General features: G+C 32.4%; 109 protein-coding genes, 2 tRNA genes and 2 pseudogenes (1 of these 113 running past the window's edge). 27 read left to right on the forward strand and 86 right to left on the reverse strand.

Features of this window, described 5'->3' with window-relative positions; genetic code table 11:
• Positions 1-256: 256 nt before the first annotated feature.
• Genes ACLL8X_RS00005 through ACLL8X_RS00025 form a run of 5 tightly spaced genes read right to left on the reverse strand, consistent with a single transcriptional unit; the run spans position 257 to position 4,481 of the window.
• A complete protein-coding gene (locus tag ACLL8X_RS00005; RefSeq protein ID WP_489671743.1) occupies positions 257-1,081 on the reverse strand; it encodes an ATP-grasp domain-containing protein in 825 nt (274 codons plus the stop codon).
• Positions 1,062-1,499: a pseudoazurin gene (locus ACLL8X_RS00010; RefSeq protein ID WP_411988911.1), complete on the reverse strand. Its 438-nt coding sequence runs from the start codon at positions 1,497-1,499 to the stop codon at positions 1,062-1,064. Before ACLL8X_RS00010 ends, ACLL8X_RS00005 begins: the two co-directional genes overlap by 20 nt.
• 10 nt (positions 1,500-1,509) lie before the next feature.
• Positions 1,510-2,280, reverse strand: a complete 771-nt coding sequence (locus tag ACLL8X_RS00015; RefSeq protein ID WP_411988912.1) for an ABC transporter ATP-binding protein — start codon at positions 2,278-2,280, stop codon at positions 1,510-1,512.
• Positions 2,267-3,325: a FecCD family ABC transporter permease gene (locus ACLL8X_RS00020; RefSeq protein WP_411988913.1), complete on the reverse strand. Its 1,059-nt coding sequence runs from the start codon at positions 3,323-3,325 to the stop codon at positions 2,267-2,269. The genes ACLL8X_RS00015 and ACLL8X_RS00020 overlap by 14 nt, the downstream gene beginning before the upstream one ends.
• Positions 3,326-3,371: 46 nt before the next feature.
• Entirely contained in the window at positions 3,372-4,481 is a 1,110-nt protein-coding gene (locus ACLL8X_RS00025; protein ID WP_411988914.1) for an ABC transporter substrate-binding protein, read from the reverse strand.
• Positions 4,482-5,216: 735 nt separating this feature from the next.
• On the opposite strand from ACLL8X_RS00025, the gene ACLL8X_RS00030 reads away from it, so the two are divergent.
• The 3 genes from ACLL8X_RS00030 (at position 5,217) to ACLL8X_RS00040 (ending at position 8,249) form a co-directional block, all read left to right on the forward strand.
• Positions 5,217-6,611 carry a major outer membrane protein gene (locus ACLL8X_RS00030; RefSeq protein ID WP_411988915.1) on the forward strand — a complete coding sequence of 465 codons (1,395 nt, stop codon included), beginning with the start codon at positions 5,217-5,219 and terminating at the stop codon, positions 6,609-6,611.
• A 99-nt stretch (positions 6,612-6,710) separates the two neighbouring features.
• Positions 6,711-7,601, forward strand: a complete 891-nt coding sequence (gene cmoB, locus ACLL8X_RS00035) for a tRNA 5-methoxyuridine(34)/uridine 5-oxyacetic acid(34) synthase CmoB (RefSeq protein WP_411989216.1) — start codon at positions 6,711-6,713, stop codon at positions 7,599-7,601.
• A gap of 69 nt (positions 7,602-7,670) precedes the next feature.
• On the forward strand, positions 7,671-8,249 hold the full coding sequence (locus ACLL8X_RS00040) for a hypothetical protein (RefSeq protein WP_411988916.1): 579 nt from the start codon (positions 7,671-7,673) through the stop codon (positions 8,247-8,249).
• Between the two features lies 1 nt (position 8,250).
• Here the strand turns inward: ACLL8X_RS00040 and ACLL8X_RS00045 are convergent, their stop codons facing one another.
• On the reverse strand, positions 8,251-8,424 hold the full coding sequence (locus ACLL8X_RS00045; protein WP_002855981.1) for a hypothetical protein: 174 nt from the start codon (positions 8,422-8,424) through the stop codon (positions 8,251-8,253).
• An 8-nt stretch (positions 8,425-8,432) separates the two neighbouring features.
• The gene (locus ACLL8X_RS00050; protein WP_411988917.1) at positions 8,433-8,960 is read right to left on the reverse strand and encodes a thermonuclease family protein; all 528 of its coding nucleotides are present in this window, start codon (positions 8,958-8,960) and stop codon (positions 8,433-8,435) included.
• A 67-nt stretch (positions 8,961-9,027) separates the two neighbouring features.
• Here ACLL8X_RS00050 and ACLL8X_RS00055 point away from each other — a divergent pair, with 67 nt between their 5' ends.
• Positions 9,028-10,296 carry a M20/M25/M40 family metallo-hydrolase gene (locus tag ACLL8X_RS00055; RefSeq protein WP_411988918.1) on the forward strand — a complete coding sequence of 423 codons (1,269 nt, stop codon included), beginning with the start codon at positions 9,028-9,030 and terminating at the stop codon, positions 10,294-10,296.
• Here ACLL8X_RS00055 and ACLL8X_RS00060 read toward each other — a convergent pair.
• Positions 10,279-11,526, reverse strand: coding sequence for an MFS transporter (locus ACLL8X_RS00060; protein WP_411988919.1), 1,248 nt, complete (start codon positions 11,524-11,526; stop codon positions 10,279-10,281). The two genes, ACLL8X_RS00055 and ACLL8X_RS00060, sit on opposite strands and share 18 nt — an antisense overlap.
• 34 nt (positions 11,527-11,560) lie before the next feature.
• Positions 11,561-12,400 carry a cysteine ABC transporter substrate-binding protein gene (locus ACLL8X_RS00065; RefSeq protein ID WP_411988920.1) on the reverse strand — a complete coding sequence of 280 codons (840 nt, stop codon included), beginning with the start codon at positions 12,398-12,400 and terminating at the stop codon, positions 11,561-11,563.
• Positions 12,401-12,609: 209 nt separating this feature from the next.
• Here ACLL8X_RS00065 and ACLL8X_RS00070 point away from each other — a divergent pair, with 209 nt between their 5' ends.
• Positions 12,610-13,725: a JlpA family lipoprotein adhesin gene (locus ACLL8X_RS00070; RefSeq protein ID WP_411988921.1), complete on the forward strand. Its 1,116-nt coding sequence runs from the start codon at positions 12,610-12,612 to the stop codon at positions 13,723-13,725.
• A gap of 96 nt (positions 13,726-13,821) precedes the next feature.
• Complete coding sequence (locus ACLL8X_RS00075; RefSeq protein WP_411988922.1) at positions 13,822-14,562, forward strand: YaaA family protein; 741 nt, start codon at positions 13,822-13,824, stop codon at positions 14,560-14,562.
• Positions 14,563-14,602: 40 nt separating this feature from the next.
• Here ACLL8X_RS00075 and ACLL8X_RS00080 read toward each other — a convergent pair whose 3' ends face one another.
• A complete protein-coding gene (locus ACLL8X_RS00080; RefSeq protein WP_411988923.1) occupies positions 14,603-15,754 on the reverse strand; it encodes a M20 aminoacylase family protein in 1,152 nt (383 codons plus the stop codon).
• A complete protein-coding gene (locus ACLL8X_RS00085; RefSeq protein ID WP_411988924.1) occupies positions 15,754-16,977 on the reverse strand; it encodes an MFS transporter in 1,224 nt (407 codons plus the stop codon). Before ACLL8X_RS00085 ends, ACLL8X_RS00080 begins: the two co-directional genes overlap by 1 nt.
• Before the next feature lie 215 nt (positions 16,978-17,192).
• Between ACLL8X_RS00085 and ACLL8X_RS00090 the strand changes: the two genes are divergently transcribed.
• Positions 17,193-17,399, forward strand: coding sequence for a hypothetical protein (locus ACLL8X_RS00090; protein ID WP_411989217.1), 207 nt, complete (start codon positions 17,193-17,195; stop codon positions 17,397-17,399).
• 2 nt (positions 17,400-17,401) lie between these two features.
• On the opposite strand, the gene ACLL8X_RS00095 is transcribed toward ACLL8X_RS00090, so the two are convergent.
• From ACLL8X_RS00095 to hemB, 6 genes are read right to left on the reverse strand one after another with little or no spacing between them, the layout of a single operon-like run.
• Positions 17,402-18,154 carry a DUF5416 family protein gene (locus tag ACLL8X_RS00095; RefSeq protein ID WP_411988925.1) on the reverse strand — a complete coding sequence of 251 codons (753 nt, stop codon included), beginning with the start codon at positions 18,152-18,154 and terminating at the stop codon, positions 17,402-17,404.
• A complete protein-coding gene (locus ACLL8X_RS00100) occupies positions 18,154-19,455 on the reverse strand; it encodes a (Fe-S)-binding protein (protein WP_411988926.1) in 1,302 nt (433 codons plus the stop codon). The genes ACLL8X_RS00095 and ACLL8X_RS00100 overlap by 1 nt, the downstream gene beginning before the upstream one ends.
• 1 nt (position 19,456) lies before the next feature.
• Positions 19,457-20,812: an oxygen-independent coproporphyrinogen III oxidase gene (gene hemN / locus ACLL8X_RS00105; protein WP_411988927.1), complete on the reverse strand. Its 1,356-nt coding sequence runs from the start codon at positions 20,810-20,812 to the stop codon at positions 19,457-19,459.
• Complete coding sequence (locus ACLL8X_RS00110; protein ID WP_411988928.1) at positions 20,799-21,290, reverse strand: DUF2603 domain-containing protein; 492 nt, start codon at positions 21,288-21,290, stop codon at positions 20,799-20,801. The genes hemN and ACLL8X_RS00110 overlap by 14 nt, the downstream gene beginning before the upstream one ends.
• Entirely contained in the window at positions 21,287-22,201 is a 915-nt protein-coding gene (gene argF, locus ACLL8X_RS00115; RefSeq protein ID WP_411988929.1) for an ornithine carbamoyltransferase, read from the reverse strand. Before argF ends, ACLL8X_RS00110 begins: the two co-directional genes overlap by 4 nt.
• Positions 22,198-23,181, reverse strand: coding sequence for a porphobilinogen synthase (gene hemB, locus ACLL8X_RS00120; RefSeq protein ID WP_411988930.1), 984 nt, complete (start codon positions 23,179-23,181; stop codon positions 22,198-22,200). The genes argF and hemB overlap by 4 nt, the downstream gene beginning before the upstream one ends.
• A 57-nt stretch (positions 23,182-23,238) precedes the next feature.
• Here hemB and ribA point away from each other — a divergent pair, with 57 nt between their 5' ends.
• Positions 23,239-23,799, forward strand: a complete 561-nt coding sequence (gene ribA / locus ACLL8X_RS00125) for a GTP cyclohydrolase II (RefSeq protein WP_411988931.1) — start codon at positions 23,239-23,241, stop codon at positions 23,797-23,799.
• Complete coding sequence (rsmG, locus tag ACLL8X_RS00130; protein WP_411988932.1) at positions 23,800-24,366, forward strand: 16S rRNA (guanine(527)-N(7))-methyltransferase RsmG; 567 nt, start codon at positions 23,800-23,802, stop codon at positions 24,364-24,366. It begins immediately after the preceding gene.
• A 19-nt stretch (positions 24,367-24,385) separates the two neighbouring features.
• On the opposite strand, the gene ACLL8X_RS00135 is transcribed toward rsmG, so the two are convergent.
• Together ACLL8X_RS00135 and ACLL8X_RS00140 are read right to left on the reverse strand one after the other, a co-directional pair.
• Entirely contained in the window at positions 24,386-24,958 is a 573-nt protein-coding gene (locus ACLL8X_RS00135; RefSeq protein WP_411988933.1) for a hypothetical protein, read from the reverse strand.
• Positions 24,959-25,049: 91 nt separating this feature from the next.
• Positions 25,050-26,147 (reverse strand): YeiH family protein, encoded by a 1,098-nt coding sequence (locus ACLL8X_RS00140; RefSeq protein WP_411988934.1) that lies wholly within the window; start codon positions 26,145-26,147, stop codon positions 25,050-25,052.
• 114 nt (positions 26,148-26,261) lie between these two features.
• On the opposite strand from ACLL8X_RS00140, the gene ACLL8X_RS00145 reads away from it, so the two are divergent.
• Complete coding sequence (locus ACLL8X_RS00145; RefSeq protein WP_411988935.1) at positions 26,262-27,143, forward strand: LysR substrate-binding domain-containing protein; 882 nt, start codon at positions 26,262-26,264, stop codon at positions 27,141-27,143.
• Positions 27,144-27,223: 80 nt separating this feature from the next.
• A complete protein-coding gene (gene rpoD, locus ACLL8X_RS00150) occupies positions 27,224-29,092 on the forward strand; it encodes an RNA polymerase sigma factor RpoD (RefSeq protein ID WP_411988936.1) in 1,869 nt (622 codons plus the stop codon).
• 10 nt (positions 29,093-29,102) lie between these two features.
• Here rpoD and ACLL8X_RS00155 read toward each other — a convergent pair whose 3' ends face one another.
• Together ACLL8X_RS00155 and ACLL8X_RS00160 are read right to left on the reverse strand one after the other, a co-directional pair.
• Positions 29,103-29,615, reverse strand: coding sequence for a SixA phosphatase family protein (locus ACLL8X_RS00155; protein ID WP_411988937.1), 513 nt, complete (start codon positions 29,613-29,615; stop codon positions 29,103-29,105).
• A 9-nt stretch (positions 29,616-29,624) separates the two neighbouring features.
• A complete protein-coding gene (locus ACLL8X_RS00160) occupies positions 29,625-30,146 on the reverse strand; it encodes a rhomboid family intramembrane serine protease (RefSeq protein WP_411988938.1) in 522 nt (173 codons plus the stop codon).
• A 95-nt stretch (positions 30,147-30,241) separates the two neighbouring features.
• Between ACLL8X_RS00160 and ACLL8X_RS00165 the strand changes: the two genes are divergently transcribed.
• Positions 30,242-30,655 (forward strand): PepSY-like domain-containing protein, encoded by a 414-nt coding sequence (locus tag ACLL8X_RS00165; RefSeq protein WP_411988939.1) that lies wholly within the window; start codon positions 30,242-30,244, stop codon positions 30,653-30,655.
• A gap of 3 nt (positions 30,656-30,658) precedes the next feature.
• On the opposite strand, the gene ACLL8X_RS00170 is transcribed toward ACLL8X_RS00165, so the two are convergent.
• Genes ACLL8X_RS00170 through ACLL8X_RS00190 form a run of 5 tightly spaced genes read right to left on the reverse strand, consistent with a single transcriptional unit; the run spans position 30,659 to position 37,555 of the window.
• Complete coding sequence (locus ACLL8X_RS00170) at positions 30,659-32,266, reverse strand: AAA family ATPase (RefSeq protein ID WP_411988940.1); 1,608 nt, start codon at positions 32,264-32,266, stop codon at positions 30,659-30,661.
• 3 nt (positions 32,267-32,269) lie between these two features.
• Complete coding sequence (gene mtaB, locus ACLL8X_RS00175) at positions 32,270-33,520, reverse strand: tRNA (N(6)-L-threonylcarbamoyladenosine(37)-C(2))-methylthiotransferase MtaB (RefSeq protein WP_411988941.1); 1,251 nt, start codon at positions 33,518-33,520, stop codon at positions 32,270-32,272.
• Entirely contained in the window at positions 33,517-35,058 is a 1,542-nt protein-coding gene (locus ACLL8X_RS00180) for a mechanosensitive ion channel domain-containing protein (protein ID WP_411988942.1), read from the reverse strand. The genes mtaB and ACLL8X_RS00180 overlap by 4 nt, the downstream gene beginning before the upstream one ends.
• Entirely contained in the window at positions 35,055-36,110 is a 1,056-nt protein-coding gene (gene aroB, locus ACLL8X_RS00185; protein ID WP_411988943.1) for a 3-dehydroquinate synthase, read from the reverse strand. The genes ACLL8X_RS00180 and aroB overlap by 4 nt, the downstream gene beginning before the upstream one ends.
• Positions 36,111-36,154: 44 nt before the next feature.
• Positions 36,155-37,555 carry a COG3400 family protein gene (locus ACLL8X_RS00190; RefSeq protein WP_411988944.1) on the reverse strand — a complete coding sequence of 467 codons (1,401 nt, stop codon included), beginning with the start codon at positions 37,553-37,555 and terminating at the stop codon, positions 36,155-36,157.
• Positions 37,556-37,585: 30 nt separating this feature from the next.
• Here ACLL8X_RS00190 and tgt point away from each other — a divergent pair, with 30 nt between their 5' ends.
• From tgt to ACLL8X_RS00205, 3 genes are all read left to right on the forward strand, one after another.
• On the forward strand, positions 37,586-38,707 hold the full coding sequence (gene tgt / locus ACLL8X_RS00195; protein ID WP_411988945.1) for a tRNA guanosine(34) transglycosylase Tgt: 1,122 nt from the start codon (positions 37,586-37,588) through the stop codon (positions 38,705-38,707).
• 1 nt (position 38,708) lies between these two features.
• Positions 38,709-39,470 (forward strand): CorA family divalent cation transporter, encoded by a 762-nt coding sequence (locus ACLL8X_RS00200; protein ID WP_411988946.1) that lies wholly within the window; start codon positions 38,709-38,711, stop codon positions 39,468-39,470.
• 44 nt (positions 39,471-39,514) lie between these two features.
• Positions 39,515-39,591: transfer RNA gene (locus tag ACLL8X_RS00205), tRNA-Arg, on the forward strand.
• Positions 39,592-40,473: 882 nt separating this feature from the next.
• Here the strand turns inward: ACLL8X_RS00205 and ACLL8X_RS00210 are convergent.
• The 10 genes from ACLL8X_RS00210 to ACLL8X_RS00255 form a co-directional block, all read right to left on the reverse strand.
• On the reverse strand, positions 40,474-40,836 hold the full coding sequence (locus ACLL8X_RS00210; RefSeq protein WP_411988947.1) for a hypothetical protein: 363 nt from the start codon (positions 40,834-40,836) through the stop codon (positions 40,474-40,476).
• Complete coding sequence (locus ACLL8X_RS00215) at positions 40,836-41,465, reverse strand: DUF4376 domain-containing protein (protein ID WP_411988948.1); 630 nt, start codon at positions 41,463-41,465, stop codon at positions 40,836-40,838. The genes ACLL8X_RS00210 and ACLL8X_RS00215 overlap by 1 nt, the downstream gene beginning before the upstream one ends.
• 9 nt (positions 41,466-41,474) lie before the next feature.
• A complete protein-coding gene (locus ACLL8X_RS00220; RefSeq protein ID WP_411988949.1) occupies positions 41,475-43,388 on the reverse strand; it encodes a hypothetical protein in 1,914 nt (637 codons plus the stop codon).
• Position 43,389: 1 nt separating this feature from the next.
• Entirely contained in the window at positions 43,390-44,346 is a 957-nt protein-coding gene (locus ACLL8X_RS00225; protein ID WP_411988950.1) for a hypothetical protein, read from the reverse strand.
• Positions 44,347-44,365: 19 nt separating this feature from the next.
• Entirely contained in the window at positions 44,366-44,683 is a 318-nt protein-coding gene (locus tag ACLL8X_RS00230) for a hypothetical protein (RefSeq protein WP_411988951.1), read from the reverse strand.
• An 88-nt stretch (positions 44,684-44,771) separates the two neighbouring features.
• Positions 44,772-45,683 carry a hypothetical protein gene (locus ACLL8X_RS00235; protein WP_411988952.1) on the reverse strand — a complete coding sequence of 304 codons (912 nt, stop codon included), beginning with the start codon at positions 45,681-45,683 and terminating at the stop codon, positions 44,772-44,774.
• Positions 45,684-45,699: 16 nt separating this feature from the next.
• Positions 45,700-45,894, reverse strand: coding sequence for a hypothetical protein (locus tag ACLL8X_RS00240; RefSeq protein ID WP_411988953.1), 195 nt, complete (start codon positions 45,892-45,894; stop codon positions 45,700-45,702).
• Between the two features lie 159 nt (positions 45,895-46,053).
• Complete coding sequence (locus ACLL8X_RS00245; RefSeq protein WP_411988954.1) at positions 46,054-47,229, reverse strand: phage capsid family protein; 1,176 nt, start codon at positions 47,227-47,229, stop codon at positions 46,054-46,056.
• A 21-nt stretch (positions 47,230-47,250) separates the two neighbouring features.
• Positions 47,251-47,616, reverse strand: coding sequence for a hypothetical protein (locus ACLL8X_RS00250; protein ID WP_411988955.1), 366 nt, complete (start codon positions 47,614-47,616; stop codon positions 47,251-47,253).
• An 11-nt stretch (positions 47,617-47,627) separates the two neighbouring features.
• Positions 47,628-48,203 carry a Coiled-coil domain-containing protein gene (locus ACLL8X_RS00255; protein ID WP_411988956.1) on the reverse strand — a complete coding sequence of 192 codons (576 nt, stop codon included), beginning with the start codon at positions 48,201-48,203 and terminating at the stop codon, positions 47,628-47,630.
• A 178-nt stretch (positions 48,204-48,381) separates the two neighbouring features.
• On the opposite strand from ACLL8X_RS00255, the gene ACLL8X_RS00260 reads away from it, so the two are divergent.
• Positions 48,382-48,672 (forward strand): hypothetical protein, encoded by a 291-nt coding sequence (locus ACLL8X_RS00260; RefSeq protein ID WP_411988957.1) that lies wholly within the window; start codon positions 48,382-48,384, stop codon positions 48,670-48,672.
• Positions 48,673-48,678: 6 nt separating this feature from the next.
• On the opposite strand, the gene ACLL8X_RS00265 is transcribed toward ACLL8X_RS00260, so the two are convergent.
• From ACLL8X_RS00265 to ACLL8X_RS00285, 5 genes are all read right to left on the reverse strand, one after another.
• A complete protein-coding gene (locus tag ACLL8X_RS00265; RefSeq protein ID WP_411988958.1) occupies positions 48,679-50,295 on the reverse strand; it encodes a hypothetical protein in 1,617 nt (538 codons plus the stop codon).
• Between the two features lie 406 nt (positions 50,296-50,701).
• Positions 50,702-51,688 (reverse strand): hypothetical protein, encoded by a 987-nt coding sequence (locus tag ACLL8X_RS00270; RefSeq protein ID WP_411988959.1) that lies wholly within the window; start codon positions 51,686-51,688, stop codon positions 50,702-50,704.
• Positions 51,689-52,861: 1,173 nt separating this feature from the next.
• Complete coding sequence (locus ACLL8X_RS00275) at positions 52,862-53,002, reverse strand: hypothetical protein (RefSeq protein ID WP_411988960.1); 141 nt, start codon at positions 53,000-53,002, stop codon at positions 52,862-52,864.
• Positions 53,003-53,387: 385 nt separating this feature from the next.
• Complete coding sequence (locus ACLL8X_RS00280) at positions 53,388-53,828, reverse strand: hypothetical protein (protein ID WP_411988961.1); 441 nt, start codon at positions 53,826-53,828, stop codon at positions 53,388-53,390.
• A 10-nt stretch (positions 53,829-53,838) separates the two neighbouring features.
• Positions 53,839-57,831 carry a putative barnase/colicin E5 family endoribonuclease gene (locus ACLL8X_RS00285; RefSeq protein WP_411988962.1) on the reverse strand — a complete coding sequence of 1,331 codons (3,993 nt, stop codon included), beginning with the start codon at positions 57,829-57,831 and terminating at the stop codon, positions 53,839-53,841.
• Between ACLL8X_RS00285 and ACLL8X_RS00290 the strand changes: the two genes are divergently transcribed.
• A tRNA-OTHER gene (locus ACLL8X_RS00290) sits at positions 57,800-57,875 on the forward strand. The genes ACLL8X_RS00285 and ACLL8X_RS00290 overlap by 32 nt on opposite strands.
• A 1,360-nt stretch (positions 57,876-59,235) precedes the next feature.
• Here ACLL8X_RS00290 and ACLL8X_RS00295 read toward each other — a convergent pair.
• A pseudogene (locus ACLL8X_RS00295) lies at positions 59,236-62,715 on the reverse strand (putative barnase/colicin E5 family endoribonuclease); the annotation flags it as partial.
• Between ACLL8X_RS00295 and ACLL8X_RS00300 the strand changes: the two are divergent.
• Positions 62,672-62,848 carry a hypothetical protein gene (locus tag ACLL8X_RS00300; RefSeq protein ID WP_411988963.1) on the forward strand — a complete coding sequence of 59 codons (177 nt, stop codon included), beginning with the start codon at positions 62,672-62,674 and terminating at the stop codon, positions 62,846-62,848. The pseudogene ACLL8X_RS00295 and the gene ACLL8X_RS00300 overlap by 44 nt on opposite strands.
• Positions 62,849-64,033: 1,185 nt before the next feature.
• Here ACLL8X_RS00300 and ACLL8X_RS00305 read toward each other — a convergent pair.
• The 19 genes from ACLL8X_RS00305 to ACLL8X_RS00395 form a co-directional block, all read right to left on the reverse strand.
• Positions 64,034-65,602 (reverse strand): hypothetical protein, encoded by a 1,569-nt coding sequence (locus ACLL8X_RS00305; RefSeq protein ID WP_411988964.1) that lies wholly within the window; start codon positions 65,600-65,602, stop codon positions 64,034-64,036.
• Positions 65,603-65,937: 335 nt separating this feature from the next.
• Complete coding sequence (locus tag ACLL8X_RS00310) at positions 65,938-66,561, reverse strand: helix-turn-helix domain-containing protein (RefSeq protein WP_411988965.1); 624 nt, start codon at positions 66,559-66,561, stop codon at positions 65,938-65,940.
• On the reverse strand, positions 66,558-68,228 hold the full coding sequence (locus ACLL8X_RS00315) for a portal protein (RefSeq protein ID WP_411988966.1): 1,671 nt from the start codon (positions 68,226-68,228) through the stop codon (positions 66,558-66,560). The genes ACLL8X_RS00310 and ACLL8X_RS00315 overlap by 4 nt, the downstream gene beginning before the upstream one ends.
• A gap of 252 nt (positions 68,229-68,480) precedes the next feature.
• Complete coding sequence (locus tag ACLL8X_RS00320; protein WP_411988967.1) at positions 68,481-68,966, reverse strand: hypothetical protein; 486 nt, start codon at positions 68,964-68,966, stop codon at positions 68,481-68,483.
• A 118-nt stretch (positions 68,967-69,084) separates the two neighbouring features.
• The gene (locus tag ACLL8X_RS00325) at positions 69,085-69,867 is read right to left on the reverse strand and encodes a hypothetical protein (protein ID WP_411988968.1); all 783 of its coding nucleotides are present in this window, start codon (positions 69,865-69,867) and stop codon (positions 69,085-69,087) included.
• Positions 69,864-70,067 carry a hypothetical protein gene (locus tag ACLL8X_RS00330; protein WP_411988969.1) on the reverse strand — a complete coding sequence of 68 codons (204 nt, stop codon included), beginning with the start codon at positions 70,065-70,067 and terminating at the stop codon, positions 69,864-69,866. The genes ACLL8X_RS00325 and ACLL8X_RS00330 overlap by 4 nt, the downstream gene beginning before the upstream one ends.
• A complete protein-coding gene (locus ACLL8X_RS00335; RefSeq protein ID WP_411988970.1) occupies positions 70,042-70,410 on the reverse strand; it encodes a hypothetical protein in 369 nt (122 codons plus the stop codon). Before ACLL8X_RS00335 ends, ACLL8X_RS00330 begins: the two co-directional genes overlap by 26 nt.
• 289 nt (positions 70,411-70,699) lie before the next feature.
• Positions 70,700-71,089 carry a YcbK family protein gene (locus ACLL8X_RS00340; RefSeq protein WP_411988971.1) on the reverse strand — a complete coding sequence of 130 codons (390 nt, stop codon included), beginning with the start codon at positions 71,087-71,089 and terminating at the stop codon, positions 70,700-70,702.
• A gap of 132 nt (positions 71,090-71,221) precedes the next feature.
• Positions 71,222-71,827 carry a hypothetical protein gene (locus ACLL8X_RS00345; protein WP_411988972.1) on the reverse strand — a complete coding sequence of 202 codons (606 nt, stop codon included), beginning with the start codon at positions 71,825-71,827 and terminating at the stop codon, positions 71,222-71,224.
• A 109-nt stretch (positions 71,828-71,936) separates the two neighbouring features.
• Positions 71,937-73,526, reverse strand: a complete 1,590-nt coding sequence (gene dnaG, locus ACLL8X_RS00350; RefSeq protein ID WP_411988973.1) for a DNA primase — start codon at positions 73,524-73,526, stop codon at positions 71,937-71,939.
• Entirely contained in the window at positions 73,523-74,722 is a 1,200-nt protein-coding gene (locus tag ACLL8X_RS00355) for a DnaB-like helicase C-terminal domain-containing protein (RefSeq protein WP_411988974.1), read from the reverse strand. The genes dnaG and ACLL8X_RS00355 overlap by 4 nt, the downstream gene beginning before the upstream one ends.
• Positions 74,723-75,031: a hypothetical protein gene (locus ACLL8X_RS00360; RefSeq protein ID WP_411988975.1), complete on the reverse strand. Its 309-nt coding sequence runs from the start codon at positions 75,029-75,031 to the stop codon at positions 74,723-74,725.
• Positions 75,032-75,042: 11 nt separating this feature from the next.
• Positions 75,043-75,393 carry a hypothetical protein gene (locus tag ACLL8X_RS00365; RefSeq protein WP_411988976.1) on the reverse strand — a complete coding sequence of 117 codons (351 nt, stop codon included), beginning with the start codon at positions 75,391-75,393 and terminating at the stop codon, positions 75,043-75,045.
• A 74-nt stretch (positions 75,394-75,467) separates the two neighbouring features.
• Positions 75,468-75,764 carry a hypothetical protein gene (locus tag ACLL8X_RS00370; RefSeq protein ID WP_411988977.1) on the reverse strand — a complete coding sequence of 99 codons (297 nt, stop codon included), beginning with the start codon at positions 75,762-75,764 and terminating at the stop codon, positions 75,468-75,470.
• A gap of 4 nt (positions 75,765-75,768) precedes the next feature.
• Positions 75,769-76,809: a hypothetical protein gene (locus ACLL8X_RS00375; protein ID WP_411988978.1), complete on the reverse strand. Its 1,041-nt coding sequence runs from the start codon at positions 76,807-76,809 to the stop codon at positions 75,769-75,771.
• Positions 76,810-76,858: 49 nt separating this feature from the next.
• Entirely contained in the window at positions 76,859-77,281 is a 423-nt protein-coding gene (locus ACLL8X_RS00380) for a hypothetical protein (RefSeq protein WP_411988979.1), read from the reverse strand.
• Positions 77,278-77,574 carry a hypothetical protein gene (locus tag ACLL8X_RS00385; protein WP_411988980.1) on the reverse strand — a complete coding sequence of 99 codons (297 nt, stop codon included), beginning with the start codon at positions 77,572-77,574 and terminating at the stop codon, positions 77,278-77,280. Before ACLL8X_RS00385 ends, ACLL8X_RS00380 begins: the two co-directional genes overlap by 4 nt.
• Positions 77,571-77,993 carry a DUF1353 domain-containing protein gene (locus ACLL8X_RS00390; RefSeq protein ID WP_411989218.1) on the reverse strand — a complete coding sequence of 141 codons (423 nt, stop codon included), beginning with the start codon at positions 77,991-77,993 and terminating at the stop codon, positions 77,571-77,573. The genes ACLL8X_RS00385 and ACLL8X_RS00390 overlap by 4 nt, the downstream gene beginning before the upstream one ends.
• A 134-nt stretch (positions 77,994-78,127) precedes the next feature.
• Positions 78,128-79,276, reverse strand: a complete 1,149-nt coding sequence (locus ACLL8X_RS00395) for a tyrosine-type recombinase/integrase (protein ID WP_411988981.1) — start codon at positions 79,274-79,276, stop codon at positions 78,128-78,130.
• Positions 79,277-79,712: 436 nt separating this feature from the next.
• Here ACLL8X_RS00395 and ACLL8X_RS00400 point away from each other — a divergent pair, with 436 nt between their 5' ends.
• Positions 79,713-81,068, forward strand: coding sequence for a Cj0814 family flagellar-dependent secreted protein (locus ACLL8X_RS00400; RefSeq protein ID WP_411988982.1), 1,356 nt, complete (start codon positions 79,713-79,715; stop codon positions 81,066-81,068).
• A gap of 283 nt (positions 81,069-81,351) precedes the next feature.
• Here ACLL8X_RS00400 and ACLL8X_RS00405 read toward each other — a convergent pair whose 3' ends face one another.
• From ACLL8X_RS00405 to ACLL8X_RS00465, 13 genes are all read right to left on the reverse strand, one after another.
• Positions 81,352-81,765, reverse strand: a complete 414-nt coding sequence (locus ACLL8X_RS00405; RefSeq protein WP_411988983.1) for a hypothetical protein — start codon at positions 81,763-81,765, stop codon at positions 81,352-81,354.
• Entirely contained in the window at positions 81,766-85,011 is a 3,246-nt protein-coding gene (locus ACLL8X_RS00410; RefSeq protein ID WP_411988984.1) for a cytochrome c biogenesis protein, read from the reverse strand.
• A gap of 16 nt (positions 85,012-85,027) precedes the next feature.
• The gene (locus tag ACLL8X_RS00415) at positions 85,028-85,723 is read right to left on the reverse strand and encodes an ABC transporter ATP-binding protein (protein ID WP_411988985.1); all 696 of its coding nucleotides are present in this window, start codon (positions 85,721-85,723) and stop codon (positions 85,028-85,030) included.
• Entirely contained in the window at positions 85,710-86,480 is a 771-nt protein-coding gene (locus ACLL8X_RS00420; RefSeq protein WP_411988986.1) for an ABC transporter ATP-binding protein, read from the reverse strand. The genes ACLL8X_RS00415 and ACLL8X_RS00420 overlap by 14 nt, the downstream gene beginning before the upstream one ends.
• The gene (locus ACLL8X_RS00425; protein WP_411988987.1) at positions 86,477-87,526 is read right to left on the reverse strand and encodes a branched-chain amino acid ABC transporter permease; all 1,050 of its coding nucleotides are present in this window, start codon (positions 87,524-87,526) and stop codon (positions 86,477-86,479) included. The genes ACLL8X_RS00420 and ACLL8X_RS00425 overlap by 4 nt, the downstream gene beginning before the upstream one ends.
• 1 nt (position 87,527) lies before the next feature.
• Positions 87,528-88,424 carry a branched-chain amino acid ABC transporter permease gene (locus ACLL8X_RS00430; RefSeq protein WP_411988988.1) on the reverse strand — a complete coding sequence of 299 codons (897 nt, stop codon included), beginning with the start codon at positions 88,422-88,424 and terminating at the stop codon, positions 87,528-87,530.
• Between the two features lie 18 nt (positions 88,425-88,442).
• Positions 88,443-89,552, reverse strand: coding sequence for an ABC transporter substrate-binding protein (locus tag ACLL8X_RS00435; RefSeq protein WP_411988989.1), 1,110 nt, complete (start codon positions 89,550-89,552; stop codon positions 88,443-88,445).
• 16 nt (positions 89,553-89,568) lie between these two features.
• The gene (locus tag ACLL8X_RS00440; RefSeq protein ID WP_411988990.1) at positions 89,569-90,684 is read right to left on the reverse strand and encodes an ABC transporter substrate-binding protein; all 1,116 of its coding nucleotides are present in this window, start codon (positions 90,682-90,684) and stop codon (positions 89,569-89,571) included.
• A gap of 31 nt (positions 90,685-90,715) precedes the next feature.
• Positions 90,716-91,150: a c-type cytochrome gene (locus ACLL8X_RS00445; protein ID WP_411988991.1), complete on the reverse strand. Its 435-nt coding sequence runs from the start codon at positions 91,148-91,150 to the stop codon at positions 90,716-90,718.
• Between the two features lie 8 nt (positions 91,151-91,158).
• A complete protein-coding gene (locus ACLL8X_RS00450) occupies positions 91,159-91,350 on the reverse strand; it encodes a mini-MOMP protein (protein ID WP_411988992.1) in 192 nt (63 codons plus the stop codon).
• A 65-nt stretch (positions 91,351-91,415) separates the two neighbouring features.
• Entirely contained in the window at positions 91,416-91,922 is a 507-nt protein-coding gene (locus ACLL8X_RS00455; RefSeq protein ID WP_411988993.1) for a YqhA family protein, read from the reverse strand.
• Positions 91,923-91,934: 12 nt separating this feature from the next.
• Positions 91,935-92,969 carry an aspartate-semialdehyde dehydrogenase gene (locus ACLL8X_RS00460; RefSeq protein ID WP_411988994.1) on the reverse strand — a complete coding sequence of 345 codons (1,035 nt, stop codon included), beginning with the start codon at positions 92,967-92,969 and terminating at the stop codon, positions 91,935-91,937.
• The gene (locus ACLL8X_RS00465) at positions 92,970-94,262 is read right to left on the reverse strand and encodes a sigma-54-dependent transcriptional regulator (protein WP_411988995.1); all 1,293 of its coding nucleotides are present in this window, start codon (positions 94,260-94,262) and stop codon (positions 92,970-92,972) included.
• 145 nt (positions 94,263-94,407) lie between these two features.
• Between ACLL8X_RS00465 and ACLL8X_RS00470 the strand changes: the two genes are divergently transcribed.
• From ACLL8X_RS00470 to ACLL8X_RS09335, 3 genes and pseudogenes are all read left to right on the forward strand, one after another.
• Positions 94,408-94,587: a hypothetical protein gene (locus ACLL8X_RS00470; protein WP_411988996.1), complete on the forward strand. Its 180-nt coding sequence runs from the start codon at positions 94,408-94,410 to the stop codon at positions 94,585-94,587.
• 92 nt (positions 94,588-94,679) lie between these two features.
• Positions 94,680-95,390 (forward strand): annotated as a pseudogene (locus ACLL8X_RS09330) (glycosyltransferase family 8 protein); the annotation flags it as partial.
• Positions 95,391-95,402: 12 nt separating this feature from the next.
• Positions 95,403-95,969 carry a hypothetical protein gene (locus ACLL8X_RS09335; protein ID WP_489671744.1) on the forward strand — a complete coding sequence of 189 codons (567 nt, stop codon included), beginning with the start codon at positions 95,403-95,405 and terminating at the stop codon, positions 95,967-95,969.
• Here the strand turns inward: ACLL8X_RS09335 and flgQ are convergent.
• From flgQ to lepA, 6 genes are all read right to left on the reverse strand, one after another.
• Entirely contained in the window at positions 95,941-96,393 is a 453-nt protein-coding gene (gene flgQ, locus ACLL8X_RS00480) for a flagellar assembly protein FlgQ (protein ID WP_411988997.1), read from the reverse strand. The two genes, ACLL8X_RS09335 and flgQ, sit on opposite strands and share 29 nt — an antisense overlap.
• Positions 96,369-96,878 (reverse strand): flagellar assembly lipoprotein FlgP, encoded by a 510-nt coding sequence (gene flgP / locus ACLL8X_RS00485; protein WP_411988998.1) that lies wholly within the window; start codon positions 96,876-96,878, stop codon positions 96,369-96,371. The genes flgQ and flgP overlap by 25 nt, the downstream gene beginning before the upstream one ends.
• A gap of 63 nt (positions 96,879-96,941) precedes the next feature.
• Positions 96,942-99,533, reverse strand: a complete 2,592-nt coding sequence (gene gyrA / locus ACLL8X_RS00490; RefSeq protein WP_411988999.1) for a DNA gyrase subunit A — start codon at positions 99,531-99,533, stop codon at positions 96,942-96,944.
• Positions 99,534-99,573: 40 nt separating this feature from the next.
• Complete coding sequence (locus ACLL8X_RS00495; RefSeq protein WP_411989000.1) at positions 99,574-100,149, reverse strand: ComF family protein; 576 nt, start codon at positions 100,147-100,149, stop codon at positions 99,574-99,576.
• The gene (gene mapA / locus ACLL8X_RS00500) at positions 100,146-100,790 is read right to left on the reverse strand and encodes an outer membrane lipoprotein MapA (RefSeq protein ID WP_411989001.1); all 645 of its coding nucleotides are present in this window, start codon (positions 100,788-100,790) and stop codon (positions 100,146-100,148) included. Before mapA ends, ACLL8X_RS00495 begins: the two co-directional genes overlap by 4 nt.
• Positions 100,791-100,866: 76 nt before the next feature.
• Positions 100,867-102,663, reverse strand: a complete 1,797-nt coding sequence (gene lepA, locus ACLL8X_RS00505) for a translation elongation factor 4 (protein ID WP_411989002.1) — start codon at positions 102,661-102,663, stop codon at positions 100,867-100,869.
• A 136-nt stretch (positions 102,664-102,799) separates the two neighbouring features.
• Between lepA and ACLL8X_RS00510 the strand changes: the two genes are divergently transcribed.
• The 3 genes from ACLL8X_RS00510 to ACLL8X_RS00520 are packed head-to-tail and all read left to right on the forward strand — an operon-like array spanning position 102,800 to position 107,843.
• Positions 102,800-104,086 (forward strand): TolC family protein, encoded by a 1,287-nt coding sequence (locus tag ACLL8X_RS00510; protein ID WP_411989219.1) that lies wholly within the window; start codon positions 102,800-102,802, stop codon positions 104,084-104,086.
• Positions 104,083-104,823, forward strand: a complete 741-nt coding sequence (locus tag ACLL8X_RS00515; protein ID WP_411989003.1) for an efflux RND transporter periplasmic adaptor subunit — start codon at positions 104,083-104,085, stop codon at positions 104,821-104,823. The genes ACLL8X_RS00510 and ACLL8X_RS00515 overlap by 4 nt, the downstream gene beginning before the upstream one ends.
• 2 nt (positions 104,824-104,825) lie before the next feature.
• Positions 104,826-107,843, forward strand: a complete 3,018-nt coding sequence (locus ACLL8X_RS00520; protein WP_411989004.1) for an efflux RND transporter permease subunit — start codon at positions 104,826-104,828, stop codon at positions 107,841-107,843.
• On the opposite strand, the gene ACLL8X_RS00525 is transcribed toward ACLL8X_RS00520, so the two are convergent.
• From ACLL8X_RS00525 to ACLL8X_RS00540, 4 genes are read right to left on the reverse strand one after another with little or no spacing between them, the layout of a single operon-like run.
• Entirely contained in the window at positions 107,840-108,646 is an 807-nt protein-coding gene (locus ACLL8X_RS00525; protein ID WP_411989005.1) for an adenylosuccinate lyase, read from the reverse strand. The two genes, ACLL8X_RS00520 and ACLL8X_RS00525, sit on opposite strands and share 4 nt — an antisense overlap.
• Entirely contained in the window at positions 108,647-109,366 is a 720-nt protein-coding gene (locus ACLL8X_RS00530; RefSeq protein WP_411989006.1) for an arginyltransferase, read from the reverse strand.
• Positions 109,366-109,617 carry a hypothetical protein gene (locus ACLL8X_RS00535; protein WP_411989007.1) on the reverse strand — a complete coding sequence of 84 codons (252 nt, stop codon included), beginning with the start codon at positions 109,615-109,617 and terminating at the stop codon, positions 109,366-109,368. Before ACLL8X_RS00535 ends, ACLL8X_RS00530 begins: the two co-directional genes overlap by 1 nt.
• Complete coding sequence (locus ACLL8X_RS00540; protein ID WP_411989008.1) at positions 109,617-111,062, reverse strand: acetyl-CoA carboxylase subunit A; 1,446 nt, start codon at positions 111,060-111,062, stop codon at positions 109,617-109,619. Before ACLL8X_RS00540 ends, ACLL8X_RS00535 begins: the two co-directional genes overlap by 1 nt.
• Before the next feature lie 144 nt (positions 111,063-111,206).
• On the opposite strand from ACLL8X_RS00540, the gene ftsW reads away from it, so the two are divergent.
• Positions 111,207-112,370, forward strand: coding sequence for a putative lipid II flippase FtsW (ftsW, locus tag ACLL8X_RS00545; protein WP_411989009.1), 1,164 nt, complete (start codon positions 111,207-111,209; stop codon positions 112,368-112,370).
• A complete protein-coding gene (murG, locus tag ACLL8X_RS00550; RefSeq protein ID WP_411989010.1) occupies positions 112,367-113,380 on the forward strand; it encodes an undecaprenyldiphospho-muramoylpentapeptide beta-N-acetylglucosaminyltransferase in 1,014 nt (337 codons plus the stop codon). Before ftsW ends, murG begins: the two co-directional genes overlap by 4 nt.
• Here the strand turns inward: murG and ACLL8X_RS00555 are convergent.
• Positions 113,373-114,530, reverse strand: a complete 1,158-nt coding sequence (locus ACLL8X_RS00555) for an MFS transporter (protein ID WP_411989011.1) — start codon at positions 114,528-114,530, stop codon at positions 113,373-113,375. The two genes, murG and ACLL8X_RS00555, sit on opposite strands and share 8 nt — an antisense overlap.
• A 7-nt stretch (positions 114,531-114,537) precedes the next feature.
• Positions 114,538-115,343 carry the 3' portion of an ATP-binding protein gene (locus ACLL8X_RS00560; protein WP_411989012.1) on the reverse strand. Its footprint extends 40 nt past the window's final position, so the window shows 806 of its 846 coding nt (coding positions 41-846); its start codon lies beyond the right edge, outside the window; the stop codon is at positions 114,538-114,540.

The following is a 115,343-nucleotide window of genomic DNA, read 5'->3' on the forward strand; positions in this document are numbered from 1 at the left end:
ATCCAAAATAGGCTTTTTGCGGTAATAAGGATTTAAAAATTCTTTTTCATTTAGAGTTTGAAATTTCATACTTAACCTTTAATTAATATAGAGTAATTTTAGCAAAATATAAATCAAAAGGGTATAAAACTCCAAAGAGCGTTACACTAAGCACACTTTACTTATGATGACGGATATAAAATCATTTTCACTAACATTGCTAAAATATCTTAAAGGTGTTTAAAAACATATTCCAACAAATCTTCTTAAATCCATTCTAAAAATAGCTCTCAATCAGCCTTTTTGCGAAATTCTCACTGGCATTTAAGCAAAGATTCAAATACAAACTAGGTTCTATAAGTTCGACTTCATTGATAAAAATGCTCCCATCTTTTTGGGGCAGTATATCCACCCTAGCATAGAGCAAAGGCTGGGGACTAAACACTTCTAAAGCCCTTAAGGCTAGTTCTATCCACTGCTCTTTTACATCCTTAAAAAGAGCTGTTTGCACCCCATAATTTGAATTAGCCCTCCAATCTTTTTGCACCCTTCTATGCACCGCGTATTGGAAGTGCTTTTCAAAAAATACAAGACAAAGTTCGCCTAATTCATAAATACTAGCTATAAAAGGCTGGATTATGGCACCTTGTGGAAATTCATCCGCCCCAATAGCCCTATCATCTAAAAATCTCACTCCCCTGCCACTTTGCCCCACCAAAGGCTTGATGATGGGCTTTTTAAAAGAATGTGCGTTTGCCTTAAAATTCTCAAGCAAAACACTAGGAATAATAGGCAAATTAAAGCGTTCAAGCTCAAAAAGATAATCTTTTTTGCTATTTTTCAAAAGCACACTAGCAGGAGTGGTAAAGCTAAATTCCCCTAAAAATTGCTTAAATTTTTCATAATGCAAGGCATAATCCCACACGGCTAAGGGCAAAATCAAGGCTTTATCCATATCCTTAGCAAAAAGCTCCTGCCATATTACAAATTCGCACTCTAAGCCCCTTTTTAGCAAAAGCTCTTTTAAATGTTCTAAAGCTTTATTGGCATTAGGATAGTCCTTGCAAGTTGCGATAAAAAGCTTAGTGAATTTGCTTGGCATATTCACTCAAACGCCCTTGATTGCTTAAGGCTCTGCGTTCTAGCTTTGGCACAGCTTCATCGATTTTAGCCTTATTGACCGCCTTGCCCACCTGTATGATACCCACCATACTCATAATGCGATGCGGGGGACACTCATAAATATAAACCCCTTCCGTGTCAAATTTAAAAGTCGCTTTTTCATCAAGTTTGCTTTCAAATTTTGCCGCACCCTCAGGCACTAACACACTCTTAGCCCAATGACTTTTGTGTGTAGGCACAAAAGTAACACTATCGCCCACTTCTATATGTAAAACAGCCGGTTCAAAAACCATAGTTTGACCCTTTGCGTCCATATCAAGCATTTTAACCTCATAATCCTTAGCCCACGCACTGCTTACAAGCAAGGCTAAAAGCACTAATTTTAATATTTTTTTCATCTTTTCTCCTTTAAAGTAAATCTTTGTAAGCGGATTTGGCTAAGACACAAGGAAGCCCCCGCTCACAATAAAAAATATCCGCATTTATCCTATACACCTCCTTAATCAAATCCTTATTCAATACCCTTTTAGGACCCCCTTTAGCCCTAATCTTAGCTTCGTGCAAAATCACAAGCTCATCGCAAAATTGTGCCGCTAGGGATAAATCGTGTAAAATCATAATCGTTAGTAAATTTTGCTTTTGAGTATATTGCCTGACCTTTTCAAGCAAAATACATTGATGGTGTAAATCAAGAGCCGAAACAGGCTCATCTAAAAGCAAAATTTGGGGTTTTTTAATCAGCACAGAAGCAAAATTTACCATCTGCCTTTGTCCGCCTGAAAGTGTGCTAATATCCCTGCTGCTTAGGTGTAAAATGCCAAGCTCTTGCATAATGCTAGCCGCATTTTTAATTTGCTCATCGCTTAAATATATCCCAAGCCTATCCATAAGCCCTAGCAAAACCACTTCCAAAGCACTTAAACTCGCCTCGATAAAATTATCCTGAGGCATATAGCCTATGCTCTTTTTCCAAAGGCTGAAATTTTTAATCACTTGCCCATCTAACTCAAGCACTCCTTTAAAGCCAAGCTCACTAAATATAGCACCAAGCAAAGAAGACTTACCCGCTCCATTAGCTCCTAAAATAGCATAGACCCTACCCCGCTCAAATTCCAAATCAATGCCATCTACGACACAAAAATCCTTACGATAGACGCTAAATTGCTTAAGTCTTAGCATAATTTTTCCTAGAAAAAATAATCCAAAAGAAAAAAGGCACGCCCACTAAAGAAGTGATAATCCCCACAGGAAATAAGGCTCCGGGTATAATGATTTTAGAAAGCACGGATGCTATGGATAAAAAAGCAGCACCTACAAACATCGCACTAGGCAAAAAAAATCTCTGATCTTCTCCTACCAACATTCTGGCTATATGAGGAGCCACAAGCCCTATAAAGCCTATCACGCCCACAAAGCTAATCGCAGTAGCTGTCATTATAGAGACTAAAACTAGAGTTTTAAAACGCAAAAAGCTTAAATTTATCCCCATACTCCTAGCCCTTGATTCGCCAAGCTTTAAAGCGGTCAAAGCCCAGCTGTCTTTAAGCAAAAAAAGCACACAAATTAGCGTTACTAAGCTGACTATGGGTAGATTAGTCCAGCTTGATTTTAGCAAGGAACCAAAAAGCCAAAATAAAATTTGCTGAGAAATTTCAGGAGCGGAAAGGTATTGGACTAAGGATAAGAAAGATTGAAATAAAAAAAGCAAGGCTATACCCACTAATACAAGCATAGCCGAACCAAAATTCTTTAAACTCGCAAAGCCAAAAAGCACACAAGCTGCTAACATAGTCATCAAAAAGGCTCCAATAGGCACAGCCACCATCAAGGGCAATCCAAAGCTACCAAAGGCTATAACTAAGGACGCTCCAAAGCCACTAGCCGCTGCTAATCCTAGAGTATAAGGACTTGCCATAGGATTATTAAGCAGGGTTTGAATTTCAGCCCCACCTATACCCAAAGCAGCCCCTACAACCAAAGCCATTAAAGCCATAGGCAATCTTAAATCATAAATGATAGCTAAGTGGGTTTTATCCACTTCTAAGTCAAAAAGTGGCGATAAAAGGGCATTTACCACTTCTTTGGGCGAAAGCAAAGAAGGACCTGTGGCTATGTCAAAAACTAAGGATACAAAGGCTATAACTAAAAAAGCTAGAATGATATAAAGCCTTTTAAGCTCTCTTTTTCTATGCTCTTTTAAGCTTTGTTCAATCTTATCTTGCATCACCAGCCTTTCAATCCACTTAGCAAAATAAAAAGCTTAAAAATTCTCATTCTGCCCTAATTCCAAAGGTGCCATCAGGAACAATAGGCAAATATTTTTTATGAAAATCTATATAGGTTTGAATAGGCTTAATATCCTCAAAAAGAGTAGGATATAAAGCTTTTGCAATATATTGTATCATAGCCGCATCAGCTAGAGTGCGTGAAGCTCCCATATAAAGTCCATAAAGTCTATCTTCTTTAATAGCAGGCAAATCACTCCAGCCCGGGCGTTTTTTATAGGCTTCAAGCCTTCTTAAAGCTTCGCTTTGTTCTATGTGTATGCCCATTACCATAGCTTCTTTGTTTTTCTTTAACTCCGTTTCGCGTCCGGCTATCATTATAACATCAGGCTTTGAGGCTATGACTTGCTCAGGGTTTATAGGTGCCCACTGCTTGACAAAGGGTGCGGCTATATTCTCGCCTCCTGCTAAATCAATCAAAGACCCCCACATATCTTTACCATAAGTAAAGCCCGTTTCATTAGGACCCTTATTGCCAAATTCTATGTAAATTTTAGGCTTAGGTAGTTTTGCTTTGGCTATTCTAGCACTCACTTCATCAGCTATACCCTTATAAAAGCTCACTAGCTCATCGGCTCTTTTTTCCTGCCCTGTGATTTGCCCTAGAATTTGTGTGCTTTTGATATGAAGGGGAACACTTTCTCTATTGTAATCCAAAACAACAATAGGAATACCCGCTTCCACTAAAGGCTCAAGGTCAAATTCCAAAACCTGATACTGCCAAGCTGCCAAAATAAGCAAGTCAGGCTTTAAAGAAAGCACCTTTTCCACAGAAAATGTCCCTACTTCCACCTCGCCTACATCGGCTAACTCATTTAGCTTCGGCACCGCTTTGCTATAAACTTCCCAGCTACTAGGAGTCCAATCGGTCCAAACCGCCTTAGAAAAGCCCACGACATTATCTAGTGCTTTAACCCCGCCCACAGCTAAATAATCTGTGTAATAAAAGCCTAACACTATGCGTTTAGCGGGTAAATTTAGCTTCACTTCCCTATCTAGCACATCCTTAATAAGAACTTCTTTAGCCAAAACAAGGCTAGGCAGAAGCAAGAATGCTAACAAGAGCTTTGAAAAATACCTTTTGAAAATGTCCATCTTGTATCCTTTAATGTGATTTGTCTTTGCTAAAATTTAGAGCATCTTTATGGCTTAGTGGGCTTTAGCTTTTTCTGTTTTAAAGCTAAATCCAACAAAATCAGTAAAATAACGCGTTAAATTCAAGCAACATTTTGATAATAAAAATCATATTCTAACTAAAAAAACTTAAAGCAAAATTACAACTTATTCTCTTAAATTTCCAGCTTTATAGTATTTTAGATAAAATTCTCAGTTTATCTTAAAAATAAATAAGAAGTTAAAAAAATCGGATAATAATGAAAATAAAATCCAAAAATATAAGAAAAGACAGCAAAGCATATCTTAAGTAGAGCTAATAAATTTTCTTTAAAAAAGATGGGAACTAAGCAAATTCTTTTTTAAAAATAAACTAAAAATTTCAAAAAAATAATCATAAATACAAGCAAAACATTCAGCAAATATAAACAAATTTTAGAGAATTTTTACAAAAAATGTTACTTTAATACTCATTTTTTAAATTTTTTACCAAATTTTACACTAAAAAATATTTTTTTACTCAAAATACTATTTTATGGAACTTTAAACAAGTTTTTAAAAAAATATCAAAAAAAAAAAAAAAAAAAAAAACGATTGTAGAGACTATTTAGAAGGATTTTGAACGTAATTTTGTTAAAAAAGTGGATTTAAAACAAGCTTAAAGCTCACTAATCTACAATTTTTAATATTTTTAAGAAGTAAAAAAGGAGAACACTTATGAAAAAATTTAGATTAAGCTTATGTGCGTTGGTAATTTTACCTTGTGTTACAAATCTAAACGCTGCTTCTCTTGATGAAGCAATCAAAGATATAGAAGTGGGTGGTATTATGAGATATCGCTATTATTTTGGCGATGGAGATAATAAAGGTGGTAACGAAAATAGAAAAATCCAGTATTGGGGTGGCATAGCTTCACCTGAAGTAAATCAGTATCATCACTGGAGAACGGGTATAGGTGCTAGGGGTAATATAGCCGATAATTTCAAGGCTACGGTGCATTTTGAATACTCAGATGGAACCTATGGTTACGGAAACAATTCTCAAACCAATACAGGCAAAAGCTTTGCTTTAAAGCAAATTTACCTTACCTACGATGCGGATGCGACTCAGGTAAAAATGGGTAGGCAGTATGTCGATACGATTTGGGTAAGTCCTAGTTGGTATAAATCAGGTCTTGCTAAGGACTTTTATGGCGGACTTATAGGCACAGGCGTGATAGCTTCTAATACTAGCATAGAAGGACTTACTCTCAATAGCTATATCTTTGATAGTGTAGCTTGGGGTGCAACGGGGCTTAGTCAGGGAACTTTTAACAATCAAGTCGTTTATGGCGATTATGGCTCTGACGTGCAAAGCGATGTGGGTAGCTGGATAGCAAGAAAAAATTTTTACGCCGCATCGGCACTAGGCTCTTATGAAGTGGCAGGTGGAGGTAAGCTTAATCCCCAGTTTTGGCTAGGATATTTACCCGATAGAGCGACTTTGTATGCAGGAATTTTATCTTATGAACTTGATTTAAGTGAAAATGTAAGCTATGTTTTGACAGGAACTTATCTAGGAAATAGCGTAGATAGCTTTGCAAAACAAAGACAAGGCTTTAAAAATGGCAATTTTTTCCAACTTGATGGAAGCTTAACTTATGAAGCTTGGGACGCAGGAGCCGGAGTGGTGCGATATGGAGATAGCAAGGAAAAAACTTTTACCATCATAGAAGACCAAGGAAATCTTAATATACCAGCAGGCTATAATATACTCTATACCAATGGTTCTAGACTAAATGGAGATATAGGAAGAAACACCTTCGGCTATCTTACAGGGGGTTATAGCTTTTATCTACCTAAAAAATTGCGTTTAGGAGCTGAATTTATTTATGGTGGCACTCTCTATGAAAGAAAGGAAGCCTTTAAAACCTACAAGGTAGAAAATGGTGTAGCACAAGAAGTTGCTCTCATCGGTCAAGGAGGTAAAAAATATGAGTATAGATTAACAGCTACTTATAATTACTCGCCTAAACTTACCTTCTCGGCCTTCTATGCTAATCTTAATGTAGATAGAAAAACCGAGAATGCTAATGTCTCAGTGGCTCGTTTTCAAGCCTTCTATAAATTTTAAAATTGTGTAAGTCCGCAGTGGGCTTACATCCAAAAAAACAGATAACAAGTCTTTGGCTTTGCTAAGGTTTTAATGTTATAATTTTGCCACAAAAAGCAAATTTCAAGGATAAAAATGCAAGTCAATTTACTCGAAAAACAATTTTTAAATCATCATTTATATGCTAAAATTCAAGAACTAAAAAAACTCAATATCCCTTGCAATTTTTCTTTAAGCCAGAGTGTCGATTTAATTACAAATTCTCAAGCCAAAGATGAAATTTTAAGCCTAGCAAAAGAATTAAAACCTTGGAGAAAAGGTCCTTTTCAAATAGATGAGCTTTTTATCGATGCTGAATGGCAGAGTTTTATTAAATTTGATATTTTAAGACCCTTCATCAGTGAAATTTCTCAAAAATGTGTCGCAGATGTAGGCTGCAATAATGGCTATTATATGTTTAAAATGCTTGAATTTCACCCCGCAACGCTCATAGGGTTTGACCCTTCTATCAAATACCGCTTACAATTTGAACTTATCAATGCCTTAGCTAAAACTCCTATAAAATATGAACTCTTAGGCGTAGAAAGCCTACCTGATTACGCTTTGAAATTTGATGTGATTTTTTGTCTTGGTGTGATTTACCACAGAAGCGACCCTATAAAAATGTTAAAAGCTTTAAAAGCAGGACTTAATGAAAAAGGAGTTGTTTTTTTAGACTCTATGTATATAGAAGATAAAAGAGAAATCGCTTTAGTGCCAAATAAAACTTATTCTAAAATTCCAAATATTTATTTTATTCCTAGCGTTAGTGCTTTAAAAAATTGGTGTGAAAGGGCTGGATTTAAAGAATTTCAAATTTTAGCCACAAGAAAAACAGATACAAATGAACAAAGAAAAACCCAGTGGATAGACTCTTTTTCTTTGGAAAATTTTTTAAATCCTGCTAACGAAAACCTTACTATCGAGGGTTATGAAGCACCCAAAAGAATTTATGTGCGTCTTGGTATATAAATTCTTTTTCTTTTTTGCCGATTTTGCATTTTAGATATTTTGAAAGTAGATGAATTTAAAAGGTTAGATATGGCAAAAAAAGATAATTTTGAAGAATATGTGCAACTTGAAGAATATGCGTCTGCAGAAGATATATCTCGTGTTAGAGCAGAATTGCTCACTTGTCCTGAATTAAACACCTCCCTTGCAGGGACTATTATAGAAATTGATAAAAATTATGCCAAATCCGTTTTAATTACCACAAGTGAAATGGTAGTTGATGAGCAAGGATTGATTTTTGATGCTTTTATTTTTGCTGCGGCAAATCACGTAGCACAAGCGGCAATCAATAAAGAATTTTCAGTCACAATAGGAACAAAATGTTTTTTTTACGCTCCGCTTAAATTAGGCGATGTTTTAGAGCTTGAAGCCCACGCACTCTTTGATGAAACTTCCAAAAAAAGAGATGTTAAAGTAGTCGGACACGTAAAAGAAATCAAAATGTTTGAAGGAACCATACAAGTTGTTAGCACGGACGAACACATATTTAAACTCAAACGTCCGCCACTTAACACAGCTAAACCTGCAGAAAATCAAGAACAAGGCCTTAGAGTAAATAATCCCGAAGCTGTAGCAGCCGCTTTAATGACTTCTGCGGGTGGAAAATAGCCTAAGGAGTCATTTTAATATCCACCCAATTTTTTGGGCAATCCTTATGATAAGTTCCACTCCCATCATAATACTCTTTGCAATCGTCATAAAAACGATTTGAAATCCCTCTTTCATTTACAAAACATCCAGAAATTCCTAAAGCTAGTAATATCATTAAGGTATATTTTTTCATATTTTTCCTTAGAATTTATTATGTTTTCGCCATTTATAAGGCTCTATGGGATTATTCTCTTTCCAAAAACCTAGTCTATTTTTTTTAGCATTTTCTTGCTCTTTGATATAAGCATCGCTATAATAAGTGTTAGCCCAAGCATAGCCTTTACTTACCAAAAACCAATTTATATCAATATCATCAAGCTTAACAATCGCCACAATTCTACCATAAGTATCTTTATTTTTATAGATAATTTGAACCTGCTTGTCGTTTAAAATTCGGCTTAAGGCTTCTTTGGATTGTTTTCCAAAACTTTGCTTAAGCTCGGGTGCGTCTATACCAAAAAATCTTATTCTAGTGAGTTTGTTTTTATGATTGACCTCTATAGTATCTCCATCAATAACCCTAATTACTTTTCCTTCAAAACTAGAATTTTGAGCAATATAGTTTTGAATAAAAACAAGCACAAGGGCAAAAATCAACACAGCAAAAAGCTTTTTAGGGTCGCTTAATAATTTTCTTAAATTAAACAATTTCTTATAATTTATTCTCATTTTTTAATCATTTTGCCTTTAAATTTTAAAAAATATGCCATAATTTTATCAAAACAAAGGAGATAAAATGCAAAATGTTATAGAAAATTTTAAACAATTATGCAAAATTCCTCATTGTAGCTATGAAACAGAGCAAATGAAGGATTTTTTAAGCTCTTATGCTAAAGATAAGGGCTTTAAGGTAAGCATAGACAAGGCAGGAAATATCCACGCTATTAAAGGCAAACCAAAAATTTGCTTACAAAGTCATTATGATATGGTTTGTATGGGCGATGCACCCAAGCTAGAAGTTTATGAAGAAAAGGGCTTTTTAAGAGCTAAAAATTCAAGTCTTGGAGCGGATAATGGCATAGGAGTAGCCCTTATGATGAGTGCTATGGCTGAATTTGAAAATTTAGAATGCCTCTTTACAAATGATGAAGAGGTGGGACTTATGGGGGTAAATTCGCTAGAACACACCCTAGAAGCCAAAATGCTCTTAAATTTAGACCACGAAAGCGATAATGAAATTATGATAGGCTGTGCAGGGGGAGTGGATATAGAAGCTAGTTTAAGCTTTAACACCTTCAAAACTAAGGGCAAAATTTACAAGCTTGACGCACAAAATTTTAAGGGCGGACACTCAGGCATAAATATCATACGCAACGAAAAAAGCTCCATTAAAGAAATGGCTAAGTTTATACAAGAAAACGAAGGAGAAATCATTTCTTTTGAAGGTGGAGAAAGAATAAATTCCATACCCAAACACGCTACGGCTTTAGTGCATTTTAAAAACGAAGTTAAAAGTAATGAGTGGATAAAATGCGAATTTCAAGGCGAGAAAGAAGTTGAAATTTGCAAACAAAGTCAAAAACTTTTAAGCCTTATAAATTCTTTCGCTCACGGAGTAAGAGCTTACGATGAAAAGCTAGGCATAGTGCAAACTAGCATCAACTTAGCTACTCTAAGAATGCAAGATAAACAAATCAAATTCGCACTTTTTGCAAGGTCAAACTTACTTGAAGGTTTAAAACAAATAGAATTTGAGACCTTAGAATTTTTCAAGGCTTTTGATTTTCAAGCAAGAAGTTTTAATTTTTATCCGCCTTGGGAAGGCAAACCCAACGCACTAAGCGATATGATTTTTGCGTCCCTTAAAAAAGTATCGCCTAATGCTAAAGTTTCGGCTATTCACGCAGGGCTTGAATGCGGTATCATAGAGAAAAAACAAGAACTTTTATGTGCTTCCATAGGACCTAATATCCACAATCCCCACTCAACTGATGAGCATTGTGAAATCGCCTCAGTGGAAAAAATATCAAGAGTTGTCTTTGAAGTTTTAAAAGACAACGCTTAATTCTTTTACCTTGCTTCTTGCAAAAACGCGTTTTAACAAAAGAACGCAAAGCAAGGAGCAAAGCCCCACTACTCCAAGATAAACACCTAAATACTCTTTATAAAAAGCATTCACTATAAAAGGAGTTAAAAAGCCTAAAATCGCATAAGAAATATTGTAAGCAAAACTAAGTCCGCTAAATTTAAGCTCACTCTTAAAAATTTGCGTCATAAAAACAGGAGCAAAAGTGATGATACCTTGAGAAAAACAAGCGAGTAAAAAATAAAATAAAAAATTCTCATCATAAAAGCTAAAAAGCATTCCAAAGAGCATAAAAGCTATGCTAAAAATAGAACAAATTCTATAACTCCCCCATTTGCTTGCCAAAAAGCCCTGAAATAAAGCCCCAAAAATTACCGCTAAAATAGCAAAATTTTGCACCCATAAAGCAGAAGTTTTACTCATAGCTAAAAGCTCCCCAAAATACTTTGGCAAAATCATCAAAGTCGCTACGCCACTTGTTAAAACCGTAGTCATTAAAAAACAAACAAGCATACTCATTTTGTGCGTTTTTAAAGCTTCAATTAAAGGAAAGTTTAAAATTTTCTTTTCATTTTGCACTTTTATAAATTCTGGAGTTTCGCTGAGTTTATTTCTTAAAAATAAAGCCAAAATTCCAAAAAATCCACCTATGATAAAAGGAATTCTCCAAGCATACTCTAAAACTTCTTCTTGTGAAAAATAAGTTCTTACGCCTAAAGTAGCAAGATTTCCTAGTAATAAACCTATGGTTAGGGTCGCTGAAATAAAACCAAGTGCTAAAGGAATTTGACGCCCTTTAACAAATTCACTTACATAAATCCAAGCCCCGCTTACCTCAGTGCCAATAGCCAAGCCCTGCAAAATTCGAATAAAAAATAAAATCAAAGTAGCCCCTATCCCTATGCTTTCATAGCTTGGCAAAAAAGCCAAAGCAAAACTAGGCACAACCATCAAAAGCATAGAGATATAAAAAATATTTTTTCGTCCGTATCTGTCTGCAAAATGTGCCATAAACATAGAACCAAAAGGACGCGCCAAATAAGCAGCACCAAAGGCTATATAAGCATTAATTTGCATCCAAAAAGCGTCATTTGGCGGAAAAAAGACCTTAGCGAAAATATCCAAGAAAAAGGCAAAAAGCACGAAGTCATAAAATTCTAAAATTCCACCTAAAGAAGCATAAATAATATTTTTGTATTTTTTTTGCATATTTCATCCTAAATAAAAGGGCAAAAAGCCCTTTTTAAATTTTTCCGCCTTCGATTACGACATCATCTGCCCTAATATCATCGCCAAAATGCGCCTTTAAAGTTTCATCATAAGCCTTGTGAAAAAACTGCTCTTTGCCTAGCTCAACAATTAAATTATCGATAAATTCCTTAAGCTCTTTATCCCCTTTTTTAACAGCAGGAGCGATAACATCTTGATTGCCTAATTCCTTAATAGACACTTTAAAATCAGGATGGTCTTTCACCCAAGCAAAAAGCAAGGTATTATCATGACTTAAGGCATCGCCTCTTTTATCTATCAAAGCGGCAAAGGTCTCGGTGTTTTGGTCATATTTTAAACTTTTAATCTCAGGATAATTTTGCGTAAAATACGCATCGGCTGTGGTGCCTTTGTTTAAAAGCAAGGTTTTATCTTTCAAATCCTCTACACTAGCAATGCTACTATCTTTTGGAACAGCCACACCTAAAGCAACCTTCATATAAGGTAAGCAAAAATCAACCTGCTCAGCTCTTTGAGGAGTTTGGGTAAAATTAGCCAAAATAATATCGACCTTATTGGATTTTAAAAACTCAACCCTATTTGCCGCTTCGACAAGGACAAATTGCACCTTGTTTTCATCGCCTAAGAGTTCTTTAGCTATGCGTTTGGCTAAAACGATGTCATAGCCTTGATTTACACCCTTTTCATCCACATAACCAAAAGGCGGTTTATCACCAAAAACCCCTATTCTAACAACTCCATTTTGCTTGATTTGCTCAAGAGAATTTAAAGCTTTAGAGTCTGTATTTCCCCCGCAAGCAGCCAAAACTACTGCAACAAAAGCTGTCAAAACACTTAAAAGTATTTTTTTCATTTCTTTCCTTTCTTTGAAAAATAGGCTATCGCAACAAAAATCATTGCAAGGCTAATTATACTTAAAATTATGAATATTACACTCAAATTTAAAATAAAAAATTTCTTTTTTGTGTAAAAATGTAAATCATTTTAATATTTTACTACACCTTTTATTTTTAAGTAAAAAAAGATATAATTCCCACTTATAAATTTTTAAGGAGAAAAAATATGAAAAAAAGCATTTTTCTTTCTATAGGAATGGCTATTTTGTTTTCAGCTTGCACAAAGTCCATAGATGAAAAAACTATACAAAAATACGAAAGCCAACTCAACCAAACCATCAAACAAGAGCTTTCAAATCTTGGCGAAAATTCTGGGATAAAGGTTGAATTTTCTGATTTTAAATGTAGCGGGGATAAGGAATTTATCGTGTGCTTAAGTCCTAATTTTAAGACCCTTGCCAAAGACAACGAAGGCGAATATCAAGAGCTATTTAAAGCAAAAAACATCAAAATCCGCTCCAATGAAGTCTATCAAGGCGAAGACAAAGGGACAATCGGGGTTAAAGAATACTACAATAGTCTTTTCAAAAATCAAAAAAACATACAAACAAGCTTAGTTTTTGAAAATTTACAGCTTGGAGAAAAAGTTGCTAGCGACATCAACGCAAGCTTAGCTGAACAAGATTCAAAAATACGTTCTTTTATCAACGAACTGGGTTTAGATTTTTACACCCTATCCATTGAAAATTCCGTCAATAAAAAAGAAAATAACTACGTAGATAATCTTAACATAAAGCTTTATAGTGAAAAATTAAATTTTGATACAATTTTAAATCTAAATTTAAAAGAAGACTTGCTCAATTTTTTAGACGCTCAAGGAGTGAAATTTAACACCCAAACTTTAGCTATGGATGAACAAGCTATCAGTGAATTTTTTGCTATGGCAGATACACAAGCTTCGAATTTCAGCAATACAATTCAAAAAAACATTGTTTTAGATGATTTTAAGCTTAATGCAACACTTAAAACGCAAGGGGTGTTTAATGACTATATAGCACTTGCTAAAGCAAATTTAGAGAGCCTAAAAGCTCAAGGGCAAAATGAAGAACAAGCTTTAATACTAGGTAAAGCTTTAAGCATTTTAAATAGTATCACTCAAAGCGATGATTATAAACTCAATCTTGACTTAAAATTTAAAAATATCCCTGTTAGCGACTACAGCACACAAGGAATTGACAGCATAGAAAAACTAAACATCAACAATCAAGATGCCACAGAAGCTTTAAAAATTATACTTCCATTTATTATGATTTCTATGCTAATGGGTGGAGCATCATTTTAAATTTTAAAATGATAAAAATCTCAAAAAACATTAAGAGCAGAATTAAATTCTTTGCCCTTAATGTCTTCATAATATCAACAAAAAGGTTGGGTTAAAATGAAAATTTTATTCTCTCCTAGCGAAAGCAAAAACGACAATTGCAAAGCAAAGCCTATGAATGAAAATTCCTTTATTTTCAAGGAATTATTTTCTTATAGATTAGAAGCTTTAAAGCACTATGAAGAATTTATCAAAAATGCGAATTTAGAGGATTTGCAAGAACTTTTTGGTATAAAAAAGCAAGGTGAAATAGCTAAATTTAAACACGACTTAAAACAAACTCCCACCCAAGAAGCCATAAGGCTTTATAGTGGAGTAAGTTATGAATATCTTAATTTTAAAGCTTTGGATAAAGAAAGTCAAAATTATATCCTAGAAAACACTTTAATATTTTCTAATCTTTTTGGCGTAGTAAGGGCAAGTGATACCCTACCCTTTTACAAATTCAAACAAGGGGCTAAAATAGGAAATTTTGCCATAGAAAAATTTTACAAAGAGCATTTTAGCAAGACTTTAGATGAGTATTTAAATGATGAAGAAGTGCTTGACTTAAGGGCGGGATTTTACGATAAATTCTATACCCCAAAAAAGAAATTTTATACTTATAAATTTGTAAAAAATGGCAAGGTAGTAAGTCATTTTGCTAAGGCTTACAGGGGAATTTTACTCTCCATAAGTGCCAAAATAAAAGCTCAAAACAATAAAGAACTTCTAGCAAATCTTCCTTTAAATCTAAAACTCAAAGAAATTCAAATCAAAGATTTAAAGGAAGAAATTGTGCTTGAAATTCTTAATTAAACCAAGCTAAAAGTGTTATAGACCTTACGCACTTTAAATTTTACTTAAGATATTTCAAAGCCAACCTTGCATAATAACTAGCCGCCCTTGATAAAAGCTCATCATTAAAAACATAATTAGAGCTGTGCAGATAAATATCGTTTTCATTCTCTAAAAAAGCATAAGCGCACTTTTTCATTTCGCAAAAAAAGCCAAAATCCTCACTTGCCATCAAAGGACGATGATGAAATTCGCAATTTTCTTCGCCAAAAAGCTCTTTTGCCACTTCGCTTGCAAATTCCACTGCTTCATCGTTATTCATCGTTATAGGTGCTACAACATTTTTGTGGATTTGAATTTTTATATCATTAGCCTGTGCTATGCCTTCGCAAATTTTATAAATCCTTTCTTCGATTAATTTCCTAGTTTCGTTATCTAAGGCTCTAACACTCATTTTAAGCGTCGCATTATCAGGAATGATATTAAAAGCATCGCCAGCATTTAATGAACCTATGCTTACAACAGCAGAATTTTGCGAGCTTACATCGCAAGAAACTATACTCTGCAAGGCTATAACAAGCAAAGAAGCTGTATATATAGGGTTCTTTGTCTTTTCAGGCGCACTTCCGTGTCCTCCCCTACCCATAAGCTCTATAATATAGCAATCCGATGAAGCCATCATCGCACCCTTTTTAAGATAGAATTTCTTAGCACTCCCAAAAGGCATATTGTGCCATCCAAAAACATAATCGCTATTAAATTTTTCAAACAATCCCTCTTCTATCATCGCCTTAGCACCTCCCAAGCCTTCTTCAGCGGGTTGAAAATAAAGATTTAAAGTGCCATTAAATTCTTGTTTAGCTAGGTATTTTGCCGCAAGTAAAAGAGAAGTGGTATGCCCATCGTGTCCGCAAGCGTGCATAATATTAGCTTTTTTGCTTTTATAAGCTAAATCAGTCATTTCTTGCAAAGGCAGAGCATCCATATCGGCACGAAGTCCTATTTTTTTATTACCACTTCCCTTTTTTAAAACCCCGACAACTCCTGTTTTTCCTACTCCTTCATACACTTCATAGCCAAATTTGCGTAAATTTTGTGCAACTAGTTTTGCTGTTTGTAGCTCATCAAAACCAAGTTCAGGGTTTTGATGGATTTGATGTCTTATTTTTTTAAATTCATCTTGTAAATCCAAGATTTCTGGTATTAAATTCATTATTTTTCTCCTTGTATAAAATTTTCCTTTTTAGGTAAAACAAATTGTGCTAAGATTGTTGAGATAAGAATCAAAGCAAAAATATAAACAAAACCCAAAGTAAAGCTTTGAGTTTTATCAACACTCCAAGATACAATCCACAAATTAAACGATAGTATAGCAAAAGTAATACTCCAAAAAACACTCATAATATAAGCAGTTTGATTTGGATTTGAATTTTTTAATTCTGAAGGAAGATTAAAGAAAAATGGAAACCACATAGAGAAAAAAATACCTGATAATACAGCAAAAATTTGTATCAACGCTAAATTTTTCAAAAATAACATACAAAATCCACATATAAAAATACACGCCCCTCCAGATAATAGCATTATTTTAAAAGAAACATTTTTTCGTTTAAAAAATAATCCAAGATAAGGACCAAAAATAATAGCAAAATTCGCTAAAGCTGGAATTTCTTTTTTGGTAAAATCGGCTAACTCTTTACTAAACCCTGCGTATTGTGCGTAAAAAGTCGGTAAAAAGGTAAAAAGCGAATTTAAAAATAAAATAGGTCCTATATAAAAGATAATCATACCCCAAGTTACACGAGATTTTAGAGCGTAAATCAGTTTTTCTTTGTTGTCGCTCCTTTTTTCTTCTTTTTTATTTTCGTTTTTGCCTATAAAAAGCCAAAAAATCAACAAAATTAAATTGACCCAAGCATAAAAAGATAAAGAATCTCTCCAATTTCCAAAATAATTTGAAATACTCTCAGCTAAAACAAGTCCCAAGGTAATTCCTACTAAATTCGAAGTTGTATTGAAGCTGATTATAAAATGCAAAGCCTTTTTTTCAAACCATTGTTGTGCGATGGGTACCAAGCAAACCAAAGCACAAGCTGAACCAAACCCAGTTAAAAATCTTATAATCAAAATACCAATATAACTATCCACAAAACTTAAAAATATACCAGAACTCATTAGAATACAGCCTAAGAAATATCCCTTTTTTAATCCGAATTTATAAACCAAAAAAGCAGTAAATGAAGCTCCAAAAATTTTCGCAAACACTATCATACTAGTGATTAAAGTAGCTTGTTGAGTATTTAAAGCAAGGTCATTTGAAATCAAAGGCATTAAAGAACCTGTTGCTGCCCACGAGATACTAAAAACCGCATAGACGCTAAAGATGATAAATTCAACACCGATGCGTCTAAAATGAAACATAAGCGATTTTTCCATATACTAAAATCCTTATTTTAGGTATTGATTAAAATATAACATAAAAATACAATTCAATCGTTATCTTTGATTAATTTTTAATTTAATTATTTTTTTGCATATTGTTTTGTTACTTTTTGAAAATTTATATCTAAGTCTCAAGGATAAAAACTAAAATATTTTAAAGCATTTAAATGATAATATTTTTAAATTTAGTTTTGCAAAAAAGGGAAAATATGGAATTTTTATCGTTTATTTTTTTGATTATTGTGTTTTTATTTACAATGCTTATTATCGTTATGCGTTATCAAAAAAAGTTAAAATTGCTTAACCAAAACATTCAAAAAATGAAAGAAGACATAGCTGAACTTAAAGAAATCACCCAAAAAAATCGTTCTTTGATTGAAAAAAATCGCTCCAATATAGAAGATATGATAAAATAAAACTAAGAAAAATTGACAACAAGCTTAAAATATTTCTTATGATTTAGAGTTAAAATAAAAATCTTTTCACAAGGATTTTCACTTTTGTTTTTATAAATCATACTTTTTAAAAAGGGAAAAAGCATAGAATGCGAAGTTTTTCCTTGTAAAATAATATGCATAGCACCCTTTAAAATTCCATACTTATAGCTCATACCACTTGGAAAAATATCAAGATTAAAGCTTAGACTGTCATTGTTTGAATCGTAATTTAAAATTTCAATTTTAACAAAACTAAATTCCTGCATTTCTTCATCGAGTTTTTGAAAAATTTCAAGTTTTTCCTTCTTAGACATTTCAAGCTTTTCTTCTTTATACTCCCTAAAATCCGCAAGAAAATTCGCATTTTTAAAAATTCTTGAAAAAAATTTCAAATTTTTAAATTGCATACTTGTTTGCTTTATGTTTTCTTGTATTATTTCTTCGGACTTTATGATATTATGTTCTTTATTGTCTTCTTGGTTTTGCTTATCTTTGTTTGATTTCTTGTCAAATTCTTCGATAACTATCATATCTTCATTGTCATCGTTAAAATGTTTTGCAATTTCTTCAAAAGTAAAACTATCATCGCTAAATTCTAAAATTTTCACATTTGAAGTGATAAAATCGACCCCATCACGCTCTTTGATTTTATCTTTAATCACAGAAGCATTAGCACAAAAATGTGATTTTTGAATTTCATATTCAGAACTTTTGCCCTTAAATACAATTTTCATCACAAAGCCTTCGCTATAAGCTCCAAAGGACTTGCAAAAACAGCCTTGCTTGAATTTTGCTCTAAAGCATTTGAAATTTGCATTCTACAAGCTGAGCACTCAGCACTTACAACACAAGCTTTGCTTTCATCTATCATTTGTGCCTTTTTAAGCCCCACACTCAAGGCTCTATCATAATAATCCATCTGCATACTAACCCCGCCAAAACCGCAACAAGTATTAGAATCGCTTAACTCAACAAAATGATAATTCGTTTTTAAAAGCTCTCTTGGTTCTTTAAAAATTCCTTGCATTTTTCTTGCGTGGCAAGGGTCGTGATAACTAATGCTGTAATTAAATTGTTTCTTCGTTTTTAAAATTTCTTTCAAGGGAGTAAAATGATAAAAATACTCACTTGCCATATAAATTTTAGCCGATACACATTTTGCACGCTTTGCCCATTCTAACTCATCTTGCATAGCAAAAAAATGTTCATAATCAATCTTTAGCATAGCCGAGCAAGTAGCTTCAGGGACTATGATGGCATCTAGGGTTTTTAACTTTTTCTCAAAATATTCTATGTTTTTTTTAGCCAAAATTCCAACGCTTTTAAAATCCCCTGTAAAAAACTGAGGAGCCCCACAACACACTTGCTTGTCCATCAAATCTATATTGATTTTTAATTCCTTAGCGATTTTAAGCACTGCATTGGCTGTATCGGTGTAGAAATAATTAGCCAAACAACCCACAAAAAAACCTATGGTTTTTTCTCCATCATTGTGGATAAAATCAGGATTTGAATTTAAAAAACTTTTTTTATTAAAACTTGTAAGCAATCTTCCTTTTTTTACAAAAGGCATGGAAAATCTAGCTTTCATTCCGACATTTTTGCCGACATTCTTGCCAACATTTTTGCCCGAGTTTTCATTTTCGCTTTGAATTTTAAAGGCACAGCTTTGAAAAACATAGCCCAATTTTGCCACCCAATCTAAAATTTTTCGTCTTCTTAAAAAGAAAAAAATCAGCTTTTTATACCAAGCTATGCCAAATTTCTTAGCTATATCGTAACGCACCTCTTCTATGGCATTATCCACTCTTAACTTGCTTGGACAAACTTCAACGCAATTTGTGCATAAAAAACAAGACTCAAAAACCTTCTTAGCTTCCTTATCAAGCTCCAAATTTCCTTCTTTATAAGCACTTAAAAGGTCTAAAAACCCTCTAGGACTTGTGCTTTCATCGGGATTTATATCGTGTATGGTGCAAACGGGAATACACTTGCCACATTTCACACAAGCATCACTGATTTGAGTAAATTTCATCTTACACCGTTTTTGAAAAAACTTTTTTATCTTCGCTGATATTTTTCATATAAGCATCAAAACACATAGCAATATTTCTTATAAGCAAGACGCCCGTTTCATTAAGCTTGATAAAATTTTCATCAAAATTGACAAAGTCTTTATATTCTTCTAAGGCTTTTAAATCTTCTTTAAAATACTCTTTAAAATGGATAGAAAAATCTTTTTCTATTTGCTTAATATCAAGCTTAAAATTCGCCATCAATTCCATAATCACAGCTTTTCTAAGCTCATCATCTTCGCTTAGTTTTACCCCTTTTTCAAAAGGTAAAATTCCTTTATCCAGTGCCGCTTCATAGCTTGGCATATCTTTGAAATTTTGCGCATAATGTCTTTGCCCTTCTCCTATGCTCGTAAGTCCAACACCCACTAAATCAGCACCCCCTTTAGTCGTATAGCCTTGGAAATTTCTATGCAAAGTGCCATTTTCTAAAGCCTTAAAAAGCTCATCATTTTCTTTTGCAAAATGGTCCATTCCTATCATTTTATAGCCCTTTTGGCTTAGAAATTTCTCACAAAATTCTAAAATTTCAAGCTTTAGCTCAGGACTTGGCAGGGTATTTTCATCAAATTTTCTCATATTTTTTTTAAGCCAAGGCACATGAGCATAGTTAAAAATCGCCAATCTATCGGGGTTTAAAAGTATGATTTTTTCTAAAGTCTGCGTAAAACTTTGTAAATTTTGATAAGGCAAACCATAGATTAAGTCCATATTTACAGACTTTATTCCTTTGCTTCTTATGAGCTTTAAGGCATTTTCTGTCAGTTCAAAAGGCTGGATACGATGAATTTCTTTTTGAACCCTTTCATCAAAATCTTGCACCCCAAAGCTGATACGATTAAAACCATTTTGGGTTAAAACCTCAGCTTGTTCTTCGTTTAAAAAACGCGGGTCAATTTCACAACTAAGCTCAGCGTCCTTAGAGAAATTTTTAAATACAGACTTGATTTTTAAAATCAAACGCTCAAGCTGTTTAGCATTAAAAAAAGTAGGCGTTCCACCCCCAAAATGTATTTGCACCACTTCTCGTTTGGTATCTAAAATAGAACTTAAAATATCAAGCTCTTTGAAGATATAAGTTAAATACCTCTCCTTGCTTTCTTCTTTTGCAGTATAAATGACATTACAACCGCAAAAATAACAAGCACTCCTGCAAAAAGGCAAATGAAAATAAAGCGATAAAGGCTTATTTTGTTTTTTTAAAATTTCTATATATTCTTCGTATTTAAAATTTGTATTAAATTCCACCGCAGTAGGATAAGAAGTATAGCGAGGTCCTGCTTTAGAGTATTTTACGAAAGCTTTATAATCTCTCATTATTTCTTACCCTTTCAACCATCGCTTGCATATCAACGAATAAATTAGGATGTTTTCTTTTAATCTCAGCGACTAATTTTTCAAGGTCAATGTTGATTTCCATATCGCCATTTTGAGCCTTGCGTTTAATCTCATCCATAGCCACTATCCACGCATCATTAAAATCAATGGGAATTTGTTGATATATCGCTTTTTCAAGCCTTAATTCAAAATTTTCCTTTTGACTTTGTTTTAAACTTTCTAACATATTCTTAAGGCTATTTAAAGACACAAGAGTGTGAATTTCATCATTTTCATCTACGATAAACCAAGGCTCAGGGGAATTATAACTGCCATTTTTAAGCACTAAGCATTTTTCATTCTCGTTTTGGCTTTGTTTCATTTCAAAAATGGCTCTATCTTCTTTTTTCATACCTAAATTCTGGCTAAATTCATCAATGCGTTTTAAACAATTACTATATTTTTTAAGTTCTTTCATTCTCTTCCCTTATCCAAAAAACAAAGCAAGGCTTTGACTACATAAAGTCGGTTTCTAGCTTCTTCAAAAATCACATCGGCATATTTTTCAAAAGTCTCTTCGCTCACTTCATAAGCCCTGTAAGCTGGCAAGCAGTGGAGTAAAATCGCAGCTTCATTTGCCACACTCATAGCCTTTTCATCAATCATAAATCCTTCAAAGTCTTTTATCTTACGCTCTTTTTCACTCTCTTCGCCCATAGAAACCCAAGTATCAGTGATGATTACATCTTTACCTTTCAAGGCTTCAAATTTATCGTGGCTTAAAGAAATTTTAGCTCCTGAAATCAAGGCTTGTTTCATAGCAAATTCCCAAATTTCAGCGTTGATTTTATAATCTTTTGGTATAGCTATACTCAGCTCATAGCCTAAAATCGCAGCTGCGATAAGCCAAGAATTACACATATTATTGCTATCGCCAACAAAAGCAATTTTTGCTATACCCTTTTGCATTTTGTCCCACTCTTTAATAGTAAGCAAATCCCCTAAAATTTGCGTAGGATGATAAAGCTCACTTAAGGCATTGATAACAGGAGCTTTTGAGTATTTTGCAAATTCCAATAAAGTTTCGTGTTTATTTACTCTCATCATTACAAAATCAACCATAGAGCCAATCACGCGTGCTGTATCCTTTACAGGCTCACCACGACTAAGCTGCAAATCATTTGCATTCAAAAACAAAGCTTTCCCGCCAAGCTCAGTTATAGCTAACTCAAAAGCCATTCTTGTTCTTGTGGAATTTTTTTCAAAAATCATCGCTAAGGTTTTATCCTGCAAAAGCTTTTTAGGCTCTTTTTTGAGTTTGGCAGCATCACTTACGAGATTTAAAATTTCTTCTTTGGAAAAATCCCTTAAGCTTAAAAAATGTCTCATTTTTCTCCTTTTAACATTTTAGCCAGTTCTTTTGCGTGATAAGTGATGATAAGTTTTGCCCCTGCTCTTTTAAAAGCTATCATGGTTTCATACAAAACTTTTTCATAGTCAATCACTCCAGCACTCTGTGCCGCTTTTAACATAGCATACTCCCCGCTTACATTATAAACACACAAAGGCAAATTCGAATGCAAGGCAATTTCCTTAACCACATCAAGATAGGCTAAAGCAGGTTTTACCATCAAAATATCCGCTCCTTGTGCTTCATCTTCCAAGCTTTCTTCTAAGGCTTCCTTGCCATTAGCAAAGTCCATTTGATAGCTTTTTCTATCCCCATAACTTGGAGCTGAATCCGCTACATCTCTAAAAGGTCCGTAATAACTTGAAGCAAATTTAGTCGAATAACTCATAATAGGCAAATTTTCAAAACCTTCTTTATCCAAAGCCTCGCGTAAGGTGCTTATAATACCATCCATCATTCCGCTAGGTGCTATCATATCCACCCCTGCTCTTGCATGCACTAGGGCTTGTTTGGCTGAAATTTCCAAAGTTGCACCGTTATGCACACTTTTTGTTTTCACATCGATAATCCCACAATGTCCGTGGTCTGTGTATTCGCAAAAACACAAATCACTTATCACAAAAAGTTTAGGAAATTTTGCTTTAAGCTCCCTTATACTTCTTGCAATAAGCCCTTCATCATCTAAGGCATCGCTCCCACAGCTATCTTTTTTCTCCTTTTCAAGCACGCCAAAAAGCAAGATAGCCTTAATGCCTAAATTCATTATGCTTTCGCATTCTTTTAGAAGTTCATCTAAGCTCATTTGAAACACACCGGGCATAGAAGAAATTTCTTTTTTTATCCCTTTGCCATTCACTACAAAAAGCGGATAAATCAAATCATTTATGCTTAAAGAATTCTCTCTTGTCATAATTCTTAAATTATCATTAAGCCTTAATCTTCTAAATCTTTTAAACATTTTCTTGTCCTTTTTTTGCTAAAATCTTAACATAAATTTGATTATAGAGAGTAGTAAATGAAAATAAAAATTTCACAAATTGCGAATTTACCTAGCAAATGGGGAAATTTCCAAGTGCAAAGTTTTAAAGAAAACGATAAAGAGCATTTGTGTATATTTAAAAACCCTCCAAAAGATACGCTAAATTTAAGAATACACTCAGAATGCCTTACAGGAGATGCTTTGGGGAGTTTAAAATGCGATTGTGGGGAACAGCTTGAATTTTCCTTAAAATACATAGAAAAAAATGAAGGAATGGTCATTTATCTTAGGCAAGAAGGTCGTGGCATAGGGCTTTTTAACAAAATCAACGCTTATGCCCTGCAAGATAAGGGTTTTGACACGATAAAAGCCAATCACCAACTAGGCTTTAAAGCCGATGAAAGAACTTATGAGATTGTTGAGTTTATGCTTAAACATTATGGAATTTCTAAGGTCAATTTACTTACAAATAACCCTGAAAAATTAGAGTCCATCAAAGAAAAAATCATCACACGCGTGCCGATTTTAATCCAGCCTAATCGCTTTAATATGGAGTATTTAAACATAAAACAAAGCCAAATGGGACATCTTAAATAAATGATTTTTCAAGCTTGTAATTTTTTGCAAAAATATGATTTTAAAGATTTTGAAGCAAGGGTTCAAATTTATAAAGAATTATTGCATAAATTTAACCGCATTCACAACCTTACCCATATAAAAAACATAGATGAGAATATCCTCGATAGCATTAAAATTTTGGATTTTTATGATTTATCCAAGGCAAAAAATATTGCCGATATAGGAAGTGGAGCGGGATTTCCTGCTGTGTTTTTGGCTTTTTTGCTTCAAAGTGATTTTCATCTTTTTGAACCCAACCCTAAAAAAGCAGCCTTTTTAAGAACTATAAAAATAGAATGCTCCCTTTCAAATTTGCATATCCACAAAGAAAAAGTTCAAAATTGCAAAAATAGCTTTAAAGCCGATATTATCACTTCAAGAGCCTTGATGGATGTCAAGCCCTTACTTGAAATTTGTAAAAAGCTAAAAAATGAAGAAACTATTTTTATCTTATGGAAAGGGAGTGAAATTCGCAAGGAACTTGAAGGCTTAAAAGGCTATGAAATTTTTGAAGAAGGTTTAAGGAAATATTGCGTTTTAAAGTAGTCCTAGGACTACTTTAAATTTATTGAATAACATCTGCACTGATGAAAATATCCACCAAAGGCCAAGAAATTCCGCCATGTCCTGGCGCGGCATCGCTTAGAGCTTTTAAAGCTTTAGAGCCATTTTTAAAAGTATGTAAATCAAGCTGACCCTTAGCTTCAAATTTATTCTCTTTTATCTCATAAGTTAAAGGCACGATAGCACTTTTTTTATCCATAGTGATTTTTGCTGAAATAACTCCTTTATTATCCCCAGCTACCACATCCTTAAAAAGGACTTTAATATCTGTATCCCCTAGTAAAGCTGGGAAAAATACCTTTGTAACATTGTGAGTTATCACATCATTACCCTCACCCATAAAAGCATTACTTGGCTTAATAACTGCTCTAGCACCTTTAAGATAGCTTTCTAAATCTTTAGTATTTTTAGAAAATTTATATTGCACATTTTTGAATTCGCCTTTTGTTCCTATCATATCTTTGGTTTTATATCCTTCAAAAGACACCTTTATACTATCTTCCTTAAAAGATACAGCACTTAAAACCGAAGCCAATAAACAAGAACTTAACATACTTACAAGAATTTTTCTCATTTTAATCCTTTTTTGATAGAAATTTAATAATAGGACAATTATATTCTCAACTTGATTAATAAGAACAAATTTTTCCAAAAAATACTTTTTATTACCAAAGTATGCCCTTAAATACCAAAGTTAGAAAATACCCTCCAAAAATTAAAACAAGTCCTAAAACAAAAGCCAAGCCAAATACCCTAGAACCACTTTTTAAAAATTTTTTAAAATCAACTTGTAAGCCTAAAGCTGCCATAGCAAAAACAATACATAAGGTACAAAGCATTTTGCCTAAAGAAATAATATCACTTGTAGCTATACCCAAAATGCTTTCCTTGCTAGTCAAATAGGTATTTAAAACTATTATTCCCAAAAAGGCAAAAGCAAAATAAGGTATAGTGATACTTTTTGCGGTTTTTCCACTGCTTGAATGCTGATTTTTAGCGAAAAAATAAGTTACTATAAGCAAAAATGGAACCAATAAAATCACTCTCATCATTTTTATAATCACTGCAATATTAGAAGCACCTTGTTCAAATCCTACCATATCTTTTGCCATTTCGGTAGCACCTGCGACATTTGCCACCTCATGTAAAGTAGCACCCATAAAAACCCCCATAGCATTTTGGTCAAAAAAAGGAAAAGCATTGAAAGAAAAAGCTATAGGATATAAAAACATAAATACAAGCCCAAAAATTACCACACTCCCCACAGCTAAAATTCCTTTAAAAGGATTGCTTTTTAAACTCGACTCTAATGCCAAAACTGCTGCAGCGCCACAAATAGCACTTCCAGCTCCAACAAGCATAGAAGTTTCTTTATCAAGTTTAAAAATTTTCATTCCCACGAACAAAGCAATAACAAAAACGAAAAATATCACTATGGTAGAAAGTAAAAATCCTTTCAATCCTACGCTTAAAAGTTCAGTTAAAGTGATATTAAAACCATACAAAACAATGCCGAGTCTTAAAAGCTTTTTCGCACTAAAATGCACTCCAGCTTGAAAATGATGTTGGTATTTAAAAAACCAAGGAGAAAGCAAAACCCCTAAAATGATGGCAAAGGCAGTTGCTGCTAAATGAGTAGTGTCCTTGATGCTTTGAACGCTAGAAAGATGCATAGCAAAAATCACTATACAAGCAGTAAAAAACAAACCTTTTAAATTAGAACGCACTATGATAATGCTACGCGTTAAAAAAGGTGTTTTCATAAATTTTTCCTTACTGAAATTTTGCGTTATTATATTTTTTTTATTAAAATTATAAAAATATATTATTTTAATTTTTATAATAAATTTATTTTATTAAAATGAGAGGATTATTTTATGAAAATTAAAGACATAGAAATTTTTTTAGACCTTTTAAATACTCAAAGTCCAACCCATACAGCCAATAATTTTTTTATAACTCAGCCCAATGTTTCAATAGTTATTAAAAATTTAGAAAATAAATTTAATGGCATTTTATTTGAAAGGCTTGGAAAAAAACTCCTACCCACACCCAAAGCCTTAGAACTAGGGAAAAACTGGTCAAAAATCATACAAGATTATCATAAAAGTTTAGAAAAACTAAATGATGAAAGTATGCTCTTAGGCAGAATAAAAATCGCTTCCACTCAAAGTATTGCTGAGCATTTTTTAGCTCCTATTTTGTTTGATTTTAAGGCAGAATTTAAAAATATAGAAATTCACTCTCAAACACAAAATTCCAAAGAATGCTTAAATTTGCTAAAAAATGGCAATGTAGAATTTGCAATCATCGAAGCAGAACTTGACTTAAGCTCAATAGAATACGAGAATTTAGAAATAAATTTTTGGCAAGATGATGAACTTATAGTAGCAACAAGTGATAAAAAACTCAATAAAAAAGAATTTTATATCGATGAGCTTTTGGAACAAAAATGGATTTTAAGGGAAGTAGGCTCGGGCTTAAGGGATAAATTTTTACACGAAATTGGTATAAGTTCAAAAAAACTTAATATTTTTCTTGAACTTGATAGAATGGCTGCGATTAAAGAACTTGTTCTGCAGAAAAAAGCAATTTCTATTTTTTCTAAAAAAAGCATTGAAAAAGAATTAAAAAATTCAACACTTTATGAAATTAAATTAAAAAATATCAACCTAAAGCGTAAATTTTACACCCTAAAAAGAAAAAATTACAATTTCAATAGGGCATTAGAAAAATTTGAAAAAATATTCAAATCATAAGTATAAAAACCGATTTATCATAGAAAGTTAAGCAATTTTTAGCTAGAATCCAAAGCTTATATAAATTTCAAGGATAATCAATGAATGCCAAAACCCAAGAAGCCCAGTTAGAAGAATTATTTCAAGAAAATGCAAAAGATTATATTACCTATGAAAAACTAGTAAAATATCTTAAAAAACAACCTAACGCATCAACTGCTAAAAAAGTACAAGCCTTGATAAAAAAACACAAAGTGCAACTTTTTTCAGCAGCTGAAATCGCACAAATGAAAAACATTGAAGATGCAAAAAGACTTGAGGAAGAAAAACAAAAACTCCAAGATACAAGCCTTGAGAATGAATTTGACTTAGCCAACGAAAACGATTTGCTAGAATGGAGCCGTTCGGATTCGCCTGTGCGTATGTATTTGAGAGAAATGGGGCAAATTACTTTATTAAACAAAGATGAAGAAATTGAAATTTCTAAAAAAATAGAATTGGGTGAAGATATTATCATTGACGCTTTTTGCTCTGTGCCTTATTTAATCGATTTTATCTTAGATTATAAAGAACCTTTAATCAACCGAGAAAGAAGAGTTAAGGAGTTATTTAAAAGCTTTGATGATGAAGAAAAAAGTGATGACAAACTTGATGAACTTGATATAGATGAAGATGAAGAAAATGAAACAGAACTAGAAGTAGATGAAGAAAATGCTAAGAAAAATAACAAAAAAGAAGATGAAAGGACTTTAAAAGTTGTAGAAAAATTTAAAGCCCTAGAAAAGGCTAAAAAAGATTGGCTAAAAGCATCTAAAGACAAAGAAAGTGGAGATGAGCTTTTAGATAGATTAAGCATAGCCTTTAAAAAAAATATTTTAAAAGAAAAATTAATGGATCTAGGTCCTACTTCAAAACTTATCAGTGAGATTGTAAAATCAATGGAAACTGCACTCAAAAGTGATGAAGAATTTGACAAAGAACTTAAACGCTTAGAATACCGCTTGCCTATGTTTTCAGATGAACTTAAAAAACGCCATGCAGATATTTTAAAAGATATCACAAAATTAAGCAAAGAAGAAATCACAGAGCGAGCCTTAGAAACAACTATGGTAAGCACTTATATGGAGATTAAAAAGCTTTTCCAAACTAAAGAAGCCAGTGAGAAAAGCTTTGATTTGGAAAAATCGCGTTTAAAAGAAATTTTAGAACAAATCAAAAGGGGTAAGAAAATTTCTGATGAAGCTAAGGGCAGAATGGCAAAATCAAACTTACGCCTTGTTGTTAGCATAGCCAAACGCTACACCAATCGCGGTTTGCCTTTTTTGGACCTTATCCAAGAAGGCAATATAGGCTTGATGAAAGCTGTGGATAAATTCGAATACAAAAGGGGTTATAAATTCTCTACTTATGCAACTTGGTGGATTAGACAAGCTATTTCAAGGGCAATAGCTGATCAAGCAAGAACCATAAGAATCCCCATCCATATGATAGAAACCATCAATCAAATCAACAAAATTATACGCGAACATCTACAAAAAGATGGCAAAGAACCTGATGTTGGTGTTATAGCCAAAGAAGTGGGTTTGAGTGTGGATAAGGTTAAGCAAGTGATTAAAATCACAAAAGAACCCATATCCCTTGAAGCTCCAATAGGAAATGAAGATGATGGTAAATTTGGAGATTTTGTGGAGGATAGAACTTCGCTTTCTCCTATGGATCATATTTTAAAAGATGACTTAAAAGAACAGATCGATGAAGTTTTAGACCAGTTAAACGATAGAGAAAGAGCGGTGATTCGTATGCGTTTTGGTTTGATGGATGATGAAAGCGATAGAACCTTAGAAGAAATAGGCAAGGAGCTTAATGTAACGCGTGAGAGGGTTAGACAAATAGAAAGCTCGGCTATAAAAAAGCTCAAACATCCTAAGGTAGGAAGAAAACTCAAAAATTATATAGAAGGCTGGAAATAAGACATTGGACTTAAGTGTCCAAGTCTTTTTCCTCTTTTAGTTTTCTCACATGTTCAAAAAAGACTAATTTTCCGCTGTGTTCTTTTAAATTCTTAAATTCTTTAATATCAAATTCCAAACACAGCACAGAAGAAGTAGGAAAAGATGCCAAACACAAAGAGCTTAATAACTCTGAAAGCTCCATTAAAGAAGGATTATGACCGATTAAAAATACTTCATCAAATTGCTTATCAATGCCTTGTAAAACTTTTAACAAAATCTTAACATCGCAAAGATATAAGTTCTCATCAAAACAAATTTGAGTTTTATCAAAATTATAAAATTTAGCCAGTTTTTTTGCTGTTTTAGCTGTTCTAGCCGCAGGACTTGATAGTATAAAATCAGGTTGTATTTCATAGGAAATAAGATTTTTACAAAGTTTTTTTAAATCTTGCTTGCCGCTTTTGGTAAGTTTTCTGTCAAAATCATTAATATTTTCATCCTTGCGTGCTTTTGCGTGCCTTATGATATAAATTTTCTTCATCTTTTTTTCTCAACCCTTTTTTTCTTGCAACCTTCCTAAAATAAAGCCACTTATAAAACCAAAAATATGACTATACCAAGCCACATTAACCCCCATAAGAAGAGGCGCAAAACTCATAAGCAAAATCGCTACTATAAGTCCCTTGGTGCTACTTCTATCAAGCAGTGCATAATAACCCATCAAAACACAAATCGCCCCACTTGCACCCACAAGATTAATAGCCTGATGAAAATAATGCCAAGAAAAATACACATAAAAAGCACTTAAAACCCCGCAAAGCAAACCGCCTATAAGGTATAATAAAACAAAGCGTAAAGAGCCTAAATATCCTTCTAAAATACGACCAAACTGAAACAAAACTATCATATTTAAAATAAGATGGGTTAAATTGCCATGCAAAAACATCGAAGTTAAAACTTGCCAATACAAGCCCCTAAAAACCCAAATATTAAGTCCAAAAATATCATAATAATTATAAGAAATTAAAAAATAACATAAAACATTCAAAAAAATTAAAAAAATTGTAAGCAAATATAACCTTTTATTTTTTATAACATTGTCTTTAAATTCACATAAAATTCACATAAATTCTTTACAATTTTGCGAAAAATAATAAGGAAAAAACATTGAAAATCAAAATTTTCAGCCTGATTGCCCTTTTAAGCACAGCTTTAAATGCTGATATTATAATATCTGCTGAAAATCTACCTAGCATTTCTAAGGAATTTTTGCGAACTCATTTTAAAGCCCAAGTAGGCATAGTCCAAAAAGACAAAAATTCCTATGAAGTGTATCTTAGTGATGGAACGGAGCTTGAGTTTGACATAGATGGGGCTTGGAAAGAAATCGAAAATAAAAGCCATCCTTTTAACTTGGATTTTTTGCCTCAAATAGCCAGTATAGTCAAAAACGAATTTCCCAATACAAAAATCAGAGAAATCGAAAGAAAAATCAATCATTACAAAATCAAACTCGATAATGGCATAAAAATTCTCATAGATTTCAACGGAACGCTCTTGCATAAAGAAATAGATGATTAAAAATTAAATTTGCATTATATTTTTAATATCATCGTATTCTATTTTTTCTTTTTCAAGTAAAAGCTCGGCTAATTTGAGAATTTTATCTTTCATAGAGCTTAAAAAAACATCCATTTCTTTTTTTTGTTCGCTTAAATTTGGCTCCTCTAGCATATCAAAACTTATCATATATTCAAGCAATTCTTTGATTTTTAAAAAATCATTTTGCGCATTGGTATAGCTTTCATTATAAATCAAACTCATAGCTCTAGAGCCTGCTAGATAGACTTTTATACGATTTATAAGCTCGGATTTAGACCTAATATTATGCTCATATTCTTTAAATCGCTCTTCCATAAGAGTGATTTTTTCAAAACCCACATCAAAATAATACGCACTCAAAGCCTTTGCCGCTTGATAAGTAGCTTGAATTTTTTTCTCTTCATCATTAAAGCTTAAAATCTTTTTCTTGCCTAAAAGAACTTTGCTTAGAACCGCATAAAAATCACTTTCTTCCACCAAAGAACTATTTCTTCTTAAAGCATTAATGGCTGCTTCATTAACCAAGGTCTCAAGCCCTGCCCCGCTAAAGCCCACACTTGCTTTAGCAATTTTACTTAAATTGACATTGTTATTTTTATCCTTCATATAAATTTCTAAAATTTTAAGTCTATCTTTAAAATCAGGCAAGGATAAAAAAATTCTCCTATCAAAACGCCCTGAACGAAGTAAGGCAGAATCCATAAGCTCGATTTTATTTGTCGCAGCTATGACTATGACACCGCTATTATCCTCAAAGCCGTCCATTTGGGTTAAAAGCTGATTTAAGGTGCTATCCCTTTCCACATTTGACATTTCGCCCCTTGCCTTACCCACAGCATCAATCTCATCGATAAAAACTATGCTAGGTGCCATCATTTTAGCCTTAGAGAAAAGCTCTCTTACTCTTTTTGCACCCATACCCACATAAATTTCAACAAAACTAGAACCACTTTGATAAAAAAAAGGAACCCCCGCTTCTCCCGCAACTGCCTTTGCAATCAATGTTTTTCCCACACCCGGAGGACCTACCATTAAAACACCCTTTGGCATTTTTACGCCAAATTCTTTATATTTTTTAGGATTTTGTAAAAAATCCACAAGCTCACTAAGCTCCATTTTTACTTCATCTACGCCCGCTACATCATTAAAAGTAATGTTTGAAATCACGGGCTTAATCTGGGTATGCTCCAAATTTATAGCAGGAGCTTGACTTGGGTTTTTCTTAGTGGATATGGGATATTTGGCTAATTCTTTCTTCCTTGCAAAAAAACTAAGGCTTAATAAAAGCATTATTACAAAAACAAGCAAGATAAAAAACACCCAAAGCGTGTTGTCTTTTTTCATTTCCACAGGCACCTTAGCTAAAAGTGTTTTTATATCCACCCCGTCTTTTATAATCACATAGCTATCACTCTCGGTTTTTAGCCAAATTTCATCCTTATCCACCACAGCTTTTTGGATTAAATTTTGATTTAGCAAACTTTGATACAGATTTTCATCTATGTATTTTGGCTCATTTTTAAAATACAAAATTCCAAAAAGCACACATAAAATCATAAAAGAGACTAAAATTATCTTTTTATTTTTCATTCTCTAGCCTTTTAAATTTACAAAATTATATTTTTCTTGCACTTCATAATGCCTTAGAATAAGCCATTCTTTAGCTATATCTTTATCGCTTTTGATTTTAATCTTATTAAAAAATTGGTCATACCCTTCAAAAAATCCATCTTTTTGATTTTCTACTAGAATTTCAAGTGGAATTTTATGCTTTTTTCTAAAATCATAATTATTCTTTTGCACTAAGCTCTTTAAAATATTAAGTCTTTCTTTGGCTAAGGCTCCATTTACAAGCTCTTTCATACTAGCAGAATGGGTGTTGTTTCTAGGACTAAAAATAAAAGCATGAATATGCGTAAGTGGAAATTCTCTAAAATGTCTCAAAGCTTCTTCCCACAGCTCTTCACTCTCGCCGGGGTGTCCCACGATAAAATCAGTGCCTAAGGCATAACCCTTAGCAGCTATGCTATGAAAAAGCTTCAAATCATCATTCGTGTGCGACCTTCTTCTCATAATGCGAAGCATTTTCTCGCTTGTATGCTGTAAGGCTATATGCAAATGCCTTTCTAGCCAAGGCTCACTTAAAATTTCTAAAAAACTCTCATCAATTTGCGCAGGCTCTAAACTGCCTAATCTTATGCGTTTTATCCCTGAAATTTGCCCCATTTTTTGCAAAAGTTTGCCTAAACTTGTGCCGTTTTTAAGCCCATATGAGCCTATATTGGTTCCTGTTAAAACAAGCTCACTATAACCATTAGCCCCCAAAATTGCAGCCTGTTTTAAAAGAGCCTTTTCATCCACACTTCTTGACTTGCCTCGCACACTAGGAATAATACAATAAGAACAAGCAAAATCACAGCCTTCTTGAATTTTCACAAAAGCCTTAGTGTGATTTTCATACTCACAAACTATGTCCTTGTCAATAAAATTTAAATCCCCAAGCTCATAAAAGCTTGTCTTAGCACCTAAAAATTCATTGATTTTATGCTTATGCGAAGCTCCAAGCACTCCAAAAACCTGCTTTTTATCCAAAAGCTCCCTGCCCTTACTCACAGCCCCACAACCTGTAAGTATGACCCTAATGCCCTTTTTTTGCATAGTATTGACATAAGATTTTATTCCGCTATCAGCTCCGTTCGTAACGGTGCAAGAATTTACAACAATGATCCCAGCTTTTTCTTCATCATTGATAATTTCATAGTCTTTAACATAGCTTTTTAAAAGCTCAGTATCATAGATATTTGTGCGACATCCAAAGGTTTTAAAAAAAACTTTTTCTTTCAATCTTTATCCCCTTTAGTTTCAAAATGAGTTTGATTTAATTTTCCTAAATATAAATTTTGAGACGGATAGGCGATTTTTATATCTTTATGTTTGTTAAATTCTTTTATAAGCTCTTTGCTAATGGTGCTTCTAAGAACCAAAGCCGCATAGGCATTGGTCATATACCAAGCAGAAATTCGCATACCCCAATGCTCAAAAAACACAAAAAATCTCGGCTCCACCTTAGGATTTTTAATGCTATATTCACGCTGCAAGCGAGTCATATTTTTTCTGGCAAGTTCTGTGTAGCCTTTAGCGTGGCGTGTAACGATATTTTCTACAATTTCTTGAGCCTTATCTAAATTACTATCAAAGCTAAGGCTTATATCAATGCCATCAAGCACGGTTTTCATCCCGTGATGAGTGTAATTTGCAAGTAAATTAGTAAAAACATAATTATTAGGTATAAATATAATGCGTCCGCTGCGGCGATTTTTGCTATAAGTTTCAAGAGTAAGTTCTTCATAAAGCGTAATGCGTAAAAAAGAAATATCAATAATATCGCCTATATAAGCAGTATCGTTTTGAAAAACCTTAACGCGGTCTCCCACCCTAAAGCTTCCTCCAAAGACTATCACACACCATCCTAGCATAGACATAAACATATCCTTCATCGCAATAGCCAAACCCGCAGAAGCAAAACCCAGTATGGTTACAAGATAAGTGATATTTTCTATATAAGCAAAAAGCAGGATAAGAAAAATGATATTTAAATTGATAAAATTAATAATCTTTGTAGCCGTGTAGTAGCGTTCGCTATCTTTAATATATTTTTTAGCTAATAATTTTAGCATAAAAGCTAGGGCTAAAACTATGATAATAGCCACAAGAATATTCACAGCCCTTAGGCTTTGCACCTTAATCTCAGCACTGACCCTTGAAAGCTCTTCATCTATCTTTTTTTCATAAACCGCATAAGAAACACTAGCAAAATTTAAAGCTTGGCTGAATTCTTCTAATTTTTTGTCTAAGGCTTTTAATTCTTCTAAATTTTTAACGCTAGGATTAAGTCTGGTGCGTTCTTTAAATTCTAAGTTTTTCTCTTTGATTTTATCCACTAAATTTTTAAAATCATTAAATTTAAAAGCGTATTCTTCTTTTTGTTCTTTGAGTTTTTTAATATGAGAAAAAGCTCCTATAATCGCCAAAGGATTAGTAAGCTTAGGGAGAATTTCTATCTCATCAGGAGCGCTTAGGCTTTGGGCGAAATTTAGGTCCTTATACTCTTTAAGTAAGCTTAATTGCTCTTCTAAAAGGGCGATTTTATGCTTAAGCTCTTCTTGCTCGTGGGCATTTTGGCTATTTTTTAACTTAAAAGTTAAAAGCATTAATTCATCGTGAATGTTTTGATAGTGCATAAAATTTTCATAATGCGTATTCCAAATACTTGAATTAATGCTTTCATTTAGGCTATCATTTGAATTATTTTTAATCCCGCTTTGATTAAACTCAGCCCAAGCAAAAAGAGCAAAAAAAAGCAAAATGAAAATTTTTTTCATTGAAATTCTCTTAAAGTGGCGATTATATCTTCTTTAGCAATATCATCTTTTATCACGCCCTTGCCTAAAGTGTTAGCAAGAACGAAGTTAAGTTTTTGATTTGAGCTTTTTTTATCCCTGAAAAAAGCCTCATAAAATTCAGCTACATTTTTGATTTTATAAGACACGGGCAGCTTAAATTTAAGCAAAATATCTTCTATCCTTTGACTCTCCATCTTGCTTAAAAGCCCTAAATTTAAAGCCAAATGATTTGCCATATTCATACCCACAGCCACAGCTTCGCCGTGTAAATAAAGCTTATAATTTGTCAAATTTTCTATCACATGAGCAAAGGTATGTCCGTAGTTTAAAAGCATTCTAAGCCCTGCTTCTTTTTCATCTTGCTCAACAACCCTAGCCTTAAGTTCTACACTTTTTGCAATGATTTGAGTAAAAATTTCATTCTCACAACTTGCATTTAAAAAGCTTTTTGCATCCATACTCTCTATAAATTCAAGTATTTTTTCATCAAACATTACTGCCATTTTGATAAATTCAGCCATACCAGCACTGAGCTCTTTTGGACTTAAGGTCCTTAAAAATTTATTCTCACAATACACAGCTTTAGGTTGATAAAAAGTGCCAATAAGATTTTTACCATAAGCATTATTGACCCCCGTTTTACCCCCCACTGCTGCATCTACACAAGCTAAAAGAGTGGTGGGGATATTAATAAACTCAATCCCCCTTTGATAAATACTAGCCGCAAATCCACCCATATCGCTAATCACCCCACCCCCAAAGCTGATTAAAACACTCTTTCTATCAAGTTTAGAATTAAACATTTGATTTAAAATTTCTTCTAGGGTGGCTAAATTTTTATATTCTTCCCCGTCCTTAATCGTAGCGATAAAAATTTCCCTAGCCTTGATTTTTGAAAGCAAACTTTGAAGATGAAGCCCTGAAATTTTAGGATTTGAAAGTATAAAAACCTTAGTATCCAAGCTTAAATTTTCAAGCTCGTCTATATAAACCTTATAAGCATTTTCTTTTAAATTAATTTCTACTTGCATTTTTCACTCTTTTTTGTTTTATTCTATCACACTTGATTAATCATTTATTCTACGGGTATGAAAAGTTGGTAATTTTGTCTCATTTTATAATAATGCCTGTTTAAATTCATACTCAAATTTTTAGCAAAATCCCCGCTTAATAATTCCTTCTCAAAGCTTACAAATTGCAATAAATCATTGCGGTATTGTAAATTTAAAAGAGGATTTTCAGCGTTTTTAGTGATGATTTGTATATTTTTATCATAAAGCTTCGATAGGCTTCTAAAATACTCTTCCATATCTGTGGTATTTTGAGAATTTGGATTGTAATAATACAAAAGCACTCCAAAATCAAGCTGTTTGCTCAAATCCGTAATCACATTAGCATTATTTTCAAGCTCACTCTCATCTGCACTTAAAATAACCGCTTCTTTTAGCTCATCAAAGGGCACCTCTCCTACTTTCATAATGGGAATTTTCAAATCAAAAAAAACCTTTTTTTCTTTTTCAAAATTTTTCATATCGCTTAGGATTAAGCCTATGTCATTATTTTGTAGCCACTTAGGCATTTGCTTTAAATCTGTGTTAAAATAATCAAAAAACACACCTTCTTGCTCTTCGCAAAGTTTTTTCAATCTCTCATACACTGGGCTTAATTTGGGATTAATAATATGAATAAAAAATTTCTTTGCATTGATTTTTTGCTTAAGTTTTAAAGTCGTATCAAGCACCCTTTCTTGCATTTTTTCACTCATATTTTTCATATCAATCAAAGCAAAAACATTGCTTCCAAAAGGCATAGGAAACTGCCCCGCCTTACCTCTTATATTATGAAAAATGCTTTGTAAAACAACAGGATCACCCACAATCAAAATGCTATCATTTGGCTCCAAAACAAAAGAAGGCTTTACAAAATAAATTTTAGAATTCCTATAAATTAGCACGATACGCCATCTTTTTTGCTGTATAGAACTGATGTGCCTGTAAGCAAAAATAGACCCTGCTGGAATTTTCACCTCCATAATCTCTCCAACACCCAATCCTATATACTGAGCCGTTAAAGCAATATCAGGCAAAAAGTCCATAAAACGGCGGCTTAAAGTCATTCTAGCATCGGCTAAATTTGTATGAGTATCATTGATAGTTAAACCCCAAAAATCCATTATTTCTATCTCTAAATCCGCATTTAAAGAACGCAAAGCCTCATAGCTTTTTTTAGTCTCAAATTCATCCTGCATATAAATAAAAGCTTGTTTAAAATCTTTATTCATAATGCCTTCAAGGCGTGCCACACTCGTAGAATCAAAACAATGTAAATCAATGTATTCGCTAGAAATATTTAAGTTGTTTTTTTCACTATTTTGACATACCACCGTGAAAAAATAACCCAAGCCTTTCTCCAAACAAAGCCTTTCTAAGAAATGCTTTGCTAAAATACCATCTATTATGATTAAAATATGATTCATTCTTAACTCCAAAAAAGGAAATTATAACAAATGGAATTTAAATTAAAGCATAAAGACGGCAATGCTAGAGTATGTGAAATAAAAACCACGCATTCTAGCTTTTACACTCCTATTTTTATGCCTGTTGGCACAGCCGCAGCGGTAAAAAGTCTTGACGCAAATGACATGAAAAATGAACTTGATGCAAAGATTATTTTAGCCAATACTTATCATTTATACCTGCGTCCTAGCTCAAAAGTGATAAAAAATTTAGGAGGTTTGCATAATTTTACGCGATTTGATAGAAGCTTTTTAACAGATAGTGGGGGATTTCAAGCCTTTTCTTTGAGTAAAAATTCCAAACATTTTAACGAAGGTATAGAATTTAAAAGCCATATTGATGGAAGTCGCCATCTTTTCACGCCTAAAAGTGTTTTAGATACGCAATATGATTTTAACTCTGATATTATGATGATTTTAGATGATTTAGTAGCCCTACCTGCAAGCAAAGAAAGGATAAAAACTTCGGTAAATCGCACCCTACTTTGGGCAAAAGAAGCCATCACTTATCATCAAAGTATGCAAAATAAAGGCATAGGTTTAGGACAAAATATCTTTGGAATTATCCAAGGCGGAACAGACTATGAAGAAAGAAAGCGTTGTGCTTTGGCTTTAAATGAACTATCTTTTGATGGCTTGGCTATTGGGGGGCTTAGTGTGGGCGAAGAAAATGCTCTAATGTATGAAACGGTGCAGAATTTAACCCCCTTTATGGATGAAAATCGTCCTAGGTATTTAATGGGCGTTGGAACCCCTGAAAATTTGGTTGAAAATGTTGAGCGAGGGGTGGATATGTTTGATTGTGTGATGCCAACAAGAAACGCAAGAAATGGGACTTTTTTTACAAGTTTTGGAAAATTTAATATCAAAAAAGCTGAGTTTATCAATGATAATGAACCCATAGACAAGGCTTGCTCGTGCTATACTTGTCTTAATTTCTCGCGTGCTTATTTAAACCATCTTTTTAGAGCTAGGGAGTTGAGCTTTTTTCGCTTAGCTAGTTTGCACAATTTGCATTATTATCTTGATTTGACAAAAAGGATGCGTGAGGCGATTTTAAACAATGCTTTTACACAATTTAAAAGAAATTTTTATCATTTAAGAGGCAAATAAAATGCCAAAACTGCATGAAAATTTAAGAAAAATCCTACAAGCAAAGAATTTAGAAACTTTTTATAGTGAAATTTATGGACAAAAAATTTTTGTTTATGCGGGATTAAATTTAAAAACTTGGCTTTTTAGTGATGAAAAAATTTACAAGCTTCAAGATGAAGAATTCGAGCTTTCCAGTGTAGAAGAATTTTCAAATTTTATTAAATCCATTTTAGAAGATTTTAAAATACAAAATACTCATTTTCAAAATTTATTAGAACATAAAGAAAATATCATTTTAAAAGGTGGCTTTGTTAAAAATTTTTACAAAAAATCCTTTGTCTTAAGACAAAAAATCAATAAAAATTTAAAGCAAATCAATCTTTTAAGTGAAGCTTTTAATCTTTTGCTTAGCGAACAGGCGCAATACAAAAAACATTTAAAAATTCTAAATTTATCCATCTCTATCTTAAGCAAAAATACTAAAGAACAACTAGTAAGAGTTGATACTCTTTATACATTAACAAGTGCAATTAAAAACGAAAAAATGAATAAAAGCATTTATCTTTTAAGCATACTTTCTTCTATTTTTCTACCTTTGAATTTAATTGTGGGATTTTTTGGAATGAATACAAACAATCTCTTCTTAAAAGATAATCCCTATGGAACGCTTTATATCTTTTTTTTGATTTGCTGTATTTTGATTATAGGTGTTGTATTTTATCATTCAAAAAAGACCAAAGAATTTGATTTAGATGAAAACAAAAAGCCAAAAACAAAATAAAATTTTTGCTTATTTTAAGAAAATTTATATATAATTCTAATTTTGCGCTCGTAGCTCAGCTGGATAGAGCATTTGATTGCGGTTCAAAAGGTCAGGGATTCGAATTCCTTCGAGCGCACCATCACTTCTTGTGTTGCTTCATTTTAATTGATAAATAAAAACTTATAAATCAGAGCTTTAAAAAGACATCATTTAGTATCATTTAACAAATTTAAAGTATGTGTAAAAAATATTTTAAAAAAGAGCTTTCTAGGACAAATACCAACCATTTTTTCCTTCTTCATTCCACTCCAAAATGGAATAGATTTTGCTTATTAATTTATTGTCAGGGATAATGTTTGCTCTCATTATTGCGAGACTTGACCTTCCGTCATTGCGAGTGAAACGAAGCAATCTAATATTAAAGGAAAAATATGAGTATCTTTAATCCATATAAATTTTACATAGCCTTTAAAAAAGGCTTTTTTAGAAGCAGTTTATCATCATTTTAACTAAAAAATAAAACTTTAGCTTTAATTCTTTGTGCCAAGTTCTTAATTTTGCTTAGAATTATTGCTTATTTTAAGTTAAAATTAGCTTAAATATTTATTTTTTTCACATCTTGCAAAAGTCTATAAAATAGCCATTTGAAGTATTTTTAGTTTTTTCATTTTTTCATCAAAAAATTTTTATTTTTAAACCCCCTTGAAAGCAAAAATTTTTAAACATTTAAATTTTTCATCATTTTTTAAAAGCTTTCTTTTTCTTTATCCTATCAAAAAAGCTTAAAATTTACCTGCTCTTTATGAGGCGCGCGGCTTTATCGCATTTATTTTTATGAGGCGACTCTTCCCACGCCTTGTCGCTTAGCTATATCTTAGTCGCATTCAATCTCTAGCCGTATAAATCTCTTAGTTTCACATCTTAAATCATTCTTCCCATTTCACAGCATTTCACACACTTTTACCGCTTTATTTGTATTAACTCTAGCCACTATCAAAAGGCTTTACGACTGCTCTTTTTATCATTCTTTATTCCTTAGACTATAGCCCTTTTCGCCAACAACTACATTAAGCTTATTGTCAATATCCTTTAGGGCATCTTCTATGTCATCGAGCTTTTCATTAGTCTTGGCACAATGAGTCTCTATAAATTTACTCATTCCTTCATTAGCCGCTTTATAAACTAGGGTTTGTTCTTTGATGAGTGTGTTAGATTTTTTTTGCTCTTCTAGCAAATCGCCTAGCTGTTTTTTGTTCTCAGCGTGCAAGATTTTATACAAATGCCAAGCCACACCCGCTAAAGCCACCACCAAAATCCCCAGCAAAGACGATGAAGTTAAGCTCCCTAAAATCGCCCCTTCTTTAACCATTCCTGCTAAATCCATCATTCACTCCACTTGATATTTTCTACTTCTTCTACGCTTAGGGCTTGTTCTATTTTATCTTTTAAGTTTCTTGCTTTTATCGTGTTGATATTGACCGAATTTGCCATAAGTCCCCCAAGTTGCGTTAGCTCTTCTAGAGTAAAAGGCACGGCTTCATTATCTTTTGAAATCCAAACAAAACCTTCAGGCAATTGCTTTGTAATAGCAAAAAGACTCACCGTGCTTGTAAGCAAATTCCTATCCCTTTCTGCGCTTTGAAAGATTTTATTTTTAAAGCTTACTCCACCTTCTATAGCTTCATTTTTTGCTTTATCTATCTCATATTTTTTAAACTCTTTTGCGTATTGAAGTTTTGCTTCTTCGCTTGAAACTTCACAAAACATAGCAAAATATTCTTTTAAAAGCTCTATTTCATCAGCACTTAAAAGCACTTCTTTTACCGCTTCAAGTCCTTTGTTAAGCTCTTCTTGAGTAATATCATCGATAAAAAAATGATTTTCATCAAAACCTAGTTTTCTATCATCTCTAACAAGTGCTATTAAGCCACTTGCCGCACTCATATGATTTTTTAAAATTGAAGTGTTTAAATCATTATAAATAACACCATTATTTTTTATGATTATTTTCATTATCTATCCTTAAATATTATGTGAAATAAACCCATTTGAGGTTAAAACTTGTGGAGCTTGAGAGTATTTAGAAGTAAAATTCCCCGTCATTGCTATATTTGCATTATAAACAAAAGCATTATTTACTTGTATGCCAACCTTATAATTGCCTTTTATTTGCGTTTGAGATGCCCACCAAATACCACTTATATTTCCACCCACACACGCTCTAATTGCTGTTGCGTAGGCTTGATTGTTTGTATTAAAAACAACATTACCCCCTAAAACAACATTAGATGAAGACGCACTTAAATCATAACAAAGTTCAGGGTCGGAAAAAATATTATTAAAGTTCGTATAGTCTATACTAACATCAGCTTTATTTGTTGAGACAATGCCCGGAGCATTGCCAGTTAAATTCACATTATATAAACTTGCTGTTGTATTTTCTATATAGATTAAAAGGCAATTAACAGAAACACTTTCAATGCTTATATCTTGTATATTGACCTTGCTTTCGATATAAAGACCAAAACTAGGCCAAGCTTTATTATTTAAATCCACTCTAAGTGTATCGCTTATACCATTTTCACCTCTTATTACAAGTGGAAGATTTAATCTTATGATAACAGGGCTTGTAAGGGTATAACCATCTTTAATGTTAAGTGTGATATGGGTATTGTTTAGATTTATATATTGACTAGCTGCATTAATCGCACTTTGCAAATCTTCATAATCGCCCCCGCTTCCAACACTCCAAGTAAGGTTTTGTGTTAAAAACTTGACTTTTTTATTAAGCTCTGTGCTAAGCTCTTCTTTAGCCTGTTCCAAAGACGCTATTTTTTCATCTTGAAGGGTATTATTTTCTTCAAGTTCTGTTATTTTCTGCTCTTGTTCTATTTTAATTTCTTCTATTTGAGCTAATGCTTCTTCTTTTTTGCTTGATATTTCACTTATAGAATTATCTTTTAACTCTGTGATTTCACTTATAGCTGTATTTTTAGTTTCGTTAATAGTGCTTAAAGAATTATCTTTTAACTCTGTGATTTCAGTTATAGCTGTATTTTTAGTTTCGTTAATAGTGCTTAAAGAATTATCTTTTAACTCTGTGATTTCACTTATAGAATTATCTTTTAACTCTGTGATTTCAGTTATAGCTGTATTTTTAGTTTCGTTAATAGTGCTTAAAGAATTATCTTTTAACTCTGTGATTTCAGTTATAGCTGTATCTTTAACCTGACTTGCTTCCACTCTTAAATCATTAGCTGCTTGTTTAAGCTCTTCTAAAATCCTATTGGCCTCTGTTATAATCGCTTGCGCATCGTATCTTTTAAGCTCTTCATACATAGCACTGATTAAAGCGTGGATATTTTTACCTTCTTGTAATTTCTCATTCATACTATTAAGCGTATTTTCTACTAGCTCGTGTATATTTTCAAAATTTTTCAAAAGCTCTTTACACTCTTCAACCTTTAAAGCGTTCTCAGCGTTTAAAGTTCTCATTGTTTCAATCATTTTTAAAAATTCTTTTTTATCCGTATCCAAAAAGATTTTAAACTCATCAACGCTTCTTATCAGCTCTTCTTTTATCCTTACGCACTCACTTAAAACAAACTCATATTTTTCTTTTATATCCTTATGGCTTTTATGCAAGTGATAAATCGCAAACAAACTCATTTTTACCTGTTCCAACCACGATGCATTTTTGCTTAAAAGCTCTTGCATTTTTATAAGCATTTGTTCTTCGTTAAGCTCTGTTGTGGTATTGGCTTCATTAAGCACATTTTCGCTAACTTGGTTATCTTGTGTATCTTGACTAACTTCGCTTTCTTGGCTTTCTTGGTTATCTTGGTTAATTTCACTTGCATTCTCTATTGGCTGAGTATTTGGCTCTTCATTTTGTGTTGTTTCTTGGCTTTGTCTTGTTTCTTCGTTTTCTTGCATTTTATCTCCTTTGATTAAAATAATTTTCGTATTTAAAATTCTCTTTAAACTCTTCGCTATCAAAGTCTTCTAAATTGTTTTTTAAATACTCATAAGCTTTTATATTGTTTTCAAAATTACGCCCACCCTCTAATCCTAAGGCTTGCTTAATCATCGCTTCATTATAACCCTTAGCTTTTAAAGTTTCTATGGCGGCTTTTTGTCTTTGCATTAAGTGATTATAAAGATTAAAAGCTTTTTTAGTGGTTTCTTTTGCATTCAATCCCCCAAAATTTATCGCTTCACTTAGTGCTGCTCTTTCTTCTTGCGTTCCTCCACTTCTTAAAGGAATAGCGGCTAAATAATTACTCTTTAACATTGCTTCATCGCTTAATCTTTTTTGATTAGCTTCATCAGCACTAAAAAGCGTGTGATTAGTAAATTTTGAATATCCTCTTGCAAACTGATTCCAAATCCCCGCCGTATCAGGGGCATTCTCAACAATAGAATTTAAATTATCAAAAGCATTGTTAGTCGCCTTTATGGTTTCAAATTCCTTATCGCCGCTTAGTTTTTTTATCGCTATATCGCCTTGTAAATTGGCATTTATAGGTTTGTTTATTTCAATTCCTAATCTTTTTAAAGCGTATAAATCATAAAGGCTTAATTCGTCCTTGCTTATCTTCTCATCTAGCTTTCTAATCCCCGTGTAAAAAGGAATTTCATTTGAAGGCGTAGGAGTTTCATTGATACTTACTTGATTAAAAGCGTTATTTTCATTAAAAGGGCTTTGCTCTTGTGTGTTTTCGCTTAAAAGCTTTTCATCACTTTTTAGATTTTCTTGTGTGTTTTGTTTTAAAAAGCTTTCAAGTGGGGGTCTTTTAAGTTCTTGTTCTTGTGCGTTTTCATTTAAGCCTTCAAGCTCTTTTAAATCATTTTCTAGATTAGCTCCCTTATGTCTTAAAATCAAATCGCCCATAATATTTTCCTTTCTAATTTTACTTCGCAGCGGAAGTAATTCCGCTTTGCGACAAGGAGCTACGCTCCCTTGACCCACCTAAAGCTCCCGTCCCGCTTGCGTGGGTAACTGCTTTTTTAAGTTTTCTGTGCTGAAGGCACCCCCACCTTGCTTTCACTTTTTGAAAACAAGTTTCCAAAAAGTCGCCTTGCTGAAGGCCACGCCCGTCCTTTGCCTTGCTTTCACTGCTAACACTTTGTGCGAACAAGTCCGCCCAAAGTCGCTTGACTAAAGCCCACGCCGTCCCTTTTGCTAACGCAAAAGCCCCGAAACTTGCCTTTAAGCTCCCTTGACCCACCTAAAGCCCCCGTCCCGCTTAAGCGGGGTGTTTTGTCATTGCGAAGGAGCGTAGCGACTGCGGCAATCCCCTTAAACCTAAGAGCAAATTACACCGCTTTATAAATTTTCTTCTTATAAATCAACGGGTATTCTTTAAGCATTAATTCTATTTTTGCCAAGCTTTTAAGCTCGTTAGTTAAGCATAAATTACTAAGCACTATATTATTTAAAAATATTTGTTCTTTCATATATTCACTTTTAAAAAAATCTTCGCTGATTTCTTTATTGATATTTAACAAACACTCTTCTAACTCATCTTTCAAAAAACCCTTACTTGTGATATAAGTAGCGATTAATTCCCTTGCTATTTCTTTAAGCTCTTCTTTTAATTCTTCATCTTTTAATAACTCATCTTTTAAAAAATTTAAATTAAAAGGCTTAAAAAGAGTGTTTTTATGCTCGTTAATGTATGCTTTTAATACCCCTTCGCTTTTTTCATCAACCATTCTTTTATAGTTTAAATGAGTTGTTTCTAAAGTGTTTTTAAACTCTTCTAAGTTTTGCTTTATTTTTAAACTTGCTTCATCTAAAGAGTTTAAAAGATTATTTTCACATTCCATAATAAGACTTTGAAACCTTTGACCCTTTAAAGCTTCTCTAATGGCTTCATTTAATTTATTTTCATTCTCTCTTAAAAAACCTTTAGCTTTTTCATCGGCTAAAAGTTCATAATCAACATTAGCCTTTAACTCATTTAAAAAATCTTGTTTTGAAGTTAAAAATAAAGCTTTTGTATTTTCTTTAAGCTCTTCTTTTATCAACTCTTCTAGGGCTTCTTGGGTCTTTTCTTTTGTGTTTTTAATTTCTTCTTTTAAATCATTTTCTAAACTTAAAAAATACTCATCAAATCTTTTTTTTAAAGCACTATCGCTTAAATTCTCTTTTACATCATCAAAAAGAGTTTTTAAAGCTTGTGTTTTTTCGTTTATCTCATTTAAAACCATATTTTCATAATTCATATTTTTTTCCTTGCTTTTATCCAGCTACTCCGCAGCAAAAGTAAATTTTGCTTTGCGATAAAGGGCTTTGCCCTTTTAAAACCCCTAAAGCCCCCGTCCCACTTGCGTGGGCATCTTGCTTTTTAAGTTTTCTGTGCTGAAGCCCACGCCGTCCCTTTTTGCTTTGCAAAAAGCCCTTAAACTTGACTTTTAAACTTATTGAATGAAACAATTTAAGCCTTTAGAAAAAATCCACACGGCTTTAAGTTTCTAAAGTGCTTAATCCTTGCCCTATGAAGTAAGTTAAAGCATTTAAACTTAAATTCCGTCATTGCGAAGGAGCGTAGCGACTGCGGCAATCCCCTTAAACCTAAGAGCAAATCACCGCTTTTTATTCTTTGCTTGATAAAATACCGATAAAAGCATAATCTGTATCATCATAAACACTCATCTGTCCCGTAGGACTTTCAAAACGCCCCTTTGAAACACCTAAAATTCTATCCACACCGCAAATAGTCTTTCTTCCCAAATCTTGCGTATCATCGATATAAAAATTAATCTGTTCATTCCCCGCTAAAACAAGTGCTGACGCCCCTATCAAACACCCAAAAGATACAGGATTATTTCCCGTGTAAAAGCTAGGTGGAGTGATTTTTTTGTGATTAGGCTTATAAATGTGTGCGTTAAACTCTGAATCGCTTATTTCACTATTTAAAAAACCACTTTGCGTTTTAGTCCATACCCCCATATCAATTACAGGACAATCATCAATCAAACCTAAAAGCCCTGTAAAAAGGTTATTTTTATCGCCCCTTAAACCTATTTTTTGTATTTCTTTCCACTCAGCATCGCTTTTTAATTGGTGGGCTTGATAAGAATCTAGCAAAATAATATAAGAATAACTTTGCACTTCTAACCCGCTTTGCGTTCTTGTATTGGTTCTTATGGGCTTAATAGGAAAAGCATCTTTGTTTTGATAATTCTTTCCCGCTCTTGCCATAAAAATAGCCCTTCTAATCGCTTTTACATTACAAACATCGCCCGCTTTTATCGTTTTTGCTGCTTCAGCAACTGATTTGTTTTTGCTTGTATCCTTAAAGCCGTCTGTATCACAAATTACAGCATTTGTCATATCATTAAATAAAGCCGTTACAAAATAGCGGTCTCTTTTATCCTTAATCCAGCCTGTTAAGCTGTCCGTTGCTTCTTTGATAAAATCTATCTCTTCTACTTGTGAATAATACTTTATAGGACTTTTGATACTATTTCCCAACACTTCAGGATAAATAGTCTGACTTAAAATCTCTAAATTATCCAAATTCGTTTCAAAATCAGCATTTCCCTTTACCCCGTCGCCTTGAAGTTGGGTTTTAAGTCTAGGACGATAAGGAGCGGTATTGGATACCTTAAAGGTTCTTATACCTCTATCCTGACCCGCTCCTACAAAAGGTTCCCATATGCTTTTTTTCCAACTTGCACTTTCAATAGTCTTTGCTATATCTACGCTTACATTTGGATTATTCCTCCAATCAGCGATATTTATTTTATTTAAATCATTTAATGGCATTTTCTTTTCTCCTTAAAATTTTTAATATTCTGTTGTGATTTGAGAAGGTAGAAAATAAATCATTCTTAAAACTATCTTCCCACTTGTCATTTGTGCAACTCCAGCTGTTGTTATAGTAATCTCACTTATATCTTTAACACTTGAAATTACTTCACTTAAATAACTTTTTCTAGTTCCTATATCAATAGCATTCATAAAAAAGTTATCATTCTCATTCAATCCTACGCTTAAAGTAGCGCTAGATACTTCTTCTAGCACTTCAACGCTTAAATGCGTAATCTCAGCTCCTTTGGGTAATACAAGAGCCTTATAGCCGTTTTCTATCTCATCTAAATTAATAATAGCCTTAGCCAAATAAGACATATTATGCACTCTTTGCTGCAACATTTTTATCTCCTTTACATTCTATTCATTGGTAAATCATCATTGCTAAAACTAGCATTATCCGCATCTATATTTTGGGCGTTTGGATTTCTTGGTAACGCATCGTTTTGCGTTGCTAAATGGTTTCTTTGTTTATAAATTTCATAAAGCACACTAAAAAATTCCAAAGGTTCAAGCTTGTCTAATTCTTTTTTGTATTTAATCCCTAATTCTTGGTCGTAAAACTCCATTAAAGCGTTTATATCAGCTTCTGGGTTGTTTTTCAAAAACTCTTCTTTAGCACTATCAATACTTGCTAATGCGTTTTTATTGGCAATCCCCTTTCTTAACTTAGCCGCTTCTTCAAGTTTAGGATTATAATTTGTTTGCAAAAATTCATTTTGCATTTTCAAAATAGCTTCTATAAAGGCTTTTTTATCTTCAAAAAAAAGCTCTTCTAGCTCTTCACTCATCGCTTGACTTGCATACTCTGCAAAATCATTTTCTAAACTTGCCTCTGCTTGTTTAAGCTCTTCTTCTAGGGCAGCAAGTTTGCTTTCATCGCTTGAATTTTCAGTTTTTGTATCTTTTCTTAAAGCTTCGCCATACACCTTCTTTCTCCTTTTTTGTAAATTTAAATGCGATTTTAGTTTTTTTTTAAAACTTTAAAAAAGGGGCGTAAATTAGCAAATTTTCACGCCCCTTAACAAAAACTTATTATTTTGCTTTAATTATTTTCATAAAAACCAAAAGCACAAAAGGGCTTAAATTTTTTAAAAAGGATAAAAAATGTTTGGATTTTTAGGTAATGCTGTAAGTAGTATCACTAACGCAACAGGGGGCTTAGCAGGGCTTGGCACTTTTTTAGGTGGAACAGGGACTTTATTTGGGGCGCTTGATTCAGCCTTTGGCACGGGTCGTAAAAATGTTAAAATAGCACAAGATAATTTAAATCTTGCAAAAAGTCAATTTCAAGAAGAAAATCGCCGCTATAATCAAAATCAAGCCAATTTACAAACAAATTCTGATATGATAGGCTCTGTTTTTTCTGATAGCCAAAGCGTGTGGAATAGAAACTAAAAGGGCTTAAACGCCCTGCCAAAAGTTATTTAAAAGCGTATAATCATCTTTTAAAAGAGTGTGTTTTGGCACTTGTTTTTCTTTATAAATTCTCAATACTTCCAAATCAGGACTTTTATACTCTACTATGTGCTTATAATCCTTAGCAATGCAAAGCTTAGCCGTGCTTGTTTGTTTGTCTTTAAATTCTAAATCATTTTTAGAATGAATTTGCTCTTGCTTTAACTCAATTTGCCCTATCTCTTCTAAAAACTCTCCATAAACTAAAGATAAAACATACTCTTCATAGTTTTTAAAACTCACAAAAAATACCCTTGCCTCGCTAAATAGCTTCGCTATTTCTTTTTTAGACACTAAACCTTCAGTTAAAACTTCTTCATCTTCTTTTATTGTGAAAAGTCTTGCGTTTTCATCATTAAAATATTCCTTAACACTTAAAGTATTTTCTTCTTTATCGCTAAAATCTTTTGTATAATCAAGCTCTTTTTTTACCCTATTAAAACTTCCATTTAACACCACTGCAAAAAGTCTTTCTATCATATCTATATAATCTTTAGCTATCTTTTCTTGTGCTTTTCTTTTTTCTTCTATTTGGTATTTATTGTAAATGGATAAATCTACATTTTGATTTTTAAAATCTTTTTCCCATTGTTCTAGAGCCTGTTTTTCCTGCTCTGTATTTTCTTTTATAGCGTCTTTATCGCCCTTTATTTCTTTAAAATCACTCTCTTGCAATACATCAAAATCTCTTAAAATCCCTTTATTATAAGCCTTATTCTTAGCTAAAAAATCAAGCTGTTTTAAATTTACTCTAAAGGGTTTTATCACTTTTTCATCGATAAAATCAAAAGCATTTTGTAAAAATGAATCGTAAGTATTGATACCATATTCTAATTTTACCAAAAGATTAAAGCCTTCAATAGCTTTTAAATTTCTAGCTAAAAACATCTCTTTTGTCATCTTTAAATTCTCTTCTTCATCATTTGCCTTGGCTAATGCAAAAGGGGGCTTTAAAACACTTTCGCTAAAGTTTTCATTACCTGCTGTTTCTACTTGTGAGCGGTTTTGTGTGAAATTATCGATTTTACTTTCTTTAAACTCAGCATATATACCCTTAGCACCATCGGGGGCTATTTGAGAAGAAAAATTATTATTCACTCCTGCAAATTGATTTTTGTAAATGCTTCCATTAGCGTAAATTTCATATTCACTATAAACAATAGCTTGAGATAAAGCTTCACTTTGTGCGCCTCTTTGTTCTTTAGCTTTTTGTATGTTTGCCGTAGCCAAAGCCCCGCTTTGTAACTGATAAGCTTTTAAGGCTTTTTCATAGCTTCTAGAATTATTTATAGTAACTAAAATATGCCCTATCATTCCTACAAAACCCGTAGCAATACCGATTATTGTTTGTAAAGGATTACCAAAAAATAAATTCACTATAAAACCAAAAAATCCCTTTTCAGCCTTAGCCCAGCCGTATTGTTCGGCTGGATAAGTAAAAAAATCCCCTGAATTCTCTATTCTCAAATCGTATTTTTGTATGATAGGACGCCACTTGTTTTGTGCTTCTTTCTTGTATTTGTTTTTTCTCTTTCTTAAAAGCTCTCTTTTAATACTTCCCATTTTTAGCCTTTTTACTTGATTTTATCGTTTTTTAAAGCTCTTTGGCTTTACTTAAACAACTTAGATAATATCAGATTTTATTATGAAAAAAAGACTTTAAAAAGGGGTTTAAAATCCGTCTTGTGAAGAGTTAAAGGCTCTTGACAAACTCTTAAAATCAAGCATTAAGTTAAATTTAGCTAGAATTTTAAAGTTTAAGTTAGCTAACTTCTTTTATGCTGGGAAGGAGGCTTATAAATGTGGATTAAAATAATAGAAATTTTAATTTTACTTTTAAAGCTTATTGAAGAGCTTTTAAAACTCTTCAAATAAAAACTCTTTAATGCGTAAAAAATTATAAGTTAAACCGCCTTAGCTAAAACTTAAACGCTTAAATTTTGCATAAAAGAAGGGCGGTTCTTTTATGCTAACTTTCAAAAAGTCCCTTTAACTTAGAAAAAAACATAAATTCCCTTTTATCAATTACTCTTGTAAAACTGGTTTGATTTTCTAAAAACTGGCATTGTTTAAGATGGCTTAAATCAAGATAAGTATCGCTAAATTTCATAAAATCAGCTATGCCGCTTTTACCACTTCCAAAAGTGATAAAGGGCTTTTTCACAAAATACATAAGATATAAAAAATCTTCCAAAGTCCATTTTTTGCCTTCATAATGAAAAGTTTCAGTGTTAAAATAAGGCGGGTCTAGGATTAAAAAAGCGTTGGGGTTGTAGGAGCTGTCATTAATGATTAATCTGTCATTGCGAGGCTCTAAAGCCGAAGCAATCTCGCCGCTTGAATTTGCATTTGAATTTAAGGGGACTGCTTCAAGGCTTAAGCCTTTGGCTGTGACGGGACTAGGGTTTGCTTCAGTCAATTTCTCTTTAAATTCTTCATCGACTAGATGAGAAATTTTATTTAATTCCTCTTCACTTCCATAATAAGCTAAATTCATTAAAGCCTTATAGTCCATTCTTACCCTTAAAACGCCCTTTAAATAGCCCTTTGTTTTGATTTCTTGACTTTGATTAACATTGTGCCATAAAGAATTTTGCTTAAAAAAGTTTTTTTCATCGCAAGTATTCCTACCGCTAAAACACAAATAAGCGTTTAAAAGTATCCAATCTATATAAGTTTTATTCGCTTTTTCTTTAATGAATTCAAACACTTTTAGCCTTGCTTCTTGGCTTAATTTTTCTTGATATTTAGCAAGGGGCGTTATAAATTCTAAAAGCTCTTTTCTTAAGCTTTCACATTCTTTGGCTTTATTTAAACGGCTTAAGTAGTTATCATAATCATTCCATATCACTTTGTGATTAGGGAAGAGTATTTTAAGGGTGTGGCTTAATAATCCGCTGCCACCAAATATATCGTAAAAAATAGTATCTTTTGTGATTAAGCCTTCTTTTTCCATAAGCTTAAGCACTTTTTTAAAATTATTTAAACTATTTCTTTTATTGCCTACAAAAACTAAAGGCGGTTTTGAGTAATGTATCATTGGGGGGGGGGGGGGTCTCTCTTTCTTTAAATTATTAAAGAAAAAATCTTAATAAAATATTTTTGTGAAAAATAGGGGTTGGAATTTAGCTTTATGCATATGCATAGCTGTTTTTTATCAATGAATAATTTTAAGTTAAATTATATTAAACTTTTAAAGTTTAAGCGTTAAAACTCTTTTGGCTTAGGTTGAAAGGGGGTTTAAATGGTAGAATTAATAATTATTTTAACATTGTTAATTTTGCTAGTCAAAAGTTTAAAAACTTTTGACTAAATAAAAAATCTCTAATCAAATTATAAGGTCTCGCTGCTAAAGAGTAGCTTAAACGACTTCATTTTAACCTAGCCTTTAAGTAGCGGGGCTAGGGTTTAAGCATAAAAGAAGTTAGCTAACTTAAACTTTAAAACTATAGTTAAATTTAGCTTTTCATAAAGCTTATCACTGGCTTGCATTTTATTTTCTCTATAAGCTTTTTCTAATTCTTTATTCACTTCAAAACGGGGTTTTAAAGGCTTGTTTTGATTGACTAAGTCTATAAACTGATTAAAATGTTTTTCGTAAAATTTAGCTTTTACGCTTTTATAAGCACTACTTGCGACCTTGCTTCCAACGGCACCTCCTAAAAATCCTTTGATAAAATCTTCTGCATTAAAACTAAAATTGCCTTCTTCATCTTCTTTTACTCCACTAAAGTGAGTATTGGAGTGTAGGATTTTTTTATTTTTATCCTTTTGTGTTATAATATTCTTGTCAATCTTGTTGGTGGAAGACTTGTCCCCCCCCCCCCTGTAAAAGCGTATCAGTGTAAAAAATCGACTTGGCGTTTGGATATTGATAAAATAATTTTAGCTCCATTTTTTTCCTTATTTTTTAAAATATTAGCTTTTTATGGTATAATTCTACTAAGAGCAACCTAGCTTATAAGCAAACCCGATTCTATCTAGGGGCTTATACAGCAAAACCACCTTGCGTGTGATAGTTAGCTTGGTGTGTGTTGCTCTAAGTTAATATATTTAATATTTTCATCATCTAGTTTTATCATTTGCTTAATTCTATTTAAGTCTTTATCTGCATACATTGTTTTATAGTCTATATGTCCTTATCTTCTTTTACTCCGCTTAGTGTTCCTGTTATCAGTCCTGCTCCTAAGTGCTGATTAGAGTGTAGGATATTTTGATTTGACTTGGCGTTTGAAGATTGATAAATAATTTTAGCTAAATTTTTTATCAATTGTGTTATAATCCTTTCTTGGCTTAGTTTATTGTCGGCTCTCTAAGCGTGTCTTAGTAGTCCTTGTTGGCTGCATTCTTAGCATTGTTGCTCGGCTCTTTAGGATGGACACCTCCTGCAAAATAAACTAAGTCATATTCTTGTCAATCTTGTTGGTGGAAGACTTGTCCCCCTGTAAAAGCGTATCAGTGTAAAAAATTGACTTGGCGTTTGGAGATTGATAAATAATTTTAGCTCCATTTTTTTCCTTATTTTTTAAAATATTAGCTTTTTATGGTATAATTCTACTAAGAGCAACCTTGCTTATAAGCAAAACCCGATTCTATCTAGGGGCTTATACAGCAAAACCACCTTGCGTGTGATAGTTAGCTTGGTGTGTGTTGCTCTAAGTTATATATTTAATATTTTCATCATCTAGTTTTATCATTTGCTTAATTCTGCTTAAGTTTTTATCTGCATACATTGTTTTATAGTCTATATGTCCTTGACTATCAATACCAATCCCAAATACACCTATTTTATCTTTTCCATAACTATACACCTTATAATAATAAGTGCTTAGTCCCTTGTCTGTTTCCTTTTCTGCTACAAACATAGGATTTTCCAATACATCAAAAAAAGCTCCCTTTAAATAATCCCTATTTGTATTATAGGTGTTTTTGTAAAAATGCGTATAAGCATAAGGTATATTTACCCTTATATCTTTATAGGGTGTTTTGACTATGCCATACTTGCCCTGTTTGTTTGTAAAAAGTTTTTCAAATTGCTTTACATTTTTAAAAGTTGCCTTAGGTAATGGTTTTGCATTTACTTTTGATAAATCCACTCTCCCATTATCATCTAAAAAAACTACTCTCTAGCTCTTTACTTAACGCTTTTCCGTGTATTGTTGCTTCTGCTATGGTATCTTTTATATCTATATCCATAGTTGAGTAAGGGTGTTGTGTATATTTGCCTATTTTTGCTGTGTCTTGTAATTCTTTAATCTTTTGCCTACTATACGCTATATTTTCTTGTGCTTGTCTGATTTCATTATCGGGTTGGTCGTGTCCCTTCCAAGCATCTTTGTCTTTCTCATTTTCCCAAAATGCTATTCTCCTTTTATTTATAGGAATACTACTTTTATATGTTCTTATTTCTCTTTTATTATCAGTGTCTAGTCGCCTTTGGACATTCCTTGCCTCTGCTTCGCCGTGCTGTTTGTAATATAAATTAAAATTTTCATCACTTAAAACTATATCTTTAAACCCATAGCCAAAGCCCTCTATATCTTGCACTGCGTGTTGTATTTCGTGGTAAAGAATAGTCTTTACATCTTTTCCTTGTAGATTTTTGATATAAATATCCTTTGTTTCATAATCATAAGCACCGCCAACACCCGCTCCTAACTTTTTGTCTTCAATAACACGCATAAGCTTTAACTGCGGATATGCACTAAAAAGTTCATCATCTTTTAAGATTTTAACTAACCATTCTCTTTTGTATGGTCGTCCGAAATTATCTTTTGTTTGTAATTCCCCACCCTTTTGACTTATTTCAAATTTCCATTTTTTGTCTTTGTCTTTATACCAGCCTGTGCTTTCCCATATCTGTATTTCACTTTTGCCTTTAGCTTCTAGCTCTTTTGCAACTTTTAGCTTTTTTGCTTGGGGTTTATAAGCTTCATTCATTAAAGCCTTTTCGCCTGCAAAAATTTGAGAATTTAAATCTAAATTTTTATGCTTATTTAAAAAGCGTGTAAGGCTATTTGCTACGCTGCTTTTTGCATAATGGCTTAAATCTCTTTTAACGATTTCTTGCATTAAAGCGGGATTATCTTTTGCGATATTTGAGTAATTTTTAGCAACACTTCTTGCCTTTATCTCTAGTCCTTTTTTAACCGCTAAACTAGCACTAGCGCCTCCTAAAAATCCTTTGATAAAATCTTGTGGATTAAAGTTAAAATTTCCTTCTTCATCTTCTTTTACTCCACTTAGTGTGCCTGTTATCAGTCCTGTTCCTAAGTGGGTATTGGAGTGTAAAACGCTCTCATTTTTAGTTTTATCAGTAGAAATTTTTTTAAATGCTGGTATAGTATCTATATCTTCTCTTATGCTTTGATAAAAATCATATATGCCTTTCTCTATCCATTGTTTAGGCGTTCCCCAACTTGTTCCGTTTAATGCTTTTGCTTGTTCTATGGTTTTACCATAGCTAACAAGTCTTTCGATAAAATCTTTATCTTCTATAATAGCTTGTTCGTTTAGTCTTTGTGCTATTTTACCTGCTTTTATAGCCTTTTGCATAGAATAATCATTACCCTTTAATATTGCTTTAAGCTCTGTTAAATCATCTATTACTTTCTCTGTGTATCTAAGATTTTCGGGAAGTTGCTTGTATAATCCTCGCATTTGCTTTAATACTTCTTCTAAAGCATATCTATGATGTTCTTGCTCATCTTCTTTTAAGCTTTTTAAATATTTTTCTTGTTCTAACTTCTCTTTTTTTAGCTTAGCTAATTGTTTTTTTATATCTCTTATTTGTTTGCTTTGTGGTATAATGCTTTCTTGGTTAGATAAAGCATTGTCCGATTTATCTGTAAAATCTTGCTTCGGTGAAAGTGTGCTAGATTTCCCTTCATTTTTGTTAAAAGCTGTTATAATAAAGGCTCGTTTTTCGCCTTTAAATTCCCCGCTTAATCCTATAACTGCGTTTTCATATTCTAATCGGTATCTAACATCATTTTGTTTTATTAACTTGCCTTTTTCTACAATTTCGCTTAAGTCTTTAGCTATATCTTTAAATTCTTCGCCGTGTTTAGCGATAATGTGCTTTAAGCCGAATTTCTCATCGCCCCAAACCAAATCAATATCGCCTAGCTCTTCCCTGTGAAAAGCTCCTGCAACTTGTGCTTTAAACTCGCCCTTTTGTCCGCTTTGCTTAAAAACTTCATTTTCTCCTATGAGTTTTTTAATCGCTCTTTCTCCATCGTGATAAAACTCTGCATAATTAAATCCAAATTTTTTCAAAGGTTTGATATTAAATTCATTTTCTATTTTTTCTCTAATACCTGGCACATAAAAAGCATCAAAAATTAAGTCAAATTCTTCATCACTAGGGATATAATTAAATTCTTCATTAGCCATTTTAACCTTCATAAGGTTAAAAGCTAGTAAATCCCCCGCTTGTTTTCTTCCCGTGTAAGGCTCTCTATCGTTTATTTCTTCTAACTTTTCTTTGCTAAAAGGAATTTTATAATATTCATATTTTTTTTCCTCTAAAAAATCTACATGGCTATAATCGCTCGCAGGTTCTCCATTAGCCTTAAAATATCTAGAAGCAAAAATTTCTTTTTGGTTTTGTTTTTCAACTTCTTTTTCTAAATCTTCAAGATATTTTATATCTAGCTTTCTATTGGCATATTTTTCTTTGAAATAATCATAATTATTCTTAGGGGTTTCTCTATCGTTTAAATCTTTTTCACTAGCACTCTTAATTTCTTTATTTTTTGGTATAATCTCTTCTTCAACTTTAGCAATAGTAGTGGGTTCTTTGTGTGCGGTTTCCACCGATTGAGCTTGAGTTGCCGCTTCTTTGCTTGGCACACTAGCATTTAAGGGGGCGGGTTTGTTTAAGCTTTCAAGTTCTATTGTGTAAATTTTATTATTTCCTTCTATTTTTTCAAGCACGGTTATTTTAGCTTCGGCTTCTTTATCATTTATCAAAATATCTTTTTTAAATCTATACACTGCGTTTATATTGGCTCTTTTTTTGGTATCTTCGTGTGTTTGGCTTAATTGTGCATTTTCAAAAAGATTTTTTAAATCTTCAGCCACTCTAAAATGCTCGTCCCTACTAAAACCATTATCCACGCTTTTTTGCACGGCTTTAGTGCTTGATATTTTATTAAGCTCTTCACTTGTGATATAGGCTTTTAAATGGGTGTTTTTATTGATAATTTCTTTATTTTTATAAGGCTCTAAGGCTTCTTTTAATTCATTTCTTAACTCTTTAATACCCTTAGGCTCTCCTGTTTGAAATTCAAATTCTTTTTGAAAAAATTCCAACACTCCGTTTTTTTGCTCTTTAAAAGTGATATTTAGGCGTTTTAATGTGTTTAAAAATTCTTTTACTAATGCTTTTTGTTCTTTATCTTTGTTTGCTAATATATAGCTATGATTAAATGCAAAATGGGCTAAAATACTTTTAAATTTATCTTCATTTTTCCATTCCTCACTTTTTACCAATGCTTCATCAAATTTTAATTTTTTTATATTATTTTTAACGATTTTTGTTTGTTTGTGTTCTTTATACTTGATTAAATTAGACATTCTTTTATCTAATGCAAAAATATCCCTAGTCAATTTACCCCACCACCCTGTTAAATTGAGATAATCAGAAGGTATAAGCAAATCATGTTTTTCATCTCTAGCCATTTTATCAAGTATGCGTTCGCTATCTTCTATTTTTGCGTTTAAATCCTTGCCCTTATGATAAACTTCTAATATTTCATTGTATTTTAAATTAAAATCTTCTTCATCTTTAGCCTTTTTAATCTTTTCTAAAACTTCTCTTTTTTGGGCTTTCCAATCATTAAATAAATTTAAATTTTTTTCAACAATACTAGCAAATTTTTTTATTCCCTTTTCGCTAAAACGCTTTTTTAAGCCCTTTAAATCTTCTTCATTAACACTCTTAAGCTCTTTAGTGCTTTTTTGTGGTTTTTCTTCATTCTTTACATTTGTCTGAGAAGACGGCTTATTAAACTCTTCTTTCTTATTTAAATTTAAGTTTTCTTCGTTAAAATTTTCTTCCTTACGACTTGAAGCCTTGTTTTTGGTAAAAGGCACTTCATTTTGGAGTGGTGTAGCGGGTTCAACTCCCGCCAAGTCGTGTTTAAAAAGTCTTTTATCTGCTTTTTTAGTTGTGATTAAAAAATTCCCTTTTCCATCGCCTTTGAAGTGTAAAAAATTAAGCTTATCCTCGTTTAATTCGTCTTTAAATATAGTAAAAAATCCTTTTTCATCTTTGAAAAATTGTTTATTTTCTTTAATAATTTGTGGAATTTGCTTAAACTCTTCCACTCTTAAAGCTTGATTATATTTAGCCTTTCTTTCGGGTCTAAAATGTGCTAAATGCTTTTTGAGTAAAAAAATATTTGCCTTTTCTAGTTTTAAATTTTCTTGCACTTCTTTGCTTAACTCGCCGATTTTTAAAATATTTTCTGCCTTTTCATAATCCTTGCTTAAAACCCTATCTACAAATTCATTAAAGCCTTTTTCATCAACCATTTTTAGCTTATCTAAATAGCCTTTAGTTTTTGTGTTAAGCTTGATTTTATCTTGCGTTTTATTTTGTGCAACACTTGCTTGAGTTTCTTTTAATGACGGCTTAAGGGTGTGCGTGTTGTTTCCGCTTTTATCCCATTCTCTTAAAGCTCTTAAGCTATTAACTAGTTTAAATTTAGTATTTGTATCTTGTCCTTGTAAAATAAGCTCTTCGATAAAATCCCATTCGTCCCTTGTATTTAAAGGCGTCCCGCTACTTCCACTAAATAAATCAGGCTGTCCTTTTTCTTCTAGAGTCGCCTTTAAATTCTTTAAAAAATCAAATAAATTCGCATTAGGATTTTCAAGCCTTGAAAAGCGGCTAAAACCAACCCCCAACGCTTGAGATTTAAAGTCTTGGACTAGATTAGGATTAAGGCTTAAAGCCGTGTTTTTATCTGCATTTTGTAAAAAGCTTTCTATATCCTCGCTTAATTTGCTAAAATCACTCTCTCTACTCTCGCTTTTTCTAGCCGTTTTTACAAAGGCATCGCTAAGATAATTTTGCAAATTATTCATTTTTGGCATAGCTATATCGTGCGTTATATTGAAAAACCCCCCTGCATTATCATAAAACATAGTAAGGGTTCTGCTTAAATTTTCTAAATTTTGCTTTTCTAATTCTTGCAAGGCTTTGACTACATTCGCATTAGCTCCTTTTAAAAGGCTGTAAAATAGGGCTTTATTGGTATCTTCAAGCTTGGTTAAAGACTTTTCGCCCAAAGCTTGTAAGACTTCGTTTTTTTGATTGTGTAAATCTTCGCTTGAGAATTTTAAAGGGCTTGATTTTAACTTGTCAATTTCATTTTTATACTTAGAAAATAAAACAAGGCTTTGCTCGCTTAAGGTATTTTCTAATCCTTCATTAGACGCATATGCAAAGCGTTTAATCTTCGTTTTGTCTGTATCTAAAACAAGACGCACTAGCATTTCATCATCTTTTAAGTTTATGTTAAAATGCTCTTTAACTGCCCTTTTATATTTTTCTAAATTTTCGCCTTCAAGGGCTTTTATCGCTTCGCTTCTGTGATTTCCTGCTAAAACTTGCCCATCGCTTAAAATAATAGGATTTCCATTTTTCAAATCGCCCTTTTTAGCTACAAGTAAATCGGGATTAAAATCTTTTGTGATTTTTTCTATTAAATCCTCTTGTTTGCCCACTCTTCCTTGAGTTCTTCCGTGTTCAAAAGTAGGCTTAACCTGTTCTTTTTTAACCACTACATATTCTACGCTTAAAGGCTCTTCATTGTCTTTTAAATAGATTTTTTCAGTGTTTTTACTTGGCAACGCCCCGTTAGCTTTTTTTGGTATAATTTCATCGGTAGCCCCTGCGGTGTTCGCATCTTTGCTACCCTGCCGAATGAAAGTAGGGATAATGTCGGTGTCTTCAAATTCCTTTAAAATAGTATTGATTTTATTTGTTTTAAAAGCGGTTAAAATAGTCTCTTTGTCATCTTTAGTCGCTAAAAGATAATAAAATTCTTTTCCATCGCTAAATTTTTTAATAAATTTTTCTTTTTCTACTCCATTTTCTACTTTTTTAAAAGCAATATCGGGGTCGTTTAAAGTCGGTTCAATGAGATTTAAATATTTTTGTCTTTTTGGGTCTTTTTGAATGTGATTGAGATAATTTTGTTTATTTTTAAAATTATCCTTTAAATTTAAAAATTCTTCGGGGCTTATTTCTTTTGGTAAGGATAAGGGTGTTAAATCTTCTAAAAATTCTTTAATGCTTTCTTTATTTAGTGGGTTTGCTTCGGCTTCGCCTCGCAAAGACGGATTAAGGGTGTCTGTAAAATCGACATTGTGAGAAGTCGTTAGACTTCGTGGCAATCCATTCTCTGCATTAGTAATCGTGTTTTCGCTTAACCTTTTAATCCCTATTGTTTGCCCTTGTTTTAATCCTCCACTTAAGGCGTCTTGTCCTTGTTCTTCTTCCTTTATTCTAAATGCGGCTTCTTGCTCGGCTTGCATTTGCCTTATTCTTGCTTCTTCTTCTTCTCTTGCTTTTTGTGCTTTTAAGGCATTAGCCTTAATGGTATTTTCTTTTTCTTCGTTAAATTTCTCTAAATTCTTAAAAAACTCATCTAGTAGCTGTGTGGTTTGGCTGTTAAAATCACTCTTTTTAACTTCATTTTCTAGCTTTATCTTAAAATCTTCATAATTTAAACTTCTGCTTAAAGCCTTTTTTAAATGATACCTTAAGGCTCCGCCTTGAATTTGCTTTGAAAAAAGTCCAAAAAGAATTTTTTCGGGCATCAGTCTAAAAATAGGGTCAAAAACGCCTTTTATAACTTTCTGTTTTATCGCTCCTTCAGCACTTGTGGCTAATCCTGCTCTTAGCTTTTCGCTCGTGCCTTGAGTGAAGTTTTTAGCTATACTTGCATCATTTTTATAAAGCTTATGAAAAGCTTCTACTAATTCTAAAAATTCTTTTGCTTCTTTTGAATTAAAAAGCGGTTTTTGTGCTATAATTTGGCTTTGGTTAAGTGAAGTAAAAGTGCCTTCCTTTGCGTTGGTTTCGCCGTTTTTGCTTGTAAAAGCCTTAGACTGAATTAAATTAAGGTTTTCCAATTCCTTTTTATTCATTCTGTCTCTAAAAGCTGTTAAAACAAATTTATCATCGGCGTTTTTTTCTAAAATTATTGTGCTTAACTCAGTTTTAATCGCTATTCTGTCTTTATCCGCTTGTAAAATTGTGCCATTTTTAATATTCTCATCTAAATGAGAAATAAATTTTAAAGCCTTTTCCTCGCCCCATTGTTTGCTTCTTTGTTCGATAATATGCTTTAAGCCGAATTTAGAGTCCCCCCAAACCAAGTCTATATCGCCTAATTCTTCTCTGTAAAAGGCTCCTTTAACTTGCCCTTGTTTCTCTTCTAAAAGCTTATTGATGGCATCTTGTCCTTTATGGTAAAACTCGCTGTAATTAGTCCCAAAGTCGATTTTTTGGATTGCTTCGCCTTTTTCAAAGTCTCGCAATGACGGGGTGGGGGTGTCTCTAAAGTGGTCATTACGCCCCGCCTTGTTCGGTGTGCCTTTCTCATCCCCTACCAATTCCTTAACTCTATTTAAAAAACTCTCACTATCAAAAACGCTTAATTTGGCTCTGTCATTTTCCACAAGAGCATCTTTAAAAATTCGATTTAAAATTTGCATTTCGATAAAGCCTTGATTTTCGCTTCCTAAATAATTCTTAAGTTTATTTAGATTATTGACACCCCCTTCGCCTTGTCCTTTTGCAAATTTGATTAAGCTATCCACCACTTCATCTACGCTTTTTTGGGTATCTTGAAGTTTTAATCTTTTTAAACTCTCATTTAATTCTTTCATAGTAGCATAGTCTTTTAAAGCACTAGAATAAAGGGTTTTGATACTTTCATAAGCGGCGTTATTTTCTTTAAAAATATTGTCTATTCCCTTGTCAATTTCTGTTTTTAAAATATCCTCTGCGATTTTTTTAACGCTATTAATAAAATTGGGGCTTTTGTCTTTATTAAAAATATAATAATTTAGATTTTTTCTAAAATTATTTAGCTTTGCAAAATGCACGCCTTCCTTAGCAAAAACACTATTTTCTAAGTCCCTTAAAAAGGGCGTTGCTTCTTCTAAAGGCACTCCATTATCCATAAATTCAGCCTTTATTTTCTCATAAGGCTCTCTATCTAAAACGACTTTGATATTGTTATCATAAAGCCTTGAAATTTGATTTTCTACTTCCTTAAAGGCGTTTTTATTGCCCTGTTCGAATTCATCTAAAATAATCTTTATTTCATAAGGGTTTATCTCAAGTTTGGCAAGATTATTTTTTATGTTTGAAGTGGCTAAATTTAGCATATTTTTTAAATTGCTTTGAATTTTTATATCATCTTTGGCAACTTCAAGCAAATAAGCAAGTGTTGAGCCTTCTTTATCGCTTCTTATTAAATCTAGCATCTCTTGTTGTTTGGTTTTTAAAGAGTTTTGATTAAAAATTTCGGCTAATTTGCTTATTTTTTGGGTTTTAATGTCGTCTTTTCCATATTTTTTAATGAATTCTTGTTCGATTTTATTAAGAAGGGGATTTTTTAAATCTTCACTTCTAACGCTTCCTCCAACGCTTGCTTGAGTTTGTTTTAACTGGGCTTTCATCTCGGGTGTAAAAACTTCGTTTATGATATTTTCAGCCGCTTTAATGTTTTGTGTAGGTATGGTTTTTAAAAATCCTAAGGGCGTTCGGCTGATTAAATCCTTACTCGCTTCATAAGCCTTTTTTAAAGGTTTTGCGCCGTTTTTAAGCCCGTAGCTTAGTCCTAAGATTACGCCATCTCCTACCGCACTTAAAACGCCCGCTTCAATAGCATATTTTAAATTGGTGTTAAAATTGCTTTCTCTGTTTAAATACATATCGGCTACTACCGCATCCATTGACGCCCCTGCAAAGCTTCCAACGGCGCCTCCTATTATAGCATTTCCTGCTATACTAACGGGACTTTTGCCCCTTTTTGCTCCTGCTATGGCTCCGCCTACGCCTCCTATGATTTCGCCTTTTGCATTGTAAAGGGTGTTTAAAAAATTATCAGAAAAGCCTGTATTGACTAAATAATACTCTTCTTCTGCGTTAGCATTGTCATTACGAGCCGACTTGTTCGGCGTGGTAATCTCATTCTCAGACGGGGCGGGGCTTTTTCTTTTAATAAAATAAAGTCTGTTTTCTTTATCAAGCCCTACATCATCAAATCCGCTTAACTCTGCTATTTTATAAGCTTGTGCTAAAAAGTCTTTTTTATACTCTTCTTTTTTTTCTTTATCTTTAAAAAGGTTTTGAAGTAACTCGCCTTCGTGAAATTGTTTAAGGGTATTAGCCGCTTTAATTATCTCTTCGCTTATGATATTTTCGCTTTTAAATTTGTCTTTAAATTCTTTTATATTTTCTTTATCATCTTGAAAAAGGGTATTGAAAAATCCTAAATCTTTTTCGATAAATTCTTTTTCTTCTTTAGTGAATTTATCTTTTTGGCTGAGTTCTATGCGGCGTTTTTCATCTTCAAATCCTCTTTTAGCATAGCCCCCAAAAATATATTTATCATTATCTTGTTTGCTTAAAATTCCCTTTTGATAATCTTTTAAATCTTCATATTTTTTCCCGCTTTTAATGTCGGCTCTTAATTCTTCTTTTAAAGCCTTTTTAGCCTTGTCTTCTCTTTGGCTGTCTATGTATAAATTTTCATTGTTAAAAAGCTTATTGGCTGTATTTCCTACGGCATCCACTGCTTCATCGGGTAGAATCCATTTTAAAGCTTCTTTTGCACTTTTAGTCGCTGTATTTAAAAGGGAAGTGTCTTTTAAATAATTCATATCGTGCTTTAATTGTGTATCGTCATTACGAGCCGACTTGTTCGGCGTGGTAAATTCGCCGCTTGTATTGCCTTTTTTAAGCTCTTCATTCATCAAAGAAAAATCGTTATTGTAGTTTTTTTCCAAAGCCTTAAAATCATAATTTTTAAAATTCTCATTAGTCTTTAAAAAATTATAAACTTCTTCTTCGTTATACCCTGCCTTTTTCGCCGCTTCAAAATCAAAATTCACAACAATTCCTTTATCTTCACTTTGTCGCTAAGCTAGCTTATCAAATTAAGGAGTTTATAACTAAACAGAAGAGAATTCATCACTAGCTTAGCGTTCTTAAAGTGTAAGATAAAAGCACTTTTTTAAAAAGGGGCGTGATTAGTGGGGCTTAAAAAGCTTATAATCTCCATTTACTCCTATAAACATTTTTGGCCCTTAAAGAATGATTATTTATGATTTTATTTTCTTCACAATAAGGAGCTTTTACTTCTTCATTGACTAAGGCACTGGCTATGCAGTCTATGCAGTCATCTTTTCTAAAGGGCTTTGCAGGATTAAAGCTTAATAATTCTTTTTTGATTTGTCCCAAGCCTTTGGCTGTATTTAAAAAGCACAAAAAACCTGTATTATAGTAAGGCTTTAAGGCTTTTATCTTTTCTACTTTAGATAATTTCCTATTTGCACTATAATTTTTGATTTCATTAGTGATTATATTCTGTCCTGTTCTTTTTAGCTTTTCATTAACCTTGATTAATTCTTTTTGCAAAAGTCTATAAAGTATAATCCCCCCGCCATCATTTTCAATAAAACATTTAGCCTTAGGGTATTTAATCAAGACTTCTATAAGCATAAAAAGCATCTTCTCTTCGTCCCAAATTCCATAAAAGCAGTCTTTTACAATATATCTTTCTTTATTATCCATTCTATCAAGTGCTATAACTACAATAGCACGATTATCCGCATCACTTTCTAAACTTGTGGCATTATCTACAAAAACAAACTCGTTATTTTCGTTAATTTCATAGCTAGGGATTTCTTTAAAATAAACACTTTCAAAAAATCCCGCTTCCTTAGCTTGAGGCTCTTGTTGGTATTGTGTGCTAAACTCATCTTCGCCCATTTGTAATTTTAATTCTTTTAATTGTTCTAAATTATGCTTTAAAGGAAAAAGCGGTTCGTTAATAGCTCTTTTATAATAAAAATCACCTATTTGATAAATCTTTTCTTCATCATTTAAGGCTTCAAGCTTGATAATCTTCCATTTAGCTATGATATTTTTTTCAAAATTCCTTTCATCAAGTAAAAAACCGCACAAATCTTCATATCCTAACCTTTGCATAAGTATAGTTAAATTTGAGTTTGTATCTTGCAAACGGCTTAAAACACTCTCTTTGAAGTTTTGATTGACTAGCTTTCTACTTGCTTTGCTTGACATTTCGCTTACTTTTATGGGGTCATCGATTAGAATTTGGTGTGCGTGAAATCCCGTTATCGCACTTTTTAAAGTCGTTACAAAAAGTCCCCCGCCTTCTCTTAAAACAAACTCATTGGCGTTATCTTGCAAAAATAAAGGCTTTTCGTTAAAAACGCTTAAATAAAATTGACTTTTGATTAAATCCCTGACTTGATTAGATATTTTCCTGCAAAGTTCATCACTATAAGAAATATAAATAAATTTTCTTGTTTTATCCGCTCCTAAAGCCCACGCTATAAAACTTCTTGCTATGGTTTCAGTTTTGCCATAAGATGGAGGCATATTTAACATTAAACGGGTAATGAGTTCATTTTGTGGGGCGTGGGTGTGTAGGGTGTAGCTTAAAATTTTACACAAATATTTAAAATGCCAATTATCCAAAAAAGGGGCTTTGTTGTATCTTTCCCATTTTAGCTTTAAAAAGGTATAAAAATCCCTTTTTGCTAATTCTCTCAGTAAAAGCTCTTTTTTATACTCATTGATATTTTTCATAAATTTATATTAAAGTTTTTAAAAGACTTTAAAAAGGGGCATAAAGTTTAAACGCCGTTTAACCCGCTAAAATCACGGCGTTAATTTTTTTAAATCGTTTAAGCTTATGCTAAAGCGGGTTATTATAAAATTTTTATCGGTGATAAAGAGTTTTAGTTAAGGAGTGTTAAAACTTCCTTGACAAGCTCTAAAAATGAAATTAAAACATTTAAAATTTTAATCCACATTAAAGCCCCCTTTCTTAACGACCGAGACTTTTTAGCAAACTTAAACAAGAAATTATAATATTTTTTTCATTCGATGGACTTTAAATCGATGATTTTAACTATCTTTTTTCACTCTTTCTCACTCTCTAAACTTTGTATTCTTTCCATTAGTTCTTTATTGCTAAGTTTGCTTAAATCTTCATTTATATTTACCACTTGCAAATTTAAACTCGCATCGTTATTACCATAAAAGCTTTTCTGTAAATTACTTAAAATACTTACAAATTTTTCAGCACTTGAGATTAAAGCGGGGTTTGCTTTGTCCGCTTTTCTTAATCTTGTCATTCTTATAAGTTCATCTTTGGCTAATAAGGCTCCTAAAGTCATATTTTTTTGTAAAAAATTTAAATTCATCGCTTTTAAAAGGATTTCATCGGTTACCCCATCAAGCAAGTTGTTTTTCAAAATCTCATCAACTTCACTTAAACTATCATTTAAATTGTCTTTTAATTGTTGCTTTAATTTTCTTGCTGTGTTATCGATAATGGTTCCAAATTCTTTTTTAACCAAATCTTTTCTAACATTGCTTTGTAAAATATCCTTTAAACCCTTAGCTTTTTGCCATTTTTCCTTTTGTATCCAAGTCATTAAGGTGCGGTAAGTGATATTGAATTTTTTAGCCACTTCTTTATTTGAGTCTTCGTGTGTTTCATAGTATATTCTTATCTCATCTTTTAAGTTTTTATCTATCATCTTAAATCCTGACCGCCCTTTTGCATACTAGAATTATGTTCATCATCGCTGATTTTATGGGCTAATATTCCTTGTGCGGTGTATTTACCCGCTTTGGCTCTTTTTTCGTTAATCTCTGCTTCTTTTTTCTGTAGTTCTAAAATCGCCGCTTGTTGTTCTAGTTGTGCCTGTGTGCTTTGAGACATTTGAGCTAATTTTTCATTATAAGTTCTCATTAATTCTTTAACATCATCAACTATTGGACTATCTATATCTTTTAAGATTAAAGGTAAAAGCTCTCTTGTAAGTTCAGGTTGGGTTGTGTGTAAGACTTTGATTATCTCACTCCATTGTATAAATCTTTCTTCATTGCTTGAGTTTTTAAGTTTAGAATGGTATTCTAAATCAAAAACACCGATTTTTATTTTATTTTTTTCATTTTCATTTATACCAAAATACCTTATGCCCCTATCTTTATCCACTATTTTAAAAATTTGCTTTTTAGTGAAATAATTTTGCATTAAAATTAAAGCCTTTTTAAATATAGCCTTTTCCAAATCATCGCTCTTTTTTAGAAAATCCTGTAATCCCATTAGCCCCGCTTCTTTTCTTTGTGCTATGGCTTCCCCGCTTGTGCGGTTATTTGCTATACCTAAAAACTCATCATTTAAGCCGCTTAAGATTTTTGCTAAATTTCTTTTTTCATTGGTCTTTATGCTTAAGGCGTTTATATCGTTGTGATGGTTTATGAATTGAATTTTATTTTCTTTTAAAGCGTTGGGATTAACTTTCAATACAGCATTATCTAAGGCTATATTCTCAACAAATTCTTCAGTATTTAAAACAGCGTCCGATTCAAAAAGGGCTTTAAAGCTTCCTAGCATATTTCCCATTTTATTTTCTGCAAAATTAATATAATCTTGCATAGGCTTAATATCTCTAAAAAGTCCATACCAGTTATTTTTGTCATCTATATGGTATTTTGATATTACAAAAGGATGCATTCCGTTTTTAAAAGGGCTTTGCTCTATGTATAATATACCCTTATCATTCCAGAAGTAGCGGTTAAACACGCCTTCTTCTTTTATCCAAGTTTCTATGATATTAACTCTTTTATCGCCGTTGTAATTATCAGGTGTGAATTCTTTATTGAAAAAATCCCTAGCTTCGTAATAATCCATATTTAATCTTTTATGGAATCTTCTTGCATCATTTGCGTTAGAATCTTTAGAAAAAGCATCGATTAAAAAGCTTTTTGTAGGAAGAGTTTTTAAACTTATAAAGCGGTTTTTAAATTCATCTTCTTCAATCCATAACTCACACACAGCCATACCAAAAATAAGTTCATAATCCTTTTTCATTATCTCTTTATCGTAAAATTCAGCATTAGAAAACACTTTTAAAAGGTCGTTTAATAAATAGGCTAATTCCTTATCTTCTTCTTGTCTTCCGCTGACTATTATTTCACTGATACTTTGGGCTTTATAACCTAAAATTTTATTGATAATCATCTTAAAAATATTTTCTATTACGGGGCTTTGTCCCCTTGAAAGAATAGTATGTAAATCTTCATCGCTTAGTTGTTTTCCGTGATAATACTTCAAGGCTTCTTTGTATTCTTTTAAACTTGTTTCATTGGCTTTTAAATCATTATGATAAAGTTCTTTTAAATCATATATTGTTTTCATTCAATCACTCTTATTTTAAAATCTTTTTAGATTTTATTTTAAAAAACTTAGTTTTAAAAAGGGGCGTGATTAGTGGAGTTGGGGTGTAGAAAATGCTTTTTAATGAAACTTTTCATTTTATAAACGAGATAATTTAAGCCTTAAGAAAAAAGCTTTTTAAAGCTTTAAGTTTCTTAAGTGCTTAACTCTTATTGAGTGTTAAAATGAAAAGTTTTAATAGTTAAAAAAATAACTTTTTATAAGTTAAGAATTTTAGCTTTTTTTATGTAAAATATCAAAAAAATTAATCTCTTGTTTTTTTACGGGTTCATCGTATTTTTTTAGCCAATTTAAAAAGTCTTTTTCCTTTTGTGTTTCTATATTCGTCCTTGCTGCATTTGCATAAGCATTAGCCATACTTGCTTTTTGTGCGTTAATATTAGAATGAATTTGCTTTTCTTTTAAAGCTTGATTTTTATCATAGCTTTCATATTCTTTTTCCAATAAATTATTAGAAGTTCCTTTTTGAATATTGCTTAAATCTTTATTTATAATATCCCGTTCTAAACCTTGTTTTTGTAAGGCTCTCATTTCTTCATTATTTTTATAATTTTGATAATTTGATACAATTTGATTAAATTGTAAAAGTGAATTAGTAAAGCCTTGCGTTCTTGCATTTCTTGCGTTAATTAAAGCATTTGTAGCATTATTGACATTAGCCAAAGCTCCACGACCTGCGCTTATATCTAAAATAGGCATTTTATATCCTTATCAAGGAAGGGCTTTAAGCCCTTTTTAAAAGAAATTTGAAAATGTGTATTAAAAAATACACGCACATTTTAAAAAATTTCTCTTTTTAAAAAAAGGGGCGTAAATTTCACTCTTTGATATTAATCACATTATCAATCACTTTTATTTTAATGCTATGGCTTATTTTAATATTTTTATCGTTTAAGCTGTAAAAACTGATTTCAAATTCTCCTACTTCGTTACTTTTAAATAAAAAAGTATTGGTTTGGTAAGTTTTTCCATTAAAGATAAAGCCGCTTTCATTTTTAGCAAAAATGCTAACTCCCCTTAATATCATCGCTTCATCTTTTACAAGTTCTAATTTTGGAGCCAAAATGCTAACTTGTTTCACACTAGCATTAGCATAAGCTAACTCATCAAGGCTCTGTTTTACTCTATCCATTAAGGGCTTAAACTCATCAATCAAAGAATTTGAATTTCCGTTGCCGTCTCTATCTTGTCCTATGGCAAAAATGGAATTTTTAATTTCTTTAAAATAACTTTGCCAACCACTTAAAGCCGTCGTATTTTGTGCGTTCATCACTACATTAAAAAGTCCCACTAAAGCATTGCATTTATTGATATTTGCATTATCCCAAACGCTTTTAATCATACTTTGGGCTTGGACTAAATTTTTAATCAATTCCACACTTGCATTTTCATATTTATTTCTAGCTTCTAGATTTTTAAGCTCTATCTCTTGTCTTGTTTTTTCTTCTAAAATAGCTAATTCTCTGTTTTTAAGCTCTAATTCTTCCATTTTTAAGGTTAAATCAAGGGCTAATTTAAACCTAGTTTCACCACTAAAAGAATACATTTTTAAAGCTTCATTGCTGAGCTTGAAATTATTAATAAAACTTACCGCATTCATTTTTCATTTCCTTGTAAATCTTTAATCTTCTCTACATTTATCACGCATTGTTTATAATGATAAAAAAGCATTGAATAAGCGTTTAAAATTTCTATTTCATTACTTACAAAAGGCTTTGGCAAGGGTTTTATTTCTAAAAGTTCAGCGGGTATTTTTACCCTTTCAATTTGAATTTTAGTCGCTACTTGTTGCGTTTGCATCCCACAGCCTATCAGCCATAGCATTAAAAAGCTTAGTAAGATTATTTTCGCCATTTTTAACCTCCTTATAGATATATCTATTTACATAATGGATTTTATTATTTAACTCATCTTTTGCCTTATTTGCTTCGCTTAAGGCTTGTATCTCGCTCTCGTGCCTTACTTTAAGCCTTAATAATTCTTGCAAATTTTGCTGATTTGCTTCTAAAGCTAAGTTTAAATCACTTCTAGCCTTGCTTAATTTGCTTTGCGTGCTTTCAAGTTTTAAGTAAAAATACCCTGTTAAAATCGCTAAAGAAATTAAGGCTAGATATAGCTTAAAATTTCCTAGTAAAAAATTCATTGCGTGTCCTTAAAATTTACTCTGTGTTTAAGTTTTAAAAAGGGAAGTTTTATTACAATTTTAAAGTTTAAGTTGGCTAACTTCTTTTATGCTGGAAGGAGGCTTAAATGTGGATTAAAATAATAGAAATTTTAATTTTACTTTTAAAGCTACTTAAAGAGCTTTTAGAACTCTTTAAGTAAAATAAACTTCTAAAAACATAAAAAAATTTTAGCACAACCGCCTTAGCTAAAACTTAAACGCTTTAAAAAATTTGCATAAAAGAAGGGCGGTTCTTTTATGCTTTGCATTAATTATAAGTCCATCTTGCTTTTGTGCCTCTAGTATCTAAATGCACAAAGCCCCCGTAAGCATTGTTAGGATTATGTTTAATGGCTATGCCTAATTCTCTTTCGCCGTATTTTTCTAGGATAAAGCTATGCACTTCTTCTGTTTTTACGCCCTTTACGATAAAATCCGCCGCTGAACCTAAAGTGTGTTGGCTTTTAGCCGCTCCACCTATTTTTGCGTTATGCTCCTTGCAACGATAGCCGCTATTGATGATTATAGGAGCCTTATAATGCTCTCTTATTTCACAAAGTATCTCTACTAACTCATCACTTGGCACATTTGCGGGTAATTCACATTTACCGCACTTGCATTTAAACTCATCTTCTTTGAAAAACGCATTTTCTTTCATTTTATTTCCTTTTTTAAATTTATTTTTCTAACCTTCTTTAAGCGGTGTGAATAAATCACACCCCGACCCTTTTTGCCTTGCAAAAAGCCCCCAAAAGCCTTTAAACTTGACCCATCTTATGCCCAAATGATTTCAAATCCTCGATACTTTAGAAAATAAAATTTCCTTTTCTCTAGTATTTGAAACAATAGCCCTAAGTCTTGAAATTTCATTATTGTATAGCTTTTCATAAAAGCTTATTTTTTGCAAAGTTAGCTCGCTGTTTTCGCTTTGCAAAACATTTTTAAACACTCCATAAAGTAAAGCATTGACTAGTAAATCATTTAAAAAAAGTTTTTCATTTTCGCTTTTATGAAAAACGCACACATTCGCCCAAACTTCTAGCAATCCATTAGCCTTTTCTTTTGGCATTAATGCTACACTTTGCATATTTGAAAAACTCATTAAATGGGCATCTATGTTTTCATTTTCTAAATGTTTTTTGTAGTTTTTAAGTTCAATAAGCTTTTTATTAAGCTTTGCTAAGATGATTTTTAAGGCTATTTTATCTAAATGCAAAATATTATCTTCAGGGCTTACTTCTTTAGTGTAATGGTTCACATTCATTTCAAATTCACTAATGATAATATTTTGCTCTTGATTTAAACTGGCTAATAATTCTTCATTAGAGTATTTATGATATACCCCTTCATCTTTTAAACGCCTTTTTAATCTTTCCAAAAATTCACTTATTAGCATTGTTTTTCCTTGTCATTATTGACATTCATTGAAAATAACTTTTGATTTTTTGATTCATTTTAAATCCTTTTAAAGGATTAAAAAAGGGGCGTGATTAGTGGGGGGGGGCTTAAAGATTTGCTAATTGTTCTTTTATTCCTAAAATCAAATTAATATTTTTTTCTTTTTGTGCTTGTTCTAAATTTAGCATTAAATCCTTTTTAAAAAGCTCTTTTAAACATAAAGAAAACTCTTCTCTATCCAAAAGTTCATCATCAGCCCCGCTTAAACGCATCAAATCATTATCGATTATATTTTTTTCTACTAAATTTTTAAAGCTTAAAGAATATTTTTTAAAATGATAAGGCTTTAAATACTCTTTTGCTAGATACAAATACTCATCTTTTAAAAGTGTATTTTTTAAAATTACTTCTTCTAAAGTGAAACTTGTTTTTTCTTTTTTATACTTTTTTTCTAAAAACTCCTTTTTATCTACTTGCAAAAATTCACAAGCTTTTTTAATCAATTCTTCTTTTAAAAAAAAGTTATTCTGTGCTAGGATTAAAGCCTTTAATTTTAAAAAAAAGCTATACTTGCTTTTGCTATCTAAACACTCTTTTAAATTCATTTTTACATAATACTCAAAGCCGTCATAATCTTTAAAATGCTCCTTTGCTTCATCAGCCTTTACCCCGCTTAAAAGCAAATCGTTAAAATCCTTGTGCCTTTTGCTTTTTAAAACTCTAATTTTTACCTTAAAAATACCCTCTTTGAAAAACATTTCTAAGGCTTTTAAATTGGCTTTTATTCCTGCTTTATCCTTATCAAAACTTAAGATATATTCAAGTTCGCCCATTTTATTTAAAAGGCTTAAATGTGAAAGAGTAAAAGCCGTTCCACAACTTGCAACTACATTGAAAAAACCAAGCTTTATACAACTTAACACATCAAAATACCCCTCCACCACTAAAACCTGATTTTCTTTTAAAATCACATTTTTAGCATTTGAAAAATTATAAAGATTTAAGGATTTTTGATACAAAAAGCTTTCTTTAGAATTGATGTATTTAGCAAGAGTTGGTGTGTTTTCATTGGCTCTTATTCTAGCACTAAAACCTATGATTTTATGCTCTTTGTTTCTTATGCTAAAATTAAGCCTTTTAGCAAAGGGTGTAAAAATCCCCTTTTCATTTTCATAAAAGATATTAAGCTTTTTAGCAAGTGTAAATAAATTTTGTTCTTTTAATTTTCTAATGAGTAAGCCTTCATTTTTCCAAAGTCCTAAATCATATCTTTTGATATACTCTTCATCAAAACCTCTTTTTTTAACTTCTTCTAAGGCTTCTTTATCGTTTAAAAGCTGATATTTTAAAAATTCATTAATGATTTCTAGCATTTCATAAAATACTTTTCTATCTTTTAAGTTTTTATCATTGCTTTTTTGAATTTCAAGTTTGGCTATATTCGCAACTTCTTCTATGGCTTCATTAAAGCTAATATGCTTAAAATCTTCAACAAATTTAAAAACATCGCCGCCTTTGTTACAACCAAAACAATAAAAAAAGCCCTTTGCTTCATTGACTACAAATGAAGGTGTTTTTTCACTATGAAAAGGACAATTTGCTGTAAAAACTCCGTTTTTTTTATGCAAGGGTATAAAGCTACTTATAATATCAACGATATTTGCTCTTAATTTAATCTCATCTTTATTTATAATCAAAATACTTCCTCTATATTATCAAGTTCTTTTTTTACATCTTCAACACTGATAAATTCAGTCGCTTTAAAATCATTTTTTAAATCCATAAAGCTTCTGCTGATGGGATTAAAAGCGACTTCGCCTTGAAAATGTTTGCCTGTTTGTTTGTTTTTTTTGAGTTTTATAAGGCGTCTGTATTCGTCAAATTCATTGTTTCTTTGCGCTAAATCATCTTTTTTGGGCTTAATCTTTTCTATTCTTAAAATAATACTTGCTTCGTGTGCTCCTTTTTTGCTTCCAGTAGGACTTTCTGAATCAGTTTTTGAAGTTTGAATAATCAGCATTATAAACACCCCTAAAGAATGGCAAATTTTAGCTAGGGCTGAAAATTTAAAGCTTTCTTTTTCTTCCATATTTCCCAAGCCTTTTGAATTAACTTCTATTCTCATTTGAGAATCGATTAAAAAGTATTTCACACCCCTTTTAGCTAGTCTTTTGATATTGCTTATAATCTCACTTATCTCATAGCCATCATTGATGATAAAAAAATTCTCATTTCTTAGCTTTTTATTTTGCTCTTTTATGCTTCTTAAATAATAATCCACGCTAAATTCAAAAGAAAAAAAGCCCACTTTTTTATAGATTGAAAAATGCTCCAGTATTTGCAAGGCTAAAGTCGTTTTTCCTGCTTCGGCATCGCCGCTTATTAGCATTAGCTGAGCTTCTTCTAACCCTCCATTAAAAGCATTATCTATAAAAGCAAGTCCTGTGGATAATTTAGCTAATTTAGGCTTATTTTCATAGTATTTTAACCACTCATTTAAGTCCATAATATCTTTTGTTTGTATATCCATTTCATTACTTAAAACATTTAAATCAAGTAAAACATTCTCATTGCTTGCATTTAAAAGTTGATTTGCGATTTCTTTTTGCTTTTTGATTTGATATTTTTTAGCTAAAATAAAGCCTTGTTTATTCACAAGTGGATTAACATTTGCACTGATTAAAGCTATAAAAAAATCCCTTGCTTTTAATTCTTCGCTTAAACTATCAATAAAGGTGCTTAAGCTTAAAAGATTTTTGTCTTTTAAATCTAAAATAGTATTTAAATACCTTCTTGCTTCTTCGCTAAAAATTTCAAAACTTAATTTATCGCAAAATTTATTTATATTTTCGGGGTATTCTATAAAGCTTCTTAAAATTTCTTTTTCTAGCATTTAAAGTCCTTTTAATAAAGTTTTGATTTGTAAAATTTCTTTTTCCATGTATGAAGGTTTATTCACACTCCCGCTTGATTTTAATCTTTTCATTTGAAGTTCTTTAAGGCTTAAATTTTTAAAATATTTTTCAAAACTTCTAACAAGTTTTTTTAAATCGTTTTTGGTAAAAACATAATTTCCTTTTGTATCTTGTTTTAGGGATATTTTTATATTGTTTCTTAAGGCATAACGCTTAATATCATAAATATAAGAAACACTACTTAAACCCCTTTTTAAACACCATTCATCAAATCTTAATTTTTTCATTTTTAATTCCTTTAGACAATCTCATTAAACCATTTGGGTAAAATTTTAAAAATCTTTATCTTATAATACCTTGCCAAAAGCTCTTTTTCTTGTAAAAAACTCTTATCATCAAAACCTATGATTTTTGTTTCTTGTATTTTTTTGTCGATATGATTTTCAATTGTTTTTACACAAAGTTCTAAAAATTCCTTAAAATAAATAAACTTATATTTACTCACACAATTTAAAAAAAGCTCTTGTAAAAAGCTCTCTCCTAAGTTTTCTAAACTATCGGTAAGTTCTAAAAAAAGTCTTTTTTCGCTGTTTGTAAATTTCAAGCCATCTTTGGTTAAAAAGGCTTGTTTAAACTCTGCTTTTTTCATTTTTAAACTCCTTAATTAACACATAAGCAAATAAGTCATTGCACTTTAAAAAGCTTATATATTCTTCTAGGGCTTTATTGATTAAATAAGCTTGAGATATATTCTCTTTCTTCGCTAATCTTCGCAACTTTGTTAAAATACTTTTTCTTAGCCTTATTTTTTTGTTTAATTTTTCTGCGTTCTCTTTGAAATAATACATCTTTTTTACTCCTTTCTATTACGAAAAAAACCCTTAAAGCCCTTGCTATAAACTCATCTCTACTTATATTTTCATAAAGACATAAAGCACTCATTAGCTCTATTTTTTCTTTGGTAAATAAAATATTTGAGGTTCTTTGCTTAGCCCTTGATTTTTTGAATAAATAAGCCATTTTTTCAACTTAAAATAAAAAGGTCTTTATTTTCATCATAGCTTACGACTTTGCCCGCTATTTTAACCCTGCTTAAATCAAAATCACTTCTAAAATTAAATTCGCTTTCTTGCTCTAAAACAAGGTTTAAAATCTCGTTTTGATTTAAACTTTCATTTTTAGTCTTTTCTATTACCCAAAGCCCTTGCCAACCTTTTAAAATCGCCGTATCTATCATCTTAACAATACTTAAACCCTTGCCTTTAAACTCTAAGCATTTTTTAACCAAAGAATTTTTGCTATAAATATTTAAAGGCTTTTTCATACTTTTTCTATACTCAAAAAACTCTTTGATTTTTTCTATCTCTAACTCACTAAAACCGCTAAAATCAATATTGATACTTTTTTCCTTGTTTCCCTTAAAAAATATAAAAACATTTTTATCTAAAATGCTGTATCCATAAAGATTTTTACTTTGTAAAAATTCTTTATTTATATATGTGCGAAAATTTCCCGCCAAGCGTGAATTTTGCGTTGGGTTTAAAGTGCCATTTTTGCTTAGTTCTTGCTTCTTAACTTCGCTTGAATCCGTTAAAAATAGGGCTTTGTTTTCTAAAGTATCGTTTTTATCAGTGTTTAAGGCTTGTTTTTCTTCTTCTTGATTGGCTTTGAAATTTTTATTTTTTTCTTGAGTAAATTCTTCTTTTTCTTCATCTAAATTTTTTAAAATTTCTTCCTGTTCTTCTGTTGAGATTTTTTCTTCGTATTCTTCAAAATCATTATCAACAAAAATCACACTATAAAATTTAGAAAATTTATTTTTTTCATCTACACCTTGAATTTTTTTGATGAAATTAAAATCTATAAGTTCTTTTATAGCATTTTGTGTAGTTCTTAAGCCCATATTGGCTTCTTTTGCTAAATGTGCGGTGTTACACTTCCAACTTTTAGGCAAAGATGCCAACAAAACAGCCATTAATTTAGCATTATTGCTTAAATCTTTATTTCTTATAATCTCATTTGAAATTATCGTAAAATTGCCTTTTAACTCACTTTTTATAATCATTTTAACTCCTATATCTTATTAATATTTTCTTTTATAATTTTTCGCCTTTTCATAGTATCCATCTGTAATAAAAACTTAAAAAAAGGCTTTCTTCCTTTCTTTTTATAATTTCTTCTAGCAGCTTTTTTAGGGCTTGATTTTTTGTAAAATCATCTAAAATAAGCGCAACTTTCTCATTAAAATTCACTAAACAATACCCATCATCTTCTTTTTCGATTGACTCTAAAGTTATATTTAAAGCCTTAGTAATATCGCTTGAAATTTCATCAATAAGGCTATGCAATAGCTTTAAATTATCTTTTTCCTTAAGGCATATATATTTATAATCTTTAAAAGTTAAAAAGCTAAAGCTTTGCTCGTAAAGTATGCCGTTATAAAGTCTTATAAGGATTTTATTATTTTGTCTTTTAACTTCATAGCTTTTTATGCTAGAAGCTTTTAAGTATGCGTTCCCAAATTTAAGGTATTTCATCGTTTTTCTTCCTTTATCCTATAATCAAATTTCAAAAATTGCCAAGTAGGCATATCCACATCAAACCACTCATCATTTTTTGAGAATTTAGCCCTTTTTTGTATTTTCTTTCCCCTTAAAAATCCGTCCATTAAGTTTATATAAAAGCTTATTTTTAGATGGGTATTGCTTTGTATGCTATTTTTAAAAAACTCTTGCTCTTTTTTATCTAAGCTTTTAAAAACATCGATTAAATCAAAGACATTTATCTTTTCTTTTGTGTGTAAAGGATTTTCATATTCTTTATAATTCATCTAAAAACTCCTTTTAAAAAGTATTTTAAAGTGTGAAAAGCATTGCAAGAGTGATAAAAGATAAAGACTTTAAAAGGATTGATTTTTAACTCTTTCAAGGCTTGTTTTAAAGCCAAATCAGCGTTCTTGTAGGCTATTTTTTGCAAACGCAAATTATCTATCTTTTTTGCCCCGTCACATAAAAAATCATGTATCACGCAAGCACTAAAATACTCACTTTTAAAGGGCGGATATATACTCCAAAAAAGGCGAGGTATCGATGCTCCGTCTGTTTTGTATCCTGCTTTAATACTTCCACCAACTTTTACTTTCTTATTTTTTAAAACAATAAAAAAATTAAAATCATAATCTTTTACAACCTCAAACCTATCCTTATCAAAGGGCTTTACACACACCCTTTTTAGCTCTTTTACACTCATAAAATTTAGCTCCTTATTATCTTTTTCAATATGCTTTAACCAATCCACAAAGTCCCCCGCTTTTTTATAAATAAACCAACCCATTTTAAGTTCGTAAAACTCGCTAGAATATTTTGCTTTAAAGCCCACATAAATCATAAAATATCCTTTAAAAACTCTGCTCTTTTATTGTTTTCATTCTCCATATACTTAGAATAAAAACTCCAAGTCGTTTGGGTGTTTGTGTGTCCTAGCATATTTGAAACCCACATAATATTTTCACCCTTATTTAACATCAAAGACGCAAAAGAATGCCTAGTATTGTAAATGGCTCTGTAAGTGATATTTAAAGCGTTTAATAGCTGAATGTATTGCACTTTTAAAATAGAGTTTTGAAAGTTTTTAATAGGTTCATTTTTAAATTTCAAATCAAATAAAAAGCTATCTGGACTAAATCTATTTTGCTCTTTTCTTTTTTCAATCTCTTTTAAAATCTCATTTTCTAAAGTCGGTAACAAATCTATTTTTCTATGTGAATTTGAAGTTTTGCAAGTATTGATACCGCTTATATTATTTACACTTTGTTCGATGATGATTTTTTTGTTTTCAAAATCAAAATGCCTAAATTGCAAAGCTAAAATCTCACCCGTTCTAGCCCCACATAAAAGAGCCGTGTATAGATAAAGGCGTATTTCAGCCCTTGAGTATTTGAGTAAGGCTATGATTTCTTTTTCATTAAAAGGAAAAAGCTCTTTTTTCTTTTCTTTGGCATAGCGTTTTTTAAAGAATGGGTTATGCTCTATATAATCATTTTCATAAGCATATTCTAAAACCCTATTTAAGGCTAGAGCCTGTGCTTTGATGTGATTTGTGCTAAATTCGCCCTTAGCTCTTAACTTTTCTAAAAACTCATAAAATTCTCTAATGTCTTTTTTGCTAATATCTTTTATAAGTTTATTTTTAAAAAATATTCTTGCGTTGATGAGTCTTTGTTTGTTGGTTATTTGTGATGTTTTTTTAAGTCCGTTAATGCTTTTTAAAAATAGCTCACAATGATAATCAAATTTTGCTTCTAAGTCCTTATAATAGCTCTCATAAAAGCTTTTAAAATTGCTATTATCTCCTGTTTTGATATAAAGCTTCACAAGTTCATCGCCCTTAGCTTCCAAAAACTCTTTAGAGCTTTTGTTTGCTTTAAGTGTGCTTGAAAATCTTAATCTTTTAAGCTCATTTGCCAAATATAAGCTCACATCAAAATAATAAATCCCTTCTCTATCATAGAGTTTGTATTTTTTAATTTGCATTTTCTTTTCTCCTTTTTTAAATTTCATAGCAGGGGTAAATCCTAGCTTGGTGTAGGGATAAATCCCCTTAACTCTCAGCCTTGCACCCAACTTAACGCCCAATTCGCCTCATAAAAGCAAAATTTTTTAAAAACTTTAATTTTGTTTTCTTGAGACAAAAAATTTTTATTTAAATATTTGGATTTATAGACCTTTAGTAGCGTTTTAGTTCTTTAAAAATATGTTTTGAAAGTTTTGTTATTGTGCCAAAATCAAAACAAGACTTAAAACCCTACAAAATAAGACTTTAAACCAAAATATTTTAAAAATTAAGAGTGTTTGTTTAACATTTTTGACACAGCCTAGTGGGACATCTACCCCCACCCCAAAAAGAGAAAAAATCCTAAAAAAGTTCCATTCTTTGTATAAATGAAATAAAAGCATTAAAAAAATTTATATGAGTATCTTTAGTATCAATGATAATTCAAACTATACTTCTATACTTTCACAAAGTAAAGCTAATAAAGAAAGTAAAGAAAAATCTAAAATAAGTTTTGCTAATGCTTTTTTAAAACAAAATGCTAGTAAATTAAATGAAATTCAAAGTGCAAATTCACAAACTCTAGCAAGAAGTGAAGTGTTAAATTCTACTAATACAACAAATACTAGTAATAACACTAATCTTAGTATTAATAATACCACTCAAACAACTTCCCCTAATTATAATATATCCAGTGAATTTAAAAACTCTATTTATGCTCTAAAATACAAACAAGCTGATATAAGCACTACCACTAATACAGCCTATGGTTATAGTGTAAATAAAGATGGCTATATGGGAAGTGATTTTAATAAAGCCGCAGGATTGCCTGAAGATTTTAAGATACATAAATCTACTTTAGATGAGATTAAAAAGACTGCTGAAAATAGACCTGATGTTTTATATGATAAACAATACTTTGGTGTAAGTGAATACTATACAAATATAGATATGGCTGAAACCATAAAACAATACTATAATCTTTTTTCTAATGCTTTAAATCAAAGCTTTCCAAGTGATAAAAATAGTTTTAGTGAAAAAGATATAAATTCTATGCCTAAGGGTTATGCTATGAATGGATTTTACAATGGTGATGGTATTTTTAAACACCCCAATCCTGTAAGAAATGATAGCATGAGAGTTAAGCATTTAGCAAATTTTTCTGATGCTTTTATCTCAAATGTTTATAAAACCCAAGAACAATTTGATGAAGCAAATAATATTGATTTTGATTCTGGTGGTTTGATAACAGGAATTAAGCCTCAAACTTTTGGCTTATCCTTAGAAGAAATAAAAAATGTTTCTCAAGCTAAATATGAATGTGATTTTAAACCTGATATGTCAGTTTATCCACAAAATGAAGATGGAAGCTATTCTAAAGAAGCTTTATTTATGAGTTTTTTAAAATCTCAAGAAGGGCGTCCTGTTGAAAGTTTAAAAACTACACTTAATCCAACTATAGAAGCACATAATAGAGCTATGGCTAAAGAAAGCTTTAGTGGTCCCGCAATCAATATTGATAGTATTATGACAGGTAAAAGCGATTTTAAAAGCTTTTTTAGATATTGGGCAGAACGAGGCATAGCAGGAGGACAGCTTTATATGTATGATAAAGGCATAACCCCTAGACAAGCTTTGGGTAACTGGGCTTTAGATGCTGAGATTAAACAAGCTCTTGCTAACGGCTGGAAAGCAAGTAGTGAAAGTATAAATTCTTATGCTGATTCTATAATGGATAGATTAAATAAGCTCATAGGACAGACTAGGGTTTAAGTTAGAAATTGTTTTAGCTTGACTTGTTATTGCAAGACTATTCGTCATTACGAGCTTATGCAGTAAAGCGTGGTAAGCTTCGTCATTGCGAGAAAGCTTTAGCTTCAAAGCAATCTATATTTAGAAATTCAACTCTAACGAGTTTTGCGATGATGAAAAAAAAAGGGGGGGGGGGGATTAAAAAAGAAAATATTGTATTTCATACAAATTTACTTTAAAAATCGAAGTCAAAAAATAGGATAAGAAAATAGCCGATTTTAACCAATGCCTTTTAAATCAGTTTTTATTGCATTCTTTTAGCCAATCCCATATACTCATAAGCGTCAATTTCTTGTTTATAGGAGCTTGAGTTTTGTTTAAGCTCTTTATTTAAATAGCTTATAGTTTTTGCACTTGCTTGAGGATTTGCCGCAAGAGTAGAAACAAATTCTAATTTCTTTTTAGTTAGCTCATCTAAATTCGCAGAGATCTTTAAGCCCAGTTTGTAGTCCTGCAAATAAAGCTTGACAAGTTCTTTTAGCTCCTCATCGCTTGCTCTAGAAGCAGCACTTATCAAGCTCTCTAAATCACTTAAATTTTCTTGCTTCAACAAGGCTTGTTTTTTGTCTCTTTTATCGCTTAAAATAAAATAAACAATCACACTTAAAAACAATAAAAGCGCTAAAGCAATACAAAAAATAGCCAAAAAAAGCTTCATTTAAAGTTTGCCCACAAAATTTCGCTTCCTTCTTGCAAAAAGAGCTAAAATCACCATCAATGCAAATCCCCAATACACATAATCAGGAATTTGAGCCGCCTCTCCTGCGGCATAAGAATGAAGCCCTGTTAAAAAATAATTTACCCCAAAATAAGTCATAATAATCACCCAATAAGCAAACATACTCCACAAAGCAAATATGAATTGATTAGAGTATCTTGGTATCATCCTTGTGTGTAAAATAGCCGCATATACAAGTATGCTAACTAAAGCCCAAGTTTCCTTAGAATCCCAGCTCCAATACCTTCCCCAGCTCTCATTTGCCCAAATGGCACCTAAAAAATTCCCCACAGTAAGCAAACAAAGTCCCAAAATCATCGCCATTTCGTTAATCCTTGTGGCTTCTGTGATATTTCTTAAAATATTTGCATTGTATTTTCCATCTTTTTTAAGAAAACACATTAAAAATAGCACAAAAATTCCAAGCAAGGCGCAAAGTCCTAAAAATCCATAACTAGCCGTAATAACAGATACATGAATACTTAACCAATAAGAATTTAGCACAGGGACAAGATTGGTAATTTGTGGATTCATTTCACTTAAATGCGCCACCATCAAAACAACGCCCGATAAAATCGAAGTTAAGGACAGGGCAATAGGGCTTTTGCGTGAAAAAAATATGCCAGAAAGCGACAAAGCCCAAGCTATATAAACCATACTTTCATAAGCGTTACTCCAAGGTGCGTGTCCTGATAAGTAAGCACGAAGTGTAAGACCTAGAGTATGCACTATAAAGGCTAAAATGTTGAGTATATAAACCACCTTAAATATAAAAGTGATTTTTAAATGGGGCATAATCATTTTTGAAAAAACAAGCACTAAAAGCAAAAAACCTGCAATCAAATAAACAGGAGCTAGTTTTACAAAAAGCTCCATTTTATTAGAAAAAATTTCCATTTCAACCTTTGTTTGACTCGGCATAACCTTGTATCCTATTTTTTCCTGATATTCTTTAATCAACTTTAAACCTTCATCAGCCCTAGTCCAGTTATTGTCTTTAAAGGCACTCTCAACAGCACTAAAATAATTTTTTATCAAAGCCAAAACCATATGTCCTTCATCTGCTTTAAGAGTAGTTACAGCAGAAAAAGGAGCAAGCCAGACATTATTTTCGCTATTTTGCACAGGAATAAATTTAAATAATTCGCCGCTAAAAACTAAATTTACAACATTAGCTCTTTCGTCTAATTTTATAATTTCTTTATCAAAAACCCCTCTAGCATTAGGATTTTTACGATTTGCATTTTCAACATATTTTTGAAGCTTATAACGATGATTTTCATCAAAAAAATCCCTATAAGTTATATATTTTGCACTAGGAATTTCTAAAATATTTGCAATAGAATCCCGAACAGCTTTATTTTCCGGCATCAAAATAAAGGGTTCTTTTTGCCACTCATCCACATCAACCAACATAGAAAGCATAATGGCATTGGAATCTTGTCCCTTATAACTATCGCTTTGATGGATTTTTTCCAAAATTTCTCTTGATAAGGTATCAAAAGGCACCATTCTCCCATCGACTGATTTTTGCACTATTAAGGTGGCTAAAGCCCTAGCGTGATGGGTATTTACCACAGGTAGGCTTGAATTTAAATCCTTGGCAAAGCTTTTTTGAACTCCAAAAAACATTGATAAAAGAAAAAGAACCAAGCTTGTGTGCTTTAAAGTGTCTTTATTAATCAATCTTGCTAAAGTCCTAAATCTCGAATGTGGATTTAAAAAATTCATAAACATTCCAAGACAAAGCAAGAAATAACCTATGTAAGTAGGAATTTTGCCCGGGTCTTTATTTACAGATAAAATAGTCCCCTTTTCATCTTGGTCATAAGAGCTTTGATAAAACCTATAACCTTCATAATCTAAAACATTATTCATAAAAATCCTGTAATCAAAATTTTCATCCTTATTTTTTACACTAATTTCACTAGCATAAGAAGCTGGAGACATAGAACCCGGATAACGCTCTATCACAAAATCCCTTAAGTAAATTTCAAAAGGCAATTTTTCATAAGAAAGCGCCCAAGAGATGAAAAATTTCTGACCGGCAAGTTCTATCATAGTAGGTTTGCTATACTCAACAATATAAAATTCTTTACTTTCATTTTTATAGCTTAATTCTAATTTCAAAGCATTAGAACCGGATAATTCTAAGTTTTTATTCTCATTACTTAAGGCAAAGTTTTCAAAATGCAACAACAAAGAATTCTTCCAATTTTGTGGCTCTCCAAAGGTGGAAACCAACATAGTTCTAGCCAACTCTAGCCAAGCCGATTTAAACCACAACCAAAAACTTTCATCTTCAGCTCTATTTGAGCCTTCTAAAGTCTTTTGTGCGTTCAAAGAAGCGGTTTTAACTACAAAACTAATATCTTTAATTTCATAAAGTCTTCTTTCTTTAGCATTTGCTTTTTCTCCACTTTTAAGTTCTAAATTCTTTCCATCTAACATACTTAAAAAAGGCAAATTTTCGCTCGAACTTAGGCTTAAATTTTCATCAATCTTCACAAAGGGTGCTTTAACTTCATCATTCATAAAGGCAAAATTTATCCCTTCTATGTTTTTAATCTCACCTTTTTCAAATTCCATATCCATACCTTGAGAGCCTTTTTGAGAAAGCATTAAAACCAGCAAAGGATTGGAATTATTGTTTTCTTTATAGCTATAATGGGCATTTAGGATTAAATTTTTATATTTTAACACAGCCTCATCATCGCCTAAATTAAGTTTGAGTTTAAAAGAATTTGCAAAGGGTAAATTTCCTATATAGCGGTCATTGCTGATGCTATAACGCTCTCCATCTTTTATAGCAGAAAGGCGAAGAGAGCTTTTAGAACTTTCTATGAGTGAATTTTGAGTGTGTTCTCTAATAGCTAAGACGCCTTCAAACCCGGCGTATCTTGTCATTGCAGAACCCACTAAAATAAATAAAAAAGAAATATGAAAAATCATTAAAGGCAATTTTTTAAGCCCAAACATTTTATAACGAAACATTCCGCACAGCAAATTAATACCCAGTAAAAGTTGTATATACTCAAACCAAAAAGTATCATAAATCATAGCCCATGCCGTAGGAGTTCCATAAGCACTTTCAATAAAAGTTGCCAAAGCACAAAAAAGTGCAAAAAGCAAGAACAAAACTATGGAAATTCTTAAATCTCCTATGCTTTTTATTATATTTTTCATTTTTTTCCTTTAAACTTTAAAGCCCTAAATATTTTTTTCTAATTGCATCATCGCCTATTAAATTTTTAGCTTCATTTTCCATTACAATATAACCATTTTCCAAAACATAGGCATAATCACTTATTTTTAATGCAGAATAAGCGTTTTGCTCCACTAAAAGAATGGTTATGCCTTCTTCTTTCAAACGCACAATAATATCAAAAACTTCCCCTACTATCTTTGGAGCAAGTCCCAAAGAAGGCTCATCTAACATCAAAAGTTTTGGCTCACTCATTAAAGCTCTTGAAATGGCAAGCATTTGTGCCTCTCCTCCGCTCAAAGTTCCAGCTAAAGCGTATTTTTTACTTGCAAGCCTTGGAAAAAGTTTATACATTTGCTCTCTTAAATGCTCGTAATTTTCAGCATTATTAAAAGCACCTATTTTTAAATTTTCTTCTACACTTAGATTAATAAATACACGCCTTCCTTCAGGAACCAAAGCTATACCTTTTTGAACCAAAGTATGAGTTAAATGCCTTTTAGTATCATAACCTAGAAAATTAACCTCGCCCGTTCTTTTGACCGAATTTAAAAGCGCATTTAAAGTCGAAGTTTTACCTGCTCCATTTGAGCCTATAAGAGAAACAATATGACCTGTTTCTACCCTAAAATCAATGCCCTTAACCGCTTCAATGAGATTATAATAAACATGCAAATCCTTAACTATTAGCATTAAAATCCCCCAAATACGCAGCGATAACTTCCTTGTGATTTACAGCTTCACAAAGTTTGCCTTCAAAAATTGTTTTTCCATAATCAAGCACCAACACACGCTCACACAATTTATTTACAAATTTCATATCATGCTCTATAAGCAAAACGCTGATTTTATAATCTTTTCTTAATTTAAAAATAAGTTCAGCCAACTCATCACTTTCAGAACTATTCATTCCAGCAGCAGGCTCATCAAGCAATAATAATCTAGGTCCGGTAGCCATAGCTCTTGCAAGCTCAACTTTTCTTTGCTGTCCATAACTCAAGCTAGTAGCCTTTTCATAAGCAAATTTTGCAATACCCAGTTCTTCTAATATTGCATAAGCTTTTTCTTTAAATGCTTGTTCTATTTTTCCAAAACGCCCCAAATGTAAAAAAGCTTCAAAAATATTATATTTCATTTGTTTATTAAAACCAATTAGCACATTTTCAAGCACATTCATACTAGAAAAAAGTCTAATATTTTGAAAAGTTCTAGCTATCCCCAAATGCACAATTTTGTGAGGTTTTAAATGATTAATTTTTTGTCCTAAAAAATAAACACTGCCTGAGCTAGGTTTATAATTGCCTGTTATGATATTAAAAAGAGTTGTTTTTCCTGCCCCATTAGGTCCAATTAAAGCAAAAATTTCACCTTCATTAATCTTAAAAGAGGTTTCATTGATGGCTCTTACATTGCCAAAACTTTTTGAAATTTGATTTAATTCCAAAATCATTTTTCACTCCTTTTAAGACGTTTTTTAATACCCTTTAAGACATCGCTTAACTCATAATACCCCATAATACCTTTTCTTGCAAAAAGCATTACCAAAATTAAAACAATAGAAAAAACAACCATTCTAAAACCCGGTGTGGATTGTATGTCAAGTTTTAAAAAGTCTATTTTAAAACTTAATTCATCTAAAAATCTTAGCCATTCGCTTCCTCCAATGACAAGTATAGAGCCTATAATAGCCCCCGTAGTAGAGCCAAGCCCCCCTAAAACGATGATAATTAAAAGCTGAAAGGTAAGTAAAAAATCAAATTGAGTTGGGGATACGGTTGTTAAAAGACAAGCCAAAAGCCCACCACCTACACCTTCTAAAAAGGCTGAAGTGCTAAAAGCTAAAGTCTTTATCCCAAAAGTATTAATTCCCATAGCACTTGCAGCATCTTCATCATCTCTTATAGCCTTCATTGCACGACCATATTTAGAATAAACTATATTTAAAATCAAAATAACCGCTACAATAGCAATACCGCCTGTCCAATAAATCGTGGAAAATTGCGGAATATCTACAAGCCCTCTGGAGCCATTAGTTATAGTAGGAAAATTAATAGCGGCGATTTTGATGATAATCCCAAAACCTAAGGTTACAATAGCTAAATAATCCCCCCTTACACGAAACACGGCAAAAGATAAAATAACAGCCAATAAAGTAGAGCAAAGACCCGCTACAAGCAAGGCTAATAAAAACGAATTAGAATGGATAGCCAAAATAAAAGAACTAGGACCCTCTAAAAAAAACTGGTCGTTTTTTGCTTCAGTGCTTAGAAGAACTAAAGCCGCTGCATAAGCACCAATGGCTACAAAGCCATTAGGTTCTAATGAAAATTGTCCAGTTACGCCGTTAATAAGGTTATAACTCACAGCCAAAATAATAAAAATAGCAATTTGATTAACAATATTTAACCCATAATCTCCAAAAATATAAGGAGAAATAAAAATAAAAACAAGAGCAAGGAATAAAAAAGACAAATGCGAATTTTTAAATTTAAACATCTTAAAACCTACTCTTTTCAAAATTTATACCCAAAATTCCTGTGGGTCTAAAAAGTAAAATAAAGACTAGAAAAATGAAAGCAAAGGCGTCTTTAAAGCCTGATAAATCGGGTAAAAATGCTACAACAACCACTTCAGTAAATCCTATAATAAGCCCACCTAAAACAGCCCCCACAACAGAGCCTATACCTCCTAAAACCGCAGCTGCAAAGGCTTTTAAACCTATTAAAGTTCCCATAGTGGGTTCAACTGAATAATAATTTGCTGCCCAAAACACCCCACCCACAGCTGCCAAAGCTGAACCTAGTGCAAAAACTATAGCTATAATGCGATTTGCATCTATGCCCATTAAATTTACCGTTTGTATATCAAAGGCTAAAGCACGAATGGCAATGCCGTATTTACTTTTATATAAAATCCACAACACCACCATCAAAATAACAAAAGTAAGCACAGGAACCATCAAAGAGCCATAAGTGGTTATCACTCCGCCAAAATTAACACTTTTCTCAAAATAACTCGGAGGCGAGAAAGTTCTAGGAGTTGAAGTAAAAAGCATATTAAAAAGATTTTGCAAGAAAAAACTAATTCCAATGGCTGTAATAAGTAAGGAAATTCTAGGAGCTGCTCTTAAGGGCTTATAAGCAATTTTATCCGTGGCTATTCCAACACAGGCAGCAAAAATCATCGCCAAAGATAAGGCACCTAAAAAAGGGACACTCAAATTAGTCATACAAAAAAGAGCCGCATAGGCTCCTACCATCATAATATCGCCGTGGGCGAAATTTATGAGCCTTAACACCCCATAAACCATAGTATAGCCCACAGCAATAAGAGCATACATACTACCTAAACTAAGCCCATTAACAAGCTGTTGCAAAAATAAAGTAAAATCCATATTTTTTTCATTTTTCCTTTAAGGATTAATCGTATCTTTATAGTTTTGTTTTTGATTTTTAATTTCTTTAACTACCACAGAACGGGTTGCATTGCCTGTTTTATCAATACTAATCACACCTGAAACGCCTTGATAATTTGTAGTTTGATGAATTTTTTCATTGACACATTCGCTTGTAAGATTAGTCGCACAAGCATTCATAGCATTTCGCATTACAAAATACGCATCCGCACCCATAGCTGAAAAATTTGGAACTTCTTTTGTCCCTTTAGCCTTTTCATAAGCGGCGATAAAATCCTTACTCAGCTGAGTGGTTGGATTATTCGCATCAAAACTATCTGTAAAAATATAGCCTTCACTTGCATCTCCAGCTAAGCTAATAAAAGTTTGGTCAGCAACCCCATCAGCCGAACCCATAGGAGTGTTTAAACCCGCAAGTCTTGCCTGTCTAGCAAACAAAGAAGCCTCGCCGTAATAAAGTGGCAAGAAAATAAATTCTGGATTCAAGCTTTTAACTTGAGCTACAATCGCCTTAAAATCTTTATCGCCTGAATTAATCCTAAGAACCTTAAGAATTTGTCCTCCATTAAGTTTATATTCCTTTTCAAAAGCCTTTGCCAACCCCAAAGAATAATCCGTGCTTTGATCTACAACAATAATAGCGTTTTTATAATTCAGTTTTGAAAAAACATATTTTGCCAAAGATGAACCCTGAAAACTATCCATAAAGCATACGCGAGAAGAATATATTTTTTTCTCAAGTAATTTATCCCCCGTTGCAGCAGGAGCGATTAAAGGAATTTTATTATCTTCTGCTACACGCATTACCTGTAAGGTGTTACCGGTTACCATTTCCCCTATAAGACCTATAACTTTATCTTGAGAAACTAAACGACTTGCACCACTTGAAGACTCTAGCTTATCGCCTTTAGTATCAATTATACTAAGAGAAATTTTATCGCCATTACTTAAAGTTGATTGCATTGCATTGGCAAGCTTAATCCCCTCTAATGCACTTTGCCCATAAGCCGCAGTAGCTCCACTAAGCGGTAAAACAACCCCTATCTTTACCTCTGCAGCACTTAAATTTAAACTTAAAATACTTGCTAAAATTAAACTTTTTTTCATCTTTTTCCTTTAATAATTATGGATTTATAATTGTTTTATAACTTTGTTTTTGTTCTTTGATTTCTTTAATTACAACCGAACGAATAGCATTACCGCTTTCATCTATACTAATCACTCCACCAACAGCTTGAAAATCTTTAGTTTGATGAATTTTATCATTAACACACTCACTTGTAAGATTATCAACACAAGCATTCATAGCATTTAACATAACAAAATACGCATCAGCACCCATAGCGGAAAATGCTGGAAGTTCTTTTGTCCCTTTGGCCTTCTCATAAGCTACAATAAAATCTTTCCCCAATTGCGTAGATGGGTTATTATAATCAAAACTATCCGTGAAAATCACCCCATCAACGGCACTTCCTCCAAGTTCAATAAAAGTTTGATTATTAACACCATCTCCTGCTGCTAACAACTTCTCAAAACCAATTTGCCTTGCTTGTCTTGCAATCAAAGCGGCTTCAGGATGATAAATAGGCATATAAACAAAATCAGGATTTAAACTCTTAAGCTGAGAAACAACAGCTCTAAAATCTTTATCCCCCGAATTGACAACAAGTTTTTTTATAATTTTTCCGCCATTGTTTGTAAAAGAATTTTCAAAAGCCCTTGCCAAACCTAAAGAATAAACATTACTTTGATCTATGATAATAACAGCATTCTTAAGTCCTAAATCTTTAGCTACATAAGAAGCAAATTTATCTCCTTGAAAGCTATCTTTAAAACAAACTCTACTTGCATATTTCTTTTTATCCAGTAATTTATCCCCAGATGCTACTGGAGCTATTAGAGGAATTTTTTTCTCTTCTGCTATAGAAATAGCTTGAATAGTATTTGGAGTTGTAGCCTCGCCAATAATTCCAAGAACTTTATCTGTTGCTATTAAACGATTAACCCCGTTTGAAGTTTCAAGCTTATCTCCTTTTGTATCTATTGTAACAAGTTTGATAATATCCCCATTTGAAAGTTTTGGTTGTAGCTTATTGGCTAATTCAATTCCGCTAAAAACATCTTGCCCGTAAGCCGCCACAGGTCCAGTCAAAGGCAAAACCACGCCTATATCGATATCTTTAGCGCTTAAACAATTCGCCATAGCTAAAACACCTAATGTTAAGGTTAATTTTTTCATTGTATTCCTTTTAATTGTAGTTTTTTGCATCTTATTTTAGAAATATATTATGTTTTGTTTTTTGTGCGGGTTCTTCTTCAAGAAGATCTTTTACTTGCAAATCAAGTGCAAAATTTCCGCCTTTAATATAAGCAATAATATTATCTATGTCTTCATGACTTAAATTCCTAGCATAAAAAGCCATTTGAGAAGCGGTTGTTGTGGTGCTACTATCAAGAGTATAACCTATCAAAGCTCCTTTAATGTCTTCAGCAGACATATCTTTTAAAATTCTAGAACCTGCAACGCCTTTTTCACCCGTATCGCCGTGGCAGGTGTTGCATTTATTTTTAAAATACAAAGTCCTTGCTTTTTCTATATCGTATTGTTTATTTGCGTCAAAGGTATAAGTCAAAAAGGACTTTAAATTAACACCAAAAAGCATAGCAACTAAAAGTGAGCTTATAAACAAAATGCGTATCATCATAACTTTTCCTATTTTATTGTAATTTCCGTTTGTGTTTTATTTTGATATTTTTGTGTTTTTTTGTTGTATTTTTTTTCTTTTTTAATATCATAGCGATAACGAACACTCCCTGAAACTTCTATATCTTTAAAAACTTCATCTAAAGGTGCAGCAAAAGTGAAAGAATTTAAAATAAAAGCTAGTAAAACAATTTTTTTCATTTTTCTACCCCTAAAACATCAAAGCTTAAAAACATCAAAAAAGCGATTATAGCAAAAAAAGATAATCAATGACCGCCCTTATGTAAAAAATAAAGTCCCACACAAAGAGCCAAAATAGACCCTGCAAGAAAAGCCATATCCACAGGAGTGGCAAATTTCATTTGCAAAACCCTTTGAAAGAAATTTACCACTAAAACCATAATGATAACTTTTGCAAGCTTGTCCTTAAGCTGGTCTAAACTATGCACTTCTAAAACCTTGCTTTGTTTTGTTTGTTTAAATTCTTCTATCTCACTGATAAAAAGCTCATAAACCCCAAAAGAAAAAATAAACAAAACCAAAGCCATAAGATAAAGATCCACCGCTCCTATAATCAAAGCCACCACATCTTCATGCAAATCTAAGCTTGAATTCGCATCAAAAAAATAATTATAAGTATAAAATATAACCTTTAAAACATCATAACTTGCGATAAAAAACAACACAAAAGCCCCAATCAAACCAAAAATCACGGGTAAAATCGTAACAATACGACTTCTTACCAATAAAGCTTCAAAAATTCTCTCTAACATCATTTACCTTTCTTAGTTGCACTTTTCAAATTCTAACCATTTTTGAGCAATACGCACGGCATTTGTTGCAGCACCTACGCGAATTTGGTCAGCCACACACCAAAGATGGAGTATTTTTTTATCATATATATCAGCACGAATTCTTCCAACATAAGTCTCATTGGTATCGCTTATCATTAAGGGCATAGGATATTTTTTATTTTTAGGCTCATCCATTAGCACAACACTGGGTGCTTTTGCTAAAATTTCTTTGGCTTTTTTTATATCCACTTCTTTTTTAAAGTGTAGAGTAATAGCTTCACTATGACTTCTTAGAACAGGCACTCTAACGCAAGTTGCTGAAATTTCTAAATTTTTATGTAAAATTTTTTGGGTTTCATTAACCATCTTAAGCTCTTCTTTAGTATAGTCATTATCCATAAAAATATCAATTTGTGGGATTAAATTTAGGGCTAAGGTATGAGGAAAAACCTCTGCTTTAAATTCATCAAGCTTGAAGGCAAAAAAGCTTTGCATAGCCTCGACTAGTTCTTGCATACCTTCTTTTCCTGCCCCACTTGCTGCTTGATAAGTGCTTACATCAACGCGTTTTAAATCAAAAAGCCCATCTAAAGGCTTTAAAACTTGCACCATTTGAATAGTAGAGCAATTGGGATTAGCAATAATGCCTGTTTTTTTCCATTCTTTAATATCTAAAGCATTACACTCAGGAACGACCAAAGGCACATCCTTATCCATTCTAAAATGACTTGTATTATCAATCACAACAGCACCGCTCTCTACGGCAAATTTGGCGTATTTTTCACTCACAGTTGCACCTGCACTAAAAAAGGCTATATCCACAGGATGCTCTTTAAATACACTTTGAGTAAGCTCTTTTACCTTATAAAATTTTCCTTTAAATTCAACCTCACTCCCCACGCTTTTTGCACTAGCTAAGGGCAAAATACTTTCCACAGGAAAATCAAGCTCAGCTAAAACATTCAAAAGCTCTTCTCCAACAGCACCTGTGGCTCCCACAATGGCTATTTTTTGTTTTTTTGGCATTTATTTATCCTTTATTTGATATTTTTGAATTTTTTCATTTAAAATCTTTATATCCATACCCAAAATTTCACAAGCCTTAAACTTATCATAATCCACGCTTGATAGCACTTCACAAATCAATTCTTTTTCTAAATTTTTCACATCTTTTTTTATACTTCTAGCTTCTAAAAACAAATCCTCTTTTGAAATTTCCTTCTCATCACTTAAAATACAAGCCCTTTGCACCACTGAAATTAACTCCCTAATATTCCCCGGAAAATCATACTCAAGTAAAGCATTCTTAGCTTCTTGACTTAAGCTTTTCTCTTCAAAATCATATTCTTTACAAGTATTTTCCAAAACTTTTTGTGCTATGCCTAGAATTTCTTCTTTGCGTTCCCTTAAAGGCGGGATATGAATAGGAAGGGTATTTAAACGATAATACAAATCAGAACGAAACTCTCCATTTTTTATTTTTTCGTCCAAATTTGCATTAGTCGCACTAATAATTCTCACATCTATTTTAATGCTTTTTGTGCTACCTAGCCTTGTGATTTCTTTTTCTTGTAAAGCTCTTAAAAGTTTAGCTTGAATTTCATAGGGCATTTCGCCTATTTCGTCCAAAAAAAGCGTTCCTTCATTTGCCATTTCAAAAAGCCCCATCTTAGTAGCATTAGCGTCCGTAAAAGCACCTTTTTCAAAGCCAAAAAGCTCACTTTCTATCAAATTAGACGGAACTGCTGCCATATTTATAGCTACAAAAGGCTTATTTATGCGTTTAGAATGGGTGTGGATATAACGGGAAAAAAGCTCTTTTCCCACTCCACTTTCGCCAAAAAACATCACAGAAGCGTCAGTTTTAGCTGCTTTTTGACTTAAATTTAAAGTTTTTTCTAAATTCGCAGAAGTGGAAAAAAATTCTTTAGACTCTTCTTTTTTTTTATTCTTTTTATCCGCTGTTTTTTCTCTTATGATTTTAGCCCGTTTTATAGCTTCAACTAAGGTATCAATATCAAAAGGTTTGGTTAAAAAATCTTTCACACCCAAACGCACCGCTTCGATGGCACGATTTAAGGTGGCATTTCCTGTCATAATAATAAAATCATATTTATTTTCACAAGCTTTAACAAATTCTATGCCATCAATGCCTGGCATATTAATATCTGTGATGATTAAATCCGTATCATCGCCTAGCTTTTTTAAAGCTTCTGTGGCGGATTTGTAGGATTTTATCTTAAATTCTTCATATTCGCCTAAAGCAATTTCTAAGGATTTACGCATATTAATATCATCTTCTACTATGACCAAATTCATCCTAAACCTTTTAAAAAATTTAAAGCCAAATCCTAACAAAAAAGTGCTTTAATTAAGGTAAATTTCAAATTTTTTTAAGCTTGATTTTGTTTTTTTTTTTTTTTTGATATACTGCGTTTTTTAATTTTCTAAAAAGGACAAGCTTATGTTTGACATTGTTTTTAATGCCAATGATAATTATGTTAAATATCTAAGCGTTTTAATCACAAGCATAGTAAAAAATACAGACCCAAATAAAAAGTTCCAAGATTTTTTTGAAGAAGGAAAAAATTCTAAAAGCAATTTTGCTTTAAAAAGCGAGACTTCTAGGGGGGGGGGGCTTTAGGGGATGGGGGACCTAGATTAAAAGAAGGTTTAAATGCCTATAAAAAGCTTAACTTAAGCCAAGTTAAAGACTTAAAAGAAGGCTATGTTTTTCATATACTCACAAGCAATATAAAAACAAATAATGCCAAAAAATTAAACCAACTAGCCAAAAATTTATCACTCTTTTATCCTTGCGAAATTCAAATCCATTTTGTCGATGAAGGGCTTTTTAATGAAGCCATACTTCCGGGCTGGGTTGGGGACAAATCGACCTTTTACCGCTTTTTAGCCTGTGCCTTTTTAGAAGAAGGCGTGCAAACTTGTCTTTATTTGGATGTGGATATGCTAGTGCTTTGCGATTTAAGAGAACTATGGACTTTAAATTTAGAGCAAAAAGTCTTAGCTGCGATTAGCGATGTGAATTTTAGCTTTCATAAAGGCAGGGTGTGTAAGCCTAGAAAAGAAGGCTTAAAAGACTTTACTATGAAAAATGAATATTATTTTAATGCCGGATTTATGCTTATTAATGTGAGTGAATTTAAAAGGCAAAATATAGAGCAAAAATGTTTAGAATTTATGCGAAATTACAGCTATTCCGTAGGCGATCAAGAGGTTTTAAATGCCATAGTGTGGGATAAAAGCCTTTTTTTACCTAAAAGATATAATTTTTTACTAGGTTCTTTGGAGAAAAACACTATGTTTATGGAAGATTACTGCATTGATGAGAGCGAGTGGGCACATCATAATATCACAAGAGCTGAGTTTAATAAAGAAAAAGAGCATATAAAAATCGCCCATTTTACGCATATAAATGCTGCTAAACCTTGGTCTAATGTGTGGAAAATTTTGGGTCAAAATTATCAAATTCCTCTTTGTCCTTACCGTGGATTATGGTGGAAAATCGCCCTTGAAGTAGCTGAATTTAAAGACGAATTGCTTTTAATTTATAATAGCGTTGAATACAATGCCTTACAATCTTATGCCAAAGTTTTAGGGGAAAAATTAGTCCATATAGAAAAAGAACTTACAGGGTTAAAAAATGACAAAAATGAAATTTTAAAGCAAATTTTGCCTAGTGCCTTAAAAAGGGTTCAAAATCATCTTTGTTATAAAATAGGACTTGAACTAAGGCAATTTCAAGGCTTTAAAGACCTTTTTAAGCTTTGTTTTAAGCTTATCTTCCTAGCTTTCAAGCATAAAGAGTATTTAAAATCAAAAGAATGGGATAAAGATTTCCCACTGGAGCAATGCTTAGACTATGAGCAAAGCAAAGCCCTAATGCAAAGTAAAACTTATAAACTAGGACAAGATTTTATAAAACATAGCAAAAATTGGCACAAAGGAGCTTTGTTGAAATTTGCCTTTGTAAAAATCAAGGCTTTTTATAAAGATAATAAATAAAAGCAGATTGTTCGCCAAATTCTACTCTAAAACGCAAGGGTAGAATTTTCACATAAGTTTCACTTTGAGCTTTAAGCAAATCAGTATTTACTATATCTTTAACGCTGATTTTAGCCCCTATAAAACAATCACTTAACTCATCTTTATGGGAATTTAAAAAATTAAATTGAGTTGTTTTTGGCATATTATCATCAATCATTCCTAAAGAAGTTCGGGGCAGGGTTTTTAAATCTTTGTCATTATAAGAAATTTCACAAACCCATTGTTCTTGCATATTTTCACTTTGTGTCATAGCTAAAGATAGGGTTTGATTTTGGTAAAAGAGTATAAAATTTCTACTAGAAAGCTCCGCCCAAAAAATAAATTCATTTTGGGCAAAAAGCTTAAAGCTAAGAAAGATTAATAAGCAAACAATTCTTTCCACTTGTCCGCATCGATTTTAAGTTCTAAATTTACTCTATAAAGCCCTTGATTAAAATTCTCATCAATTATACTGGCATTTTTGATAAGTCCATTTACCTGAGCGGTAATAGTTGAGCTTCTAAGCATAGCATCTTTTACTGTGTCTTTACCATTGACTTTCACGCCATAAAGTTTGCTAGCTAATTGTCTATAACCATCAGTGATAGCCGCTCTTTTAGCCAAAGCTAAAGCCTGTGCGGTAGAAACCGTGTTCATCGGGGCAATGCCTTCGCCAACTGCTGTAAAACTAAGCTCACTTTCACTAGCATCTGGAGCTAACATTTTCTCTTCTCTGATAATATCACGCACATCGTCCTTATCGACTTTTTGGACGATAACATCCTGAGATGGAGCTTGGCTACTTGAGTTTTTAGCCACGCTATTCGCACTTGGCACACAGCCTGCAAAAATTCCTGCTATAACTAGCATAAAATAAGTTTTTTTCATTGTTACACCTTCAAAATATTGTAATTAAAAAGTAGAAAAGCAATAAGCGTTCCAACTTTAAATTTACTCTAAATTTAAATCCAAGTTTTCATCATTTAGCTCGTCCTCATCATTTTCTTCTTTAGGACACTTAGCGATGCTAACCACCTCATCATTCTCCACCTTAATCACGATGACGCCACTTGTGTTACGCCCTGCTTTTTTAATGCTTTGCATATCTACGCGTATCATCTTGCCTGAACTTGTAAGAGCCATCAAATCCATACTCTCATCTACTATGACCACGCTGATTAAATCCTTGGTCTTTTCTGTAAGCTTCATACAAATTACGCCCTTGCCACCCCTGCTTTGCAGTCTATACTCTCCTGCATTGGTGCGTTTTCCTATGCCCTTTGCACTGATGCTTAAAATTTCTTGCTCATCATTTTCAATAGCAACCGCACCTACTAATTCGTCATTTTTTTCTTTAAACTTAATAGCCGTTACCCCGCGACTCACGCGACCAATTTCACGCACTTTTGCCAGTGGGAATTTGATACACATACCCTTTTTGGTTACGGCAAAAAGCATTTTACCTTGTGTGCTTACACTTTCTTCATTTTCAAGATTTTCATCATTTAAATTTTCAATTTCTTCATTTTCTAAAATTTCTTCATTATTTTTAATAAAAATTTCATTTTCATCTTGACAAACAATGATGGCAGCTACAAGCTCATCATTTTCATCTAAATTAATCGCCCTTACTCCCACGCTACGAATGTTTTGGTATTCACTTAAATTCGTGCGTTTGACTATACCATTTTTAGTAAAGAAACATAAAGACTTACTTTCTTCAAAATCTGTAGTAGGTATGATGGCTCTAATTTTTTCATCTGCTTGCAAATTGATAAGATTAACCACAGCCTTTCCCTTAGCCGTTCTTGAACCTTCAGGAATTTTATAAACTTTTAACCAATAAAGCTGACCCCTATCCGTTACAAACATCAAAGTATCGTGCGTATTAGCCGTAAAAAAGCTCTCTATAAAATCATCTTCATAAGTCGTAACAGCAAGCTTACCCTTGCCCCCTCTTTTTTGCTTTTCGTATTGCTTGGTAGGCACACGCTTGATATAACCCCTATGTGTAATGGTTACAACCATATTTTCATTAGGAATTAAATCTTCAATATCAATATCATCGTAATCATCTTCGATTTGCGTAATGCGTGGCACATCAAATTTGCTTCTAATTTCTTTTAATTCATCGCGAATTAAATTTTCAAGCAATTCTTCGCTTTTTAGAATTTCTTCAAGTCTTGCAATTTCCTTCATCAATTCTGCAAGCTCATTTTCGATTTTCTCTCTTTCAAGTCCCGTTAAACGCCCTAGCTTCATATCTAAAATAGCATTAGCTTGTAGCTCACTGAGTGCGAATTTTGCTATTAAAGAATCTCTTGCGGTATTATTATCAGGGCTATTTTTTATAAGAGCTATGACCTCGTCTATATTATCCAGTGCGATTTTAAGCCCTTCTAAAATATGCGCTCTTGCTCTTGCTTTTTGAAGTTCATAAATGGTGCGTCTTATGATGACCGTTTTTCTGTGGGTTAGGAAAAGATTTAAAAGTTCTAGCAAGGAGAAAATTTTAGGCTCTTTATTATAAATGGCTAACATAATCACACCAAAAGTGCTTTCCATAGTAGTTGATTTAAAAAGATTATTAAGAACTATTTCACTTAAAGCATCGCGTTTTAGTTCGATTACTACACGAATTCCTTCTTTGTTGCTCTCATCTCTAACTTCGGCAATGCCTTCAATTTGCTTTTCTTTTACAAGCTCAGCGATTTGCTCAATCAATCTTGCCTTATTGGTTTGATAAGGAAGCTCATCAATAACGATAATGTCTTTATTGGCTCTTTTTTCTATATGGGTTTTTGCACGCACCTTAACACGACCTCGCCCCGTGCGATACGCTTCTATAATGCCCTTTTTACCATAGATAATTCCTGCTGTTGGAAAATCAGGTCCTTTGATAAACTCCATAATCTGCTCTAAACTAGCGTCCTTATTATCTAGCAAATATAAAAGCCCATCGACAAGCTCATTAAGGCTATGCGGTGGTATATTAGTCGCCATACCCACAGCAATACCACTTGAACCATTTAATAATAAATTAGGAACTCTAGAAGGCAAAACATCAGGCTCACTCTCAGAACCATCATAATTAGGCACAAAATCAACCGTGTCCTTATCTATATCCTTTAAAAGCTCGTGGGAGAGTTTGCTCATCTTTGCCTCAGTATAACGCATAGCAGCCGCCCCATCTCCATCAATAGAGCCAAAATTTCCCTGCCCTGTTATGCTAGGGTATCTCATAGAAAAATCTTGAGCCATTCTGACTAAAGCATCATAAACTGCTGTATCTCCGTGCGGATGATAGCGACCTATAACAGCACCCACTATACGCGCTGATTTGACAAAATCTGTTCTGCTTTTTGTCTCATCATTTTGCATAGCGTAAAGAATTCTTCTATGAACAGGCTTTAAACCATCTCTTGCATCGGGCAAAGCACGACCTATAATCACGCTCATAGAATAGTCTAAATAACTACTTTTTATAGAATTTTCTATATCTATAAGCTCAATATCGTCATCCTTGCTAAAAATATTCTCCATAAAAATCCTTCTATAAATTCAAAGTTTTGATTATATCACATTAAACTTTTGCATCAGCTAAAACAAGAGCAAAAAGCACGGGAATTTTATTTTCTTCTAAAACTTTTTTAGCTTCTAAGAGACTAGAACCTGTGGTTATTATATCATCGACTAAAATAACAGGATGATAAATAGTTTTTAAAAGTTTATAGGCTCTTTTGTTTTTTTGACGAAATTCCAAGCTTTTTCCCGAATACTTAACCCTATTTTGTGCTTTTAAAACATTAAACACAGGCTTTATAAATTGGCTTTTTAGCTCTTTGGCTAAAATCGCAGAGTGTGAATAAAGCATATCTTCAACCCTATCATCTAAGGCTATGACATTAATTTTCATTTTAGGATTAAAAAAATCTTTAAATTTTGCAAAACTTAACTTAGCAAGCATTTTATAGACAAAATAACCATAAAAATGGTGTTTAGAGCGAAGCAAGTGTTGTATTTCGTGATACTTATAAAAAGAATAAACCCTAAAGTCATTTTCAAATTTTCTTATACCTAAAGAAAATTCCCCAAGCTCTAATTCACACAAATCACAAAAGCAAAGCAGAGCAAAAGCTCCGCAACTTACACATCTCAAAGCTCAGAAATTAAACTGGCAGCTTTATTTGCCATTTGCTTAATGAGTAAATGAGTATAAAAAGTTGTTTCTTTCAAATCATCAAAGCCTTGCACATCTTGTTTGGTGCGAATGGTAAATTTTTTATTTTTGTTTATATCGCTTATCTCTAAAACTCCTGCTAGTTTTGAATGCAACCCTGAAGCATCTTGCGTTGCACCAAAAGAGATAAATTCTAAATTAATCTTGCTGACATAAGGCGAATTTTGTTCATTGCTATCAAGCACTACTATACCCCTAGCTTTAAGCTCTTGCTTTAAGTAAGTGTAAAATACTGCGTTAAAATTGACATCCACAAACAATTTTTTTCCTTGAGCATTTAAAACCTTTTGACTCTCCCTTAAATCATAAAATCTATGCAAATAAACCTTCTTTAAAGCAACGCCCGTATCTAAAGTGCGTTTATTAGCACAACATTTAATCCCCACATCACTCACATACAAAAGCCCTTTAATCTTCGCTTCAAAGCCATTAGCACTTTCGCAAGAACTGCACTTAGAATTCTTAGAAATTTGATTAACTTGGGTAAAAGTATCTTGTCTAGTCGCACAAGCACTCAAAAATAAAATAGGCACTACAAAAATCAAAAATTTTTTAAACATTTTTTCTCCTTAGAAAATTATTTTAAAATTGTATTAAAAATATAAGCAAATTTCAAGCCAAGTTTTAAATTTCTCATCAATCTATCTTTAAAACACTTAAGAAAGCCTCTTGAGGTAAATTCACCTTACCTATGGCTTTCATTCTTTTTTTGCCCTCTTTTTGCTTTTCTAAAAGCTTTCTTTTTCGACTAATATCGCCACCATAACATTTTGCCGTTACATTTTTGCCCATAGATTTAACGGTTTCTCTTGCAATGATTTTATTTCCAATACTAGCTTGAATAGCCACTTCAAAAAGCTGTCTAGGAACAATTTCTTTCATAGCACTAACAAGCTCTCTTCCTTTGCTTAATGCCTTTTCATTAGGCACGATAATACTCAAGGCATCGACATTTTCACCCGCTACCTTAATATCAAGCTTAACCAAATCCCCTACTCTAAATTCCACAGGCTCATAATCAAAACTCGCATATCCCTTAGTCAAGGACTTTAATTTATCATAAAAATCCATCACAATCTCATTTAAAGGCACATCATATTCTAGCAAAACCCGCTGGGGCGTGATATAGTCCATTTTAACCTGCACTCCTCTTTTGCGATTTAAAAGAGTGATTAAATTCCCCAAAAATTCACTGGGCGTGATGATGGTGGCTTTTACATAAGGCTCTTTTATATAAGCAATTTTATTAACAGGAGGAAGTTCGCTAGGATTTTGAATTTTAACAAGTTTTCCATCGCTCTGATAAATTTCATAAGTTACCGTTGGAGCTGTGGCAATCAAATCAAGATTAAATTCTCTTTCAAGCCTTTCTTTAATCACTTCCATATGCAAAAGTCCTAAAAATCCCACCCTAAAGCCAAAGCCTAAAGCCAAAGAAGTTTCAGGCTCATAAGTAATAGAACTATCATTAAGCTTTAGCTTATCCAAAGCATCTCTTAAATCCTCGAATTTATCCGTTTCAATAGGATAAAGCCCTGCAAATACAAAGGCTTTTGCCTTTTCAAAACCCTCTATGGCTTCTTTGGCTTTGTTTTTTGCCAAAGTGATGGTATCGCCCACTTGAACATCGCCGACATTTTTAAGACCTAGCACCACCACACCTACTTCTCCTGAATTTAAACTCTGGGTTTTAATCATACTTAAAGGATGGGGGTAAAATAAATCCTGCACCCAATGCTTTTTTCCCGTTGCCATCACTAAAACTTCATCATTTTTAGCGATATTTCCTTCATAAATTCTAACCAAAGCCAAAGCACCCAAATAATTATCGAACCAAGAATCATAAATCAAAGCCTTAGTAGGAGCTTTATCATCGCTTTTAGGAGCGGGAATTTTAGTGATAATAGTTTCTATAAGTTCTTTTATACCCACGCCTGTTTTTGCACTCACACAAATGGCTTCTTTGCAATCTATACCTATGATATGTTCAATTTCGTGCTTGACCTTTTCTATATCCGCACTAGGCAAATCGATTTTGTTAATCACAGGAATGATTTCAAGGTTATTTTCAAGGGCTATATAAACATTAGCTATGGTTTGAGCCTCAACGCCTTGAGAAGCATCCACTACAAGCAAGGCTCCTTCACAACTTGCCAAAGAACGACTCACCTCATAAGAAAAATCCACATGACCTGGGGTATCAATCAAATTTAAAACAAAATTTTCCTTATTAAAATTATAATTTAAACGCACCGACTGCGCTTTTATAGTGATACCCCGCTCTTTTTCTATATCCATAGTATCCATAACCTGCGAACTCATTTGCCTTTGACTAATAGCCCCACACTCACTGATAATCCTATCTGCAAGAGTAGATTTTCCGTGGTCAATATGGGCTATGATGGAGAAATTTCTAATATTTTTTACCGACAAAATAGCATCCTAAGCATAAATTTTTAAAGCTAGGATTTTAACAGAATTTATGTTTAAAACAAATAAATTTTATTTTTTTACAAAAAACTTCAATGGAAATTTATAAAAAGGCTAATACAATATCCTTATGTTTAAAATGCTTGAAAAATACTTCAATTCTTTTGCTAAAAAAGCCGTAGTTTTAGCTTTTTTGCCCTTGTTATTGTCAGCTTCAAATTTAGGCGAATTAATAAATCTTAGTCAAAACAATGAAGCCTATCTCATCAAACAAATGCAAAGCAAACAAGCTAATTTAGACAAAGAGCAAGCTTTTAGAACTTACCTACCCTCTCTTAGTCTAAACTCAGCTTATGTAGCCAATAATAAAGACCGCTTCATCATAGACCCACAAGAAAGCCTATTTGCTAAGTTTTCTTTAAATTTTTTGCTTTTTGATGGGGGTGCTAGAGAGGCACACTTAAGAGCCTTAGAGAGCAAGGAAAAAATAAGCCTTTTGGATAAAGAACAAAGCAAAAACTACCTTGCTTTAAATGCTATAACGCTTTATTTTAACACCTTAAGTCTTGAAAAAATTCTACGGGCAAATGAGCAAAAAGTTTTGCTTTTAAAATCAACTTTTGAAAGGTTGCAAAAATTTCATCAAGCAGGACTTAGTCCCAAAGATGAACTTGAAAGCATAAAAGCTAAGTATCATTTAAGCTTATTAGAACTCAGTCAAAATAAGCTTAAAATGGCAAATATACAAAAAGAAATTAAAATTTTAACTCATACAGACTTTAAACCCCAAGGCTATGCTTTTTTAGAAAATCCACAGCAAGAAAAAAGTCAAAATTATGAAGTAATGATGGCAAAAGAGCAAATCAATCTAGCTAAACAAAGCGTTAGTTTTGCAAAAGCTGAGTATTTTCCAAAATTTTATATTCAAAATAATTTTAGCTTTTATAAAAATAATTACAATCCAAAAATTCCAGCAGCTTATATCCCCTTAGCTAATGAATTTTTAGAAAAATACTCCCAAAATAATCAAATTATCCTAACTATGCAATGGAAAATTTTTGATTTTAATGCAAGAGCTAAAGAAGTAGAAAAAGAACGCTTAAATGTTCAAATAGCTAATGCCAACGCAAGATTTAGCGAACGCAAAAATAAAGAAGAATTAAATTATTTGGATAAAAATTTACAAGTTTTACAAGAACAAATCAATGCTCTTAATCTTAGCTTAAATGCTGCCAATTTGGCTTTTGAAAGTGTGGATAAAAAATACCAAGCGGGACTACTCTCTTATGTGGAATATCTTCAAGCTTTGGAAGTTAAATTTAAAGCACAAAGCGATTTAGAACTTGCTAAAAATGAATTTGAAATTACCAAGGCAAATTATTATTTTAATGCGGGTATAAATCTTATTTCAAAGGTTAAAGAATGAAAAAAATTCTATTTTTGCTTCTTGCTTTTAATTGGGTCTTTGGCGACGAAATTTACGCAAGTTTCAATGTCAAGGCTTTAAAACAAAGCAAACTTGCTCTTCAAAGCATAGGTTTGGTGCAAGAAATTCCTGTAGAAATTGGACAAAAAGTCAAAAAAGGAGAACTCTTACTTGCTCTTAATCAAGAAAGTGAAAAAATAGCCCTTCAAAACGCCAGAAACGACTACAATTTAGCACTTGTAGAATATGAAAATACCAAAAGCAAAATGCAAAAAATTAAGGCTGTTAAAAATGTCATCGACAAGCAAAGCTATGAAGATATGAAGGCTAAATTAAGTGTTGCGAATTTAAATTTAGCCAAGGCAAAAACCAATATAGCCTATTATGAAAATATCCTAGCCAAAAAAGAACTTCGCGCCCCTTATGATGCCATAGTTGCGGATAAATTTATACAAATTGGCGAAGGTGTGGGCGGGGCAACTCAGCCTTTGATAGAAATTTTTTCTTATCCTCAAAGCAAATTGCTTTTAAGCTTTGATGAAAAATATAAAGATAAAGTCAAAATAGGCGATGAATTTAGCTATAAAATAGACCAAAACAACACAGAATTTAAAGGCAAAATCAGCCTGATTTATCCCAGTATAGAAGTAAAAACGAGAAAAATTTATGCTGAAGTTGAGAGTGAAAATTTAACACCGGGACTTTTTGGCGAAGGCAAAATCATCACTAAAGATTAAAAATGTTTAAACTAGCTATAAACCGACCTATTGCTGTGCTGATGTTTTTTTTGGCTTTAATGATTTTTGGGCTAATCTCTGCTTTTAGTATGAGTGTGAATTTATTTCCTAATGTTTCTATACCTCTTATAAAAATCACAAGCAAGGTAAATGGGGATTTAAATTTCGTAGAATCAAAACTTACCAAAGAAATAGAAAATGCCCTAAGTGAGATTGATGGAGTAAAGACTATAACTTCGGCTGCGTATGATAATTTTAGCGTCAGTGTAGTCGAGTTTAAACTGGGTAAAAATCTTGAAGTAGCAGCCAATGATGTGCGTGATAAAATAGGAACTTTAAGCCTACCCTCTAAACCCCAAATTGAAAAAATTAGCTCAGATTCGGGTGCTGCTATTTCACTTTTTTTATATTCTAAAGATAAATTACAACTCATGCGTGAAATCAATGACAAAATAAAGCCTTTTTTACAAAGAATTGATGGAGTAGGTAAAATCGAAGCTAAGGGATTTTTAGAGCCTCAAATTCGTATAGAACTAAAACCCAATGAGCTTAGAAAATATAGTCTTAACGCCCTTGAAGTTGCTAATATCATCAAAAGTCAAAATTTCAAACAAGCCCTAGGCGAACTTAACAATAATCAAAATACTTATATCATCAAGGGTTATTTTGAAGCTATAAATTTAGAAGAGCTTAAAAGCCTTCGCATAAAAACAGGGGTATTTTTAAGCGATATTGCTCATATTTCAAGTTTTTATGAAGATGAAAAACAAAGTGCTTTATATGAAGGCAAAGAAGGAGTGCTTTTAGAACTAGGCAAAATCACAAATTACAACACCCTTGAAATGATTAAAAATGTCAAAAATGCCTTAGTGCTTTTAGAAAAACAAATTCCAAAAGATATAAGCATTAATGTGCTTTATGATAAGAGCTTAAATATCCACAAACACCTTTCTCAAGTGATTTTTGATATGGTTTTGGGGATTTTTCTAACCCTTGTTATCGTGTTTTTATTTTTAAGAAATTTAAGTGCCACTCTCATAGCTTGCATAGCTATACCCACTTCTATCATTTCAACTTTTTTTATTATTGACCTTTTAGGTTATGATTTAAACCGCCTAAGCTTCATAGCTCTAACCTTAAGCATAGGAATTTTCATAGATGATGCCATAGTGGTGATTGAAAATATCGCCAAAAAACTAAAAAGCTATCTACCCTTACAAGCTGCTTTTTTAGGTATTAAAGAAATAGGCTTTAGTGTTTTAAGCATTAGCATAGTTTTGCTTTGTGTTTTTATCCCTATTTCTTATATGAACTCCATTCCCGGACTCTTTTTTAATGCCTTAGGCATAAGCGTAGCTAGTGGAATAGTTGTAAGCTTTTTGGTTTCTGTGTTTTTAATACCCACTCTTGCAGCTAGGTTTTTAAACCCAAAAGAGAGTAAATTTTATGAAAAAACAGAAGCTTTTTTTGAAAAAATAGAAGAAAAATATGAAAATTTGCTCTATAAAATTTTACAAAATAAAGCAAAATTTATCCTAGCCACTCTTGTTTTTGTAGGACTTTCTTTTGCTTTAGCTACGCGTTTGGGACTTGATTTTTTGCCTATGGAAGATGATAGCGAAATTCAAGTTTTGCTTGAGAGCAAAAAAGATTTAAGTTTAGAAGCTATGAAAGAAAAAAGCTTTAATTTGCTTGAAAAAATTCAAGCAGATGAAAATGTAGCTTATGCTTTTTTGTTGGTGGGTTATGATGATGCTAAAGACTCGACTAAGGCTAAAATTTATGTCAAACTTAAAAATTTAGATGAAAGAAAATTAAGACAAAGTGCCATAGTAAGTTTGTATCGTCAAAAATTTCAAGACGAAAGTTTGAAAATCAAAATTTTAGAACTTCCAAAGATAGAAGGTGCGGGTATTGATGAGCCTGTTCAGTTTTTAATCCTAGGAGATGATTTAAACACTCTAAAAGAAGCAGCTTCTCGTGCCAAAGAAATTTTAGGCACTAACTTGGGTATTGTAGATATAAATGATAATGCCAATGCTACAAAAGATGAAGTAGCCTTGCATATCAACAAAGAAAAAGCCAAACTCTTAGATGTCAATCCTGAGTATATCGCTGGGGTTTTGGGGTATTCTTTTGCCCAACTTAGCGTAGGAAGTATGGATAGGGGAAATTCAAAGGACGATATTATCTTAAGTTTTGCCCCTGAATTTAAAAAAGATATAGAAGCACTAAAACGCATTAGCATTAAGAATAATCAAGGTGTCAATTTAGAACTTTCAAGCGTAGTGGATTTTGTATATAGCAAGAATTTAAAGAGTATTAATCGCTACAATAAAAATCGCTCTGTAAAAATTACAGCAGGGATTAATGGCGTATCCTTAGGCGAAGTGCAAAAACTTTTAGTGGATAATAAGGATAAAATTTTAAATCACAATACAAATCTTAGCTATGCTTTTTCAGGCTTTATCAATCTTTTAGGCGAAACCGTGCAAGGCTTTGCTATGGCAGTGATTTTAGCCTTTATTTTAATCTATCTTGTTTTAGCCGCACTTTATGAAAGTCTTATTTTGCCTTTTATTATTATGGTAAGTATGCCTTTAGCCTTTGGCGGAGCTTGTATAGGATTATTTATCACGGGGCATAATTTTTCTCTTTTTGTTTTAATCGCCCTTATTTTACTCTTTGGTATGGTAGGAAAAAACGCTATCTTGCTTGTAGATGTGGCTAATCAAAAATGTCGCGAAGGCTTAGAACCCGATAAAGCTCTTTTAATCGCTGGAAAATCCCGCTTAAGGGCTATTTTAATGACCACTTTTGCTATGATTTTTGCTATGCTACCCCTTGCTCTTTCAAAAGGTGCGGGCTATGAAGCCAATTCTCCTATGGCAATAGCCGTTATCTTTGGACTTATAAGCTCGACCTTGCTTACCTTGCTTGTAGTTCCTGCACTTTTTAAATTTTGCTTTAAACTAGATAGCAAATTAAGAAAAATTTATGAAAGAGAAAAACTAAATTAAGCATTATTTTTGTAAAGGGCTTTTAGATTATCATAAGCAATTTGTATTTTTTCAAATTGCTCTCTTGCATAAGCCTTTTCTATGGCACTTTTGCCTTGATGAAAATCAGGATGATAAAGCTTGACAAGGATAAGATATTTTTGTCTAATCTCGCTTAAATCATTTTGCGGGGTGCATTCTAGGGTGCTAAAATAATTGCTAAAAAGTTTAGCTAGGGCATTAAATTTCCATTTCATATTTTCTTTATTGTGAATATTTTGACGAAATTTTTTGTATTCTTCTCTATCAACTTCAAAATTCACACAATACTTTAAATGCTCACTCTCATCCGCAAAGGCTTCAAAAAGCTCAAAAGTGCCTTCATCTTTGTATTCTAAGATGAGAATGTGCGTCATTTCATCGTATTCTACGCTGTGATTTTTAAAATAGTTTTTAATATAAGCTATAAAAAGCCTTTCATTGGCACTTAATTTCATCAAAATCCTACCCGCAGCAAAATCAACCTTTATAAACAACATAGGCTTTAGCGTATTGTTTTGCTCAAAATTAAGCCTGAAGGTTTTAAAATACGCATCTTTTAAATTCTCTATGCTTTCATTGGAACTTTTGCGATATTTTTGGTCTAAAACCTTTAAAAAATAGCGTCTTTGTGGAATTTCATTTTCCTCAAAAAAGGAAAAAATCTTATTCTTGCGTCCTATTACTTTTGTGAAATTTTTAGTAATCAAGTCTTTAAAATACTGAAATACGCTAATATCGTCTGTATTAACATTAATAGTTTCTAAAGTCTGAACAATCTGCATTCATTTCTCCCATAAAAGCTCATTTTCAAAAAGCCCCCTTGTGCCTTTTAAAATTTCATTGGGTGTATAATCGGCTTTATAGGATAAAGATTGACACTTTTTTACAAAATATCCAAGATAAATATAATTTAATCTCATTTTTTTAGCTATTTTTAGTTCTTCAAGTAAGGAAAATTTACCCAAAGAAAGATGAGAAAATTCAGGGTCATAAAAACAATAAATACTAGAAATTCCATCTTCTAAAATATCAATCAAATCCACGCAAACAAGCTTATTTTCCCTATAAAAAGCAAGCTCATAGCCAAAATCCATAAAGCCATCGATATAGAGATTATAATACTGCTTAAAGCTTAAATCATAGCGTTTCCAAGCCCTTTTTTCTTCCATAAAGCGATGGTATTTATCGTATAAAAACAAATGCTCATTGCTTAAATGGGGCGTTCTAAGCAGGACTTTGGTATTGATATTTTTATTAATAACCCTTCTTTGGCTTCTTGAAAAATTATATTCATTAACCAAAATTCTAAGACTTAAGCATTCATTGCAATCTTCACAAATAGGACGCGAAAAATACCTTCCAAAACGCCGCCAACCCCGCCTTATCAATGCACCATTGAGTTCTTTAGAGCAATTCTCTATGTATTTATATTCTATTCTTGAGCGTTTATCTTTTAAATAAGGACACTTATCTTCAAGGGTGCAAAAACCAAGCTCAAACATTAAATTTTCTTAATATCTGCATTTTTGATAAATTCAGAAAATTCATCTTGTAATTTTTCTTGTTTTAGAAAAATTTCTTGCATTTGTTTATCCATATTTGTTTCCTCATTTTTTTGACGAATATCTTTAGCTAATTTTTCTAAATTTTTTACACTTGCTCCACTCTTACTGGATTTCTTTGCCAATTTTGAAGTATTAGCACTAGCTTGCATTTCTCTTTTAATATTTTTAAGACTGCTTATAAAATCCATCATTGCCTACTTTCTCGTATTTTTTTAAGTGTAGCCGCTATGGCAGCTATGACTTCTTCTTTATTTTCTTGGTGTCTGTCTTCTGTTTTTTCCAATAATTCTTGCATATGAGTTTCTATAAAAGAGGTGTCTAAAAAGCCTCGCCTAAATTCTCTTGTTTTGGTAATAGCGATTAAAAAGGGTATGGTCGTGCGTATGCCTTCTATGCTAAATTCTTTCAAGGCTCTTTCGAGTTTATTTACTGCCAAATCATAACTAGTGGCTTTAATAATAAGCTTTGCCAACATAGAATCATAAAAAGGAGGCACCACATAGTCCTTATAAATATGACTATCCACTCTTACAGAAGGACCTAGAGCTGGGTAATACTCCCCTATTTTTCCCGGATTTGGAATGAAATTTTTCCACACATTCTCAGCTGTAATTCTAGCTTCAATAGCAAAACCCCTAGGCTTAATATCGCTTTGTTCTAAATCCAAAATTTCCCCATCTGCGATACGAATTTGACGCACGATTAAATCCACGCCTGTGATTTCTTCCGTGATAGGATGCTCAACTTGAATTCTTGTATTCATTTCCATAAAATAAAAGCGGTTATAATCATCAAGCAAAAACTCTATGGTGCCAGCATTGGTATATCCCACAGCCTTAGCCGCAGCCACGGCACTCACACCCATAGTTTTTCTAAGATTATCTGAAATTCCCGGACAAGGTGCTATTTCTATAAGCTTTTGATGGCGGCGTTGGATAGAGCAGTCTCTTTCGCAAAGATGAATGATATTGCCATAATTATCCCCTAAAATTTGAAATTCTATATGGCGGGGATTGACTATAAATTTCTCCATAAAAATCTCATCATTATTAAAATAGCTCAAAGCTTCTCTTTTGCAAGATTCAAAAGCATTTTCAAGCTCTTCTTCTTTATGCACGACACGAATTCCACGCCCCCCGCCTCCGCCAGAAGCCTTTAAAATCACAGGATAGCCTATTTTCTCAGCAAAAGTTTTAAGCTCTTCTAAACTATAAGAGTTTAATTTCTCAGTTCCGGGAACTATGGGAATTCCATTTTTAGCCATTAATTTTCTAGCGATATTTTTATTTCCCATTTTTAAAATAACTTCAGATTTTGGACCTATAAACACAAGTCCTGCTTCCTCACAAGCCTTAGCAAATTCATAATTTTCACTTAAAAATCCATAACCCGGATGTATAGCATCGGCTCCACAAGCTTTAGCAATTTCAACAATACGACCCCCGTCTAAATATCCTCTTATAGCATCCGTTCCTATACGGTAAGCCTCATCGGCGATTTTTACATGCAAACACTCCCTATCAGGCTCGGTAAAAACCGCAACACTTTTAATGTGCAAATCCCTACAAGCACGAATGACACGCACGGCTATTTCAGCCCTATTTGCTATGAGAATTTTATGGATTTGATTCATTATCTGCCCTTTTTTTGTATTTTTATTCTTAATTTTAGCAAAATTTCCTTACAAAAACTTAGCAAAAATTTTAATGTATTTTAGCTATAATAAAACTTTTTAAAAATTCCCAAAGAAAATTATAAATGAAAGAAAAAGTTATCAATGGTTGCGGATAAAAGATTATTTTATTTAAGTTGTATTTTAATCACCATAGGCATAGTATTTTCTTATTCTCTTACAGCTTTTACCATACTTTTTTTAGATTATAGCGAAGTTCATTTTTTTATTCGTCAGCTTTTTTTTGGCATTAGTGGCATACTTATAATGTTTTTTATCTCCCAGCTTAACCCCGATAAAGCACTTTCTAAAAAAATTATTTTAGCTATTTTGATTATTTCTTTTATATTTATCATTATTTTGCCGTTTTTACCTTCTGCCTTGGCAACAGCTAGCGGGGGGGCTAAACGCTGGATACGCTTAGGACCCCTTTCTATTTCTCCTGTGGAATTTTTCAAAATAGGACTGATTTATTTTCTAGCTTGGTCTTATACAAGGCGTATTGATGAGAGTAAAAAAGCCATAAGACACGAAGCCTTAATCCTTTTGCCTTATTGCATACTGGCTTGTCTGGTTATAGGTTATATTTATATTACGCAAAATGATTTAGGGCAAAGCGTGATTTCTTTCTTTTTGATTTTGGCTCTAGCCTTTTTTGCAGGGGCTAGCAAAAGGCTTTTTGCCTTTGGAACTTTAATCATTATGATGATAGGCATAATGGTAATTTTTAGCAATCAAAGGCGTATTCAAAGAATCGCTTCTTGGTGGGGCAATATTCAAGATGCTTTCTTGCCTATGCTGCCTAATTGGTTAGCGGATGCTTTAAGGGTAAGCAGCAACAGCGAACCTTATCAAATTTCACACTCCTTAAATGCCATAGCCCACGGGGGATTTTTTGGCGAAGGTTTGGGGCTTGGCACTTTTAAGCTAGGATTTTTAAGCGAAGTGCATACAGACTTTGTTCTTTCAGGAATTACCGAAGAAATAGGACTTTTGGGTCTTGGAATTATTTGTTTTATCTATCTTTGGATGATTTTAAGAATTTTTAGAATAGCAGGAAGATGCGAAGCGAAGCAGGATTTTATTTTTTGCTCAGGCATAGCCTTGCTTTTACTTTTTTCTTTTTTTATGAATGCCTTTGGTATTATTTCCCTTACTCCATTAAAAGGCGTAGCCGTGCCTCTTTTAAGCTATGGAGGCAGTTCGATGTGGGCAATTTGCATAGGCATAGGCTATGTATTAATGATTTCAAAAAAGGTTAAATTATGACAGTGGCTTTAACAGGCGGTGGAACGGGTGGGCATTTAGTCATAGTGCGTTGTTTGCTAGAAAGTGCGATAAAAAAAAATATAACTTGTATTTATATAGGCAGTCAAAACGGGCAAGATAGGGCGTGGTTTGAAAATGAAGAACGCTTTAAGGAAAAATTTTTCTTAAGCTCTAAAGGAGTGGTTAATCAAAACAAATTAGGAAAAATCAGCTCTTTATTTCATACCTTAAAACTCTCTAAGACTTGCAAGGAAATTTTTAAAGAATATGAAGTTAAGGCTGTTTTTAGCGTAGGAGGTTATAGTGCGGCTCCTGCTTCTTTTGCGGCTTTGTTTTCGCATTTGCCTTTTTTTATACACGAGCAAAATTCAAAAAGCGGTTCTTTAAATAAGCTTTTAAAGCCTTTTGCCTCAAATTTCTTTAGTGCCTTTGAAAAAGAACTTTGTCCTTATCCTGTGCGAGAAGGCTTTTTTGACACGGCAAGAGTGCGTAAGGAATTAAAAAATATTATTTTTTTGGGTGGTTCCCAGGGGGCATCTTTTATCAATGATTTAGCCTTAAATTTAGCACCAAAGCTTGAAGAAAAGGGCATTAAAATCATTCATCAATGTGGCTCAAAGGATTTACAAAAATGTAAAAAACACTATGAAGCTTTAAACATAAAAGCTGATGTTTTTGACTTTAGTTTAAATTTAGAAGAAAAAATGAAAGAAGCAGACCTAGCCCTTGCAAGAGCGGGGGCTAGCACTCTTTTTGAGCTTTGTGCTAATACCTTACCTGCTATTTTCATACCTTATCCCTATGCAGCTAAAAATCATCAGTATTTTAATGCTAAATTTTTACAAGATAAGGCTTTGTGTCAAATTTTTACCCAAGATGAAGCTGGGACCGAAGCAGTTTTTAAAGCCATTTTGAAGATAAATTTAAAAGACATATCCACAAGATTGCACGGCATAGCTTTAAAAAACGGAAGCGATATACTGCTAGAAAAGGCTTTAAATTTTATTTAATTTTTTCACTTTTATAGGATAAATAACCAAAGATATTTACCAAAATTCCCACGCCCACAAGCATAAGCAAAGAGGCTGAAAAATTACCGAATTTATCGTGCATTAAGCCTATAATCCACTGCCCCTGAGCTGCGATTAAATACCCAAAACCCTGAGCTAAGGCTGAAAGTTTAGCCGCTACTTGAGTGGTGGCACTTTTTTGCGCTATGAAAAGCAAAACTATACCAAAGACCCCGCCCCAAGGAAAGGCAAGTAAAAAAGCACTTAAAATAACCAAAAATTTGCTATCAAAGGCAAAAAGCAAGCTAAAGCCTAAGGCATACATCGAGCATAAAAAAGCTATGTAAGGTGCGTGAAAACTAGCTTTTAGCTTAGATAAAAGCAAGGGTGCAAAAAGAGAAACGGGCATAGCCACAAGCTGGGCAAAAAGGAGCATATCCGTAGCAAATTCCTTTGAAAAGCCTTTTTCTACGATGATTTGCACATACCAAAAAAACAAAGAATACGCCAAAAAGCTTTGCGAACCCATAAAAAAAGTGATTTTCCAAGTGCCAAGTTGGCTAAAAATCGCACTTTTTTTAGAAGATTTTTTTCGGACCCTAAAAAAGCGACCGTTTTTTGCTTGAGGATAATAAATCACTAAGGCTAAAAAAGAAAAAAACGCCCAAAATACCATAGAACCTGAAAGCCCTAATAGCTTAAATAAAGGAAGAGCCAAAGCTATACCCACTATGGAAGAAACGCTTAAAATAAAGCTATAAACCCCCATCACTCCTGCCATTTTTTTAGGAAATTTTTCCTTAATAAAACTGGGCAACAAAACATTGGCAATAGCAATGCCACAACCCGTTCCTAGCATACCTAAAAATAGTCCATAAATACCCAAATAAGACCTTACAAATTCGCCCATAAAAATCAAAAAAATCCCCACTACAATAGCCCTAATGGGTGCAAAATACCCCACTATAAACGAAATACTTCCAAAAGCAATAAGAGGAAGACTGGTTAGCACCCCTGCTAAGGTTGAGCTTAAGCCATACTCAAGCCTTATCACATCGATAATAGGACCTATGGCAGTGATGGGCGCGCGCAAATTAAAAGCAATAATAATAACTATGGAAAAATTGAGCCAAAAAATTTTTGATGCCATGAAAGCCTTAAATTTGAAGTTTCACTCTTAATATTTTACCTTCTAACATCTTAGGAATCCATAAATCATCTTTATCCACAAAAATATCAGCAGGTCCTTTCATAAAAGGTAAATCAAGTTCTGAACTCTTAGTCTTTTCCAAGCGATAAATAATTCCATTTAAATTCTCTCCCCAAGAACTTACCAGTAAGCTATCCTTAAAACCAAAAATTCCATCATAAGCTTGTTTTTCTTTTTTAAGAATTTCTAATTTTTTACTCCTTAAATCATAACTCATCACAACACCTCCACTAATACCATCAACATTATATCCTGCCATAAAAAGTTTATGATTTTTTAGATAAAGCCCATTAGCTCCGCCAAAAAGCTTAGTATCAAGCTTTAAAAATTCTTCATATTGTTTTGTTTTAATATCAAATTTATAAATAAGCCCCGTAGCTGTATCGCTCAAAAGCAAGGTATTATCATCAAATTTTACAATGTCATTTAAAAAAATCGCATCTTTAATAGGCAAAACAAAAAGCTCTTCTTTGCTATTTAAATCAAAACCATACAAGCTATCAATATCCACGATGTAAAGCACATTAGCCAAGCCCATCATTCCTTTAGGCGCATTTAAATGAGTGATAAATTTTAGCTCAAGTATTGTGCCATTTTTATCAAGTTTTGAAATAAAACCATCTCCATCTTTTTCTAAAGGCTCAGGTTTTTTACCTATATTGCTAACATAGATGTAATCTTTATCCACAAAAATGCTTTCAGGATTTGAAAAACCATCAATTTCTTGATATTTTAATCCACTTGCATTTAGCA

Source organism: Campylobacter parajejuni, assembly GCF_046764905.1.
In the GTDB taxonomy this organism is placed as follows: Bacteria; Campylobacterota; Campylobacteria; order Campylobacterales; family Campylobacteraceae; genus Campylobacter_D.

What these genes read in the sequence shown, in the direction of transcription:
- ACLL8X_RS00005 (WP_489671743.1), bottom strand. Translation starts at nt 1,081, where the DNA reads ATGCCAAGCAAATTCACTAAGCTTTTTATCGCAACTTGCAAGGACTAT.
- ACLL8X_RS00010 (WP_411988911.1), bottom strand. Translation starts at nt 1,499, where the DNA reads ATGAAAAAAATATTAAAATTAGTGCTTTTAGCCTTGCTTGTAAGCAGT.
- ACLL8X_RS00015 (WP_411988912.1), bottom strand. Translation starts at nt 2,280, where the DNA reads ATGCTAAGACTTAAGCAATTTAGCGTCTATCGTAAGGATTTTTGTGTC.
- ACLL8X_RS00020 (WP_411988913.1), bottom strand. Translation starts at nt 3,325, where the DNA reads ATGCAAGATAAGATTGAACAAAGCTTAAAAGAGCATAGAAAAAGAGAG.
- ACLL8X_RS00025 (WP_411988914.1), bottom strand. Translation starts at nt 4,481, where the DNA reads ATGGACATTTTCAAAAGGTATTTTTCAAAGCTCTTGTTAGCATTCTTG.
- ACLL8X_RS00030 (WP_411988915.1), top strand. Translation starts at nt 5,217, where the DNA reads ATGAAAAAATTTAGATTAAGCTTATGTGCGTTGGTAATTTTACCTTGT.
- ACLL8X_RS00040 (WP_411988916.1), top strand. Translation starts at nt 7,671, where the DNA reads ATGGCAAAAAAAGATAATTTTGAAGAATATGTGCAACTTGAAGAATAT.
- ACLL8X_RS00045 (WP_002855981.1), bottom strand. Translation starts at nt 8,424, where the DNA reads ATGAAAAAATATACCTTAATGATATTACTAGCTTTAGGAATTTCTGGA.
- ACLL8X_RS00050 (WP_411988917.1), bottom strand. Translation starts at nt 8,960, where the DNA reads ATGAGAATAAATTATAAGAAATTGTTTAATTTAAGAAAATTATTAAGC.
- ACLL8X_RS00055 (WP_411988918.1), top strand. Translation starts at nt 9,028, where the DNA reads ATGCAAAATGTTATAGAAAATTTTAAACAATTATGCAAAATTCCTCAT.
- ACLL8X_RS00060 (WP_411988919.1), bottom strand. Translation starts at nt 11,526, where the DNA reads ATGCAAAAAAAATACAAAAATATTATTTATGCTTCTTTAGGTGGAATT.
- ACLL8X_RS00065 (WP_411988920.1), bottom strand. Translation starts at nt 12,400, where the DNA reads ATGAAAAAAATACTTTTAAGTGTTTTGACAGCTTTTGTTGCAGTAGTT.
- ACLL8X_RS00070 (WP_411988921.1), top strand. Translation starts at nt 12,610, where the DNA reads ATGAAAAAAAGCATTTTTCTTTCTATAGGAATGGCTATTTTGTTTTCA.
- ACLL8X_RS00075 (WP_411988922.1), top strand. Translation starts at nt 13,822, where the DNA reads ATGAAAATTTTATTCTCTCCTAGCGAAAGCAAAAACGACAATTGCAAA.
- ACLL8X_RS00080 (WP_411988923.1), bottom strand. Translation starts at nt 15,754, where the DNA reads ATGAATTTAATACCAGAAATCTTGGATTTACAAGATGAATTTAAAAAA.
- ACLL8X_RS00085 (WP_411988924.1), bottom strand. Translation starts at nt 16,977, where the DNA reads ATGGAAAAATCGCTTATGTTTCATTTTAGACGCATCGGTGTTGAATTT.
- ACLL8X_RS00090 (WP_411989217.1), top strand. Translation starts at nt 17,193, where the DNA reads ATGGAATTTTTATCGTTTATTTTTTTGATTATTGTGTTTTTATTTACA.
- ACLL8X_RS00095 (WP_411988925.1), bottom strand. Translation starts at nt 18,154, where the DNA reads ATGAAAATTGTATTTAAGGGCAAAAGTTCTGAATATGAAATTCAAAAA.
- ACLL8X_RS00100 (WP_411988926.1), bottom strand. Translation starts at nt 19,455, where the DNA reads ATGAAATTTACTCAAATCAGTGATGCTTGTGTGAAATGTGGCAAGTGT.
- hemN (WP_411988927.1), bottom strand. Translation starts at nt 20,812, where the DNA reads ATGAGAGATTATAAAGCTTTCGTAAAATACTCTAAAGCAGGACCTCGC.
- ACLL8X_RS00110 (WP_411988928.1), bottom strand. Translation starts at nt 21,290, where the DNA reads ATGAAAGAACTTAAAAAATATAGTAATTGTTTAAAACGCATTGATGAA.
- argF (WP_411988929.1), bottom strand. Translation starts at nt 22,201, where the DNA reads ATGAGACATTTTTTAAGCTTAAGGGATTTTTCCAAAGAAGAAATTTTA.
- hemB (WP_411988930.1), bottom strand. Translation starts at nt 23,181, where the DNA reads ATGTTTAAAAGATTTAGAAGATTAAGGCTTAATGATAATTTAAGAATT.
- ribA (WP_411988931.1), top strand. Translation starts at nt 23,239, where the DNA reads ATGAAAATAAAAATTTCACAAATTGCGAATTTACCTAGCAAATGGGGA.
- rsmG (WP_411988932.1), top strand. Translation starts at nt 23,800, where the DNA reads ATGATTTTTCAAGCTTGTAATTTTTTGCAAAAATATGATTTTAAAGAT.
- ACLL8X_RS00135 (WP_411988933.1), bottom strand. Translation starts at nt 24,958, where the DNA reads ATGAGAAAAATTCTTGTAAGTATGTTAAGTTCTTGTTTATTGGCTTCG.
- ACLL8X_RS00140 (WP_411988934.1), bottom strand. Translation starts at nt 26,147, where the DNA reads ATGAAAACACCTTTTTTAACGCGTAGCATTATCATAGTGCGTTCTAAT.
- ACLL8X_RS00145 (WP_411988935.1), top strand. Translation starts at nt 26,262, where the DNA reads ATGAAAATTAAAGACATAGAAATTTTTTTAGACCTTTTAAATACTCAA.
- rpoD (WP_411988936.1), top strand. Translation starts at nt 27,224, where the DNA reads ATGAATGCCAAAACCCAAGAAGCCCAGTTAGAAGAATTATTTCAAGAA.
- ACLL8X_RS00155 (WP_411988937.1), bottom strand. Translation starts at nt 29,615, where the DNA reads ATGAAGAAAATTTATATCATAAGGCACGCAAAAGCACGCAAGGATGAA.
- ACLL8X_RS00170 (WP_411988940.1), bottom strand. Translation starts at nt 32,266, where the DNA reads ATGAAAAATAAAAAGATAATTTTAGTCTCTTTTATGATTTTATGTGTG.
- ACLL8X_RS00180 (WP_411988942.1), bottom strand. Translation starts at nt 35,058, where the DNA reads ATGAAAAAAATTTTCATTTTGCTTTTTTTTGCTCTTTTTGCTTGGGCT.
- aroB (WP_411988943.1), bottom strand. Translation starts at nt 36,110, where the DNA reads ATGCAAGTAGAAATTAATTTAAAAGAAAATGCTTATAAGGTTTATATA.
- ACLL8X_RS00190 (WP_411988944.1), bottom strand. Translation starts at nt 37,555, where the DNA reads ATGAATCATATTTTAATCATAATAGATGGTATTTTAGCAAAGCATTTC.
- tgt (WP_411988945.1), top strand. Translation starts at nt 37,586, where the DNA reads ATGGAATTTAAATTAAAGCATAAAGACGGCAATGCTAGAGTATGTGAA.
- ACLL8X_RS00200 (WP_411988946.1), top strand. Translation starts at nt 38,709, where the DNA reads ATGCCAAAACTGCATGAAAATTTAAGAAAAATCCTACAAGCAAAGAAT.
- ACLL8X_RS00210 (WP_411988947.1), bottom strand. Translation starts at nt 40,836, where the DNA reads ATGGATTTAGCAGGAATGGTTAAAGAAGGGGCGATTTTAGGGAGCTTA.
- ACLL8X_RS00215 (WP_411988948.1), bottom strand. Translation starts at nt 41,465, where the DNA reads ATGAAAATAATCATAAAAAATAATGGTGTTATTTATAATGATTTAAAC.
- ACLL8X_RS00220 (WP_411988949.1), bottom strand. Translation starts at nt 43,388, where the DNA reads ATGCAAGAAAACGAAGAAACAAGACAAAGCCAAGAAACAACACAAAAT.
- ACLL8X_RS00225 (WP_411988950.1), bottom strand. Translation starts at nt 44,346, where the DNA reads ATGGGCGATTTGATTTTAAGACATAAGGGAGCTAATCTAGAAAATGAT.
- ACLL8X_RS00235 (WP_411988952.1), bottom strand. Translation starts at nt 45,683, where the DNA reads ATGAATTATGAAAATATGGTTTTAAATGAGATAAACGAAAAAACACAA.
- ACLL8X_RS00245 (WP_411988954.1), bottom strand. Translation starts at nt 47,229, where the DNA reads ATGCCATTAAATGATTTAAATAAAATAAATATCGCTGATTGGAGGAAT.
- ACLL8X_RS00250 (WP_411988955.1), bottom strand. Translation starts at nt 47,616, where the DNA reads ATGTTGCAGCAAAGAGTGCATAATATGTCTTATTTGGCTAAGGCTATT.
- ACLL8X_RS00260 (WP_411988957.1), top strand. Translation starts at nt 48,382, where the DNA reads ATGTTTGGATTTTTAGGTAATGCTGTAAGTAGTATCACTAACGCAACA.
- ACLL8X_RS00265 (WP_411988958.1), bottom strand. Translation starts at nt 50,295, where the DNA reads ATGGGAAGTATTAAAAGAGAGCTTTTAAGAAAGAGAAAAAACAAATAC.
- ACLL8X_RS00270 (WP_411988959.1), bottom strand. Translation starts at nt 51,688, where the DNA reads ATGGAAAAAGAAGGCTTAATCACAAAAGATACTATTTTTTACGATATA.
- ACLL8X_RS00305 (WP_411988964.1), bottom strand. Translation starts at nt 65,602, where the DNA reads ATGAAAAATATCAATGAGTATAAAAAAGAGCTTTTACTGAGAGAATTA.
- ACLL8X_RS00310 (WP_411988965.1), bottom strand. Translation starts at nt 66,561, where the DNA reads ATGATAGATAAAAACTTAAAAGATGAGATAAGAATATACTATGAAACA.
- ACLL8X_RS00315 (WP_411988966.1), bottom strand. Translation starts at nt 68,228, where the DNA reads ATGAAAACAATATATGATTTAAAAGAACTTTATCATAATGATTTAAAA.
- ACLL8X_RS00320 (WP_411988967.1), bottom strand. Translation starts at nt 68,966, where the DNA reads ATGCCTATTTTAGATATAAGCGCAGGTCGTGGAGCTTTGGCTAATGTC.
- ACLL8X_RS00325 (WP_411988968.1), bottom strand. Translation starts at nt 69,867, where the DNA reads ATGAATGCGGTAAGTTTTATTAATAATTTCAAGCTCAGCAATGAAGCT.
- ACLL8X_RS00330 (WP_411988969.1), bottom strand. Translation starts at nt 70,067, where the DNA reads ATGCAAACGCAACAAGTAGCGACTAAAATTCAAATTGAAAGGGTAAAA.
- ACLL8X_RS00335 (WP_411988970.1), bottom strand. Translation starts at nt 70,410, where the DNA reads ATGAATTTTTTACTAGGAAATTTTAAGCTATATCTAGCCTTAATTTCT.
- ACLL8X_RS00340 (WP_411988971.1), bottom strand. Translation starts at nt 71,089, where the DNA reads ATGAAAGAAAATGCGTTTTTCAAAGAAGATGAGTTTAAATGCAAGTGC.
- ACLL8X_RS00345 (WP_411988972.1), bottom strand. Translation starts at nt 71,827, where the DNA reads ATGCTAATAAGTGAATTTTTGGAAAGATTAAAAAGGCGTTTAAAAGAT.
- ACLL8X_RS00355 (WP_411988974.1), bottom strand. Translation starts at nt 74,722, where the DNA reads ATGCTAGAAAAAGAAATTTTAAGAAGCTTTATAGAATACCCCGAAAAT.
- ACLL8X_RS00360 (WP_411988975.1), bottom strand. Translation starts at nt 75,031, where the DNA reads ATGAAAAAATTAAGATTTGATGAATGGTGTTTAAAAAGGGGTTTAAGT.
- ACLL8X_RS00365 (WP_411988976.1), bottom strand. Translation starts at nt 75,393, where the DNA reads ATGAAAAAAGCAGAGTTTAAACAAGCCTTTTTAACCAAAGATGGCTTG.
- ACLL8X_RS00370 (WP_411988977.1), bottom strand. Translation starts at nt 75,764, where the DNA reads ATGGCTTATTTATTCAAAAAATCAAGGGCTAAGCAAAGAACCTCAAAT.
- ACLL8X_RS00375 (WP_411988978.1), bottom strand. Translation starts at nt 76,809, where the DNA reads ATGATTATAAAAAGTGAGTTAAAAGGCAATTTTACGATAATTTCAAAT.
- ACLL8X_RS00380 (WP_411988979.1), bottom strand. Translation starts at nt 77,281, where the DNA reads ATGAAATACCTTAAATTTGGGAACGCATACTTAAAAGCTTCTAGCATA.
- ACLL8X_RS00385 (WP_411988980.1), bottom strand. Translation starts at nt 77,574, where the DNA reads ATGAATTATAAAGAATATGAAAATCCTTTACACACAAAAGAAAAGATA.
- ACLL8X_RS00390 (WP_411989218.1), bottom strand. Translation starts at nt 77,993, where the DNA reads ATGAGTGTAAAAGAGCTAAAAAGGGTGTGTGTAAAGCCCTTTGATAAG.
- ACLL8X_RS00395 (WP_411988981.1), bottom strand. Translation starts at nt 79,276, where the DNA reads ATGCAAATTAAAAAATACAAACTCTATGATAGAGAAGGGATTTATTAT.
- ACLL8X_RS00400 (WP_411988982.1), top strand. Translation starts at nt 79,713, where the DNA reads ATGAGTATCTTTAGTATCAATGATAATTCAAACTATACTTCTATACTT.
- ACLL8X_RS00405 (WP_411988983.1), bottom strand. Translation starts at nt 81,765, where the DNA reads ATGAAGCTTTTTTTGGCTATTTTTTGTATTGCTTTAGCGCTTTTATTG.
- ACLL8X_RS00410 (WP_411988984.1), bottom strand. Translation starts at nt 85,011, where the DNA reads ATGAAAAATATAATAAAAAGCATAGGAGATTTAAGAATTTCCATAGTT.
- ACLL8X_RS00415 (WP_411988985.1), bottom strand. Translation starts at nt 85,723, where the DNA reads ATGCTAATAGTTAAGGATTTGCATGTTTATTATAATCTCATTGAAGCG.
- ACLL8X_RS00420 (WP_411988986.1), bottom strand. Translation starts at nt 86,480, where the DNA reads ATGATTTTGGAATTAAATCAAATTTCAAAAAGTTTTGGCAATGTAAGA.
- ACLL8X_RS00425 (WP_411988987.1), bottom strand. Translation starts at nt 87,526, where the DNA reads ATGTTTAAATTTAAAAATTCGCATTTGTCTTTTTTATTCCTTGCTCTT.
- ACLL8X_RS00430 (WP_411988988.1), bottom strand. Translation starts at nt 88,424, where the DNA reads ATGGATTTTACTTTATTTTTGCAACAGCTTGTTAATGGGCTTAGTTTA.
- ACLL8X_RS00435 (WP_411988989.1), bottom strand. Translation starts at nt 89,552, where the DNA reads ATGAAAAAAAGTTTAATTTTAGCAAGTATTTTAAGTTTAAATTTAAGT.
- ACLL8X_RS00440 (WP_411988990.1), bottom strand. Translation starts at nt 90,684, where the DNA reads ATGAAAAAATTAACCTTAACATTAGGTGTTTTAGCTATGGCGAATTGT.
- ACLL8X_RS00445 (WP_411988991.1), bottom strand. Translation starts at nt 91,150, where the DNA reads ATGATGATACGCATTTTGTTTATAAGCTCACTTTTAGTTGCTATGCTT.
- ACLL8X_RS00450 (WP_411988992.1), bottom strand. Translation starts at nt 91,350, where the DNA reads ATGAAAAAAATTGTTTTACTAGCTTTTATTTTAAATTCTTTCACTTTT.
- ACLL8X_RS00455 (WP_411988993.1), bottom strand. Translation starts at nt 91,922, where the DNA reads ATGTTAGAGAGAATTTTTGAAGCTTTATTGGTAAGAAGTCGTATTGTT.
- ACLL8X_RS00460 (WP_411988994.1), bottom strand. Translation starts at nt 92,969, where the DNA reads ATGCCAAAAAAACAAAAAATAGCCATTGTGGGAGCCACAGGTGCTGTT.
- ACLL8X_RS00465 (WP_411988995.1), bottom strand. Translation starts at nt 94,262, where the DNA reads ATGAATTTGGTCATAGTAGAAGATGATATTAATATGCGTAAATCCTTA.
- ACLL8X_RS00470 (WP_411988996.1), top strand. Translation starts at nt 94,408, where the DNA reads ATGTTTGACATTGTTTTTAATGCCAATGATAATTATGTTAAATATCTA.
- flgP (WP_411988998.1), bottom strand. Translation starts at nt 96,878, where the DNA reads ATGAAAAAAACTTATTTTATGCTAGTTATAGCAGGAATTTTTGCAGGC.
- gyrA (WP_411988999.1), bottom strand. Translation starts at nt 99,533, where the DNA reads ATGGAGAATATTTTTAGCAAGGATGACGATATTGAGCTTATAGATATA.
- mapA (WP_411989001.1), bottom strand. Translation starts at nt 100,790, where the DNA reads ATGTTTAAAAAATTTTTGATTTTTGTAGTGCCTATTTTATTTTTGAGT.
- ACLL8X_RS00510 (WP_411989219.1), top strand. Translation starts at nt 102,800, where the DNA reads ATGCTTGAAAAATACTTCAATTCTTTTGCTAAAAAAGCCGTAGTTTTA.
- ACLL8X_RS00515 (WP_411989003.1), top strand. Translation starts at nt 104,083, where the DNA reads ATGAAAAAAATTCTATTTTTGCTTCTTGCTTTTAATTGGGTCTTTGGC.
- ACLL8X_RS00520 (WP_411989004.1), top strand. Translation starts at nt 104,826, where the DNA reads ATGTTTAAACTAGCTATAAACCGACCTATTGCTGTGCTGATGTTTTTT.
- ACLL8X_RS00525 (WP_411989005.1), bottom strand. Translation starts at nt 108,646, where the DNA reads ATGCAGATTGTTCAGACTTTAGAAACTATTAATGTTAATACAGACGAT.
- ACLL8X_RS00530 (WP_411989006.1), bottom strand. Translation starts at nt 109,366, where the DNA reads ATGTTTGAGCTTGGTTTTTGCACCCTTGAAGATAAGTGTCCTTATTTA.
- ACLL8X_RS00535 (WP_411989007.1), bottom strand. Translation starts at nt 109,617, where the DNA reads ATGGATTTTATAAGCAGTCTTAAAAATATTAAAAGAGAAATGCAAGCT.
- ACLL8X_RS00540 (WP_411989008.1), bottom strand. Translation starts at nt 111,062, where the DNA reads ATGAATCAAATCCATAAAATTCTCATAGCAAATAGGGCTGAAATAGCC.
- ftsW (WP_411989009.1), top strand. Translation starts at nt 111,207, where the DNA reads ATGGTTGCGGATAAAAGATTATTTTATTTAAGTTGTATTTTAATCACC.
- murG (WP_411989010.1), top strand. Translation starts at nt 112,367, where the DNA reads ATGACAGTGGCTTTAACAGGCGGTGGAACGGGTGGGCATTTAGTCATA.
- ACLL8X_RS00555 (WP_411989011.1), bottom strand. Translation starts at nt 114,530, where the DNA reads ATGGCATCAAAAATTTTTTGGCTCAATTTTTCCATAGTTATTATTATT.